Origin of the sequence: Candidatus Poriferisodalis sp. (assembly GCF_965221945.1) — a bacterium.
Lineage (GTDB): Bacteria > Actinomycetota > Acidimicrobiia > Acidimicrobiales > Poriferisodalaceae > Poriferisodalis.
This window is the reverse complement of record NZ_OZ244925.1, coordinates 1,539,246-1,654,588: the sequence shown is the minus strand read 5'-3', so window position 1 is coordinate 1,654,588 and position 115,343 is coordinate 1,539,246. Positions and strand designations below refer to the sequence as shown.

Sequence of the window (115,343 nt, the reverse complement as noted above, 5' to 3'; positions counted from 1 at the left end):
CATCAAGACTGACCGGCCGCGGTTCGAGACGCTGACAATCGAAGACGACGGCAACGGAATGACGCCTGATGCGCTCGCCTACCTGCTTCATCACATCGGTGGCAGCGCGAAGAGGTCACCAGACGGCAGCCGCTTGGGCATCACGGACCGGGAAGATTCCATGCGCAGCCCGAACGGTCGACGGCTGATCGGCAAGATCGGGATCGGGTTGTTCTCGGTGAGCCAGCTCACCAACCGGTTTGACATCGTCACCAAGATCCAGGGCGACGATTCACTCACCTTCGCGTCCGTGGTGTTGCGTCAGTACTCCGACGACGGCCCACCAGCGACCGACGACGAAGGAAAGTACGAAGCAGGCCACGTGGAGATTTGGCGCGAGCCGGCTTCGGACCCTGAAGTCCACGGCACGACGATCACACTGACCGGCATCCGACCCCATACCCGCGACACGCTTCGCAGCAATGAAGTGTGGGCGGTCATTGATGCAGACCCGTCACTGGACCCGGAAGAATCACGAGCGGTCGAGCCCCCCGTGTTCCACATCGGACGAGTGAAGCACGACGACCCATCGAGCTTTGAGGGCGATACAGACGCCTATGACAGCCTTCCTTGGTCATCCGACGATGATCCCGAAGCCGCTTTCGGGAAGCTGGTGGACGCTGTCTGGGAACAAGTCGAGGGGAAGTCCAAGAATCCGCGACTCAGCGACATCTTCGACTACTACCTGCGCATGGTCTGGCAGCTCAGCCTGTCGATACCGGCGCCTTACGTGCGCGGGAGCCCCTTCGAACTGGCCGTAGGCGATGGGATGTACCTCTACGAGATCCCGAAGACCATCAAATCCACGGCCCAGCGTTTCGAGCTCGCCGAGGGAGAGACGATTCTTGGGACGCGATCTATCGGAAGCGGCGCCAGTGTCGGCGACGATTTCGTCGTCTACTTCGACGATCTGCGCCTCGCGCGTCCCCTCAAGTTCACAGACCTGCCAAACACCACCCACGCTGTCCGCAAGCCGATCTTGTTCGTGGGCCGTTGCCGCGAGGAATTCAGAGGCATCCGTCATGAGCTATCTGGAGGACCGCTCGAGTTTGAGGCATACCTGATCTGGACACCCAAAGTCGCGCCCACCGAGCACCAAGGCGTCCTGGCCCGAGTGCACGGCTCCAGCGGAACGTTGTTCGACCCGACTTTCTTGCGTTATCAGGTGTCTGAGCAGACCCGACTCAGGCAGATCACCTGCGAGGTCTTCGTCTCTCAAGGCCTTGAAGCAGCACTGAACATCGACCGGGAGTCGTTCAACTTCGCACACCCGCACGTCGTGTACATCACTCAGTGGCTGCACGCCACGCTTCGCCGCGTCGCGACCGAGCAGAAGCGAATTGCCGGCGAGATTCGAGCCGGGCGCCGTGCAACTGCCGCAGTGGAGACAGAGGCCGCCATGTCGAAGGTGGCTCGGAAGGCCTGGCGAGAAGAGTCGGACGATCCCGGCGCGGTGCCTCCCCATGTCGTGTTCGACGAAGGTCCCGACGAATCGCTGTTCGAGGAACCCGGCACCTACCGATTCCGGCGGGCGCCGATACTTGGCGAGAAGCCTGCTCGGCCCACGGTTGCAGACACGACAACCGAGAAGCAGATGGAGGCGCTCGTACAGCTGCTCGCGGCGTTCGGTGTACTTGAGAACCTCTCAGAAAAGCAGCAGGAACGACTTCTGGCTGGCATTCGCGAGATTCTTGAGGCATCCGCATAGTGAGCGATACCTCGGGAGACAACGATGAACTCGTCGCGGGCATCTTCGGCGATCTCGATTATGAGATGGCCGAACTTGAGCGGAGAGACTTCCAGCCATGGCATCGACCAAGGAAGCAATTCGTCCGACGCGAGCAGTGGGCAGCGCAGGTCAGACGCCTCTATGCCGATCGGCCGACTGACGATCCGCTCCGCTACTTGGGTCTGCCGGGCACGGATCTGATCGACCTGAGATACCTGCACGACCAGATATGCCGACCGGATGACCGGCCGCTGATCTTTCTCGGGTTCAATTCAGAGGCACAGCCGGACAGCCGAGCCCGACGCGATCTCGCCATCTCGCTCTACGAAGTGGGCCGGCTGCCGAACGTCCAGCAGCAGCATTCGGATGTGATCCACGACAACTTCCGGCGTCTCAGCGACGAGTCCTCGATTGCATGGAAGCGCGCAAGAGCGCTCGGGCCGTTCGATGTTGTCAACATCGACCTGTGCGACGGATTGGCGTCCGACTCACCCGAGATCCCCCAGACGATCTATGACGCCCTAGGCCAAGTGACGGCATTGCAGAGCCACAGCTTGACGCCCTGGTTGCTGCTCATCACCACTCGAATCGGCCGAGACATGTTCGACCCCGACGCCGAAGCGGCGATTCTCCAGCGATTCCACGACAACGTTTGCGCCTGCGACGGTTTCACCGACGAGTGCCAGCATTACCTAGGACTCGATGCAACGACGATCGATTCCTCCACTTGCAGTGACGAGGACTACTTCAAGCTCATGATCGTCGCTTTGGGCAAGTGGCTCGCGAAACTCGTTCAGGCTTCAAGAGCCAGTCAGGTCGTACTGGCCAGCACGCTCGGTTATCGGATCGTGAAGAGCGCTCCGTGCGAGGACCTCGTCTCGATCGCGCTGCGATGCGAACCGATCTTCCCACGTCCCAAAGACGCACTGTCTCCGACTCCACCACTGCCATTCGACGAATGCAAAACCGCGAAGAGAATCGTCAGGCGCGCGGCGAATCGCAAGGACATCGACTCGATACTCGAAGTCGATCCGGCCATGCATGAGGCGCTTGTCGTCGAAATGGAAGAACTCTTGACCGCAGCTCACTACGACGTTTCGCGCTATCGGCCGTGGCTGGGCTCATCCGCTTCGTCAAGGCGTTAGATGGGTGGGAACAACTGCTTCGCTACGCCTCTGCGGTGTGGCACGTCTTCTGCATAGTCATCGAACCCGTGGTCTTGCGGCAACGCACCGAACGGTGAGTGGGTCTGCTCGGGCGCCCAGACGGCGTCAGTCTCCGACGCCGCCACCTCCGGGACGGAACTGAATCACTTGGCTCTCCTGCCCGTGGGTGTCACAGAGATCGGGCGAGTGGCGAGAGGGGCACGGCGTGTTGGTGGGCAGATCGTCGCCGATCGGGTAATGGCGGTCCGCCAGCAGCGATTCGAGACCCTCAGCTGTGACGGCCCATTCGTCGTTGACCAAGCAGATCAGCGGCCCGCGGAGTCCGATCGACGCATCGTTTCCAGAGCGTGCGGCGAAGGCGACCTGGAGACTGAGCGCGAGCATGTCGAGCGCTCTGGCAAAATCAAACTCGTCCCGCCCCTTGATGTCGTCGGCGAGCATGTTGCGTTCAAGAACCCCGACGATCTCGGTTGCGGACTGCTCACGCAGCCAGATGATGCCGACCGGGTTCTCCTCATCAGGCCCGTAGTAGAGGTCCCACTGTGTTGGGTCTAGCGAGCCGAACAGCACCGGGTCGAAATTCAACCACAGCTCCGATACGTTGCCGTACTCCATCAGGAGCGCAAACAAGTCCGGCCCGTCCCCGCTCTTCGACGTGCGCAGTCGGAACATGTGCGGGTCGAACAGCCTTAGCTCTTCGCCGAGCCTCAACGCATCAGCGACAGCGTCGCGAGAGGCAGCAGAACGAAGCGCCGCCACTGCATCCGCTATCTCGTCATCCACCGCCCGGCGTTGCTCAGCTTGGCTAGCTGCCAGAGTCTCCAAGTCCATCACGCGCTTCGCCAGTGGTGCCGTCCCTGCCTGGACAGCGTCGCTTACAGCAGCCTCAACTCGACGGAAGAGGCGTGGTTCCACGATGACACCAACAAGCAGAACCATCAACCCGGACGCGATGGCCAGCAACGCGTTCGACCAAGACTCAAGAGTCCATCCGCCGCCGGCGACTGCCATGAGCAGGAGTCCCGAGGCGGAGGCAGCGAATACGCCCACCAGCGGCCAACGGATGCGAGTCTTCACCTCGCTCCGATCATGGCCGAACTCGATGGGGCCCCTTGGCTGTCGGCCTGCAGGCCGAAGCGGAGTTGGAGAAAGCAATATTCGAGGATCTCGCGGAGGGAGAATGGTGACCCCGGATCGGCGGCGCGCAGCGGTGACGGGGCTTGCCAAAATCGGGTCCCCGTCACGCCCGCTGAGACGGGGAGTAGCGCAGTGTTTGCTCTTGGGATCAGGGGCGGAGCGTGCCGATCATCTGCTCGTAGAGGCCGAAGAGGTGTTGGAGGCGTTCTGATTCTGATTTGAAGGTGGGCCGAGTGCGGTAGAGGCGGTCGACGACTCGGTCGAGGTCGCGATGCGCCTTGCGCAGATTGGTTGGCATGAGATCAGGGTCGTAGAGCTCTGCGAGCGTGGCGTCGGGATGTGCTGCACGTGCATCGAGTACTGCCTGAGCCGGGACATCAAGTTTCGCTGACGTGCTGTCGTCGCTGAAGCCCTGGGGCAAGGGAAAGGTGTTGTAGACGACGCCGACGGAATAGCGGTACCGACTCTCGTGACGCCCGGCCACGGTGCGCATCCAGGCCATGTGCATCGCCGAACTCACGATTGCGAAGTCCGCCAGCGTGGCATTCTCCAGAACGAATAGCAGGTCACTGGGTACGAACGGCGGCTCGATCCATCCACATGGCACGTAGTTCCGTCGTTCCGAGCTGACCTTCGGTACTACGAGGAATGGTGTCTGCGGGATGACGTTCACGTGCCACAGCCTTGGTGTCTCAGCTAGCTGCTGCGTCGGTTTGCTGTTGCTGGCAAGACGCTCATTGCGCACAACAGCGATGCGCTCCCGTATGAGTGGAAGCCGCCGTAGATCGCTCGGATCAGCATCCTGTAAGGCCAGAATCCAGCGCTCGCCGCCTTGCAGATACTCGCGTGCGCCAATAAATGGCCTCAAATACACCTCGGCACCCGGTTCCTGATCGAGGAACGAGGCCATTTCTTCGCGGTCAAAGATGTAATGGCCACCGTCGATTGGCTTTGAACCGATCTTGAGACGAGGCATCCCGTTGATTGGCCGGCTCTCCGACCTGACAAGGCGGTGCGGGTTCTTGAGTCTCGTGCCGTCGAGCAGGTAAGGCGTAATGGCCTTGCAGGTGGCAACGAGGGGTTCGTCGTTGATGTCTGGGTAGGTGTACAGCGGCCTGTCCGACGGACTGTGCTCGGCGGGGTCGAGGCCGAGGATGACAACATGGACGTGTGCCTTACCGCGTGCATCGGAGCCCCACGCGAATGGTCGGTGCGCGTATGAGATCTCTAGGTCGTGCCGCTCAAAGATGATTGGCCAGAGTTGCGCGACTTGCTCGCCCTGAGTGATCGAGTTGGTCGCGACGAACCCGATCCGCGGCGGCCGTTCGTGGTCGGTTTCAGTGGCGGCTCGGCGGGCGTACTCAGCGGCGCGGATGAACCATGCGGCGACGTAGTCCAGCGTCCCTCCGCTGCCGCCGAGTTGGGCGATGCGCCGTACCTGTCCTCGCTGTTCGGGGCTTTGGTACTTGGCGCCGATGAATGGCGGGTTGCCGAACACATTGGAGCACTCGGCGGGCGGCAGGAGTGACGCCCAGTCGAGTTCCAGTGCGTCGCCGACTTCAATGTGGGGCGATTTCTCCAGCGGGATGCGCACGTAGGGCTCGCCGAAGGTGTCGGCGAGTTCTCGGTTCATGAGGTGGTCCATCATCCACAGCGATGTAGCTGCAATACGAGCGGGAAATTCGCTGATCTCGATGCCGTAGAACTGATCCACGTCGATCACGGACTTCACTTCAAATGGCATCACCTGCTGAGCCGACGCCCGGGTGCGCGCTGCAATCTCGTCGAGAATGTCGATTTCAAGCAGCCGCAGTTCGCGGTAGGCGATAATCAGGAAGTTGCCGCAGCCGCACGCAGGGTCGAAGAAGCGCAGTTCGCCGAGCCGGTCCCGGAACCGGTAGAGCTCGGCGATGACGTCGCCGCTGTGCTTGGCTGCGAGCGCGTCGAACTCGGCGCGCAGGTCGTCGAGGAAGATCGGCTCGATCACCCGCAGGATGTTCTGCTCGGTGGTGTAGTGAGCGCCTTGGGAACGGCGCTCGATCGGCTCCATCACCGACTGGAACAGCGCGCCGAAGATCGCGGGTGACGTCTTGGACCAGTTGAACCGGCACGCGTCCAGCAGCGCAGCGCGCATCTCGGCGTCGAAATCAGGGATCGAGAGCCGCTCGGCGAACAGCTCGCCGTTCACATAGGGGAACTTGGCCAAGTCCTCGTCCAGCTTGCGCTGCCGCTGCTCAGTCGGGGTGTTCAGCACCTCGAACAGCCGCGTGAGCCACAGGCCCAGATCAGCGCCGTCGACAGAGGTGCGGTCCTCCACGAGGTGCAGGAACATGTCCTGGCGGGGGAAGATGCCCGAGTCGTCGGCGAACATGCAGAACACCATGCGCACCAGAAAACGCTCGAGATCGTCGCCCCGGTAGCCGGATTCGTCGAGCGCGTCGTGCAGGCGGCCCATCAGCTCGGAGGCTTCGATGTTGACCGGGTCCTCTTCTCGAAGCGCCCGACGTCGCTGCCCGACGATGAACGCGAAATTCTCGACCTGATCCGGCAAGTCGGCCAGCGAGAACCGGATCTCCTCACGTGTGTCGCGGTCCAGCAACTCGAACGTCTTGAAGTCGCACAACAGCTGATAGCGCGGCCGCTCGCGCTCCGGAATCGCGTCGAAGTAGGTACCCGCCTGCTCTGCGGCAGCTATCAGGCTGCGCCCAGCGCTCTTCTGCTCAACCAGCAGCACACTCGGCCAGAACAGGTCGATGAAGCCATGTGTGTTGTCCAGTTTCTTGACATGCTCCTCGTAGCGCGCCACGTCGCGTCGCCGCTTGCCGAACACATCGAAGAATGCGTCGTAGAAGCTCTGCGTCTCGCCCTTCTCGTAGGAAGCGTCCGCCCACTCCGCAGCGAACTGGGCAGCACGCACCCTGATCTCGTTCCACGAGAGCATCACGGCAACCTAACGGACTGCGTCAATCTCGAGAGGATGGGGCAAGATTGCCCGGATGGCTGAGCAGCGCAGGACGACGATGGTGGGCGTGGTGACGGATCCCGTGCATCTACTCGGCCGCGACGAGTGGTGGTCCTTGGTCTGGAATTCGTTCGACGAGATGACTCCCGCAGAGGTCGCTGAATACCGGGCCGAGAGCCGACTGTGGGATGCTGCGTCGGCGGATGGCCTCGATGAGCGTTGAGAAGCGGCTCGATGGAGACCGGCAATGAATGAACCTCGGTACCAGTATCGAGCGTCGTGGTCGGATGAAGACGATGCCTGGATCGGCGTGTGCAACGGGTTCCTGCTTGTGAGCCACGTCGCACCGACAGAGGCAGACTGCCTCCGCGGTATTCGTGTGCTGGTGGATGACATCGTGGCCGACCTGCAAAGCAACGGCGAGCCGCTGCCACGGCCGCTCCCTTGGGATGCCTTCGACGCCCGGTTTCTCGACGCAGCAGTCGGCTCGACCAGTTGAACTAGGCCGGCGGGCAGCCCTGGGGCTGAAGCGAGGCGTGCGGGCTACAAGCCGATGGCCAGGTCGGGGCGGCCTCGAAGGTGGGTGCGCTCGTTGACCGAGAGCACGCTGCGATGACCGCGGCTCGAGGCGAAGACCCGTGTCACCGACGTGTAGTCGACGTCGAAGCGCAGGAACGTCTCAGTGGGCAAGCCGAGGCAGCGGGCAAGGTAAGCGTTGACGACGCCGCCGTGGCAGGCCACGGCCACACGTTGGCTGCGATGATCAGCGACGATCTCGTCGACGGCGCCGTTGACCGTCGCAACGAAGAGGGCCGACCGTTCCGCATCGCCGAACGAGCCGCTCACCAGCTTGTTCCACTGCGCACGGTCGGTCTCCTTCATCACTTCCATCGGGACATACGCGGGGGAGTCGCGGTCGAACTCGCTCAGGCCGTCGCGTACCGCCGACGTCAGACCGGTGGCGGCACCGATGGCCTCGGCGGTCTCCAGCGCTCGGCGCATCGGGCTGCTGTACAGCGCATCGATGCCCATCTCCGCCAGCCACTCAGCGACGGCGCCAGCCTGCTGCCGGCCGATCTCCGACAGCGGCGGATCTGCGGGCCGCCCGTCGTGGCGCACGACTCGTTCCGGCTGGCCGTGGCGGACGAAGACGAGTTCCACGGCGGGTGACCCTATTGGGCGGCGGGGAATCCCGTTGCAGGACGGCTTGACCGGAGCGGTACTGTGGTGCCACATGGCAAGACGGACCAAGATCATCGCCAGCGTCGGACCAGCCTGCAGCGACGAGGCGACCATGCAGGCCCTGATCGAGGCGGGCGTCGATGTATGGCGTCTCAGCTTGGCCCACGGCACGCTCGACGAGCAAGTCGCGACGTTCCGGCGGCTGCGTAAGGTCTCGCAGGAATCCGGACGGTACATCGGGATCCTGGTGGATCTTCCGGGCCCCAAGGTCCGCTGCATGCCGTTCCCTGAGGGCGGCTGCGAGGTCGCCCAGGACGCCGTGCTCTCGCTGGGCATCGAAGGCGACGCCAGCACCGCTGACCGGCTGGTCGTCGACTACGAGGGCCTGCTGACCGACGTCGGCCCAGGCGATCAACTGTCCTTCGGAGACGGCAACGTCGTCCTGGTGATCGAGGATCGTGCCTCCAACGCTCTCAAGACCCGCGTTCTGCACGGCGGCCATCTCGAAGGCCGGCCGGGCTTGCACGTTGACTCGTCCAAATTGCGCATGACCACGCCGACCCCGCACGATCTGAAGCTGTCCGACACATTCGTCGACTTGGGCACCGACATGGTCGCACTGTCGTTCGTCCGCTCCGCTTACGACATGCGGCGCCTGGGCGTCGAACCGCACCCGCGCGGCCCGCTGCTGGTGGCCAAGATCGAGACCAACGCAGCCGTGGAGAACCTCGATGGAATCATCGAGGCGTCCTCGGCGGTCATGGTGGCCCGCGGCGATCTGGGCGCGGAGTGCAACATCGAGGAATTGCCGCATCTGCAGAAGCGGATCATCGAGGCCTGCGTCGCGCACGGCCGACCGGCCATCACGGCAACGCAGATGCTGGAGTCGCTGCTGCACTCGCCTGTGCCGACCCGTGCCGAGGCCTCCGACATCGCCAACGCGGTGTTCGACGGAACGTCTGCGGTGATGCTGAGCGGCGAGACAGCGATCGGCCACGATCCGGTGAACGCCGTGCGGACCATGGCGCGCATTACCGAGCGAGCCGACGAGCGCTTTGACTATGAGGCTTGGTGGAACCGGCTGCTGTCGGTGCGCCGGCGTGACGATCGCGCCGCCGACTACATGCGCGTGACTGACGGCATCACCCAGGCGGCGTCGAGACTCGCGACCGAGCTGGGCGCCCAGGCGATCATCTGCCTGAGCCGGTCAGGTTTCACCGCACGCAGCATGGCCAGATTCCGCCCGTCGATGCCGCTGCTGGGTCTCACACCTGAGCCCCGCACGGCGATGCAGCTCTCGCTGTCGTGGGGGACCCGGCCGCTGGTCTTCGGCGAACGCCTGACGCCGGCCGAATCGGCTCTCGAAGCTGTGCACGCAGCGGTACGAACCGGGATGGTGCGCAGCGGCGACATGGTGGTGGTGGTCTCGGGTACGAGCCCTGAGTCTCACGCCACTGACAACCTGCGCGCCATGCGCGTGCCCTGAGACAGGCTTAGTTCGCAAGCCCTCCGAAGCCGAGGTCGATGTCGACGTCGATATTGCTGGGGTTGATGCGATCCGGCCCGCACAGCGGATTCTCCGGAACCTGCACCGTTCGCCCGAAGACGTCGCACGAGCAGGTTTCTTGACAGTCCCGCAATCCCGACCACTGCACGGCCAGCACTGCAGCGGCGCCGACGAGCACCACCGAGATGAGCACGGCCAGCACAAGCCGCCGAATCAACCGCAGAGCCACGATTGCTGCGACCACCAGCGAGGCGATGCCGCCGACGAGCGCGATGTTCAGACGGTCGGCATCGAGCCATTCGGGCAGCACCCAAACAGAGAGTACGCAGCCTTCCCACGGCGCACGGGGACCGCTCCCGACCCAATCTTGACTCAGTCCCGACTCAATCCCGACGCAGTCCCGGACCAGTCTCAGGGCGCTCAGTAGAGTCCAACTGAGTTCGTTGACGCTCGCGAGGATCGCGCCATGGCTGCCACCCCCATTGACCTGCGCCCCGGCGGCCTGCCCGAGACGGTCCTGGACCCAGCTCCGCCGGCGGCTGCGGCGGCGTGGGAAGCAGCCATGGGACAGCCATTGGCCGAACGGGGTGCCGCCCTCGCAACGGTTGCGGCCCGCTGGCCGCGGCTGTTGGAGGCCTGGGCGGAGTTGGGCCGCAGCGCTGCGAGCGAGGGCCGCCATGTCGAGGCATACGCCTATTGCCGCGTGGGGTATCACCGCGGCTTGGACGCGCTGCGGGCAGCTGGGTGGCGGGGCAGTGGCTATGTGCGCTGGGCGGAGCCCGCCAATCATGGCTTCCTGTGGTCGCTTCTGGGCCTGGGTCGCTCCGCCGCTGCCATCGGCGAACGCGATGAGGCCGACAGATGTGCCGGGTTCCTGGTCCAGCTTGACCCCGGTGGTGAGCCGCCCATGGGTGAGTGGCCGCAGGCGTGAGCCCTGCCGGCGTCGTGCTGTGCGGCGGAGCCTCCACGCGCATGGGCAGCGACAAGTCCACTCTTGAGGTGGCGGGCCGACCGCTCGCCCTGTGGGTTGCAGAGGCACTGCGAGCGGCCGGCGCGCACCCAGTCGTTGCACAGGGCGGCAGACCGCCGCCGCCGCTCGTGGCCGAAACCGACAGCACGCCGGGAGCGGGCCCGCTTGGGGGTCTCGTCGATGCGCTCGAACGCCACGGCGATGTTCTTGTGTGCCCAACCGACGTGCCGACAGTGCCGCCCGACCTGCTGGTCGCTCTCGTCGAGCTCGCTCGCCAGACGGGTGCGCCGGTTGTTCTGGCGCGCAGCGACCGGCTCGAGCCGCTGATCGGCCACTACGCCCGCGAGTCGCTTCCGGCACTGCGGGCGGGCCTGAGGGCCGGTGCCCGCGGACCTAAGGCCGTGCTCGACAACACGAGCGTGCCGACCGTGCCGGTCGCAGCGGCCGACGTGCTGAACGTAAACACATCCGCAGATCTCGCCACCGCCGAGGCGATCCTGTCCGCTCGATCGGTGACCGGGCCCCAAGCACCATGAGCAGTCACCTATGGGTGGACTCCCAGGCTGCGCTCGAGGCGCTGATCGCCGACCTTCTGGCGATTGAACGCATCGGAGTGGACACCGAGTTTCATCGCGAGCGCAGCTACCGGCCGCAGCTTGCTCTGGTACAGGTCGCATTCGATGACCAGGTCGCCATTATCGATCCCACCGCGACCGATATTGCGGCCTTGGGTGCCGTGCTCGCTTCCGATGCAGTGATCGTGATGCACTCCTGCGCACAGGACATCGAGGTGCTGTCCCAAGAGTGCGGTGAAATCCCGGCGAAGCTCTTCGATACCCAGGTTGCCGCAGGATTCCTGGGCATGAGCACCCCGTCGCTGGCTGCGCTGACTGAACGCCTCCTCGGAGTGCGATTGACCAAAGGCGACCGCCTGGCCGACTGGTTCCAACGACCGCTGCGAACGGCGCAGCGACGCTACGCGGCCGACGACGTGGCTTACCTGGCACGGCTCCATGACGAGCTTCGCTCCCGCCTGACGGAGCGAGGTCGGTGGCAGTGGGCGCTTGACGAGTGCGAGATGTGGCGGCGCCCGCCCGCTCGGCCCCCGGACCCCGAACAGGCGTGGACCCGTATCAAGGGCGCACGCCAGCTCCGCGGCTCTCAGCGTGCGGTGGCGTACCGGCTGGCTGCGTGGCGGGAGCGAACCGCCAGCGATCGCGACCTTCCGGTGCGCTTCGTTCTGTCGGACATGGCGCTGCTGTCCATTGCGCAGCGGTCACCTGCGAGCGTTCGTGAGCTGCAAGGACTGCGCGGCGTGGACGGCAACCAGCTCCGTGGGGCGGCCGGCGATCGGATCATCGCCGAGGTGAAGCGCGGTCTGCACATGGCACCGGGCGACATCCCCGCCAGTGCACTGGGCGGGGGACCAAACGTGGATACTGCACTGCAGCCAGCGGTGCCCTTGGTCGCCGCCTGGGTGGATGAGGTTGCTCGCTCTCGTGGCATCGACCGCAGTTTGCTGGCCACTCGCTCCGATATCGCTGCGTTGCTGGCGGGGGACCCAGCGTCCCGCCTCGGGACCGGCTGGCGGGCCGAAGCGGTGGGTGATGGGATCCGGTCATTGCTGGCTGGAGAGGCCGCGTTGGCCTTCGATCCGTCGGCGGGTCTGCAGCTCGAACCCCGGCGGGGCGGAGGCGCCTGAGCACTGCGTATGCCACGCAGTGAGGTGCCTCGGACGGTAGAGTAACAGGGCACTTCGTAGAACACAAGTGCCTCATCCGACGCGGATGTAGACACATGTCGAAGCAGTCCAAGCAGGCAAGCGAGGCCTCGCAGTCGAGCACGAGGAGCCAGCTGGTGAAGAAGGGTCGACATCGCCGCTATGAGGAGGCTCGCAAGTTTCAGCGAGCCACAGCGGAGCGTTTCACCGTCGAGGACTACGACTTCGACAACGCGGACCGTTTCGGCGTGGAGTTCGATGATGAGGATTCGGATCCCGATGACCAGTACGGCCATCTCGCCGACAAGTACGACGACTATTCGGACCTCGAAGCCAAGTACGCCGACTTCGATTCCAGCGACGACGAAGAAGCTCCGCAGCGCGAGAATGCCTGAAATACAGCGCCGCTGCCGTATCTCGTCGCCAGCGGTGCATTCGGGGCGGCACGCATAGCGGACTGGTTCAGCTGCGTTGACGAACGGCCGGATGGGGAAGCAGCTGGGCGGAATTGACGCGTTCGTCTAGATCGGAGCACAGCTCGGAGTAGATGACGGCCCCGCAGATGGCCGTCAGCTCGTCGCGCAGGACTTGGTACACAGGCCGGCTGCCGACATGGGCCTGTGCTTGCGATGTGCACCACCACGACACGTCGGTGTCGGGCCCGCCCCAGTCCCGTAGCTCCCATTCCCGCACCATCGTGTAGACGTGGCCGGTGACGGTCTCGTGGTCCTCGCGGCGGAGCGGGGCCTGCCAACAGATCTCGGGCTTGGTGTCCATCGGCCGCCGACCGGTCCGCTGCGCCAGCAGGTGGAATGCGCAGCCGGTGCCGGCGGGATGGCCGGCCCGGTTGGCGAACACGCACGCCCCGTCCACGACGCGGGTACGCCACCAGCCCTCGCTGTCCTGCCAGAGAGCTTCGGCGGGATCGCAGTGAAGTTGCCAGATCTCGGTGTCCAGCTCGGCGATCATCGAGCGGATGTGCGCGAGGTCGTCACCGCTGGTCACATACGCGCCATGGGTGCAGCAGCCCAGGGCAAGCTCTGGGGCCGGTTCGGGGTCGATGCCCGGGCAGTCAGCGCCGTAGATGCACGTCCAGGTGCTGGTGAGGAAGGTTACGTCGAACAGCCACGTGCGGTGCTCGTGCGGATCCTCCAGCGAGAGCCACTCTCGCGCATCGTCGCTGGGGTTCCCGCTGTTCGGGCCCGGTCCGATATCGGCGTCGGCGATTTCGGAAGCCATCGGCGGCGAGCCTACGAGGCCGAACGAGCGAGGCCGGGGCCCGAGAGGCCCGTGAGCGCAGCGAACAAGAGCGGGAAGCAAGGGCGGGCCGATATGCCCACTCGGCCCGCTCTGCCTTTCGGGTACGGTCACGCCGTGGCTCCAGCGGACGATGAGGCAGCGGACGCGGCCCTGCTGGCCGACCTGCGCAGCGTGCTCGGCGACCGGGCACGCGACAACGACTTCGAGCGCGGCCTGTACCGGCGCGACGGCTCGATCGAAGGCAGCCCCCCAGCCATCGTCTGCCTGCCGGACACCGCCGCAGAGGTCGCAGAGATCGTGCGCATCTGCCGGCGTCACGAGCGGGCCTTTCTGGCTCGCGGCTCGGGAACCGGTCTGGCCGGGGGAGCGGTGCCGGTGGGCAGCCCGGTGGTGATCGCCACCGCCAAGATGGATCGCATCGTCGAGATCGACACCGGCAACCGTGTCGCCTGGGTCGAGCCGGGGGTGTTGAACCTCGATCTGTCCCGCGCCCTGGCGCCGCTGGGATTCCATTTCGCTCCTGATCCGTCCAGTCAGCAGGTCTGCTCGATCGGCGGGAACATCGCCAACAACTCGGGCGGGCCGCACTGCCTGGCGTACGGGGTGACGACGGCCCACATCGCCGCCCTCGAGGTGGTGCTGCCCTCCGGCGAGACCACCACCTTCGGCGGGGTGGACGCGGAGCCGGCCGGACTCGACCTGCGCGGGCTCTTCGTGGGCTCGGAGGGCACCATGGGCATCGCAACCAAGGCCGCGGTGCGACTCACGCCGAACGCGCCGTCGGTGCGCACACTGCTCCTCGACTTCGAGGACGTCAGCGAGGGCTCGGCAGCTGTCAGTGCGATCATTGCCGCGGGACTCGTGCCCTCCGCGCTGGAGATGATGGACCAGCGAGCCATCGAGATCGTCGAGGCATTCGTTCACGCCGGGTACCCGACCGAGGCCGCGGCTGTCCTGCTGGTCGAACTGGACGGTTTGCCGGGCGGTGTCGAGGCGGGCGTGGAGGTCATTCGCGAGGTGGCCCAGCGGCACCACGCCGGCCATGTGCGTGTTGCGGCCGACGACACGGAGCGGGCGTTGCTGTGGAAGGGCCGCAAGAACGCCTTCGGCGCCGTTGCGCGGATCAAGCCCGACTACTACCTGCACGACACCGTGGTGCCCCGCTCGCGGCTCACCGAGGTGCTCGAGCAGGTGTACCGGATCGCCGACGCGTACGACCTGATCGCAGTCAACGTATTCCATGCCGGCGACGGGAACCTGCATCCGATCCTGGCCTTCGATCGGCGCCAGCCCGGCGTCGACGAGCGCGTGAAGGCCGCAGGGCGCGACATCGTCGCGGCATCCATAGCCGCGGGCGGGGTGCTCAGCGGCGAGCATGGTATCGGCCTGGAGAAGCGGGACTACATGGGGATGCTGTTCAGCGCCCACGACATGTACACCCAGGACCTGGTGCGTGAGACGTTCGACCCCGACGGCTTCGCCAATCCGCTGAAGGTGATACCGACAGGCTCGCGCTGCAGCGATTCGTTCCGGCAGCACGTGCCAGAAGGTGCCTGGGTGTGAACTTGCGGGGCAGCAATGCCGGTGCGCCGCCGGCAACAGGATCGAGCACCGGCCCGACTGAGGTTGGTGCCAGCCTCGCGGCGAACATCGCGCCCGAAGTCACGGGATTCGCCCGCGAGGTCGGCGACAGCGATCCGGTCACGGTGGTGGGTGCCCGCACGCATGCCCAAGTCGGCGGTGAATCGACGGCCGGCACACGTGAGGTGCAAGCGCCAGCGGGCGTCTGGGAGCACGAGCCGTCCGAAATGACGGTGCGCTGCGGCGCCGGCACACCCGTCGCTGAGCTGGTTGTGCACCTCGCACACAGCGGCCAGATGGTCCCGCTCGATCCCGTCGACGATGCCGCAACCGTCGGCGGCGTGCTGGCCTGCGGGTTCAGCGGCCACCGGCGGCTGCGCTACGGGCACGTCCGCGATCTGGTGCTGCAGACACGCCACGTCGATGCCACCGGCAAGGTCGTCACCGCCGGCGGGCCCACGGTGAAGAACGTCTCCGGCTACGACCTGCCCCGCCTGTTGGTGGGATCGCTGGGAACGCTTGGCTGCCTGGCCGAGGTGATCCTGCGCACCTTGCCGGTGCCGCCCGCGGCGCAATGGCTGGTGGGCGTCGGCGATCCGTTCGCGGCGTTTGACCTGCTGTACCGGCCCAGCAGTGTCCTGTGGGACGGCACGCGCACCTGGATCTTGCTGGAGGGCGACCCGACCGATGTCGCCGCCGAGACCGCCAAGGTGGAGCCGCTGGGCTTCGGCCCCGCACATGGGGGGCCGACGATTCCCGGAGCGGGGCGCGAGTCGATGAAACCGTCGGAACTGCGTGCGCTCGCCGGCACTCCGGGAGGGTGGATCGCCGAGGTCGGCGTGGGGTTGGTGCACCGATCCGAGCCAGTTGCTGCAGGAACGATCGCGCCGACCAACGCAGCGCTGATGGCTGAGCTGAAGCGGAAGCTGGACCCTGAGGGTCGGCTCAATCCCGGCCGGAGCGCCTGGTGAGCCCAGTGAACAGATTTGCGCTGCAGCTCGATATCGACAGCGACACGCTTGCCTCGTGCGTTGCCTGCGGCATGTGCCTGCCGCACTGCCCGACCTACCGGGTGACGGGGGAGGAATCGGCATCGCCCCGTGGGCGCATTGCCCTGATGCGTGATGTCGTCGAGCGGGGCGAAGCCGACGCTGCCTTCGTGGAGTTCATGGACGCCTGCATCCAGTGCCGCGGCTGCGAGACGGCCTGCCCCGCAGGCGTGCACTACGGCCACATGATGGAGGTGACCCGCGAAGCGCTCGCGTCCCAGACTCGCTACCAGCCACGGCTGCGACGGGCTGCCTACCGGGTACTGGGCATGCCACGCCTGCTCACGGCGGGTTCCCGGCTGCTAGCACTCGCTCAGCGTCTCGGCCTGCTGCGCCTAGCGAAGAGGCTCGGCCGTATCGGGGCGCTTCGATCGCTCGCGACAGCAGTTGACGCGCTGCCGACGGTGCCGTTGCACCAGCGACCACTCCGAGCGAGCGGCGATGACGTCTGGCTGTTCACCGGCTGCGTCATGGACGCATGGATGCGGGACACGCACCGGGCTGCCCAGGCAGTCATCGAGGCAACCGGTGCCGGTGTTGCGCTGCCGCCGGCGGGAGCTGCGTGCTGTGGAGCGCTGCACATCCATGCGGGACTGCGCACCGACGCTCGCCGCCTCGCGCAGCGGGTGATGACGGCGATGCCCGCAGAGGCCCCGATCCTGGTCGACTCGGCGGGCTGCGGAGCTGCCATGAAGGAGTACGGGCACCTGCTGGGCACCCCCGAAGCCCGACAGTTCGCTGCACGTGTCTTCGACGTTCACGAGTGGCTGGCCTCCCGCATCGACAAGTTGCCAGCCGGTCCGAAGAGGCCGCAGGATGCGAACGGCACAACGCGTGTCGCAGTGCAGGACCCCTGTCACCTGCGGCATGTGCAGCAGGCGCACCTGCCGGTGCGCACCGTGCTCGGCCGCTACGTGGAGATTGCCGAGGTCGACGACGACGGCCTGTGCTGCGGCGCTGGCGGGGCATACTCACAGCAGCACCCTGACATTGCCGCTGCCGTCCGTCAGCGCAAGGTGGCTGCCATCGGGCGCACTGGGGCAGCCGAGGTTGCCAGCGCCAATCCGGGCTGCACCCTGCACCTGCGTGCTGCGGGGCTCGTTGTTCGCCACCCGCTCGAGATCGTGGCCGAGCACCTCGCTGTGAACACGGGTACGAGGGCATGAACGACGAGATCACGGAGCTCGCAGATCACCTCGACGACACCGCTGAACGGCTCGCCGAGCTGTCCATCGAGCTACTGCAGGGTGCCCTTGCAGATGCCGACACCTCCGAGGCGCGTTCCCGGCTCGAGCGCAGCGTCACCCGCGCCCGCCGGGCCACGATCAAGGCAGCATCGATTCTGCGTGAGTCCACGGGCGCATCGGATTCCTTCGACGAATAGCAGCCGCTCGCGGAGCCCTGCGTTCAGATTCCGCTCGAGATGCGATACAGCTCGCCGATGAGGTCGTCATAGCGGCCGATGGCCAGGGTCACGGCGTAGGCAGCGCCGACAATGGCGCCCGCAATGGCGACCGGTCGCCGATCCAGCGCTCTGCCGATCGCGGGCACGCCGTGCGGTGCGATCGCGATGAGCAGCACCGGCAGCAGCGCCCCGACCATGTACACCAGCATCAATCCGGCGGTGCGCATGCCATTGGTGGCGGCATCGTTGAGGATGTCTCCGAGACGTGCCCCGACGCAGGGACGCCACAGCCAGCCAGCCAGTGCCCCACCAACAATGCCTGCACCGGTCGCGTACGGCGAGGAGTGACTCTGTGCCCGCCACGCCGCTACGTAGGTGCCTGCGGCGAGCAGCCCCGCGATCACGACAGCAGCGCCACGCGATGCGACCGACCAGTAGCCAGCCGCCGGGGCCCATGCCAGCAGCGCGGCGCCCACCACGTAGTACAGCGCCACGGTGAGCCGGGCCTGCCGGGCGACCAGCACCAGAGCCACACCGGGCGCGAGAACGGTCAGCGTGCACGCCCAAGTGATCACCTCGATGCCCTCGGTGAGGGTGTCGATAAGCGTGCCCACGGCGGTCGGCCCGCCGATCAGGTCTCGGCGAGGAGCCGCTCGACCGTCTCGTACAGCTCGCGGTAGGTGTGTGCGCCGTCGCCCCGGCGGTCGAAACGGATCTGGTTGTCGCTGTCGATCACGTAGACGCGCGGCCAGTAAGCAGTGGGCCCTTCCTGCCAGACGTGAAAGTTGTACTTGCGAGTGTCGAGCGCGATCGGCCAGACCACACCGAGCTCGGCCGCAGCCTCGATGATGTTGTCGACGTTGGCCTCATAGGCGAACTCGGGGGAGTGAACCCCCACGACTTCGACGCCACGATCCCGGAAGTCGGCATGGAGCTGGCCCAGCGCGTCCAGCGTCTTCTTGCAGTTCCGGCAGCCGAACGTCCAGAACTGCACCACCGTGATGGAGTTCTGCTCGCGGATCTCCTCCAGCGAGGTGGCGTCGGTGTTGAGCCAGCCATCAAGTTTCGAGAGCGTGAACGCCGTACCAAGCACCGGAATCGGCTCCAAGGCCTCCGTCGTAGTAGTCGTAGGCGCCACAGGAGCAGTCTCTGTGGTCGGTGCCGCATCTGTTGCGGTCGTCGCTGGCGCCTCGCTCGATTCGCTCTGGGGCGCAGCAGTCGGCGTGCTCGCAGTCTCAGTGAAGCCCGGATCGTCGTCAGGATCGCTGACGGCGGTCCAGACAATGAGCGCGACGCCAACAAGCAGAACGCCAACAGCGAGATAGCGCGCATACGAGGGCTTCATCTAGAGCGCAGCGTACGCCCCACCCCATAAACCGCGGCAGCGGGCCCACCCCGCCTGCGCGGCCGCTTAAACGCGACTCTGTGCTGGTTGCGCAGTCGCTAAACGCGACTGCCGAGCGATTCGAGCGGGATGAGTTTGCGGTCGGTGGCGTTGTCGGTGGGCCGGAGCACGCGGCTGTGCACCTCGGGTGCGCCGTCGGCGTTCTCGTAGCCGGTGAGGCGCTGGCGGGTGTGGCGTCCGAGAGGCTCTGCAATGTTGCGGAAGTCCTGCTCGGTGAGGCCTTGGCCGTGTTGGGCTCCCGCGGCTCGCGAGATGTTCTCGTCCATCAGCGTCCCGCCCATGTCATTGGCACCCGCCCGCAGGATCTGCTGGGCTCCGGGTGGGCCGATCTTCACCCACGACACTTGGATGTTGTCGATCAGCCCCCGGTAGGCGATGCGCGCCACGGCGTGCATCAGCAAGGTTTCCCGGAACGTCGGGCCGCGGCGGGCGCCCTTGCGCAGGTAGATGGGGCTGGCCATGTGCACGAAGGGCAGCGGGACCCACTCGGTGAAGCCGCCGGTGCGCTTTTGCAGCTCGCGGGTAGCCACGATGTGGTTCGCCCAGTGCTCGGGCTGCTCGATTGACCCGAACATGATGGTGATGTTCGAGTGCAGGCCCACCGCGTGCGCCGCCTCGTGGCACTCGAGCCACTCGGCAGTGTTGATCTTGTCGGGGCACAGCACTGCTCGCACCGAATCGTCGAGGATCTCGGCCGCGGTGCCCGGCAATGACTTCAGCCCCGCCTCCTTCAGCCGCAGGAGGTAATCCACGAGCGACTCGCCGAGCCGCTTGGCCCCCTCGATGACTTCGAGGGCGGTGAACCCGTGCAGGTGCATGTCGGGCACCACGTCGTGGATTGCGCGACAGACGTCGATGTAGTAGTCGCCGTCGAAGCTCGGGTGAATGCCGCCCTGCAGGGTCACCTCGGTGGCGCCCAGCTCGGCCGCCTCGATCACGCGCTCCTGGATGTCGGCCAGCGTCAGCATGTAGGGCGTGCCCCGCAGATTCAGCGACAGGGGGCCCTTGGAGAAGCCGCAGAATTTGCACTTGAACGTGCAGACGTTCGTGTAGTTGATGTTGCGGTTGTGCACCCAGGTGACGATGTCGCCCACGGCCTCGCGGCGCAGCTCGTCAGCGACCTCGCCGACGGCGACAACCTCGGGGCCGCGTGCCCCGAACAGCGTGACAATCTCTTCGTGACCGACCTGCTGGCCGGCCATCACACCGTCGAGCACCTCGCGCACGGCACCGCGGGCATACGACGGGCCGTCCATGATGGTCGTGGGCAGGTGGCTGGCACCGCCGGAGTACCACTGGGTGGAGTTCTCGTCGGCCGCCAGCACATCGGCACCGGAGCCGGCGTTAAGGTTCTCCATCGTCCGCTCGGGCATCTGGCTGCCTGGATCGTCGCGGCCAAGGCCCTCTGCGTCGGAACGGTCCATGACTCCGAAGCGGTTGCCGTCGGACAGCCAGCGCCCGGGTTGCAGTGCGAACTCCGGATAGATCGTGAGCCGGGGAGCGAGCGTGAAACGCCGAGCCTCGGTGACCTCCCCCAGGCGGTCCAGCGCTGGCCAGGGCCGTTCGGGGTTCACGTGGTCGGCGGTGATCGGCGAGACGCCGCCCCAGTCGTCGATGCCGACCTCCAGCAGGCCCCCGAAGTCGTCGGACAGGTTCGGCGGGGCCTGCAGGTGAATGTCAGCAGGCAGGATCAGCCGTGCCAAAGCGATGGCCTGCGCGTACTCGTCGGGCGGGCACGCGGGCATGTTGTGCATGGAGGTTCCCGCCTTGGGCAGGAAGTTCTGGACGATCACTTCCTGGATGTGGCCCCAGCGGGCGTGGCTCGCGGTGATGGCCTCGAGTGCCGCCAGCCGGTCGGCCAGCGATTCGCCGATGCCGACGAGAATCCCGGTGGTGTAGGGGATGGACAGCTCGCCGGCTGCTTCGAGTGTGGCCAAACGCCGGGCAGGCTCCTTGTCGGGCGAGCCCCGGTGGCAGTCGAGGTTCGGGTTCAGCGACTCCAGCATCATCCCCTGGCTGGGCGCGACTTCGCGCAGCGCCGCCAACTCGTTCGCCGTCATGGCCCCGGGATTGGCATGGGGGAGCAGACCGGTCTCGTCGCGCACGAGCCGGCACATCTCGATCAAGTAGTGGACGGTGGAGTCCCAGCCGTGGGAGGCCAACCAGTCCGCTGCTGCGGGGTAGCGCAGCTCGGGACGTTCGCCGAGGGTGAACAGCGCCTCGTGGCAGCCTGCCCGGGCGCCGCTGGCGGCTATTTCCAGCACCTGTTCCGGTGTGAGATACGGCGAGCCGAGCCGCGCTGGGGGTTGGGCGAACGTGCAGTAGCCGCACTTGTCGCGGCACAGCATCGTCAGCGGGATGAACACCTTCGGGCTGTAGGTGACCCGTGTGCCGAACGTACGGTCACGCACCTCGCCAGCGCGCTCCGCCAGCTCAGCGAGCGGCAGTTCTGCCAGTGCCAGCGATGCCGCCGTCGGCTGCGGCGGCACAACGACCCCATTGGTCGCTGCGTCGTCGACGCCGTGCGATGGATCGATGATGGTCACAGGGACTCTCCGTTCGTGGGCTGGAGTTCGATGGCTCGGGCGCGCGGTGCATCGGAGTGCTGCTCGCCGTGAGATTCGTCACCGAGATGGGCACGGCTGCGAATGCGTGTCGGGTTGACCGGCTCGTCGCACGCAGGGCACCGGGTGGCGATTTCGAGTGCCGTGCCGCAGTCGGCATGCACGAGCACCGTGGGGGCGTCCCCGTCTTGACACCACCGGTCGCCCCATGCCATGAGTGCAAGCAGGCTGTTCGACAAGTCGAGCCCTTTGGGCGTCAGGACGTAGTCGTAGCGAACCGGGCGGTGCTGGTAGGGCACCTTGGCGACAACGCCGGCATCGGTGAGGCGGCTGAGCCGGTCGGCCAGCATGTTGCGGGCGATGCCCAGGTCATGCTGCATGGCGCTGAAGCGGCGCACGCCGCGGAACAGGTCACGAAGGATGAGCAGCGTCCATCGATCGCCCACGATGTCGAGGGTTGCCTGGATGGAGCAGGCGGGTTGGCCCGACGGGAGCGCGGTCACGGCCGCGCACACTACGGCAGTCAGTTTCGGTTTGCAACTGACTGGCTTGTGTCAGGCGAGCGAGTCTGCCCGGCGAGCCGTCAGGCGAGCGAGTCTGCCCGGCGAGCCGTCAGGCGAGCGAGTCTGCCTTGGCCTCGAGCGACACCAGCAGTTCGTCGAAGCTCTTGGTGAACGCCGCGACGCCTTGTGCCTCAAGCGTGTCGGCGACGCCGTCGAGGTCGACACCATGCGATGTCACGGCCTCGAGCACGTAGCGGGCTGCGGATTGGTCGGCGTCGATAGTGCGACGGAGCTTCCCGTGATCACAGAAGGCATCCAACGTGGCATCGGGCATGGTGTTGACCGTGTTCGGCCCGATGAGCTCGTCGACATACAGCGTGTCGGGATACGCCGGATTCTTCGTGCTCGTCGATGCCCACAGCGGACGCTGGACTTGTGCTCCGAGCGCCGCGAGCCGTTCCCAACGCGGTCCACTGAAGATTTCGCCGAAGCGACCGTACGCGGCCTGCGCCTGTGCGACCGCGGTGCGGCCGCGCAGCCCGAGCGCGCTGGGGGTCCCGACCGCGTCGAGGAGACGATCGACCTCGGTGTCGGTCCGGCTCACGAAGAACGAGGCCACGCTGGCCACTCCCGACAGGTCGGTGATCCCGGCAGCGACACGGTCTTCGAGGCCAGCCACGTACGCGTCGGCCACCTGCTCGTAGCGGGCCACGGAGAAGATCAGCGTCACGTTGATGCTGTAGCCCTCGGCGATCATCTGGCGGATAGCGGGGAGGCCCTCCACGGTTCCGGGGATCTTCACCATCAGGTTCGGCCAAGCGATGCCTTGGTGCAGTTCCCGGGCGGCCTTGGTGGTTGCCTCCGTGTTGTGCGCGAGCGACGGATCCACCTCGACCGACACGAAGCCATCCGTGCCGCCCGAGGCCGCATGCACCGGTTCAAGTGCCCGCAGCGCGCCACGAATGTCGCTGGTCACCAGCTGCCAGTAGGCATCGTCCACCGAGGTGCCTCCGCACACGAGGTCACCGAACTGCTCGTCGTAATCGTCCGATGACTCGATGGCCTTCTGGAAGATCGACGGATTCGATGTCAGGCCGCGGATGCCCCGTTCCACCCAGGCTTCGAGCTCGCCGCCGGTGATCCATCCGCGGCGGAGATTGTCGAGCCAGGGGCTTTGCCCGCATTCGGAGTACAGCCCCTCCAGCCGCCCGTCGGTGGTACTGCCGTTGCCGCCTTCGGTCATGGGGATCCTTCTGTGAACATTCCTTCTGTTGTGTCTACAGCAGCTTGCGGGCCGCGTCGGCGATGGACGGTGCCGTGAAGCCGAAGTGGGCCATCAAGTCGCTGCCCGGCGCGCTGGCACCGAAGCGATTCATGGACACGGTGGCATCGGCGTAGCGGTCCCAGCCCATGGGAGACCCGGCCTCAACACCCAACACCGGGACGCCGTGAGAGAACACTGAGGCCCGGTACTGGGTGTCTTGAGCCTCGAAGAGATCCCAACTGGGCATCGACACCACCGAGCTGGCGATGCCGTCCGCGGCGAGCAGCGCTGCTGCCTCGGTGCAGCACTGCACCTCGCTGCCGGTGCCCGCCAGGATGACCGCAGGGGCCGGGGTGTTGATGAGGACATAGGCGCCTCGGGCGACCTGCGAAGCGCGCTCGGTGCCGTCGAGCACCCCGACGTTCTGGCGGGTCAGCACCAGCGCAGTCGGGCCGTCTCGCTCAACTGCGATCTGCCATGCCTGGGAGGTCTCGTTGGCGTCGGCGGGCCTGATCACGCACAGACCCGGAATGGCGCGCAGGGACACGAGGTGCTCGATCGGCTGGTGGGTGGGTCCGTCCTCGCCCAGACCGATCGAATCGTGTGTCCAGACGAAGACCGTCTTGGCGCCGCTCAGTGCCGCCAGCCGCACAGCCGGCCGCATGTAGTCGCTGAAGACCAGGAAGGTGCCGACGACCGGCAACACGCCACCGTGCAGGGCCATGCCGTTGGCGACTGCGCCCATGGCGTGCTCGCGGACGCCGAAATAGAGCTTGCGTCCGCCTGGATTCGCGGCCGACAGCACCTCGGCGGTCACGTCGGTTCCGGTGTTGCCGGTCAGGTCGGCCCCGCCGCTGATGAGGGCGGGCACGGTGTCCATGGACGCGTCGAAGACACGGTTGGCAGCGACCCGGGTCGCCATCTGGGTACCGGCCTCGAAGGTCGGAAGCTCGGACAGGCGGCCGCCCAGGGCCCCGGCCGACCACAGCGCGTCGAGCCAGTCGCGGTCGTGCCCGCTCGCGGCGAGCCGGGCTTCCCATTCGAGACGCTCAGCGGCGCCCCGCGCACCGGCGGCCAGGTAGGCCTGCGTCACGTCGTCGTCCACTACGAAAGCGGCTTCGGGATCCATATCCATGGCCCGCTTGGCGGCGGCAATCTCGTCGGCGTCGGTAATAGCGCCATGCGCAGCCGACGTGTCCGATGCGGTGGGCATCGGGTAGCCGATGTGGCTTCGGACGATGACCATTGATGGCCGGTCGCTGACCAGCATTGCCTCGCGCAGTGCCCGCTCGAGCCCGTCCACATCCTCGGCCGCCTCTTTGAGGTCGTTCACGTGCCAGCCGTACGCCTCGAAGCGGCGGGCGGCGGTGTCGCTGAGAGCCAGATCGGTGCTGCCGTCGATCGTGATGTGATTGTCGTCGTACACCGCTACGAGGCGTCCGAGCTGTTGGTGACCCGCCAGCGATGCCGCCTCATGGCTGATGCCCTCCATCAGGTCGCCGTCGCTGACGATGACGAAGGTGCGGTGGTCCACCAGGTCTGCACCCAGCCGGGAGCGGAGGCCGCGCTCGGCTAGCGCCATCCCGACGGCATTGGCGAAGCCCTGACCCAATGGCCCAGTGGTGACCTCCACGCCGGGAGTGAGTCCACGCTCGGGGTGCCCGGGCGTGATCGAGCCCAGTTGTCGGAAGTCGCGGATGTCCTCCAGGGTGACGCCGTAGCCCACCAGGTGAGCCATGGCGTAGACGAGCATTGAGGCGTGGCCCGCCGACAGGATGAACCGGTCGCGGTCGGGCCAGTCGGGTTCGGAGGCGTCGTAGCGCAGGATGCGGCTGAACAGCACATGGGCCAGCGGCGCCAGCGCCATGGCCGTGCCCGTGTGACCGCTGCGGGCACGCATCACAGCGTCCATCGCCAGCGCTCGGATGGTGTTGATCTGCCGGGCTTCCAATGCTGCATTCATGACGATGCGCTCACGATCCGATGCTCACCCTGTTCATGTGGTTGCCCGATGGCTTGACGTATCGTCGCTGTCGGCAAACAGCGCCATCGAGGCCGTGAATCCATGCACGTACGAGCGTGCGCCGACGGGACCGATCTCGCCTGCGCAGAACATGCCGGCCACTTCGGCGGACGTGTGCTCGGCGAGGACAGAAGCGTCATGATGCGGAGCCTCGAACAGATGGGTGCCGCGCCCGTTGCAGGTGAACAGCAGCGCGCTCTGGGTCTGTGGCGAATGCTCGAGCGCTGCGCGCAGGTCTTCGTCGGCAGTGAGGGCGTCGCGAACGTGGAACTGCACTGTCGCTCCGACCGGCGCCTCGTCGCCGATGGCGATGGCGCCGGTTTCGCGGTCTGCTCCGAGCACGCCGCGGATCAAGAAGTCTCCGGAGCCGAACTCGACCTTGCGCTCGTCGGTGACTCGACCGACATGCAGGCCCCGCTGCACCAGCCGCTGGTCGGCCGGGTCAAGCTTCGAGAACATCTGCTGGAGTCGCTCGAAGGGGGGCAGGCCGCCGAGCGAGCGGACGACGTTTCCTTCGGCCTCGGTGATGATGTACGGCTGACCGATGGGCCGGCAGCCCTGAGAGACCAGGTGTGTGACTGTGGCGCTGCCGCCCACGATCAGCGCTGCGGCGCCAGAGCGGTGAACACCGCCATCGGCAACGATGCGGTTGCCGCCCGGCATGGGTGCCCCCGAGGACAATCCGCCGAGCACGCTCACGTGCGGCCAGCGCTGCGCCCAGTGCGCGAGCGCCGCATCGACGGGGTACGAGTACGGGTCGGCCAGCACGATCATTGAGGGATCACCGGTGGCGTGCACCGAGTCCAGTGCGGCTGCGAGCGCCTCATCGTCGGCGGTCGGAGAGGGCACCCCGCTCAGCCAGACCGCACGAGCTCGTGGTCCCTCGCCGGGACCCAGGCTGCCAACCCACAGCACTGCGGCGGTCTCTTCCTCGATCTCGCGTTCGCCTGCGGCCACCGAGCATGCGGTAGTGCCGATGAACGCACCAGGGCTGAGCAGCTCTCCGACCGCCGCAGCAATTTCGTCGGTGTTCGCCATGTGCTCACCCGAGGTGAACAGCAGCGCCACGTCGGGCTGCACACCGAGCGACTCGAGGACGCGGCCGACGATCTCACCGGTCGCCACGCCGGGATCGGAGTGCTGGGACAACCCGACAGTGAACGGCATTGCTGTGCGGGCCGCCTAGCCGCTTTGCTCTGCAGGCGTGCCGGTCCAGCCGCCAGCGGCGGGCGGTGCTTCGCTGGACGCCGAGGCATCGTCTGCCGGCGGGTTCATCGTCAAGGGCACCACGACCACTTCGCCTTGGTCAATGCGGCAATGGGCCTCGATGGTGGACGGTTCGTCGAAGGTGAGATCGGCCTGGACGAGGTTGTAGCCGAACTTGCCGGGCTCGACGGTGAGCGGTTGCACGTTGCGCGCTATCTGCTCGTCGCCGCGCAGGAACCGCACTTCGAGCGCCGCCAGCCCGGCGTGGGCAGCGGGGCAGCGCACGAGCACGAGCATGTGCGGGGTGATGGTGACCGGGAACGGGCTCGGGGCGGCCATCGAGAAGTGAACGCCGGCGAGATCGATGCGCGCGGCACCGCCCGCCGCTTGGCGCATGTCGAAGTGCTCGATGAACAGCGCGGACATGATCTGCACGTTCAGGATCGTAGGCGTGCCGCAGTGCCGAGACGCGAACACACAACGCGGACGCTGGCAGAGTCTCGTGAAGGCCTGACGCGGGCTGCGCTCGATGCGCCGCCGTAGATTGCGCCCCATGGCACACAGCGCGAGATTCGACGGCACCTATGCACCGAGCACGTGGGACTGGGTGGCGGACCAGGCAGCGACGTACGAGTCATCTTCGGGCACCGAGGCGAACACACTGCGCGATACAGGCCTGCCGATCATCGTGATGACGACCGTCGGGCACAAGACCGGCTTGGTACGCAAGGTTCCGCTGATGCGAGTCGAGCACGAAGGCGAGTACGCGATCGTCGGTTCCAAGGGCGGCGCACCGGCGCATCCGGGCTGGTACCACAACCTGATGGCTGACTCGACGGTGCTCATCCAGGATGGTCCTGAGCCGTTCGAGACGACGGTCCGGCGCATCTCTGGCGCCGAGCGAGATGCCTGGTGGGAGCGGTGTGTGGCCGCCTTCGCGCCCTACGCCGAGTACCAGGCCAAGACAGATCGAGAGATTCCCGTCTTCATCACCGCAGCGCGCGATTGACCCGCCTGTCCGCCGGGGCCGGCCAGACCTGCAGGTGCTGACGCTCTAGCGCTTCAGCAGCTGGCGGTAGACGGCGGCAGCGCGTTCGAGCTCGGCGATCTCGACCCACTCGATGGCCTGGTGAGCCTGGTCGATGGAGCCTGGACCGAACACCACGATCTGATCGGCCACCTCGCCGTATCGCAGTGCATTCGTGCCGAAGTCCGCGACAGCCGGTCCATGTCCCGACATCTCGGCGAGCGCCGTCACCAGGTCGCTCCCAGGGGCCTGGAAGAACGCGTTGCTGCCGAACCCGTTCGCCAAGTGCACCTTGACACGGGCCGGCAGCGCTGCGGCACGTATCAGCTCCGTGAGACGGGTGGATTCCTCCTCATAGTCCTCCCTGTCGGCGATCCGCCGCCCGACGTACAGCTCGCAGTGGTCGGGCACGATGTTGCGTGCCCGCCCCCCGCTCATCTCGTTGACCGACGCGGTGCCGGCACCCAGTGCGCCGACCTCGCGCTGGTTCGCCAGCCGTTCCTGTTCAACATCGATCGCGGCCACGATGCGTGCGCCAGCCGAGAGTGCGTTGATGCCGAGGTGGGGCTTGGACGAGTGCGCCGCACGGCCCTCCACCTCGACTTCGAGGCCGAGGCCCCCCTTGTGGCCGTACACCGGTGCGCACATTGTCGGCTCGGCGACGACGATCTGCTCGCGGCGTTCACCGCGTTCGAGCAGTCGGTCCCGGTAGGCGGATGCGCCGGCCAGGCCGCCCCCTTCTTCGGAGATGGTGCCGACCAGCTCGACAGTGCACATCGGCTGCACTCCGGCGGCAGCCATCTCGCCCAGCACGGCGAGCACGACGGCCATGGTTGCCTTGGTGTCGACGGCGCCTCGGCCCCAGACGCGTCCCTCGGTGACGCGGCCGTCGAACGGGTCGCCTTCGGAGTGCTCGACGCCGACGGTGTCGAGGTGCACGTCGACGGCGAGCATGCGCTCGGTGCGGCCGGCGAAGCGGGCGTACACGTTGGGCCGTCCCGGCTCGATCTCGTCCAGCTCGACCTCTGCGCCGAGGGCCTCGGCTCGTGCTGCCACCCAGTTGGCCATGTCGGCTTCTGCGACGGTGCCCGAGCGCGGACCGTGATGCATCGGGTTAACGCTAGGGATGCGCACCATCTCGCTCAGCAGCTCAGCCATCGACTGGCCCGTTGCTGTGCCGCCAGTGGTGCCGGTCGCCGTGCCGTCGTTCATGAGTCACCCCTTCGTGGCGGAGCGTACGCGCAGCGCAATCGCGGCGCAGCGAACCCGGCCTTCCCATGGAGGTTTATTGCAGGGCGAATCGGGGGACCAAAGCCGTACCGTTAGGGCCCATGTCGAACAGACCTGCCTCGACTGGCTCAGGCGACGACGCCTCGCCGCCTGCGGGCGCGCCAGCCGCCAGCGGTGCGCGTGTGCTGGCAGAGCTGCCGACCGGCGAACGGGTGGGCATCGCCTTCTCTGGGGGGCTCGACACCTCTGCGGCGGTGGCGTGGATGGCCGAGCGCGGAGCGCTCGTGTGCGCCTACACGGCCGACCTTGGCCAATACGACGAACCAGACCTGTCGGGCGTGCCGCAGCGGGCGCTCGACTACGGCGCTCATGCGGCGCGCTTGGTGGACTGCAGGGCCGAGCTCGTGCGAGAGGGTCTGATGGCGCTGCAATGCGGCGCGTTTCATATCTCGACGGCGGGCCGCACGTATTTCAACACGACGCCGCTGGGGCGTGCGGTGACCGGCACGATGCTGGTGGCTGCCATGGCCGAAGACGGCGTGGATATCTGGGGCGACGGCTCGACGTACAAGGGCAATGACATCGAGCGTTTCTACCGCTACGGCCTGCTCGTGAATGCCGGTCTGCGCATCTACAAGCCGTGGCTGGACTCGGCGTTCGTGGATCAGCTCGGTGGCCGTGCCGGCATGAGCGAGTTCCTGGTGTCGTGTGGCCTGCCGTACCGGGACCCCACCGAGAAGGCGTACTCCACCGATGCGAACATCTGGGGTGCCACCCACGAGGCGAAGCGCCTGGAGGACCTGGCCACCTCGATGGAGATCGTCTCGCCGATCATGGGCGTGGCCCACTGGGACCCCGCGACCGACATCGAGCCTGAAGACGTGACCGTCCGGTTCGAGGCCGGCTGGCCGGTGGCGATCGGCGGGCGGACCTTCGCTGCGGGGGGTGCCGAAGGCAGCGACCACGTTGCCCTGATACTCGAAGCCAACGCCGTAGGCGGGCGTCACGGCCTCGGCATGAGCGATCAGATCGAGAACCGTGTGATCGAAGCCAAGTCGCGGGGCATCTACGAAGCCCCGGGCATGGCGCTGCTGCACATTGCCTATGAGCGCCTGCTGTCCGCGATTCACAACGAAGCCACGCTGGAGAACTACCGAACGATGGGGCGTCGACTGGGACGGCTGCTCTATGAGGGGCGCTGGTTCGACCCCCAGGCGCTCATGCTGCGCGATTCGCTGCTGCGCTGGGTGGGCTCGGGTGTGACCGGCGAGGTCACGCTGCGGCTGCGCCGCGGCGACGACTACTCGGTGCTCGACACCACCGGGCCCGCGCTGACCTATGAACCAGACCGGCTGTCGATGGAGCGCGTCGAAGACGCTGCGTTCGGACCTGCGGACCGCATCGGGCAGCTCACGATGGCGAACCTGGACATTGCCGACAGCCGTGCGAAGCTCGCCGCCCACCGGGAGTCGGGCCGGCTCGGACCTGGCGGTCTGGCCGAACTCGATACCTGAGCGCTACGGCGCCCGTGCGCGTCAGCCTGATGAGCCGGAGCGGAAGCTGTCGAGAATCTCGTTGAAGGTCGCGCTGGGCCGCATGGCGGCCTCGGCCGACGCGGGATCTGGCAGGTAATAGCCGCCGACGTCGACCGGGGTGCCCTGGCAGTCGACGAGCTCGGCGATGATCGAGCCCTCGTTGGCAGCGAGAGCCGCAGCGAGGGGGGCGAACTGCTCGGCCAGCGCAGCGTCGGTGCCTTGGCGGGCCATCTCGTCTGCCCAGTGCTTGGCCAGGTGGAAGTGGCTGGCGCGGTTGTCGGGCTCGTTCACCCGGCGGCTGGGCGCCCGGCCCTCAGCGAGCCAGGTGCCGATTGCCGCATCGAGCGTGTCGGCAAGCAGCTGCGCGGCGGGGTTCTCGGCGACACGGGCGAGGTGCTCGAGCGACACCGCCAATGCCAGGAATTCGCCCAGGCTGTCCCAGCGCAAGTGGTTCTCGGCAACCATCTGCTGCACGTGCTTGGGTGCCGAGCCCCCGGCGCCGGTTTCAAACAGGCCGCCGCCGGCCATGAGCGGAACGACCGACAGCATCTTGGCCGAGGTGCCTAATTCCAGGATCGGGAACAGGTCGGTGTTGTAGTCGCGCAGGACGTTGCCGGTGACCGAGATGGTGTCGGTGCCGCGACGGATGCGCTCCAGCGAGAAGCGGCAGGCATCGGCCGGTGCCAGCATGCGGATGTCGAGCTCGCCGATTGACGCATCGGCTGCCTGCCGCTGCGCCATGCGGGCATTGATCTTGGCGAGGAGCTGCGCGTCGTGCGGTCGTTCGGCGTCCAGCCAGAACAGCACGGCAGCCCCGCTGAGCTGCCCCCGCTCGATGGCCAGGTCCACCCAGTTGGCAATCGCCGCGTCCTTGGTGGTGCACATGCGCCAGATGTCACCTTGCGACACAGCGTGGCTCATCAGCACCTCGCCGGATTCGGACACGACGCGCATGGTGCCGGGGGCGTCCACCTCGTAGGTCTTGTCGTGGCTGCCGTATTCCTCAGCCTTCTGGGCCATGAGGCCGACATTTGGCACCGAGCCCATCGTCGTGGGGTCGTACGCGCCGTGGGTGCGGCAGTCGTCGATGACTGCTTGGTACACGCCTGCATAGCTCGAGTCGGGAATGACTGCCTTGGTGTCCTGCTGGTTGCCCTGCGCGTTCCACATCTGCCCGGAGGCCCGGATCATCGCCGGCATGGAGGCGTCGACAATCACGTCGCTGGGCACGTGCAGGTTGGTGATGCCGCGGTCTGAGTCGACCATCGCCAGGCCGGGGCGCTCGTCGAACACAGCGGCGATGTCGGCCCCGATTGCCTCGCGCTGTGCCGCAGGCAGCGATTCCACAGCGGCCAGCACGTTGGCCCAGCCGTCGTTGGGATCTGCACCCGCCGCGGCCAGCGTGTCGCCGTGCCGCTCGAACACCGGCGCGAAGAACGCGCGCACGGCGTGGCCGAAGACAATGGGGTCCGAGACCTTCATCATCGTGGCCTTGAGGTGCAGCGAGAACAGCACCCCCGCGGAGCCGGCTTCGGCGATCTGGGCATCCAGGAATTCGCGCAGAGCGGTGACGGACATGAACGTGGAGTCGGCAACCTCGTCCGCGTCCACGGAAACCTTGCGCATCAGCCGCACGTTGCCATCGCCGTCGACGTGCTCGATGCTCAGCGAGCCGGCACCGGAGACCGTCACCGACTGCTCGTTGGAGCGGAAGTCGCCGCTCGACATCGTTGAGACGTGAGTCCGACTGCTGGGTGACCAGTCGCCCATCGAGTGCGGGTACTGCCGGGCGTATTCCTTGACGGCCCGGGGTGCGCGGCGGTCCGAGTTGCCCTCTCGCAGCACCGGGTTCACCGCCGAGCCCTTGATGCGGTCATAGCGCTTTCGGATCTCGCGCTCCGAGGCGTCCGCGGGGTCATCGGGAAAGTCGGGCACCGCGTAGCCCGCCGATTGCAGCTCGGCGATTGCGGTCTTGAGCTGGGGGACCGAGGCGGAGATGTTCGGCAGCTTGATGATGTTGGCGTCGAGATGCTGGGTCCACCCACCGAGTTCGGCAAGCGCATCACTGATTCGTTGGTGAGGCTCAAGGACGTCCCCGAAGACGGCAATGATCCGGCCGGCGAGCGAGATGTCGCGCGTCTCGACGTCGACACCGGCGGCATCGGTGAAAACCTTGATGATCGGCAGCAGCGAATACGTGGCCAGCGCCGGCGCCTCGTCTGTGTGGGTGTAGACGATCTTCGATGTTGAGTTCTGCGGTGAGGTGGACATCGACATAGCGATGCGACGCTACCGCCCGCCTCTGACCCCTCGCCCGGAGGGCGAGATCAGCTCAGCGCCCGTTCGGTGCGAGCAGCTCAGCCGGCCGCGTGCGAAGCGGCGGAGCTTCCTGCCAAGCGACCGAACACAGCACCGGCCGACAGCCCCGAGCCGCCGGGATAGTTGCCGTAGAAGAGGCCGCCGACCAGCTCGCCAGCGGCATAGAGGCCGCTAATGGGGTGCAGGTCGGTGTCCAGCACGCAGCCGGTGCCGTCGATACGCAGGCCGCCGAAGGTGAACGTCAGCCCGCAGGTCACTCGGAAAGCCACGAACGGCGCTGTCTCCAGCGGCATCGCCCAGTTGGTCTTGTCGGGGCCGAGGCCCGTGGTGCGACGGCCGTCGAGCACGTTGGGGTCGAACGGGACGCTGCGGTCGACGGCTGCGTTGAACTCAGCGATGGTGGCTATGGCCGCCTCGGTGTCGACGTCTTCCATGCGCTCGCAGAGCTCTGCGATGCTGCCGGCGGTGACCCTGGTGACCTGCCGGATGCGGTACTCGTCGCGCAGCAGGTGATCGGTGCTGGCGTCGAAGACCTGCCACGCCGAATGCCCGGGCTGGGCCAGGATTTCCCGGCCGTAGCGGGCGTAGGTGTAGTTGCGGAAGTCGGCGCCCTCGTCCACGAAGCGCTTGCCGTGCTGGTTCAGAACGATCCCGAACGGGTAGCTGTGCTTCTGGAATCCGTCACCGACGGCCAGGTCTCCGAATTCGGGGGCGTTGTAATCCCACGCCACTGCGTGGGCGCCGCTCCAGTTGCCGTACGGCATGGCTCTCGCGTCGAGAGCCATCGCGATGCCGTCGCCGGTGTTGAAGCGGGTGCCGCGCACCTTGGCGAGATCCCAGCCGGGTCCGAGATAGCGGGTGCGCCACTCGGCGTTGGCCTGGAACCCGCCTGCGGCGAGCACAGCGGCATTGCAAGCGACCTTGAGCATGCGGCCCTGTCGCCGGATTCGCACGCCGCGCACGGCGCCGCCCTCGTCGAGCACCAGTGATCGTCCCGCAGCCTCGTGCCACAGGTCGATGCCGTTGCGATCCAGCGCCGCACGGAGCGACTCGACGAGTCCCTCGCCGCCGCCCACCGACTCGACCGTGAGGCCACCCCAGAACTTGAAGCGCCCGTCCACCTTGAAGGCCTGACGTCCCCAGATCGGCGCGAACCTCACGCCATGGCTTGCCATCCACGCCACGGTTTCCTTGCTGCGGGTGACCAGCGTGTCGGCCAGATCGGGATCGCACCGGTAGTCGGTGATGCGACCCAGGTCTGCATAGAACTCTTCTTCGGTGTAGGTGCCGAAATCGGTCATCTCGACTTCGGCATCGGTGAGATCGGGCATCAGTGCGCGCAGGTCGTCGACGCCGTCGTAGGCGAAGCGGATTGCGCCGGCCGTGAAGCGGCTGTTGCCGCCAGCTTCGGCCTCGGGCGCCCGTTCGAGCACCAGCACCCTGGCGCCTCCCTCGTGTGCCGCAAGCGCCGCGCACATTGCCGCGTTGCCCGCCCCCACGACCACCACGTCGTAGTGCTGCGAGTGCTCGGGCGTCGGCGCGGCATCTGACTGACTCACGCCGGGCGAGCCTATGTGCGCTAGCGGAGCCGTGGTGGTCCCCGCCGGTCCCACCGATCTCGACTCTGTGCACAGATGCCGCTTCGGACGGCACACGCCGATGGCAAACTCTGTCATCGCGATGCTACGCTGCGTTCGTGGCGACGATGAACGTGTCCCTGCCTGCCGAGCTGAAGCAGTACGTCGATGAGCGGACGAGTTGTGGCAGTTACGGCTCGAATAGCGAGTACCTGCGAGAGCTCATCCGCCACGATCAGGCCCGCGAGAACCTTCGGGAGATGCTGCTCGAGGGTGCCCGATCGCCGATTGCAGCCCGGGCCGACAAGCCGTTCTTCGCCGATATGCGACAGCGACTCGGCATCGGTGAAGTGGCTGATGGGGGAGATGAACAAGCGCAATCGGCAACCGAATCGCGTGGGCACGTGGAGTAGTGCCCAAACCGGTTGACGTTGGGCGACGCTGCCTCAGCGACATCGAGAGCGCCGCCGACTACTACCTGACCCATGGCGGGGACGCTGTCGCCGATGAATTCCTGACGGCCGTCGAGGATGCGCTCGACTACATCGGCGACAATCCACAGGCGGGGTCGCTCAGGTGGTCGTACGAACTCGGATTGCCTGAGGTACGGCATTGGCCGCTTGACCGATTCGCCTACTTGATTTTCTACGTCGATCAACAGGACCACGTGCGTGCGTGGCGGCTGCTCCATGCGCGGCGCGACATCGCGATGGAGCTGCAGGTACAGGATTGAGGTCGTGACCACCAGTCGGCGCCTCTGAGTTGCTGGCGACCTACGCTGCCGCGATGAGCGAGACCCGCACAACCAATGACGCTGCGACCGCCGATGTTGCCGCCGATCAGCCCGTCGTGATCGACCATGAACGCTTGGCTGGCTTCATCGCTGAGATCTTCCGGCATACCGCGTGCTCGGACGCCGAAGCCGAGCGCATCGGCCGCAGCCTCGTGGGTGCCAACCTTGCCGGCCACGACAGCCACGGGGTCATCCGCTCAGCGCTCTACGTCGAGCTCCTGGCCAACGGCGTTCAGCTAGCCGACCAGGAGATCAAGGTGCTGATCGACTCGGGTTCGCTGATGCTCGTGGACGGCCAGTACGGCATGGGCCAGACCGTCGGCCCGGCAGCTGTGGCGCTCGGCATCGAGCGTTGCAAGGAGTTGGGCACGGCCATCGTGGGGCTGCGCAACGCCGGGCATCTCGGACGCATCGGCGAATACGCCGAGATGGCCGCAGCCGAGGGCCTCGTGTCGGTGCACTTCGTGAACGTGGCCAACAGCCGCCTGGTTGCGCCTTTCGGCGCCAAGGAGCGGCGGATGGGCACCAACCCATGCGCCTACGGCGCCCCGGTGGCTGGCAGGCGACCAGTCATCCACGACTTCGCCACCTCGGTCGTGGCTGAGGGCAAGGCCATGGTCGCGCTGCACGGCGGTCCTGCGGTGCCGGAGAACGCGTTGGTGTCTGCCGAAGGCGAGATCACCGGTGACCCACGGGTGCTCTACAGCTTTGCGGACGGCCAGCGGCCCAACTCGATGGACGGTCCCGGCGCGCTGCGGGCGATGGGGGAGCACAAGGGCTCGGGCATCTCGGTCATGTGCGAGCTGCTGGCGGGAGCGCTCACCGGCACGGGCACCGCCGGACCCCGCCGGGTCCGGTTTGCCAACGGGATGCTCTCGGTGTACGTCGACCCGGCTCAGATCGATGCTGCAGTCGGCGAGACCGACGACGGCTACAACGGCATCGCGGCGGACTATCTCGACTGGTTTTACGGGGCCGCGGCGATCAACCCTGACCAGCCGGTGAAGCTGCCAGGCGATGTCGAGCACGAACGACGTCAGCACCGCAAGGCCAACGGCATCACGCTGCCCGCTGAGACATGGGAGAGCATCTGCGGGGGTGCTCGCGCAGCTGGCGTCCCCGAGGCGAACATCGCCGCCGCCAGCGGCAGCTGAGCGCAGCCGGTTTCGAGCCGCGGCCCGCTACTCGTCAAGGGTCGGTCCCTGGCCCTGCACTCGGGTCTGACGCATGTAGCGGCGCCAACGGTCGGCGTCGTAGCCGGCACCTCGGTGCAGCATGCAGCGGTTGTCGTAGATGACCGTGTCGCCCGAGCTCCAGCGATGCGAGTACACGCCTTCGGGTCGGGTTGCACCCGCGTTCAGTTCGTCGATCAGTCGGCGGCTGTCGATTCCCGACCATCCGACGATGGATCGGGCGTGAGACCCGACGTAGTAGTTCTTGGCGCCGTTGCTCGGGTTGGTCCGCACGAGCCGCTGGGGGATCGGCGGCAGCGATGCGGCGTGATTGGGGTCGACCGGTGCAACCTGAGTGCGGCTGAAGACGTAGTCGTGCAGCACCTGGAGTTCGTCGATCTCGGCTTGGAGTGACGGGTCCAGACGGGCGTACGCCGCCCGCTGGCTGGCGTACTCGGTCTCGCCGCCCTCGCCGGGCACTTCATAGGCATGCAGGATCGACACATACGACGGCACGAGCCGGAACGACGAGTCCGAGTGCCAGAGGTTGTTGCCCTTCTGGTTCCGGGTCAGCGGATCTGACTCGTCCCGCTTCGTGTCGGAGTCGATGACGTTGCCGATCGTGCCGAAATAGATGACTTCGCCGGTCTTGCCGAAGTGGACATGGTTCGGCTCGGGCTCGCCGAGGCACCGGGTGAGCGCGAATTGCGCCTCGTCGGTCATCTCTTGTTCTGGGAAATGCAAGAGCGAGTGCGTGTCGATGGCTTCGCGCAGCGCGGCGGTCGCCTCGTCGTCGAGGTCCGCGCTCAGGTCGATGCCGGTGACCTTGGCGCCGAAGTCGGGATGGATCGGCTCAATTGTCAGCATCGACGTATCTTGGCACTGCGCAGCGAACTCTTCAGCCGGTGTCGTGGCCCAGCGAGTCGCCTTCGGCCAGAGTCGCTATATCGCAGAGACCTCAAACACTATGTTTTGCACCCCATAAATACTACGTTTGTATTGCCATACATAGTACATTCCTGTAGTGTGACCGACATGAAGGCCCGCGCGTCGCCCGCTGGTGCTGATCACCCGCTGCAGCCGGCCGGGTATCGGCCCCGTATCGCAGAGGGGCTGCTCGATGACGCGCTGGAAGCGGTGCCGATGGTGCTCGTCGAAGGGGCCAAGGGATGCGGGAAGACTTGGCTGGCGCTCAGTCGGGCCCGAACGAAGATGATGCTGGCGGAGGACCCCGACGCCCTGTGGGCCGCACAGACGTTGCCCCACGAGTCGTTGTCGTCGGGTCCTCGGCCGTTGTTGGTGGACGAGTGGCAGCGGGCGCCACATGTGTGGGACACCGCGCGCGGCCTCTCAGACGTGGACCACGGCACGGGCAAGTTCTTGTTCACGGGGTCCTATGCGCGTGCTGATGCCGTCACCAGGCACTCAGGCGCCGGCCGGCTCATGCGAGTCCAGTTGCGCCCTATGTCGCTGCTGGAGACCGGCGACTCGACCGGGGAAGTGTCGCTCTCGGCGTTGATGGACGGGCAGTCATGCAGCGCTCTCGGTGAGCGCCCGAGCGCTGTTCGACTGGCCGAGTTGATCTGCCGGGGCGGCTGGCCGCGGCATCCGCATCTGAGCACCGCTGCATGCCAGCGGCTACTGGTGGCGTATCTCGACGAGACCGCCAGAGTCGACCTGAACGTCGAGACCGGATCAGCTCACAACCCCGAGAAGGTGGGCCGTCTGCTGAGAGCGCTGGCACGCAATGTCGCCAATGTGGCATCCCAAGCTCTGCTGGGCCGAGAGACCGGTGCCGACGGCGCTAAGCTCAACCATCAGACTGTCAGCCGCTACCTCGACGCACTGACGCGCCTCTTCGTTCTCGAAGATCTCGCAGCGTGGTCGCCGCACATGCGCTCGGCTTCACCTGCCCGGCAATCGCCCAAGCGCCACATGGTCGACCCGTCCCTCGCCGTCGCTGCGCTGGGCGTGGGACCGGAACGTCTGGCTGGTGACCCGCGAGCGCTGGGATCGATGTTCGAGTCGCTGGCTGTGCGCGATCTGCGTGTGTATGGCGATGCGATCGATATGAGCGTGTTCCATCACCGAGACGGCGACGGCGGCGAGATCGATGCCGTCATCGAGGCCCGCGACGGGCGCTGGATGGCAGTGGAGGTGAAGCTGGGCGCCAACCCAGCCATGATCGATGATTCGGCGCACCGGCTGCGCACCGTCGTTCAGCGAATCGACACATCCCAGCGGGGCGATCCCGTGCGATTGGTCATTCTCACGGCGTTCGGCACAGTGGCCCATGACCGGTCCGACGGAGTGAGCGTGGTGCCCATCAGCCTGTTGGGACCGTGACAGCGCGCCGTCATGTCTCGGGCTGACTTGGCTCAGCTCTCGTAGCGGGCCAGCGAGCCGCCCTCGGCCGCCAGCCGCTCCAACAGCGGGCTCGGCGTCCAGTGGTCGCCGCCGAGCGTCTGGTCGTAGTGGCGGATGCGATCCAGCACCTCGCCGAGGCCGATCTCGTCGGCCCAATACATGGGGCCGCCGGTGTACATCGGCCAGCCGTAGCCGTTGATCCAGGTGACGTCGACGTCGCTGCCCCGCAAGGCAATGCCCTCGTCGAGAATCTTGGCGCCCTCGTTGACCATCGGATACAGACACCGCTCCCCGATCTCGGCGTCGGTCACCTCACGCAGCGTCACTCCCCGTTCGGAGGCGAAGTCGCGGATCATCTGGGTGACCTCTGGGTCGGGGGTCGATGCCCGGGTGTCGGGGTCGTAGATGTAATAGCCCCGGCCGTTCTTCTGGCCCCGCCGGCCCGATTCGCACAGGACCTCGCGCACAGTCGAGCTCGACGAGGTGTCGGGGTTCCAGCCCACGTCGAGACCGGCCAGGTCGCGCATGGCGAACGGACCCATCGGGAAACCGAAGTCGTAGACGACCTTGTCGACCTGGGCGGGCGTTGCGCCTTCGAGCAGCATCTGGTCGGCCTCGACGCCGCGCATGAACAGCATCCGGTTGCCGATGAAGCCGTGGCACACACCGCACAGCACCGGCGTCTTGCCAATGCGCTTGCCGATCGACATGGCAGTGGCGATCGCCGTGCGCGACGTGGCATCGCCTCGCACGACTTCGAGCATTCGCATGACGTTGGCGGGAGAGAAGAAGTGCATGCCGACGACGTCTTCGGGCCGCGACGTGGCCGAGGCGATCTCGTTGACGTTGAGCGCCGAGGTGTTGGTGGCGAGCACTGCACCCGGCTTGCAGATCTCGTCGAGCTGCGCGAACACGTCCTTCTTGAGCGCCATGTTCTCGAAGACGGCCTCGATCATCAGGTCGCAGTCGGCGAAGTCGCCCATGTCGGTGGAGCCCTGCAGCAGTTCCATCCGGGTCTGCACGTCGTCGGAGGAGATGCCGCCGCGGGCCGCCGTCCTCTCGTAGTTGCGTCGGACCACGGCGAGGCCGCGTTCCAGGCTCGCCTCGTCGCGTTCGACGAGGGTGACCGGGATGCCGATGTTGGCGAAGTTCATGGCGATGCCGCCGCCCATCGTCCCCGCTCCGAGAATGCCGACATGGGCGATGTCGACCAGGGGTGTGTCACGCGGCACGTCGGGCACCTTTTGCGCCGCCCGCTCGGCGAAGAAGTAGTACTGCTGGGCGCTGGCCTGCAAGCTGCCCATCAACTCGCCGAAAATGCGTGCCTCCGCCGCCAGACAGGCGTCGAAGTCGCTACTGGCAGCCGTGGAGACCGCTGCTTCGACGCAGCGGATGATCCGCTCGGGCGCTTCGAAGCCGCGTGTCCTGCGGGCGATCGAGGCCCGGAACGCGGCGAACTGCTCGGTGCCGAAGCCTTCAAGGCGTTCGTTGCGGTCACGGATGCGTGGCCGGGGTGTGTTCTCTGCGGCGGCACGCCGAGCGAACGCCACGGCACCGGCTTCGAGATCGGCCAGCGAGTCGCCCACGATCTCGTTGATCAGGCCGCACTCAAGCGCCTCGGAAGCGCCGATGGGGTCGCCACTGACCATCATCTCGAGCGCCCGTTGCGGGCCGGTGATGCGAGGCAGGCGTTGCGTGCCGCCGCCCCCAGGCAGCAAGCCCAGCTTCACCTCGGGCAGGCCGAACTGGGCCGAGCTGATCGCCACCCGAAAGTGAGCGCACAGCGCCACTTCGAGCCCGCCGCCGAGCGCGGTGCCATGAATCGCAGCCACGACGGGCTTGCTGCAATTCTCCATGGCCTCCTGGCCGGGTACGAGAGCGGGCGGCTTGGGCGGCTGGGAGAACTCGGTGATGTCCGCGCCGGCGATGAAGGTCCGCCCGTCGCAGATGAGCACGATGGCCGAGGCGTCGCTGGCCTCGGCAGCGGCCATGCCGTCGATGAGGCCTTGGCGCACGTGGTAGCTCAGCGCATTGACCGGTGGGTTGTTGACGATGAGCAACGCCACGTCGTCGCGGCGCTCGAGTCGGACCGACTCGGTGATCTGGCCCTCGGCAGTTTGACTCTGGTCCTGCTGTGTCATGGGCCGCAGCGTACGCAACGACGGTCCGGCAGTTTCGAGCCACAGGCGTCCGCCTCGCAGAATTCGCCCCTGTGCGATCTCGGCCTGGCGATACGCTTCGAATGTCCTGAGCGCCTGTCCCGCCCGAGCCATATCGAATGGAGTTCTGGTGACCACCAAGCCCGACCCGTTCACGGTCCCGTTCGGGACCATCTTCTGTGACTGGATGACGACGGCGCGAGCCGACGACGGGCCGTACGTATATGGCGGTGCCGCAGAACCGTTCGGCGACTTCACGATCAGCCCCGCGGCGCACGTGCTCCACTACGGGAGCGCCATCTTCGAAGGTCTGAAGGCACATCGGCAAGTGGACGGGTCGCTGGCGGTCTTCCAGCTGGACCGCCATGTGAACCGCATGGTGTCCAGCGCAGCTCGGCTGCGCCTGCCCGAGACCGACGGCGCGACCCTGCGCCAGATGATCATCGACGCCGTCGAGGCCAATGCCGGCGAGGTGCCGGACCCGCCCGGCTCGCTCTACATCCGACCGACGCTCATCGGTACCGAACCTGACATCGGCGCTGCTGCCCGCCCGACGCGCAGCGCGCTGCTCTATGTCGTCAACTGCCCGGTGGGCGACTACTTCACTGGCGGTATGCGACCGCTGACGCTGTTGGTGGAAACGTCGACGCCGCGCACCGTGCCGCAGTTCGGCATGGTGAAGTGCGGCGGCAACTACGCCATGGCGCTCGCTCCCACACTTGACGCCATGGCAGGCAACGAGGCCATCGACCAGATGCTGTTCGCCACCGGAGGCGACATCACCGAAACCGGAGCCTCCAACTTCTTCCTGGCCGATGACGAGCGAGTCGTGACGCGGCACCTCGACGAGTCGTTTCTGCACGGCGTGACGCGGGCGTCGGTGATTGAGCTCGCAGATTCGCTGGGCTACGAGATCGAGGAGCGATTCATCGACCCCGACGAATTGGTCGAATGGGCCGAACGCGGTGAAGCATTCCTGTCTGGTACCGCGGCGATCCTGGCCCCGGTGGGGACCATTCTGTATGAGGGCAAGACGCTCACTGTGGGTGACCGGAAGCCGGGACGCAACACGATGCGGCTGCGTCAGGTATTGGTCGACATACAGATCGGCGCATCGCCGGATCCCTTTGGCTGGCGAACGCCTGTGAAGGGCTGAAGCAGCCGCCTTTCGATTCAGGCACGGTGGCCGATGGCCGGGCGCGGGTGCGCGAACATGACGGCCACGGGGCCGAATCGCTTGGCAGCGGGGGCGCAATGTCTGATCACAGCGTCGCTGACGAGAGTGGCCGCATCGTGTCCTGGACCGCCATGGAAGATGGCACGGCCGAGGACTACGAGCAGTTGATGCCGTGGCACTATGCACACACCCGCTCAGGGCTGGTCGACAACCTGCTGAACATCCTGCAGTGCCTGCGCGGCCCCACACTGGGGTATCAGATCGACCGCTACGACCACAGTCTCCAATCGGCGACGAGGGTGTTGCGCAATGGCGAGTCGACTGACTTGGCGGTGGCGGCCCTGTTGCACGACATCGGTGATTCATTCGCGCCGGAAAACCACAGTGCGGCGGCGGCGGCAGTCCTACAGCCCTACGTCGACGAGCGAACCCACTGGGTGGTGGCCCACCACGGCCTGTTTCAGGGCTACCACTACTTCCACCATTTCGGCGGCAACCGTGATGCTCGCGAGCAGTACCGGGGCTCGCCGCACTACGAGGCCTGTCTGGACTTCTGCGAGAACTACGACCAGAACTGCTTCGACCCGAACTACCCCAACCTGCCGATCGAGGAGTTCCGGCCCTTGCTTGACGAGGTCTTCAGCCGCCCCTCACAAGTTCCTGCGACCGCCCCCCTGACCTGAACCCGGCGCTACGACGCGTCACCGGAATGCGGCCCTCCGCATCACCACAGAGTGGTAACGGGAAACTCCTCAAATGCTCGGTCCCTCGTGACGAGCGTCAAGGACTCGATCTCGGCTTGCGCTGCCAGCATCCGGTCGAACGGATCCTTGTGCGCCGCTGCGTAACTTCCGGCGCGCTGAGCATGTGCGAACGTGATCGGCAGACGGTTGTAGTCAGCTGCCAGGACCAGCTGATCGAGTCGCGACGCGAAGATTTCAAGCTCATCCAGTCGGCCCAGGCGATGTTTGGTTGCTATCTCCCAAGCACTCGCAGCGCTCACGAGAATCCTCGCCTCGGGGTCCAAGACTGCGGCCCGAGCAGTGGCAGAGAGCGCCGGGTCGTCTCCCAGACACCACAACAGGGCATGGGTGTCCAGCAGAAGCTCGTTCATCCTCCCTCCCATGCAGCGAGTTCGTCGTCGGGGAGAGGATCGAAGAACTCTGGCGGCACCTCGATGCCGCGGAACAGTCCTATGCGGCGACTCGGTCGCCTCTCCTCGTACGGCACAAGACGGGCACACGGCTTGCCCGCCCGCGCAATCACGATCTCCTCACCCGCCTCAACTCGGCTGAGCAACTTCGACAGGTGTGTCTTCGCCTCGTGCACATTCACGATTGATGAAGATTTCATTTTATTTCAGCCTTTGCAAGCCATTTTTGTTGACAAGTTCACAGTGAACTTAGTCTAATGACTAGACTAATAGAGTAACGTGGCTGCAGGCTGTGCATCGCGAACGCGACACGCAACCCACCACTCGCGCCAACGTGCATTCCCGAAATGCTCGACTAACGGCCCCGAGAACGCGCCGTCGCAGGTTCTGGCCAGTCCGTGCCGAGGATCAGTATTCGCTGCTCGCTGCGGAAGGCATCCGCACCACTCTGGCATTCCCGACATGCGCGTAGCGGCCCGGGGTGCAGGTGAGGATGACCACTTGGCAGTCACGGCCGGCGTCGGCGATGGCGGCGCCCATGCGCTCCAAGCGAGACGGATCGCTCCAGCCGAGAGCGTCGTCGAGAATCACCGGCGCGCCGCTGCCGTCGGGGCTGACGATTGACGCACAGGCCAGCCGCGCGATGATTCCCAGCTGCTCTTGTGCGCCGGTGCTGAGCTGGTTCACGTCGAGTGTGATGCCGCCAAGCGTGCGTCGCGAGACTGCCAGCGCGTCGTTGACGTCGACCGCGAATGAGGTGTCGTAGACAATGCGCCCATACTGCTCGATGCGTTGTTTGAACGGCGCGATGTATTGCTGGCGTGCTTCGGTGCGCCGACGCTCAAAAACCTGGTGAAGCAGCTTCGCGGCCTCTGCCCTGTCGCGGAGGCTGCGGTCCTGTGCGATGCAACGATCCCGCTTGCTGCACGCGGCGTCGAGTTGAGCCCCGAGGCCCTTCTCGCCTCGGAGATCGAGACTGATCTGCAGGGTCCGCATGTCTTCGTGGTTCTGCGACAGCGCGGTCCGCGCTCGTTTCAACGCTTGTTCCGCGTTTGACAGGCGGCTGCGCAGCGAGTCGATGTCGAGTTCTTCGAGTTTCGTCCGAGCTGCGTCTCGGTCAGATCGAGCCGCCCGCTCCGTTTCTCGTGCCGCAGCGACACGCTGGCCGAACACTGCGTCGGGAAGCTGTGCCCTGGCTGTCTCCAGCTTCTGCGATGCGCTTGCGTCGGCGTTGTCGGCAGCGACGATGGTCGCTGCCAAAGCGGCGTGATCGACCTCTTCCCCATGCAATGCCGTCTGCGCGCTGTCGAGAAGTATCACGGCGGATTCGAAGGTTGCTTTCCTGCGTTTCAGTTCGTCACGCAGGTCGAGCGCAGCTCGAAGAGCAGTGTCGTGGTCGGGCGGTAGAGGAACATCAGCAGTGCGCTCGTTCGGATAGGCGGCGACTCGCGCCGAGAGCCGTTCGGCCTTGCTGGCCAGATCATCGACGGTCAGGTCGTCGAGGTCGCGTTCGATGTCGTCACGTGCTTGGCCGTGCTCGCGCGAGGCGGTATGACGGCGAGCCAGCGCGTCGCGGGCTTCGGCGAGATCGGCCACACCGGTCTCGTCACAGCGCACGCGCAACGCTGCTTCGGCCTCGACAAGCTTGCTGCCGAGCTGGCGCGACTCGTTCCCAGCGGTCACCGTGATCTTCAGCGAATCTGGGACGACAATCTCGGCAGAGTCGACGACATCGGTGACCTGCTCGTCGCCTTCTCTCATATGCAGGGCAACACCGTCGACGATGACTTCGACCTCACTCATGCCGGTCGTCGCGACCGTTGCCGAACCAGCGTCCGCAGCAGCCTGTGCCTGAATGACGACCTGTTGGGCGGCTTCAATCTGTGCGACGTCTTCGCTGTCGAGATGTATAGATTCGATGATGGCATTAGCAGCGTCGAGTTGTTCTTGCGCTACTACGACACGCTCGTGACGCGCTCTGAGGTGTCTGGCTTCGATGATCTGTCGCAGGTGTTCGCTGTCACGGTCTGCCAGCGCACTTGCCTGCTGTGTCTGCTCGAAGCGTTTCCATGCTGTTCGGTGAGCAGCCTCAGCCTCATCGTGATGTCGTCGGGCTGCGGCCAATGCCGGTGCGGCTTGTTCGGCCTGCGCCCTTAGCTCGGCTGCTTCTTGCCGATATCGCTCCTCCTCGTCGACGAGGTCTGTCCGTGCTTGATGGTCGGCCTGTGCGCGCGCGGCCTCGGTCTCCAGTCGCTCCAACTCAGATTCACACCGGCTGAGCTCGTCCTCGACATCCTCGGCTGCGTTTACTTGCTGCTGGCATTCGTCTCGGGCCTCTTCGGCTTGGACCACTAGCTCCTGCAGGCGTTCCGCGTCCGAGGCCAGTCGCGCTGCCCGCTCGGCGTCTGCTTCAACCTCAGCGAGCTGCTGGGTCAACGACGCCACATCGGCCTCAGCGTCGGCCACGCTTCTTTGCGAGTCGGTAAGGATGGTCTTGCGCTTGCCCGTCGACGTCCAGTACATGTCACGTTCAGCAGTGATCGCCTGCCAGATCCCGTCGTGACTGTCGTTCTCGCCGACGGCTCCTGCCGCGGTGTCGAGCGCAGCGCCGAGATCGGTGTCGGCGAAAGAGGGCAACGCCAATTCGGCTCCTTGACGGACTTGGAGCGCCCGCAGCAAGTCGGTGTCGAGTGTCTCTGAGAGGATCGACTGCACGCGTTCGTGAGCCTCATCGCCGGTGAGCTGTTCGCGTTGTGGCGCTGAGACGTCGAGTGTGGTCATACGACTGCGCCCCCACCGCTTAGCGAAGACGAACCGATACGGCCCGGTCGAGACTTCGGCCTCGACTTCAGGATCGGCGTCACGATGCACAGGCATGACCGCCTTGACGCGTCGATGGCCGGAGCGGTCCAAGAAGCGCTCGTCGAGGAGCAATTCGAGCGCTTCGACGAGGCTGGTCTTGCCAGCCTCGTTATCGCCTTCGATCACGGTGACCCCGTACTCGTCGAAGGCCACTTCGGCATGATCGACGCCTCTGTAGTTCGTGAGCGTGATGCGGTGGATCCTCATGATGCGGAATTCACCAGGCGATGTAGCAGCGCTGTCGCGTTCTGAGCGCGCACTGCCTCGGCAGGGTCGGGCGACTGGGCCAGTTCACGCAAGTCGCCCAGTGCGTCGCTCGCGAAGCCCGAAAGCCCAAGTGTGGAAATCTCGGCGTCGTCGGGGACGACCACGAGATCCGATCTCCGTTCCCACGTCTCGAGAGCCGCAAGCAAGTCGGCGAAATGATCGAGCAACCGGTCGAGGCGCTGCTTTTGACAGAGTGAGAGCGATCCGACGAGTGACAGCTTGATGACAGCCCGTTGCTTGTCATCGAGGGCGTCGAGCCACTGTTCCAACGAGTCGATGTCTGCATCCGACGTGAGGTGAGACGGGTGCTGCCGAAAACACCACCTACCAACGCTGCGCGGCGCTACCTCGATCTGTCCTGGCTCGAGGTCAACGACGAGGACATTTCCCGTATCTTCCTCGCGGTAGTCGGTCGGCTCGGGGGCACCTGAATACCAGACACGACCGGTCGTGCCCTCGTCGGTCGTGGAGTGTCGGTCGCCGAGCGCGACGTAGTGGATGTCGCCTGACTGAATACGCACTTCCAATCGCTGCAGCGAAATGAGGGCAGGATCCATCGCATCGGGTGAGCGACTGTCGAGGGCGCCGTGGCCGACCATGATGCGAAGCGCTGCAGACGGCGCCGCAGCTGCGCATGCCTGATCTACCAAGTCTTGAAGTGGACGTCTTGACATCCATGGCGCAGCAACCAATTCGACGCCTTCAGCTACTTGAATTGGCACAGAATCCTCTAACACGACGACATTTGGCGGTCTCCGTTCGCGAAACGTGTTCGAGCGGAAGATCGAGGCGGCATTCAGCGGGTCGTGATTGCCAGGCAGGAGGTAGAAGGTCACCTCTGGTGTGGCGGCCATCGCATCAAGGGCGCGGGTGAGCACCTGGCGGTCGATCTGGTTCGACTCGAAGACGTCGCCGGATGCGATGACGAACTCGCACCCTTCGTCGACCGCAAGCTGGCCGATGGTCCCCACAGCGTCGAGCCGTGCTTGGCTGAACCTCGGCTGGGCCTCGCCGTCGAGGAAGTGACGCGTCATCCCGAGTTGCCAGTCGGCTGTGTGTATGAATCTCATGGACTAGGACCGTAGTGACGGGGTGTAACCAACATCCCCTCGTTATCCGGCCGGTGGACGATGAAGGCACTTCGGAGCCAGGACGGAACCGATGGGAGGGAGAGCGCCATGCAAGGGCGCAGTCGGGTCAGAGGCGGGTGATGGAGTCGCCGACGCGGACCGTGCCGGGCCGGATCACCCGGCAGTTGACGCCACGCAGGCGAAGTTCTTTGCCTTCGCCGATGTTGACGAACCGCAGGGCGTAGCGGCCGAATCGGGCTGCGAACTTGGCGCAGCCCCTGTGTGGTTTGGCCGTGACCTCCACGATGGCATCGCCGAGTCTCAGTTGGGTGCCGGCGGGCAGCGTCTCGTGACTGATGTCCAAGTCCGCATAGATCTGATCGCCGGCGAGCGGCCAGCGTTCGACCGGTCCGATGATGACGGCGGCCGCACGCGCGCTCATGATGGTGAGCTGAGCATCCGGGTGCGGCCCGCCATCGGCTGATGTTGGTGAGCCTCGCTGGTTCCACGTGTCGCCCTCGATGCCCTCGTCCGTGCTGATGCGGGCCTCGCTCAGGACCTCCCGGGCATCTACGGCCGGACGGCGGACGATGAGCTCGATCACGCCGCCCTCAGCCGGTGCATTGCGAATGTGCGGCAGTGAGGCCGCCAGCTCGCCGGTGCTGCGGTGGAGCGTCTCGTCGGCGTCGTTGCGCACTGCGGCAGTGCCGGTCCCAGCTGAAGCGTCCATGTACGTGTGTCCTCGTGTCGGCTCACCGGCAGCGGCGCTCTTGGCCGTTGCCGATGAGGATTATCGCGCTGTGTCCGGACGTGACGAAATGAATTCGAGTTGCAGATCACGCGCCATGGCCTCCGGGCTGCGATCCGCTGGGTCGCCGAACCCACCGCCTCCGGGGAACTCCACGATCAGGCGGCGGTCGCCGGGAATCACCGAGCGGCCCTTGGCACGCACCGCAGTGCCGTCGTCGAGCGACAGGCGGCCCAGCGCACCCGGACCCCCGCCATGGCGGCCACGGGCGGGATAGGTCACCCGCTCGTACGTGGCGCTGATAGCGAAGTCCCGCCCCTGGCGGTTCTCGAGTTCGATCACCTGGCCCAGCCCGCCCCGGTACTTGCCCGACCCGCCGGAATCGGTGCGGAACTCCTTGCGCCAGAACACCAGCGGCGAGCCGATCTCGTTCACCTCCACGGGCATGTTGCGCACTCCGCTGGGGAATGCCGTGGCCGACAAGCCGTCCGCTTTCGGGCGAGCCCCGGCGCCGCCGGAATGGAAGCTCATGAGGATGTACCGCTCCAGCTTGCGCCGATCGGACTCGTCGCCGGAGCGTCCCACCGCCGTCTGGGAGCGTTTCGTCGCTCCGACTCCGGTGTCGGGCTGCCACATGCCGGTGCCGAGCAGGTTCCACAGCGATGACGTGCCCTCGGCGGGCACCCGTTCGGGCACAACCTGGCTCAGGCAGCCGAACACGGCGTCGGGAAGCAGCTGGCCCATGACGTGACGCACGTTCACCGCGGCAGGATGGGGCGCATTGAGGATGCAGCCCTCAGGCGCTCGGACCTGAACCGCATCCAGTGACCCTGTGTTGTTCGGGATGTCGGACCCGATGATGCAGCGCACGCCGAACGACGTGTAGGCGTCGGTGTAGGCCATCGGCACGTTGATGCCCCAGCCCGACTGGGGTCCTGTGCCGGCGAAGTCCACCTCGATGCCGTCGCCGGCAACCGTCAGGGAGCAGACGATGTCAATGGGTTCCTCCATGCCGTCGACCCGCATGGTCGAGTTCCAAGTGCCGCCGGGCAGCTCGCCGATGGCGTCGAGCATTGCCCGGTGCGACGACGAGATGATGTGTTCGGCCAGTTCGTCAAGGTCGGCCATGCCGTACTCGTTCATCATCGAGATCAAACGGGCCGCACCGGTCTCGTTGCAGGCGCCCAGCGAGTGGATGTCGCCGATGACCTGTACGGGATCGCGCACATTGGCCTCGATGATCGCCACCACGGTGGGATCGAAGACGCCGTCGGTGGCGAACTTCAGGATCGGCAGGTACAGGCCCTCGTGGTACACCTCTTTCGAATCGGTGGTGAAGCCGGCCCCGCCGATGTCCACGACGTGGCTGGTGCAGGCGAACAGCGCCACCAGCTCGCCGTTGCGGAACGCCGGCGTGACCACCACGATGTCGAAGAGGTGGCCGGTGCCCTTCCAGGGATCGTTCGTGAGGAAGATGTCGCCCGGGCGCATCTCCGAAGCGGGAAAGCGGTCCAGGAAGTGCAGGACCGAGTACGCCATGGAGTTGACGTGGCCCGGTGTGCCGGTGACCGACTGCGCGAGCATCCGGCCCTGCGGGTCGAAGATCCCTGCAGACAGGTCGCCTGCTTCGCGAGTTGACGTGCTGAAGGCAGCACGGACCAGCGCTCGCGCCTGTTCCTCGGTAACCGAGATGAGGCGGTTCCACTGCACTGCCAGCCGCACGGCGTCGAGAGCGGCTGCTCCGGCGGCTCGGCTCGTGCCCTCAGACGCTGTCGCAGCTTCGCCCAGCCGGCGAGTGCCATTCGATGCTGAACCGATTGTGATCCGCAGATGTCCACCCGAAGTGACCGTCGACACGAATCCCTCCGGCACCACCGTGGTGGTCTGGTCCTCGGTGATCAGTGCAGGACCGAACAGCCAGTCGCCTTCTCGCAGCACATCCCGCTCGTAGACGCCATGGGCGACGGCTCGACCAGTGTTGGTGTCGGTGACGAGCGTGGTTGTTGGCGAAGCGACCGGTTCAGCAGCGACCTCGGGGTGCAGCGATGCGGCCTCGGCTTGTGGCGTGCGAACTTCCAGCAGCCAGCTGAGCACCTCGATTTCGAGGTTGCCGATGTGGCGGGTGTAGAGCTGCTGGTAGGCCTTGGTGAAGGCCGTCCGCAGCTGGCTGCGCAGTTCGGCGTCACTGGGGTTGGCCACATCCTCGAACAGCAGCGCGGCGGCGTCGACCTCGACCGTGATCTCGTGGCCTTGGCCCCGGTAACGCATGAGGGCGCGCACGTGCGTGGTGGTCTCGGCGTCGGGCGCAGCAGCCCGCACGATCGCGTTGGCTTCGTCGGCCATGTCGCCCAGCAGTTCTGCCAGGCTCGTCGCAGTCAGCTCGCTGACGCGGGCATGGCGCGTGCGGACCGATTCGTGGGCCACCGGTGCCCGCAGGAAGCCGATGGCCGAGCCCACGCCGGCCCCGGCCGGCACCACGATGTCGTCGATGCCGAGCTTGGCGGCCACCCGGGCAGCGTGCAGTGGGGCCGCACCGCCGAAGGCGATCAGCGTGCCGCTGCTGATGTCGCAGCCCTGATCGGCAGCGTGAACGCGGCCGGCATTCGACATGTTCTCGTCGACGACTTCGGTGATGCCGATCGCAGCGAACGTCGTCTGCAGTCCAGCCGGTTCAGCCAACACAGCAGTGAGCGCCTTGGCAGAAGCGTCAGGGTCGAACCTGAGCGTGCCGCCGGCGAAGCGTTCGCCCAGCAGCCTGCCCAGCACGGCGTCAGCGTCGGTCACGGTGGGTTCGGTCCCGCCGCGTCCGTAGGCCGCCGGCCCCGGTTCTGATCCGGCACTGGCTGGGCCGACGGTGATGCGGCCGAGTGCGTCCAGGCTTGCGATCGAGCCGCCCCCGGCGCCGATCTCGACCATCTCGATCACCGGCAGGCGCAACGGCAATCCGCTGCCCGCCAGGAACCGGTACTCGCGGCCGATCTCGAATTCGCGGTTCGTGCGGGGATGGCCGGACTCGACGATGCACAGCTTTGCCGTGGTGCCGCCCATATCGAAGCTGAGCGCCCGCTCGCAGTCGAGGCCCCGGGCTATTTCCGACGCGAGGATCGCGCCGCCTGCCGGTCCGCTCTCGATGAGCCGGACCGGGAGGCGCAGCGCCTCGGCGAGCGTTCCCAGCCCGCCGCCGGAGGTCATCAGGCAGAGCTCGCAGCCCAGGCCCAGCGCTGCCAGCCGCTCATCCAGGTCGGTCAGGTAGCGCCGCATGAGCGGTGCGATGTAGGCGTTGGCGCACGCTGTGGAGAAGCGTTCGTACTCGCGGATCTCGGGACAGACCTCGCTGGACAGGGTGACGCTCACCTCTGGCCAGCACTCCGCCAGGATCTCCGCGGTGCGTTCCTCGTGGCGGGAGTCGAGATACGAATGCAGGTAGCCGACCGCCACGCTGGTGACGCCATCGGCTGCCAGCGATTCGGCAGCGGCCCGGACAGCATTCTCGTCCAACGCCAGCAGCACGCTCCCGTCGGCAGCCAGTCGTTCGGGGATGCCGATACGCCGGTGCCGCGGCACGAGCGGTTCGGGCCGGCGCATGTATAGGTCGTATTGCTCGAACCGGTTCTCGTGAGCCATCTCGACCGAGTCGCGAATGCCTTGGGTCGTCAGCAGCGCCGTGCGTGCGCCGCGGCGCTCGATGAGTGCGTTGGTGGCGAGCGTGGTGCCGTGGATGAACACGCCCACCTCCGCGGGTGTGACACCCGCCTCGCTCAGGACGGCCTCGACACCGGTGAGCACGGCATCGGCGGGCGACTCTGGCGTGGTCAGTACCTTCACCGTGTGCAGCGCTGGATGCGCGCCTGCGCCACCGTCGACCTCCAGCGCGATGTCGGTGAAGGTCCCGCCGATGTCGGCTGCGAGCCGCACGCGTGCGCCTGCCATCGACCCAGCGTAGGCGAGCCGCATTCGGTCGCCGCTAGTAGCTGCGGGGTACCGTGCAGGTGTGGCGAGTGGCGACCAGCGGGCCGGCAGGCCGCCCCCAGGGGCCGGTGCCGGACTCCGTGTCGGCATCGTGCGAGCAACCTGGAATCCCGACATCGTCGATCGGCTGTCGGACGGCGTCGGGCGGGGCCTCGATGAGCTGGGGATAACCGAGGTAACCCAAGTGACCGTGCCTGGGTGTTTCGAAATCCCGCTGGCGGCGAAGCTGCTCGCTGAGGCCGGCCAAGTCGACGCGATCGTCACTATCGGTGCGGTCATCCGCGGTGAGACCACGCACTACGAACTCGTCAGCGAAGGTGCCGCGCAGGGCGTCATGGCAGTTCAGCTCGATACGGGCATCCCGGTCGGCTTCGGCCTCGTCACGGTCGAGAACATCGAACAAGCCCTCGAGCGCAGCGAAGGCCCCGGAGGCCACAACGTGGGCGAGGACGCGGCCTACGTGGCCGTCACCATGGCCCTCCTCGCCCGCAACGTCGCAGCCGACGGGGACTGATTGGCGCGGCCTCTAGGCAGGGTCGGGGCGCATGCGAACGAGCACCTTGCCGACGGCTTCGCGTTCGTCCAGCAGCCGGTAGGCCTCGGCCGCCTCCTCAAACGGCAGCACCTGCCCGATCGGCGGCCGCACGGCGCCCGTGGCGATCATGTCCCCCAGCCGTTCATGGATACGGGCCGGGATCGTCGGATCAGCGGCCACGGCTTCACCCCAGGCGGCGCCGACCACGCTCACATTGCGCAACAGCAGCCGGTTCACCTTGACCGTCGGGATCTCGCCGGCAGCGAAGCCCACCACGACCAGCCGGCCAAAGCGTGCCAAGGCGCGGATCCCGTCCAGGAAACGGTCGCCGCCCACGGGGTCGTAGGTCATGTCAACCCCACGTCCGCCAGTCAGCTCACGCACTTCGTCCTTCCAGGTGTCGCTGATGAGCACGACATGGTCGGCACCAGCAGCCGTGGCGATCTCGCCCTTCGCTTCAGTCGAGACCAGACCGATGACCGGTCCTGCACCGACCGCCTTGGCAACCTGGATGCCCGATGTACCCACGCCGCCAGAGGCACCCAGCACCAGCACCGATTCGCCCTCGCGCAGGCCGGCCCGGTCGATCATGCAGAACACTGCCGTCTGGTAGTTCATTACCAGCGCGGCGCCTTGCTCGAATGACAGCTCCGGTGGCAGTGCGAACAGGTCACGGGGCCGGGAGGCCGCGACTTCGGCCAGGCAGCCATTCGACCACACGCAGACGCGATCGGCGGCGGCGAAGCCCGACTCGGCGGGTGCCGAACGCACGACGCCTGACGCCTCGATTCCTGGCCGGAAGGGTGGATCGGGCCGGTACTGGTAGAGCCCTTGGCTCTGCAGCAGGTCAGGGAACGACACGCCGCCGCAGACGATGTCGACGATCACCGATGCGCCGTCGAGATCGGCCTCCGGTTCCGGAGTGTCGACGACGGCGACGCCGGCTGGGCCGGTCAGGGACTGCACTTCCAATGCACGCATGGCGACACGATTGCACACCGAGCGCCCTGCCGCCTCCGCAGCGGGCACACCTATTCGCGCAGCCTCTATGTCGCTTCTCAGGAGCAGATCGCGGGCCGCTGGTACTGTTGGCCGCGAGATGGCGCGAGTTGCGCCAGCGCCGATGGGGGAGAGCGATGCGGTACTACTCGTGTGACTCGCATGTGGTCGAGGCGGCCGAGATATACGCAGGGCTGACCGACCGGTTCGGCGACCGGGCACCGTTCATCAGCAAGGGCTATAACGACAAGCCCGGCACCTGGTTGGTTCTGCCGGGCGGCATCCGCCCAGTGCCGGTAGGCCGGCTGGGAATCGCGGGCGCCAGCCTGTCGGACCCGGCTACTCACGCTCGCATCGAGCAGGGCTACGACGGCTTCAACCCCGGCGTGATGGATCCGACCGCGCGCCTCGACGAACAGGCTCAGGACGGGATCGTGGGCGAGGTCATGTACCCCAGCCTGTCGATGTTCACCTTCGCCATCGGTGACGACGAAGTGCGTGACGCTGCATTCCGGAACCACAACGACTGGGTGCTCAACTATTGCTCGGTGGACCGCAACCGCCTCATTGGCGTCGGCTGCCTGCCGTTGCCAGACGTGGAGCGGGCAATCGCAGAGATCGATCGCTCGGCCGAGCTCGGCGTGCGCGGGTTTGCCATCCCCGCTCACATCGACCCCGCCAAGCCGTACTGCCACCCCGATTTCGACCCGTTCTGGGCCCGCGCTCAGGAATTCGGCGTGCCGCTCACCATGCACATCTTCACGGGGTCAAGCCTCGAGGGCGGGATGCCCGAGCACTGGGGCACACCAGGGGGCCACCTCAAGGGTTACACGCTGGCTCACACGACCATCGCCAACACGATGATCGACCTCATCTGCGGAGGCGTCGTCGAGCGATTCCCCGAACTGCGCTTCGTATGCGCCGAGTACGAGACCGGCTGGGTGGGCCACTTCAAGCAGCGTCTCGACCACGCTGCGTACCGCACCCCGTGGGAGGTGTCCGACGAGCTCACCATGAAGCCGTCTGAGTACTTCGACCGGAACTTCTGGGTCACCTTCGAAGACGACATCGAAGGCATCGCCACCCGGCACTCGATCGGCGTCGCCAACCTGCTGTGGGGGAACGACTACCCGCACCACGACTCGATCTGGCCGAATTCGCGGCCGATCCTCGACGAGATTCTCTCGGGCGTTTCTGACGATGAAACCGAACAGATGGTCTGGAGCAACGTCATCAAGCTCTACGGGCTCGATCCAGACGCGCTCCCCGCAGCTGCATAAGCCTGAGCTGCTCGCGGCTACGCCGCCTGTGCTTGTTGCTCGCGGCTACGCCGCCTGTGTTGCTGCTCGCGGCTACGCCGCGACGAGCGGTTCGAGGTGAGCGCGGATGGCCTTTGCCACCCGTTCGCCGTTTTCCATGGGGCCGAAGTGGCTGAGCTCAGCGAATGCCTCGAGGCGCCCATTGCCGAGCGCTTCGGCGATGGGCTGTGCCACTTGGGGTGGGATCTGGTTCCACTGGGCGTAGGAATCTCCTCGAGCCACCACTGTCGGGCATGTCACTGCGGCGAAGACGCCGTAGTCCATGGGCACGCCCGCCTCGTAGATACGTGCCTCGGTATCGCCCGAGCACGACAGCCGCACTGCGTCGTCGCCTGAGGGGTACGTGCCGATCTCGACGTATGCTCGCACCGCCTCGGGCTCGCAGCGCGAGTACGGGGGTTTGGAGACGAAGCGCTCGTACGCCTCGTCGACGGTCGCGAAGCGAATACGGCGCCGCCGTGACGCCACCACAAGCTCGTGATCGGAGTCAGGCATCGGAAAGCGCTCGGGCACGAGCACCGGTTCGTAGAGATACAGCCCCCGGTAAGTGCCCGGCTGGCGCAGTTCGGCGAGCAGGAGACTGGCTGCCCCCAAAGAATGGCCGACTGCCAGGATCGGCTCGCCGCCCAAGGCGTTGACTGCGGCCAGTACCTCGTCGACGAAGCGCGGTCGCTCGACCGACATGCTGTCATGCTGCGGCCGCGAAGCGCCGTGGCCTCGGAAGTCAAGTCCCCAGCAGTGAAACGCGTCCCGCAGATGTGGCACCACTGTCGCCCACATGCCGGCGTTGAGGCCGTTGCCATGAGTCATGAGCAGCGATGCCCCGTGCCCGCCGAGGTCGTGCAGCACAGCGTGTTCGCCGTCAGAGGTGGTCAGCCGCATCATCGCCGGGGCACATTACTGGCCTGTTCGCGGATTGTCTCAGGGATTGGGCTGCCGTTGCCGCTGCCGCGCCGTTGTGCTCCGGGCAGACTTACGCCATGGCGAACTTCACACAGGACTCCGTGGACATCCACTACGACGATTACGGCTCCGGCTTCCCGTTGTTGCTCATTGCCCCAGGCGGAATGCGTTCGGCAGCTTCGTTCTGGGAATCGACTCCGTGGAATCCGATCACCCAGCTGGCCGACGAGTACCGGGTCATCGCAATGGACCAACGAAATGCCGGCCGTTCAACCGCCCCGATCTCGGCGGAAGACGGCTGGGCGACCTACACTGCAGACCAGCTAGCGCTCATGGACCATCTCGGCTGCGAGCAGTTCCACCTGGCAGGAATGTGCATCGGCGGCCCCTACATCATGGGGCTGATCGGGGCAGCGCCCGAACGGGTGGCCAGCGCCACGCTGTTCCAGACCATCGGGCTCGACGAGAACCGCCACGCCTTCTACGACATGTTCGACGACTGGGCGGCTGCCATCCGCAATGACCATCCCGACGTCGACGAAGCGGCGTGGAAGCAGTTTCGCTCGAACATGTACGATGGTGACAACTTCTTGTTCAACGTGGACCGGGACTTCGTAGCAACCGTGCCGACACCGTTGCTCGTGCTGCTCGGAGGCGACCTGTATCACCCAGAGTCGTCGTCGCGGATCGTTCACGATGCTGCGCCGAACTCGACACTGATCGAGCACTGGATGGACGGCAGCGGTCGGACTGCTGCGATGAAGCAATTCGCCGCATTCCTGGCCGAGCACACCCCCCCTGAGCACAGCCGGTAAGGCACAGACGCCAGAGCTGCGGAGGAGGCAGGGGACTCTGCGAGGTTGGAACCTGCTGGATTCCCGGAGCAGAGGGCACTGCCTCCTCCGCAGCGGTCGCACCGCGTTAGCTTGCTCGCATGACTACCGCAGCCAACACAGAGAGCTCCATCAACGCCGATCACCGGCTTGACGGCAAGGTGGCGGTGGTCACCGGGGCGAGCCGTGGCATTGGCGAAGCCAGCGCGCGAGCACTGGACGCAGCCGGTGCCCGGGTTGTTCTGACCGGCCGGACCACAACGGATCTCGACCGTGTAGCGGCCGAATTGCACCATGACCCAGTCACCCTGACCGCCGATCTCGCACCTGCTGGCGCGGGCACCGACTTGGCTCGTCGCATCCTCAACGAGGTCGACGGCGTGGATGTGCTTGTCAACAATGCGGGCATTCCCATGCGGCGCACGCCCGCACAGCTCACCGAAGCCGATTTCGACCTGGTGTTCTCGATCAACGTGCGGTCCTTGGTGATGCTGAGCACCGGCCTGGCACCGTCGATGATCGCTCGTGGCGACGGTTCGGTCATCAACATCAGCTCGGTGGCCGGCGTGCACGGTCCGCTTGGTCGTGTTGCCTATGCCGGCACCAAGGGCGCCGTTGACGCCATGACTCGGGCCCTCGCCGCCGATTGGGGCCCTGACGGCATCCGGGTGAACTCGATTGCACCTGGTCTGATCGCGACGGCCATCTGGGAAGAGGCACGCAACAACGTGCCCGGCCTGACCGAGGACCTCGCCGGCCAGGTGGCGCTCAAGCGCTGGGGCTTCGGCGACGACATCGCCGACGTCGTGCTGTTCTTCGCGTCCGATGCGTCCCGTTACGTCACTGGCGAGACGCTCGTGGTGGACGGTGGTCTGGCCCGGGTGACCGCAACGAACGCTCCGCCGGCGCTGCCCGAACTCGAAGACTGACAGGCACCCGAACGCGCAGAGGGTGCCGAACCGGAGTCCGGCACCCTCTGTTATGCGCCTGCGCCGTCAGCCCTGGCGGGCGACGGCTGCGTTCAGTTGTCTACGCAGCGGCGCGTGCTGCGTCGAGCCAGGCATCGACCGTGGCCCGATTGTTGGCGATCCAGTCAGTAGCCAGATCGGCCGGAGCGGCACCTTCGCCCTGCTCCACGTTGGCCAGCGACACCTCGATCACCGACAGCTGCACTGCTTCGAGCAGCGCCGCCGCCGCCGGGTTGGCGGCGAGGAAGTCGTTGTTGGCTGTCACGAGGATGTCAGCGGCGATCCAGCCGATCTTGCACTGGCCGGTCTCCTGATCCGCAGCCGACGGGCACTGGTCGGGACCGATGGCCGCATAACCGCCTTCGCCGGTGCCACGCTGGTCGTACTCTTCGCCGCCTTCAGTACCGGTCGGGTTGGAGTCGTCCAGGATCTCGTTGACGCCCATCCAGTAGACGTTGTCGCCCGGCCGCAGCTGGGTGATGTACGCCGACGGAGTCCAGGTGTAGGCCACCATCGGGACGCCCTCATTGGCTGCATCGACAGCCTGGGCGAACATGGCGTCATAACCGGCGATCGTCTGGTTGAGGTTGTCCCAGCCTGAGAAGGCGATCTGCGCTGTGATGATGTTGTCGCAGGTCCACGACTCGGGGCAGCCGAAGATGTCGGCAATGCCGTTGCCCGGAACCGGGTCCGTGGCGTCGAACGCTGCGAGCGCATCGGCGTTCTCGTTGAGCTGATCCATGGTGTAGACGCCGAACTCGTCCGCGAACGACTTAGTGACGAGGAAGCCCTGCAGGCCGCCTGCGATCATCTCTTCGCCGACGATGCTCAGGTGATCACCGACGAGCGAGCCGTCAGGCAATTCACCGGCCAGCCACGCGAGGTGGCCCGGGTACCAGCTGTTGGCCCAGAAGTCCATCTGGTCCTCGGCCATGGCGATGTAGCCGTTGTTCGGCCCGAGCTCGAGGTCGGCCGGGTCGCTCACCGTGTAGCCGAGTTCTTGCAGCAGTTGCCGGTACAGCTCAGCCTGGAAGTAGCCGGTGCTCCAGTTGGCCCGACCCATGGTGACGCTGACGCCCTCACCAGGTGTCATCGACATCTCTTCGACGATCGGTTCTTCTTCGACCATGGCTTCAGTGGTGGCGGCGGGTGCCTCTGTCTCTGCAGTGGCTGTGGCGTCGCCATCGTCATCGCTGCCGCATGCGGCAGCGAATAACGCGAACGCTGCTAGTAGCAACAGCAGCTTGGTCAATCGTTTCGTTTTCATTTCGGAGATCCTCCCTGATCTGCGACAGATTGCGTCACGCGGCGCATCGTGTTGCGACCACGCATGTGCGGCGCCGATCGCCTGTCTCGACGAGGGCTCCTTGAATGGCAGCGTAGTCGTGTGCCCGCGCGTCCTAAACCCTAGACCGCGCATACATGTTCGGATTACTTTGCACCCTTCGGCTCAGCAATTAGCCGGCGTTGGCGGGGATATCGCCGTAGATCTTGTTCCGCTCGAACTCTGAGAGGGTTCCCCGAGTCGTGGCGAAAATGCTTACGCCCGCTGTCAGGACGAACACTGAGCCGACGCCGGAAACGAAGTTGGTGTCGGCAACGCGCACAATCGTCACGATCCATGCCAGCGTCACCACTGCGATGCCGAGACCGGTGCCGGCTACGAGCGTGCTCCATCGATAGCGGAATGACTCGTCGATGCCTAGGAGGCCGATGGCTGGGATTGATAGCACGACCGCAGCCATGCCAGCGATCAACATCCAGATGCCGAAGCCCGCGCCTTCGGACTCGAAGCCATCGTGAATGACGTCGCCCGTGCGCTTCGCCGTGGCGATCGTGCTGGCAATATCGGCCGACGCCGCAGTCTCGTCCTTGCGGGCGTCGCTCTCCTTCTTGCGCCACTCGCGTTCGAGTTCGACGTCGTTCGCAGCCGCCGCTTCATCGGCAGCCACCCGAGCCGCGGCCGCCCGCTGGGCGGCATCCCCGCCAAAGGCAGCGATTGCGTCAATCTCCGCCTGCAACTCCTCGTCGATGACGGATTCGGTGCGGGTGTCGAAGCTCCACCCTGAGTAGCCGCCCATCACCAGCAGCAGCACGGCGAACAGGCCGCCTAGCAAGCGACCCCAACTCACGTTGGCAGGCAAGGGTCGACGAGCGCTCATCGGCGCGCGCCACACCCAAGCGCATGCGCTGGCGGTCGCGACGAGCGCGCCGATGACACAGAGGTAGACGCCGACGCCTGCGCTGTAGATGCCCAGTTCCTGCACTTTGTCTGGCGGGCGCGCCAGCAAGTACGAGACCGACACGACGAGCGACGCCAGTGAGAACACCACGGCACCGTGAGCGGACAACCAGCGAGATCCCCGGCCCGGCCGCAAGAGCGTGTTGAGGGCGGCGAACAGAGCGGCAGCCATCATCAAGGCAACAAAGATTCCGAACCATGAGCCGCCGGATGCCGAGACACCGTTGAAGCTGTTGGAGGCAAACGAGGTGCTGCCGTCGCAGATCAGCTCGGTTCCGCCTGGCGCCAGCGGGTCAAGGGATCGCAACTCGATCCAGTTGCCGGAGCACTGCTCTGTTCGCAGGTCGACATCAGCAGTGCGGGCATAGGCAGACACCAAGCCGGCATCGATGTTCCATGGCAGCAGAAGTGCGACGAGTGCAGCGAAAGAGCCCAGAGCGGTGACGATCACGGCGGTCCGCTCGCCGCCGCTCGCCTCCACGAAGGCCTCGTCCGGCGTCTCGGGTTCAGGAGCGGGTCTGGCACTTGTCGAACTGGCCGCTTCTGCTTCAATCAGCAGCTTCTCAGGGGTCCTGCGGTTCCTCCATGCGTGTGTGATGCGGCCGAGCAAATTCCCGGATTCGCCCGCCTCAGGCTGGCTCAGCCGGTCGAGCACAACCGCAACGAGGAAGAATGCAAGACCGCACGAGCCGGCCTGCGCCAGATCGAGGTTGGAGATGGCCTGGAAGAGGCAGCGGCCGAGACCGCCCGCACCCATGATCGCGGCGATGCCGAGCATCGAGATGGCTAGCAGCAGCGTCTGGTTGAGACCCGTCATGATCGCCGGACGCGCCAACGGCAGCTGCACATCGGTCAGGACTCGCCACTCCGGCGCGCCGTAGGCGCGGGACGCTTCCACCACGTCCTCGGGCACCTGCCTGATGCCGAGGTTCGTCAGCCGGATCAACGGCGGCAACGCGAACGTCATCGTGACCATCGTCGCTGAGACGAAGCCGACCCCGAAGAAGAAGATGAACGGCAGCATGTAGACGAACGAGTGAACGACTTGCATCGCATCGAGAACAGGTCGCACCACCTTCCACGCACCGTCGACCCGACCGCAGAGAACCCCGATCGGTATCCCGATGCTCACGCAGAGCAAGACGGCGACGCCGATGAAGCCAATCGTCAGGGCCGTTTCTCGCCACAGCTGCTCGCCGAGCAGGCCGCAGACCATCAAGCCAAGGAATGACAGGAGTCCGACTTGGAAGTTCCGCACGAGCCATCCGAGCAGGAACACTGCGATGCACACCGTCAGCCACGACATCTGCAGCAGCCATTCGTCGACGATGATGTGCAAGAGTTTGGCGAAGGGCCATTCGATTACTTCGAGGGTGGCCTTCATGTTGTTGTCCACCCAGAACACCACTTGCTCGACCCAGTCGCCGACCGGGATACCCCAGTTGTCGAGCACGGTGTTCTGCCGGATCTGCGCGACGACTCCCGACGTTTGATTGACGAGATCCCCTTCGCTGTCGACAATGGCGTCGCGTAACTCGATTCTCTGGCCGTCGACGGTGTATGGGTGAGTGCCTGAGCTAACAATTGCCGCGGAGCGCAGGCGGTACCACCCCACGGCGACAAGGCCGACGAGACCTCCCGCTGCGAGTCCGTAACGACGCCCGATAGCGCCCCCGAACAGCAGCAGTGCGGGGATGATGAAGATCGCCAGCAGGATCGCCCACTCGATGCCCGTGGTGAACCAATCGGCAAGGCGATCGCCCCCTTCGGGACTGGTGACGGTGTCGATGAAGCTGTCGACGAAATGGCCGCTCTCGTCGGCGGCCTGCGCGAGCAGTGCTGCCGCGCTCACATGAACACCTCCCGCTCGAAACCTTCTATGAGCTGCTCGACTCTGCCCATCTCCTCCATGATCAGGCGGGGATCCAGATTTCCGACGAGCTTGCCATCGTCGTCGACGACGGCAATGGAGAGACCGCGGCCCGCTGATGCATAGAGCTCGTTGAGCGTGGCGTCAGGGTTGCACTTGTCGAAATCGGACCGCAGTGCCTTGGCGAGATCGTTGCTGCCCATGCCGCGGGCGCGCAGACCGTCGGCTGCTGTCAACAGCGCGACCGGTCTGCCGGATGCATCGCAGCAGAACCGCCCAGCGATGTCGTCCAACAGCGTGAGTGCATCGCTGAGCGACATGTCGGAGGGAATCGGGCGTGGTTCGGACATCACCTCGACCACTTTGATCACGCGCCCTTGGTCGACGTCCTGCACGAACTCGGCCACGTAGCCCGTCGCTGGTTCGGTGAGGATTTCCTCGGGCGTGCCGATCTGCACGACCGCGCCGTCTTTCATGATGCAGACCCGGTCACCGATGCGCAGGGCTTCATTGAGGTCGTGAGTGATGAACAGGATCGTCTTGTGCACTTCGTCCTGGATCTCCATCAGCTCGTCCTGCATCTGGCGTCGAATGAGCGGGTCGAGAGCGCTGAACGCCTCATCCATGAGGAGGATGTCCGGGTCTGACGCCAGCGCCCGTGCGAGGCCCACACGTTGCTGCATGCCGCCTGAGAGCTGGGCGGGCCGGTGTTCGGCAAACGCAGCGAGGCCCACCAGCGACAGTGCCCGCATGGCCGCCTCGTTCCGGTCGGAGCGGTCGACCTTTTGCACCTTGAGTCCATAGCCGACGTTGTCAAGCACATTGCGGTGCGGGAAGAGGGCGAAGTGCTGGAAAACCATGCCCATCTTCTCCCGCCGAAACGCTTGCAAGTCGGTGCCGTCGAGTTTTTGAACATCGACGCCGTCCACAAGTACCTCGCCGTAGGTGACGTCATGCAGTTTGTTCACCGTCCGGATGGCGGTCGACTTGCCCGAGCCTGACAGGCCCATCACGACGAAGATCTCACCTCGGTTGATCGAGAAGCTCACATTGGTGAGCCCGACGACATGGCCCGAGAGCCGTTGTACCTCGTTCTTGGGCACGCCAGAACGGGCCAACTCGAACGGACGGCCTCGCGGCTGTGGCCCGAAGATCTTGTAGACCTCGTTGAGACGGACGATTTCGTCGCTCGCAGCAGAGCCGTTGGCTGCGTCGTCGCTCATAAGTTCCCCCTGGACTATCCCGCGACACGTTAGGCGCGCCGCGTGTGCGCGTCGGTAATCCGTGTATTCCTGACTGGGATGCACGTGTGGCGGGTCCAGCTGTCCCCTCAGGTGCGTCGATAAGGACGTGACCTGTGCGAACCTATGGCTGTGACGCGCCTTGGGTTCCTGTTGGACAGCGGCGCGTGCATTGGCTGCCATGCGTGCACGGTGGCGTGCAAGAGCGAGCACGACGTGCCGCTCGGTGTCAACCGGACGTGGGTCAACTACGTCGAGACCGGCGAGTTCCCCGACACTCAGCGGCACTTCGCCGTGATGCGCTGCAATCACTGCGACGACGCCCCTTGCATCTCGATCTGCCCGACCGGCGCTCTGTTCCGGGCATCGAACGGCGTCGTGGACTTCGACGACTCCCGCTGCATCGGCTGCAAGGGCTGCATGAACGCGTGCCCCTATGACGCGCTGTACATCTCGCCGAATACCGGAACGGCACACAAGTGCAATTTCTGCCAGCACCGGCTGGAGGTCGGACTGGAGCCTTCATGCGTGTCGGTCTGTCCGACGCGCGCCATCACGGTCGTGGACCATGACAATCCCGCGGACCCCACCGCAGAGCGAATTCGCCGAGAACAATTGCCGGTCCGCGCTCCCGAGCGCCGAACGTTGCCGAAGGTGCACTACGCGGGCACGGTGCCCGAAGCCCTCGACCCATTGGCACGCCCCGTAGCCGAAGACGGCCTGATCTGGTCGGATTGGACCGGCAGCGCAACCTGGCCATCGAAGTCAGCATCGAGCCCGGCGCCGAACCCTGCAACACGGACGGCGTACACGGTGCCTCACGCTGAGCCGTGGGGGGCCAAGGTCGCCGGCTACATGGTGACCAAGGGCGTGGCGGCAGGCGTGATGCTCTGGGCCGCCGCGGCTGCGCTGCTGGGCTGGGACGACCGAGCGGCCGTCGCCACGGGGCCAGCCGCGATAGCGCTCGTCGCGCTGGCGGTGACCGGCGTGCTGCTGATCGCCGACCTGAAGCGGCCAGAGCGCTTCTGGTTCCTGTTCGCGAAGGGACGGCTTCGCAGCTGGATCACGGCGGGTGCGTGGGTGATCATGGCCGACGCAGCGTTGGTGACGCTGTGGGGCGTCGCGGGCTTGTGGGGCGGCTCGACCTGGTTCGTCGTGCTGATCGGCCCGACAGCGGTGTTCTCGCTGCTGACCGCTGCGTACACCGCGTTGTTGCTGCATCAGTGCCGCGGCCGTCCGATGTGGGCGGACCGGCCAGTGCTGGTGCTCATCGCTCGACTGGTCGGCGAAGCCGTGCTGGGCGGGGGTGCGGTCTGGGGTTCCTACCTCGCTCTGCGAGCCAACGCCGTCGCTTTCGCCTGGACCCCGGTCATCGCCGCCGTGCTGCTGGCGTGGCTGTGGCGACACGACCGTGAGTACCTGCGTGCCGCACAGGCAGCGCCGCTGTCATGACGGATCGCCCCGCCGCCGACATCGCCGGATCCCCCCACAGCGGTCCCGATGGCATCGGGCTCAGAGCGGCGCCGCCGCACGAGCAATGGCATCACTGGACCGAGCTCGACGCAGCCTCGTGGCCCGAGCGCATCGAGCGCAACTACACGCTGGTGCCCACCACCTGCTTCAACTGCGAAGCGGCGTGCGGGCTGGTCGCCTATATCGACCGGGACACCGACGAGGTCGTTCGATTCGAAGGGAACCCCGAACACCCCGCGTCGCGGGGACGCAATTGCGCCAAGGGGCCGGCCACGATCAACCAGGTCCACGACACCGAGCGGATCCTGTACCCGCTGCGTAGAACCGGCGAGCGCGGCGGGGGAGGCTGGGAGCGCGTCAGCTGGGACGAGGCCTTGACTGAGATCGCGGCGCGGATCCGGACAGCCATCGTCGAGGACCGCCGGGACGAGATCATGTATCACGTCGGCCGAGCCGGCGAGGACGGCTACACCGAACGGGTGCTGACTGCATGGGGCATCGACGGCCACAACAGCCACACCAACGTGTGCTCCTCCAACGCCCGCGTTGGCTATACGACCTGGATGGGGCATGACCGCCCCTCATCGGACTTTGCCAATGCCGAGGTCATCTTCCTCATCTCGAGCCATCTCGAGGCCGGGCACTACTTCAATCCGCACGCCCAGCGCATCATCGAGGCCCAGCAGCGGGGCGCCACGGTCATCTGCGTCGATCCGAGGCTGTCGAACACCGGAGCCAAGGCCGATCACTGGCTGCCGGCGTGGCCTGGGACTGAACCGGTTCTGCTGCTGAGCCTGGCCCACCTCCTGCTGGAGGCTGGCACGTGGGACCGTGCGTTTGTCCACCGCTGGACGAACTGGCAGACCTATCTGGCCAAGACTCGACCCGATCTTCCGCCGACATTCGAGTCGGTGGAGGTGGCCCTGCGTGACGCGTACGCCCGCTACACCCCTGAGCGCGCGGCACAGCTGTGCGGGGTGGACGCCGACGAACTTCGCAAGATCGCCGCGGCCATCGGAGGGGCGTTCGGTCGCTTCGCATCTCACAACTGGCGAGCCGCCGGGGCGGGCAACCTGGGCGGATGGCAGACGGCGCGCTGCCTGTTCCTGCTCAACGTGCTCACCGGGTCAGTCGGCACCGTGGGGGGCACGACTGGGGCGGGCTGGCACAAGATCAAGCCGGCACCGCCTCTGCGACCGCCGCCGGTCGGGCACTGGAACGAGCTGTCCTGGCCGCGTGAGTACCCGCTCAGCCATCACGAGATGTCGATCTTGCTGCCGCACTTCTTGCGCGAGGGCAGGGGCCGGCTCGACACCTACTTCACCCGTGTCTACAACCCGGTGTGGACGAACCCTGACGGGTTCAGCTGGCTGGAAGCCTTGAGTGATCCTGAGCGCGTGGGCTGCCACGTTTCGCTCACGCCGACCTGGTCAGAGACAGCGTGGTTCGCCGACTACGTGCTGCCGATGGGTGTCGGCTCGGAGCGCCACGATCTGGCGTCGTTCGAGACTCACGCAGGCCAGTGGCTGGGCTTTCGCCAGCCGGTCATGCGCCGGTATGCCGAACTGCGGGGCCAAGAGCTCGGCCCCGACAGCCGAACGCACGAGTTCAACCCAGGCGAGGTCTGGGAGGAGAACGAGTTCTGGATTGACCTGTCGTGGCGGATCGATCCGGACGGCTCGCTCGGCATCCGCCGGTGGTTCGAGAGCCCGTCCCGGCCGGGTGAGCCCATCAGCATCGACGAGTACTACGAGGCAATCTTCACCGACGAGGTGCCGGGCTTGGCCGACGACGCTGCTGCCGCGGGACAGACCCCGCTCGAGTTCATGCGTGACCGGGGCGCCTACGCCGTTCGAGGCGATCCCTATGGTCACCATGAGCGCGTCGTCCAGCCCTCGCAGCTCGCTGGCACCGTGCTCGGTGATGATGCCGTCTACCGGCCCCAGCGCGACACGATCCGTGCTACGACCGCCTCGCTGCCCCCGCTCGGGGATGGCTCAGTGGCGGTGCAGGTTGCGGGAGCGGCCCGTCACGGATTCCCGACGCCCTCTCGAAAGCTCGAGCTGTACTCGACGACCCTGGCCGATTGGGGCTGGCCCGAGCATGCGACACCCGGCTGGATTCCCAGTCATGTCCACTGGCAGCAGCTGGATCTGGCAGGCACTGAGCGGATCCTGTTGCCGACCTTCCGCATCCCGACGCTCATACACACCCGGTCTGCGAACTCAAAGTGGCTGTCAGAAATCAGTCATCGACATCCGCTGTGGATCCACCCCTCGGATGCCGAAGCCCTGGGAATCGAAGTCGGCGGGCTCGTGCGGATCACCACCCGCATCGGCCATTTCGTCATCTCGGCGTGGCGGACCGAGGGGATCCGCCCCGGCGTGGTAGCGGCATCGCACCACATGGGTCGCTGGCGGCTCGATCCTGCTGCCGCCTCGGACGGCGCTCGTGGCTCAGGCTCCAACGGTGACGGCGGCGGACCGAGGTCGTGGGCCGGAGGCCCAGCAGAAATTGACCTGGAGGGCACCGTATGGCGGATGCGCCGCACGGGTTCGATGACGCCATTCGCCTCCGATGATCCCGACACCGAGCGGGTCTGGTGGAACGACACGGGAGTGCACCAGAACCTGACGTTCTCGGTGCAGCCCGACCCCATCTCGGGCATGCAGTGCTGGCACCAGCGGGTGCATGTGGGACCAGCGCAAGCAGATGATCGCTACGGCGATGTCACGGTCGACACGGCTCGCGCCCGGGAGGCGTACGAAGAGTGGCTGGCAATGACGCGACCGGCCCCCGGTCCGGGAGGGCTCCGCCGCCCGCTGTGGCTGTCACGCCCAATGAAACCCCAAGCAGAGGCCTACCGCTTCGACGTTTGAGCCAAGACGCCGGGCGGAGTCGGGGAGTGTGCTCAGCTCGGCTTGTGAGCCTTGCGAGAACCTGCTTCCCAATCCTCCATTTCGGGCGCGTCGGTGAGGGTGCCGAGAACGTTGAGCTTCGGGGCTTCGCGCAGTGACCGTTTCAGCTCGGCAAAACCCGGGAAGCGGGCCAGCTCGATGACGGCATTCCACAGCGGCACTGCCTCTTCGTCGGAGGGAACTCGCGAGATCACCGGGCCGAAGAACGACAAACCGTCGGGCGGTTCAAAGGTGATGATCGGCGTGCCGGCATCGCGACCGGTGCGGCTGAGCGCCAGCTCGGTCTCGGCGGAGATCTCGGCGTCCCAGGAGTCGTCGTCGACCGCAAACGCGTATTCCGTGGGCAGCCCGGCGGTTGCCAGTGCCTCCGCGGTGTGCTCCGCGGTGCCGATGCGGTCTCGCAGGCCCGAGCCCTTGGGCATCTCCCAATAATGCTGACCCATTGCGTCATACAGCGGGCCCATCTGGTCTCGGCCCAGCTCAGCTCGCACCTTGGCGGCCACTCGCAGCATCCGCAGACCTGCGGTATGTCCCTGTTCGTACCCAGCCGGGAACTCAGCGGCGTAGTCGCGGTGCTGGTTCAGGACGCGCAACGAGATGAAGCGCCAGTCCACCGAGTAGCCGGTCTGAGCGATCACCTTTTCCACCCAGCGCGAGGTGATCCAGGCGAACGGGCAGACCGGATCCCAGAAGAACTCAAGATCGGGGGACTGCTCTGCAGCCGTGGCGGCGTCTGTAGTACTCATGCGCGCATGGCTAGCACAAACGTTTTGCTGACATGAGTGGACCCGACGGCGGCACCCCGGCACCCGACATGGTCCGCGTGGCCGACGGTGTCGAGCTTGCACTGCACTGCCTCGGCGGAGACGGGCCGCCGCTGCTGTTCGTGCATGCCACTGGTTTCAACGGCTGTACCTATGGTCCGTTCACGGATCGGCTGGCCGAGCATTTCACGGTGTGGGCACCCGACCTTCGAGCGCACGGCTGGAGCCCGCCGCCCGCGGGCAGGGACTTCCTGTGGACCACGCTGGCGAGCGACCTGCTGGCAGTCATCGACCATCTCGGCATCGCAGCGGGCGAATTGGACTGCGTCGGACACTCCATCGGCGCGGCAACGCTGCTTCTGGCTGACGCCCAGCGACCCGGCACCATCCGGCGCATGTACGGCTACGAGCCCGTGGTGTGGCGTGCCCCCGAGGTGTTCGGGCCCGGCGAGAACCCCTTGATTGCTGTCACCACAAATCGTCGGGAAGTCTTTGCCTCACGTGGCGAGGCCTTTGAGCGGTTTGCCTCCCGGCCGCCATTCGGCGGGGTGCGGGCCGATGCACTGCACAGCTACCTCATGAACGGATTCGAAGACCTGCCGGATGGGACTGTGCGGCTGCGCTGCCGTGCGGCCGACGAGGCGGCGACCTACGACGGCGAGTGGACGTCGACGACAACGCGCCTGGCGGGCAGCGAAACGGACGTTGTGATCGGCAAGGGGCTGGAAATGACCTTCCAGGACATCGGCGTCCCTGCCCATGAGGTGCTGGCAAATTCACGCCTGATCACCTATTCGGGCCTGGGCCATTTCGGGCCATTCGAAGCGCCCGATGTCGTCGCGGCCGACGCGCTTGCGGCCGTGCTCGGTCAACCTCCGGTTGACAGGCAGTCCGAGACGAACTCGACCAAGTAACCGGCAATCTGTTCGGGCTGGTCGCGGTGGGCGACATGGCCGCAGTCATCGAGAATGTGCCCGGTTGCACTGTTCACCTTCCCGGTGATGGTCCATACCTGAGCGTCCGTGCCGTACTGATCGCCGTCTCCTTGGAGCACCAGCACCCCGCAGACGATGCGCTCGAGCAGCGGCCGAATGTCCCAGTGGCGGAACTCATCGGTCAGCCAGACATCTCGCCAGCGCTCGAATGCGAGCCGTGGATCGTCGTGATGGCGGGCGAGTCCGGTGATGACTTCGTCGCGCTGGGTGTCAATCGCCCGGATGCCCTCAATGCAGATGTCTTCAATGAACGTGTGCGGTGCGATGACGGCCACACCGAGTGGCGTCACCGAGCCCAGAGCGGCAGCGATCAGCGCGATCGAGGCTCCGTCGCTGTGGCCGATCAGGATGGGTCGGCTCACAGCGAGCCCCTCGAGCACCGCAGGCAACACGTCGGTTGCCTCGCGTTCCATGAAGCCGTCGCTGTAGTTCGCCGGCAGCGGGTCGGACCGTCCGTAGCCGCCTCGGTCGTAGGCGACGACCTCGAGTCCGCACTGGCGTGCCAGCACCTCGGGCAGGTCACGCCATTGGGTGATGCTGCCGAGCCCCTCGTGCAGCATCACGACCGTGGGACTGCCATCGCTGTTGGGGTGTCCAGCTTCGGAGCATTCGGGAGTGAGCCGGCGGTACGCGATGCCGACCGTGTCGACCTGGATGCGACCGTCTTCGACGTTCATTCTGGCTACAGGCGCACGTATTCGTAGGCGACGGGCCGAGTGTTGATGCCGCGACCCGGGGGAGCGATCCAAGCGGCCATGCGCCCCGGCTCATAGACGGGCGACATGAGCGAGTTGATGTAGTCGCGGTCGGCGTCAGTGGGCAGCCAGTCCTCACACGTTGCCTCCCATTCAGCCCTGCTGACGACGCGGCCCTCAGGCGTGATGTCGAAGGGGGCAAACACACCCACGGCGCGGTTGAAGCCAGGGTGTGGCAGCGTCAGCTCGAAGTCAATGCCGGCCTCGGCGATCAGCCGGTTCCAGCGCCGCAGCCCCTTCTGGCAGTCCTCGGAATACGAGTCGCGCAGCTGCAGGTTCACCACCTGCAGGGACGGCCGCTCCACGGCGGCCATGGCGCCGTCGACCACCTCAGTGCAGGTGAACGTGGACGACGTGAGCACATGGTCGTCATCGTAACTGGACTCATCAAAACGGCCCTTGAGTCCGGCGGTGTAGAAGTTCGCACCATTGGTGGAAGCCTCGGCGCCGAACAGGTCGAGCGAGACTGCGTAGTGGAAGTTGATGTACTTCTGCAGCGTCGGCAGGTCGATGGCGCCGAAGGGGCGAACGTCGTCGGTGTCGTGCTCGACGATCACTTCGCAGGTGCGCTGGGCAACTCGGCCGAGGCCGGTAGCGCCGACGAACATGTGGTGCGCTTCCTCGCGCAGCATGAACTCGCATGTCCTGGCGAGCGGATCGAACGCCGACTCGGCCAATGCACCGAGCTGGTACTTGCCGTCGCGGTCGGTGAAATACGTGAACGCCAGAAACGAGAGCCAGTCGGAGGTCTTCTCGTTGAAGGCGTTGAGGATGCGGGGATTGTCGGGATCGCCCGAGTGCCGCTCGAGCAGGGCCTCGGCCTCGTCGCGGCCGTCGCGGCCGAAGTGTGCGTGGAGCAGGTACACCATCGCCCACAGGTGGCGACCCTCCTCGACATTGATCTGGAAGAGGTTGCGAAGGTCGTACAGCGACGGAGCGGTCTGGCCGAGGTAGCGCTGCTGTTCCACCGAGGCTGGCTCGGTGTCGCCTTGGATCACGATCAGCCTGCGCAGCTCGCTGCGGAACTCGCCGGGCACCTCCTGCCATAACGGCGCACCCATCGACTCGCCGAAGCCGATTCGGCGATCGGGTTTGGGCGCCGAGAGGAAGATCCCCCAGCGGTAATCGGGCATCTTCACGTAGTCGAAGTGCGCCCAGCCCTCGGCGCTTGTGTCGGTTGCGGTGCGCAGGTACACGTCGTTTCCCGAGAAGCCGGCGGGGCCCAACTCGTCCCACCAACGGGCGAATTTGGGTTGCCAGCCCTCCAGCGCACGCTGCAGCCGCCGATCCTGCGAGAGTCCGACATTGTTGGGAATGCGCTCGCTGTAGTCGACCTTGGTCATCTGCGTTCCAGCGGGAGGTGCCTGCCCCTCGGGGCGTCACTGCCGCCCAGCGAGGTTAGACGCGGGACCTTAGACGCGGTCTTGGGCGTAGATCGGGCGAGTCCCGGTGCCGTAGCGGGTCAACGCGCCATGTGGTCCGGTTGCGTTCGGACGAATGAAGATCCAGTTCTGCCAGGCCGACAACCGCCCGAAGATCTTCGTCGCCATGGTCTCGGGGCCGCAGAACCGGTGGTTGGCCTCCATGGCGGTCAGCGCATCGGGGGAGAATGCGGCGCGCTCTTCGATCGCCAACCGCAGGTCGTCATCCCAGTCGAGGTCGTCGGGCGTCGCGGTCGCCAGTCCAACCTCAGCAGCGGCCTGCGCGTCGAGCGGGGTACCGATGGTGCGGGCGGCTGCGGCAATGGCTGTTTCGTCGCCCCACAGCCGCGACTGCAGCCGTGTGAGGCCGTTGGCCATGGGCATCGTTCCCAGGCTGAGCTCGGAGCACAGCAGGACGGCGGGCTCATGAGGTCCGATCACCTCGCCTCGCAGGGCACGCACGCGCGCTCCCACGGCATCGCCGGGACGGTCGTCGACAAACTCGCCGTCGAGGATGTACGTGCGGTCGCCAGCCAGTGCCAGCTCGGCAAGCACGCCGGCGAAGCACGAGCCAGGCTCGATTGCAGCGATGAGCGTGCGAGCAGTGAGGTCGAGGCGAGACAGTGTCCGGCGCCACAGCAGTGAGGTCTCGACTTCGGCATGGCTGGCGGGTTCGCGCAGCGCACGGTCGTGGACTGTCACGTCTGTGTGGTTGCCTCCGGTGAGCAGCACGATCGTGCCCAGATCGGTCTCGTTGAAGCGCAGGTGGCACAGCAGCGCATCCAGCTCCCGGGTGGCTCGCAACGGCCATGCGGGATCGGGACTCGCTGTGATCAGCACTTCGGCGCACGCCCGTTCACGATCCGGTGCCATCGCCACGAATTCGCCGATCACGCTGCCGTCATCATTGGGCCCCAAGCCGAGCGGCTCGAGCGCTACCGGTTCGCTGTCTGCGCAGGGGCCGCTGGCGCGGCTCTTCGCAGCCAATGCAGCCGCCCGCGCGCGCACCGCCTCGGCAAACGCCGTCCGCGGCGCCAACTCGTCGACCAGACCCCATTCGAGTGCCACCTGTCCCCGCAGTCCTTCGGCCTTGGTGGCGAACACATCGGCCCGGTCGCGGCGAACGTGCCGCTTGTCGGTCAGCCGGGTCAGCCCGCCGGTGCCGGGCAGGACTCCGAGCAGTGGCACTTCGGGCAAAGACACTGCCGTGTTGCGATCGTCCACGAGCAAGATGTGGTCGGTGGCAAGCGCCAGTTCGTAACCGCCGCCCGAGCACGCGCCACCCACCGCCGCGAGGAATCGCAACCCGCTGTGCTCTGAGGCCTCTTCGAGCTCCAGCCGGGTCTCATTGGTGAACTTGCAGAGGTTCACCTTGTGGGCATGCGTCGCGGCTGCCAGTGCGCGAATGTTGGCGCCGGCACAGAAGACCCCGTCGTAGCCGCTTTCGATCACGACGCATCCGACACTTGGGTGCTCGAAGCGGATGCAGCGGATGGCGTCGGCGAACTCCAGCTCGACGCCCATGTCGTAGCTGTTCAACTTCAGCTCGCAGCCGGTGAAAATGCCGCCGTCGGGCTGCACTCCCATGGTGAGTGTGGCGACCGGACCGTCTACCCGAACAGTCCAATGCCGCCACGGACGGTGATCGCCGAAGAAGTCGAGGTACACGCCGTGTTCGGTGCTCACACGATGAGTGTGCATCGTTAGTGTTCGCAACGACACCGGCAGCGTCAGGGAGGCCACGCGTGAGCGCGAACGCCGTCTACCGATTCGTCATCGAGCCGGCCGCGACCGCGCCCGACGACGTAGCGGTGGTTGACGCCCCGAGCGGCAGCCAGTTGACCCGGGCCGAACTGGCGCAGCGCGTGCGCGCCGCCGCTGCTGCGCTGGCTGAACGCGGCCTACAGCGCGAGCAGCGAGTGATGCTGTGTTGCGCCGACACCCCGGCATTCCTGTGGTGGTTCTGGGGAGCCATGTGGATTGGCGCGGTGCCGGTGCCGGTCTCGACGCTGTTTCGTACTGCCGATTACCGGTTCTTGCTTGGGGACAGCCGAGCTGTAGGCCTGGTGTACTCGCCGCCCTTCGCCGCTGAGGTCTTGCCGGCTGCCGATGACCAGCGGTTCCTGGGATGGACGCTCGACGACACCGAAGACTCCGGTCTTGGTGACCCTGGGGCCGTTGGCGATCCGTTCGAGGCCATCGACGATGACGTCGCGTTCTGGCTGTACACGTCCGGCACGACCGGCCATCCCAAGGGCGCCATGCATCGGCACGTGGACATGAGCGCTGTCACCGACCGGTACGCAGTCGACATCTTGGGCATGGGGCCCAGCGACACGGTCTATTCGGTCGCAAAGCTGTTCTTCGCCTACGGCTTGGGCAATGCCGGCTATTTCCCTCCCGCCACTGGAGCCAAGGTTGTGCTCAACCCGGCCCGCCCGACACCCGAAGACATCGCCGCACATGTGACCCGGTACCAGCCGACGCTGTACTTCGGCGTCCCGACCTCGTACGCGCAGCTGCTCGCTGCAGATCTGCCGGTCGACACGTTCGCGTCGGTCCGCCAGGCCGTTTCCGCTGGTGAACCTCTTCCTGCAGACATAGGTCGGAGATTCCACGAACGCTTTGGCGTGGAGATCCTCGATGGCTTGGGAACCACCGAGATCGTGCACATCGTCATCACCAACCGGCCGGGCGCTTCGGTGCCGGGCACGAGCGGTACGCCGATCGAAGGCTGCGAGGTGTCGCTCCGCGACGAAGACGGCAACGAAGTGCCCGACGGGGAGCCGGGCGCATTGCACATCGCCTTCGAGTCGGTCATGGCGGGCTACTGGAATCGCACCGAGCAGAACCGCAAGGCGCTGCACGGCCGGTTCCTCGCGACTGGCGATACCTACATGCGCAATCCCGATGGCACCTACGCCTGTCTAGGGCGTACCGACGACATGATGAAAGTCAGCGGCATCTGGGTGTCACCCGCCGAGGTCGAGGCCTGCATCTTGGAGATGGACAGTGTGCTGAGCGTCGCAGTGGTGGGCGCTCTCGACGAAGCGGGTCTCACGAAGCCGAGCGCCTTCGTGGTACCGGCTCCCGGCGCGGCCACTGACGGCCTTGCCGAAGCGGTCCAGATTCATGTGCGCGCGCGCTTGGCGCCGTATAAGTACCCGCGCTGGGTCAGCATCGTCGAGGAATTGCCCCAGACAGCCACCGGCAAGATCAAGCGCTACCTACTCCGCGATTAGGCAGTCAGCCCCAAGCGCGGGTGACCGCGCGGGGCAATTCCTCGATCCACTGGATGAGGTCGTGCCCGCAGACCCGCTCGGTCCATTCGTGGGGCGATTTTGCGAAGTGCAGCCACGCCGCCCACGCCTCGGTGGCTTGGTGGAAGCCACCCTCCAGCGTTCCCGCGCACAGATGAACGAACGGGGCCTTGGCGGAGTTCCAGTCCATGCGCTCGTTTGGCGGCATTCCAGTGGAATAAGCCATGACGTGGCCGAATTTGTCGCGGTGCATGTGCCCGACGGCGAGTGCGTGCCCGCCGCCATCGGATGCGCCGAACACGCCGCGCTGGCTTCGGTCACCGGAGACGCCAAGAGACTGTTCGGCCCACGCCGTCAGCTCCTCCACAAAGAAGCGCTGATGGCGGTCGAAGCGATCGTTGTCAAAGCCGGGCAGGTACTCCATGGCCCGCTCATTGCCATAGCCGCCCAATGGCGCAGCGTGGGCCCCGACCAGCACGAAGCGGGGCACGGTCCCGTTCGTGATCCCGGCGTCGAGGCGCCGGAGATAGGGGCCGATCATGTTGCCGTCTGTGGCATAGAGCACCGGCAGACGTTCCGAAGCCGTGTGCTGGGGCGGCAAGTACACGGTGGCCTTCCGCTTCGAGCGCAGTGAGGTGCTGTCGACCGTGTGCACTTGCGTCGTGCCCTGCAGTTCGTCGTCACGGTGCGAGGGCATTTCGGCGGGAGCCTCGGGTCCGCGGAAGCGGTGCGGCACCGGGCCGCGCTGACCGCCCAGCAGACTTCCGGCGTCGTCGAGGGGCCAGAAGCCGTAGCCGATCACTGCTTCTGGAAGACGTTCGATGCGCACGCTGAGCGCCCACAGGTCGCTGTCGTCGCCGTTGCCGACCCGCCACATGGGCAGTTCGATGACGGGGCCCGGAAGCACGCCGGCGGCGTCGCTGCGGCAGACGAAGGTGAGCTCGTCGCCGTCGTTCCAGCAGCCGGCCGGGTTGGCGTCGAGTTGGGCAGCCAGGAATTCGGGACTGGGGTCGTGCCAGACCCGGCATATCCGCTGACCCGGCGGAAGGCCACCGTCCTCGGCTCGCTCTCGGGCAAGTTCCCGGTTCCTGCGATCGATCTCGGTACGGCGTTGCGCCAGCGTGGGCAAGCCCATGCGATTCCGGGACTCGTCGTCGACGGAGCCGTCGGTCGGTGCGAGCACCAAGTCGCCGAGGTGCCTCGTGACCACCGTGCCGAATTGCTGAGGTCGGCCGCTGAGCAGGCTCATCTTGTCGGTGCATTCAGCGAAGACGACCCCAGCACCGGCTTGGCCGTCGCGGTGCGCTCGTGCGGCGAGCTCCCCGGCAATCGACAGCAGTTGCGGCCCGCCGTGGACGCTGAGCGCGCGGGCCGCTCGCAGGGCCACCGGGCCATCTGCCTGTTGCAAGCTGGGCGTGCGGGCCAGGAGTTGGACCAGCATCGGAGCCTCCGATGGCTCTGCCATCTCGATGCGTGCCAGCAAGTCGGCGACCTCGCTGTCGGGTTGAGGGACATCGTCCGACGATGGGCCGGTCGGCTGCTCGCCGTCCGAGGTCGTGCCGTCGCTTGCCATGCCGCCCTCGCCCGATCCCGATCGGCCCGATCCCACTCGCTCCGGGCCGCGCAGCGAGGCTACTGTCGGCGCCCGAGACGCTGCCGAACTGCGCTGGCCGAAGCCGATGCGCACCGGCATGTCTCCGCTACCGCCAACCAACAGGGAGATCCCGTGAGCGATGAACCGCTTGTGCTGACTGAGCAGCGCGGCTATGTGCAGATCCTGACCTTGAACCGCCCCGATGCAATGAACTCGTTCAACATGGCGCTGTCGGAGGCGCTCGGCGAGGCGCTCGATGGCCTTGATGCGAATCCTGACGTGCGGGTCGGCGTGCTGACCGGGGCGGGGCGCGGCTTCAGCGCAGGCATGGACCTCAAGGCCTTCGTGAGCGGCGGTGGCATCGACGCCATGCCGAACCCGCCCGGCCGCGGATTCGCCGGCATCGCCGAACGCAGTGCTGCAAAGCCTCTGATCGCCGCTGTGGAGCGCTTCGCCCTGGCGGGGGGTCTGGAGGTGGCGCTGTCGTGCGACCTCATCGTGGCATCTGAAGGCACGGTGCTGGGCATCCCCGAAGTGGGTGTGGGCCTGTTCGCAGGCGCCGGTGCGCTGTTGCGCCTGCCGCGCCAGCTTCCCTACAGCCTGGCCATGGAGATGGCCTTGACAGCAGAGCCGATCACCGCTGAAGTCGCACACCAGCACGGCATGGTCAACCGGGTCTGCCCGAAGGGCGAGGCGGTGAACGTCGCCGTAGAACTCGGCGAGCGAATCGCCCGAAATGCACCGATGGGCGTTCGTGCCTCCAAGCGGCTCATCCGCGATGTGCTGGGCGTATCCGAGGACGACTTCTGGGAGTACCAGCAGCCGGCGCTCGAGGAGGTTTTTGGGTCGGCAGATGCCATCGAGGGTGCTTCAGCGTTCGCGGAACGGCGCGATCCGAACTGGGAGGACCGCTGAGCCGCTGGGAAGATCGAGGCGACATTCCCCGCGGGGCCGAATACGACGACCGCTGGGCGCGCATGGCCGCGCGCGGCGAATCGATTCACGGCGAAGCGGATCTGGTTGGCTCGCTGGTCCCGCCGGGCGGGAGCGTGCTGGATGCCGGATGCGGGACTGGTCGGGTAGCTATCGAGCTAGCGCGACGCGGTCACGACGTCGTCGGTATCGATCTCGACCCGGCGATGCTCGACCTCGCAAGGTCCAAGACGTCCGACCTGCCGTGGATCCAGGGGGATCTGGCCAACACCGTCGTCGCGGAGGCTGCGGGCGGGCGGCGCCTGTTCGACGCAGTCATCGCCGCTGGCAACGTGATGATATTTCTCGAGCGGGGTACTGAGGCTGCTGTCGTGGCCAACATTGCGGCGCACCTGGGCCCCGGCGGCGCTCTTGTCGCGGGCTTCCAGCTCAGCGACGCGTATCTACAGCTGCACGTGTACGACGCGCTCGCCGAATGCAATGGTCTCGTTCTCGAGTCGCGCTATTCGACGTGGCAGGGCGCCCCGTTCAGCGGGGGCGACTACGCCGTTTCTGTGCATCGAAGGACCGCTGCGACAGCCCCCAGCGACGGATAGGGCTGCTGGGCTCGGGCTGCTGTTTGTCAGGAACTGGCGTCAGCTGGGCGGAGGCTGGTCCACTTCTGGCCCCACTCAGCCAGGGCCCCCAAGACCGGCCTGAAGTCCTCAGCCGCCTCAGTCGGGATGTACTCGAACCGCGGTGGGCGGTCGGTGTACTGGCGGCGCTTGAGCAGGCCGCTCTCGACCAGACGATTGAGCCGGCTGGTGAGCACCGTCGGCGCGATGCCGAGGTCGTTCTGAATGTCGTCAAAGCGCGTGAGCCCGAGCAGGACGGTGTCACGCAGGATCAGCGGCGTCCACCACTCACCAACGAGTTCGAGCGACTGCGCGATGGGGCACGCCATGTGCTCGAAACTCTTGCGCTTCATACGATCAACGTACCAAAAGGCGAGGTTCGAATGCCCCGACAGCGTCCGTGCGGGACTCAGAGGCTGTGCCGATAGGCGGCGATGCCGTGGCCATCATCGCCGCGCCGATCCCCTGAAGTCCTCGCATGGCGATGAGGACCACCAGCGAGGGTGCGATGGCGGCCAGCGCAGCGCCGATCCCCAAGCAGGCGACTACCTCGACGGCTCGTGGGCCGCGTCGAGGGCTCTCAGTCGGTGGGCAGGCGGGCGAGGAGCTCGATCTTGCGCTCCTCGTACTCGTCGAAAGAGATCTCGTCGTTGTCGAACTGGGTCTGTACCTCTTCGACGAGACGAATCAGATCGCCAGCAGACAGCTCCTCGTCGAGGTTGCCGTCGAGCACGGCACCGTCGCCGTCATCAAGTTCGGGGTCGGCCGCGACCAGTGGGCCGCTGAGGGGAATCTTGCCCATGCGCTTGGCCCGTTTTGCCTCGGCCTTCGCCTTCTTGGCCCGGTCCCTCTGCAGTTTCTCGAACGTCGTGCGACCAGCAGCCATGACTCACACCTTGCTGTCGGGATACGGGCGGTAGGGAAACGACACGCGGGGCGAACCCCGGCGCCAAGCGGCTTGTGACCTCGCTCGGCGCAGCAGTGCCGGTGGCCGCCAAAGCGGCCAGAGCACGGACTCGGCAACGCGGTCCGCGCATCCGATTCACATGCTACCGGCAGGGTCATCGCGCAGGTCGGCGCGGCCCCGAGCTAGCTCTGCGGCCAGACGTGCCCCGAGTAGGAGGTTCGCAGCGCCTTCTTGTCGATCTTGCCGGTGCCGGTCAGGGGGATTGTGTCGATGACGACGATGTCGTCGGGCAGCCACCATGAGGCAACTCGTGGCCCGATGGCATGGAGCACTGCTGCGTGATCGAGGGTGGCACCTTCGAAAAGTTCGATGATGAGCAGCGGGCGTTCGCCCCAGCGTTCGTGCGGCAGGCCGATGACGGCTGCTGCCGCAACCCCCGGGGCCCCAAGGGCAGCGTTCTCCAGCTCGATCGAGCTGATCCACTCGCCGCCGCTCTTGATGACATCCTTGGACCGGTCCGTGAGGGTGAGATAGCCCTCGGAGTCGAGGGCGCCGACGTCGCCCGTGCGCAGCCAGCCGCCTTCGGCTTCGGGCAGGTGCGAATCGGTAAATGCGTCGGGATCAGCGTGCGCGCCGCGGTAGTAGGCACCGCACATCCATGGGCCGCGAGCATGGATCTCGCCGACGCCGTGCCCGTCGCGTGGCAGGTCGGCTCCCTCCTCATCGACCACTCGCAGCTCAATGCCGTACAGCTCACGGCCGGCCTTGGCCTGGCGGGCTCGCATGTGGTCTCGTTCCATTCGCTCGACCCGGTGTGTGAGACGTCCCGAAGTTCCTTGGGTCATTTCGGTCATGCCCCAGACATGGCTGACCGTGACGCCATAGTCGTCCTCGAGCGTGTCGATGAGCACACGGGGCGCCGCAGATCCGCCGACTGCGACCTTACCCAGCGTGGGCACGGTGCGACCCGTGGCTTGCAGGTATTGCACGACCCCCAGCCAGATGGTGGGAACGCCTGCTGAGAAGGTGATGTCCTCGGCCTCGATGAGATTGACGAGCGCTTCGGGGCTCAGGTCCGGTCCGGGCAGCACGAGCTTTGCGCCGCTCATCGCCGTGGCGAATGGCAGCGCCCAGCCGTTGACGTGGAACATGGGGACCGCACCGAGCACTGCATGACCCGAGTGAACGTCGTGGCCATCGCCGGTGCAGCACGCCCATGTCTGCAGCACGATCGACCGGTGACTCTGCAGAACGCCCTTGGGATTGCCCGTAGTGCCAGAGGTGTAGCAGAGCGTTGCCGCCGCACGCTCGTCCAATTCGGGCCACGTTGCGCGGCCCGGAACGGCGTCCAGCCAGTCCTCATAGGCGATCTCGCCCCGCAGGCCCACGGGCGAATCAAGGTGCCCGAGCACCACCCAGCGGCGGACACTGGGTGTACGTGGGGCGAGACGGGCAGCGATCTCGACAAAGGAGGGGTCCACCAGCACGACGCTGTCGGCGGCGTCGTTGAGAATGTACGCCAGCTGGTCGTCATGAAGGCGTGGGTTGACGGTGTGCAAGACGGCGCCGATGCCACAGATGCCGTAGTAGGCCTCGAGGTGGCGGTGATCGTTCCAGGCAATGGTGGCCACCCGGTCTCCAGGCCGGATGCCGTCGGCAACCAGCGCAGCGGACACCCGTCGCGCTCGCTCACCGACCTCGCCCCAGGTGCTGCGCGTGGTGATGCCCGCTGAGTCGACGGCCACGACGTCGGTGTTGGCATGGCTGCGGGATGCATAGGAAATGAGGGTCGAGACCAGCAACGGCCGATCCATGGTGTTCCCCGCCAGGAATGGCCCGGAATCGCCCGTCGTCATCGGAAAAGCCTTCGAGACGCTTCGGGCGCGCCTTGGCTCATCGCAGCAAGCTGAAGAAGGCCCGCACGTCGTCGACGAAGAGATCGGGCTGTTCAAATGCAGCGAAGTGGCCGCCAGCGGGCATCTCGGTCCAGTGCCGGATGTCGGAATAGATCGGCTCGGACCAGGCACGCACCGGAGGGATGATCTCGGAGGGGAACTTGGCCACCCCGGTGGGCACGTCCACCTTCATGCGGGGCATCTGCCGGAAGCTCTCCCAGTAGAGACGTCCCGACGAGGCCGCAGTGGCGTTCAGCCAGTACAGCATGATGTTGTCGAGCATCTCGTCACGGCTGAGCGCGTTCTCAGGATGGCCGTCGCAGTCCGTCCACGCCCAGAACTTCTCCAGGATCCATGCGGCCTGTCCGGCGGGAGAATCCGTGAGCCCGTAGCCCAGGGTCTGGGGACGGGTGGACTGCTGCTTGGAGTATCCCGAATCCCAGTCGTTGTAGTGCTTCGCCGCTGCGAGGGCTGACAGTTCCTCTTCGTTGGGCTCACGATCCTTAGGGCGGCTGCCGCGCATCACCATGTTCAGGTGGATGCCGATGCAGGCATTCCCATGGCGACTGCCGAGCGCGCTCGTGACGGCTGAGCCCCAGTCACCACCCTGGGCGCCGAACCGGTCGTAGCCCAAGCCGGCCATGAGCTCGGCCCAGCAGTCGGCGATCTTCTCGACGCCCCAGCCCGGCTCGGACGGCTTGCCGCTGAAGCCGTACCCCGGAAGCGACGGGCAGATGACGTGGAATGCGTCGGCTGCGTTCCCGCCGTGGGCGACGGGGTCGGCCAGGGGCTCGATGACCTTCGCGAATTCGACTACCGAACCCGGCCAGCCATGAGTGATCACGATCGGCATCGCATCGGGCTCGGGAGAGCGGACGTGAATGAAGTGCACGACCATGCCCCCGACGTCGGCCATGTACTGGTCGAAGCGGTTGAGAGCGGCCTCGCGCGCTCGCCAGTCGTAGGTGTTGGCCCAGTAGTCGCACACTTCCTGGACGTAGGCGAGCGGGATGCCCTGCGACCAGTCGTCGACGGGTTCGGGCTCGGGCCAGCGGGTGCGGCTCAGGCGGTCGCGAAGGTCGTCGAGTTGCTCTTCCGGGACGGCGATCTGGAACGGTTCGATGCGCATTGGCGCACGGTAGCCCGCAGGTGTTGTCTCGCTCTTGTTGTCAGTCGTAGACGAAGCCGAGCTCTGCTGGCGGGGGGAGTTCGCCTCCTATGTCGCCGTTGGTTCGCAGGTCGGTGATCTTGTCGGCTGAGAGGCCGGCTACTTCGGCGAGGACTTCGTCGGTGTGCTGGTCGAAGAGGGGGGCGGGCCCTGCGGGGGTAGGGCGGATTCCGTCGAGGGTGAACGGGGACGCAATGTGGCGCCTGTGGCCGGTGACCGGGTGCTCGACGACGTCGAGGTGGTTGGCGAGCTGGGGATTGTCCGGCGCCGTCCACGGATCCCAACAGAACTCAGTGCGGGTACCGGCGAGACGCAGTGCTGCCTGAAGCTCGGCTCGGGTCTGCACGGGCCGTCCGCCATTCGCTCTCACCTCATCGAGCAATCCCCCGATGACGCTGACGGCATAGCGCTCGGCAGTCGGATCTTTCGATGGTGCATCGGCCCCGGCAGCGTCATGTCCGGCAGCAGGGCCGTCGGCGGGGGCATCGGTGATGACCGCGAGCCAGCCGTCTGTGCCTTCTATGAAGCCGCTCCATGCTGCGCCGGGTTCGCGGTTGCCCATGCGGCCGATGTCGCGCCCGGCTGTCGAGGCCAGCACGATGGCCTCGCCGCTGTGCTGCCAGGTGCCTTCCTGCTGGGAGACGTCGATTTCGATGCCGCGACCGGTGCGCTTGGCGTGGTGCAAGCCGCTCAGCAGGGCGAATCCCGCGGCGATGCCGGCGATGGGGTCCGGGAAGTAGATGTTGGAGATGCGGGCGCCTTCGTGCTCGTATCCCTGCCGGTGGCCGAGCCCGCCCATCGCCTCGATGATCGAGCCATAGCCGACCGCGTCCGCGTACGGACCGTTGATGCCGAATGCAGGCATGCGTACGAGCACGATGCGGGGGTTGGCCTCTGCCAGCGTCTCGAACTCGAGCCCGAGCTGCGGCAAGACGTGTGCTGAGAAGTTGGCGACGAGCGCATCGCAGTTGCGCACCAGCTCCATGAACGCGTCCCGGCCCTCGGGCGTGGCAAGCGTGACCACGCAGTCGCGCTTGCCCTTGTTGACGGCGTTGAAGTGGCCGCCCGCCTCGTAGAAGCGATTGTCTGCCACGAGGTGTTCGAGACCCGGTGCCATGCCGTTGTCGTAGGGGCGCTGTGTGCGAAAGCCGTCGAAGGGGTTCTGCGCTTCGATCTTGATGACGTCGATGTCGAGCGGCGTGAGCAGGTTGCCGACATAGGGGCCCGCCCAAGCGATGGTCATCTCGATGACCCGCAGCCTCCGGGCGGGTCGAAGCGCTGAGGTGGGGCGGTCCTCTGATGCGAGATCACCGCGGAGCACCCGAACGCTTCCGGCCTGGGCTGGAGCCGATTCTGGCAACGATGCCTGTGTGGGGAACGCGTCGGTGCCCTGATCGCTGACCCGCTGATTCGGCACCGGCACGCCGTGGGTGTTGAACGGTCGGATCGGTCCGACCGCTGGGCCGGCGGCTGTCTCGATGTTGCCGAGGAAGCCGCGTGCAGCGAGGTGTTCGTCTGCCAGCGCGTCGAGCGGGGTCATCACCATGCCGACGGCCCATGGCGTTTCGAGTGCGAACTGGAAGAGTTCCCGCTTGGTGCGCGCCCCGTACCACGGCTCGATCACCTCGCGGATCTTGTTGACATGACGGACCCGGCGATGCCGGTGGCTGAGCTCAGGATCGTCGATCCACTCGGGCACGCCGAGGTGCAGGCATTGCATTTCCCAGTCGTCACGGCGGATCGATCCTGGGCACACGTAACCGTCGGCGCAGCGGATCGCGCCCGAGGGGTAGGCAGTCGGTGGATGCGGCCCCACCAGCGGCCGCGGCCGCTCGCAGTGCAGCGCATCGCAGTAGCACAGCTCGACCCCTGTCAGCAGCGCTCCCAGCCACGACACGTCCATGTGGGTCTCGGGCCGCCGCAGGATCAAATGCGCAGCCCAAGCCGCCAGTCCGCCCGCGGTGTACTGGGCCTGCCAGCCGGGGAGGCGCAGCGGTTCGGCACCCTCGTCGCCGTTGAAGCCCAGGAAGCCGGTTGCGGTCTGCACCAACAGCTCGTCGGCAATGACGCCCGGGTCGTCTGCGTCTGCACCCCAGGCGGTGACCGTCACAAGCTTGGGTGCCGGGTCGCCCGCAGCGGCGCGGGCAACCAGTCGCTGCGGGTCCCACGGAGTGCCGGCGAGCCCCGCCAGGGTGTCACTCGCAATCACCACGTCGGGCCACGACGGGTCGAGATCGTCCGCTGCGCAGTTCAGCTTCCCTGCGTTCAGATGAACGAACAGGGGACTCAGCTCGCCGTTGTGCAGCGGGACGTCGTCGACCGGTTGGCGCCGGGCAGGATCGCCGTCCGGCGGCTCGATCTTGACAACCGTCGCGCCGGCACCCGCGAGCAGCCGACCGGCGAATGGCCCGGCGATGCCGGTGGCCACTTCCAGCACTCGCATCCCGGCGAGCGGCGGCTCGACAGCAGCGGCAGCATCGGGCGAATCGGGCATCGGATCACGCTACCTGCGGTCGCCTGCGGGGTTCCGAGACGGCGTTGGCGCAGCATCTGGATCTGCATCTGGCGACGTGTAGGGTGTACAACTTTCGATATATCTCATATAAATTGATTTGCCCACGAGCTGACCGCATCGTTAGGTTTAGAATGTGGATGTGACAGTCGCCGCCCAAGTCTTGACGATGGTGCTTGCAGCCGTCGCAATCGTCTGGCACCAGCAGCGCAGCATCGACAAGCTGCGTGCGGAGATGCGTGACGAGATCGGCGGTCTGCGTGACGAGATCGGCGGTCTGCGTGCGGAGATGCGTGACGAGATCGGCGGTCTGCGTGCGGAGATGCATGCGGAGTTTGCCAGCCTGCGGGCTGAGGTCGCCAGCAACGGGCAGCGTCTTGCGCGCATCGAGGGGTACCTGGGCATCGGCATGCCGCCTGAAGCGGCGGCGGTCGCTGCGGGCGCTGCACTCGCCGAATCCGCACCTGCGCAGTAGCCACCGGCACTGGGAGCGGTCGGCAATTCGTGGTGCCGAACCGGTGCCCGTCTCTGCTCCTGCCGTCAACGCACCTATGAACTGCCTCGGCGCATCGCTTGCTCGATTCCTGCGATCCCCGCCCCGACATCGCTGGACACGACACCAGATGGGCACGGTGTGACTATTGGACGACAGGATCGGCAGTGCGCGTATGCAGTTGCCCCCAACACACGACAGCACCGCTTGTTCGCAGCGCGCACGTCTGGTCCCCCCGAGCGGTGACGGATGTGTAGTTGCCGTCGGGCGCGATTGCCTGATTCAACAGCCAGTTCCCGCCGAATGGCCCCCCACCGGGAGACCTGTTGTTGCCCCAGCAGTGGATGGTGCTGTCGGTGCGCAGCCCGCACGTATGGCCGCTGCCCGCGGTGACGGCTGTGTAGCTGCCGTCGGGCGGGTCTGACTGGCCGTGGCTGTTGTAGCCCCAGCAGGTGATGGTGTTGTCGGTGCGCAGCGCGCACGTATGTTGAGAGCTGGCGGCGACAGCCTTGAAGCTGGCACCGGACTCGTCGGCTGGCGGGTCGTCATTTCTGTCACGGGGCGAACACGGGGAGCTATCGGTGCCCGCGGGCTGGGCGGTGAGTCGTGCTTGGTCGCCGACGAGGCAGGCGGTATGCCAGCGGTCGGTGCCGGCGAGGCGAGTCATGTCACGCCCGGCGACCTTGGCCTCAGGCACCGCAGACATGCCCCCCACGATGAAGCCGCCTCCAGCCGAGGCATCAAGACGCGCCATCTGGTCGGCGGATATCGATTCGCTACGCGCCCCGGCCCGCACGATGCAATCGGTGCCGATTGCCCCGGCCAAGGTCACAGCGCTGTAGAGGTCCGATTCAGCCGCTGCGTCTGATGCCACCAAAATCGGCACATTGTCAGTGCAGTCGGTCGTGTCGAGTTCAGCGTCGGCGGACGCGTCGGCGGCGTTCGTCTCGCGAGTGATTCCGGCGCTTCGTCGTGCTTGGGCACCGACTAGGCGAGCGGTGTGCCAGCGGTCGGTGCCGGCGAGGCGGATCATGTCACGTCCGGCGACCTTGGTTGCAGGCACCGCAGCTACGCCTCCCACCACGAACCCGCCCGAGGCAGCGACGTCTAGGCGGGCCTGCTGCGACGTCGGCATCTGCTCATCCCGAGCCCCGCGAGCACAATGCAATCAGTTGCGATCACTCCGGCGAGCGTCGCGGCGCTATAAAGGTCTGATTGCGCCGCCGCGTCGCTGGCTACGACAATGGGCACATCGTCCTCGCAGCTCTTGTCGGCTTGCGGGGGCAACCAAACTTGCGCCGGGTTCGCCCCAGCGGGCACTGGCGCTGTGGCGACGAGGGCAATAGCGAGCGCTGCAACGCCGAACCGCCGTTGAGTTATTGCCGCACGCGTCGGAGCAATTCGGGCAGGATGGCGCGTCACTCGGCAAACCGTAGCGGCGCCCTCGGCGTACTTGAATCTGGCACCAGCACCTGCGCGGCGGATGGACTGGGCCGAGGAGTGCGAGTCGGTCAGCGGTGTCGACGGTCACAATGACGGCGGCCCGACCGGTGGTGGAAATCGCGTCCGGCGGCTTCGGTAGGGTCCGCAGATGAGCGACGAAACGGTGAACGGCGCCACAGGCCTCACGGTCTGTCTGAGCTTCGACTTTGATGCGATCTCGATCTGGACGGGGCCACGAGGTTCAAGATCGCCGAACCTGACCGCCCGCGGAGAATTCTCCACGATCGGGGCGCACCGGCTGCTCGACCTGCTCGACGAACGCAGCCTTCCCTCCACGTGGTTCATCCCCGGCCACACCATCGACACCTTCGGCGACGTGTGCGCCCGGGTGGTTTCGGACGGGCACGAGGTGGGCTACCACGGCTACTGCCACGAGGCCCCCTCGTCCAAACGTGACGAAGCCGACGAGCGGGCCATCCTGACGCGCTCGATGGATTGCCTCGAACGGCTCTCGGGCAGTCCGCCAGTCGGGCACCGGGTGCCGGGCGGCAACTGCGGGGACCGCTGGATCAGCCTGCTTCTCGAGCACGGATTCTCCTATGACTCCTCCATGGCCCGCAACGACTACGCACCCACGTGGTGCCGGTTGGGCGACGTGCCCACCACCGACGGTCCGCACCAATTCGGCGGTGAGGTGGACCTCGTTCAGCTGCCGTTCGACTGGATCCTCGACGATTGGCCTTACTTCAGCTACGACGGACCCACGGTGCAAGGGCTGCGCACCCCCGACCACGTCTATGACGTGTGGTCCGCCGAGTTCGACTACCTCTGCGACCGGGTCGGCAGCGGGGTGTTCGTGCTCACGATGCATCCCCAGTGCATCGGACGGGGCAGTCGCATGCTGATGCTCGAACGGCTCATCGATCACATGGCATCGGGGCCCGGCGTGACGTTCACCACCATGGCGGCTGTTGCTGACGAGTTCCGGGCGGCCGCCACGCCAGGCGACCAGGCGAACCGCTGCTTGTAGACAGCCAGGGCCCGAGCGGTCTGTGAGCGAAGCGAACACGAGCGGGAGTCATATGGCATCAACACACACGCCGAAGCCTCTCCACGGTGTGTGCACCCGGTAACTTGCCGCCGGGCAGTGCCACGACTCGGTGGCCGCCCCGAGAATCAGGAGTGCCAGCGCATGATCGGACGACCAAGGTTGGCCGTAGAGGGGCTGCCGGAATACAAGCCAGGTCGCTCAGCCGCGCAGGCCGAGGCCGAGCACAACCTGGTCGAGGCGGTCAAGCTGGCCTCCAACGAGAATGCCAACGACCCGCTGCCCTCAGTGGCTAAGGCAGTCGCCGAGGCCGCGTCGAGCATGAATCGCTATCCCGATCATCGCTGCATGGAGGTGCGGGAAGCGCTGGCCGACAGGCACGGCGTCGGACTCGATCAGGTCACTGTCGGCTCGGGATCGGTGGGCGTGCTCCAGCAGCTGTTTGCCTCGTACGTCGATCCCGGCGATGAGGTCGTGTATCCGTGGCGCTCGTTCGAGGTCCATCCGGTGTTCTGTGCAGTGTCCGCGGCTCGGGCTGTGACGGTTCCGCTCGTCGACCATGCCTTCGACCTCGACGCCGTCGCCACAGCGGTGACGGACTCCACGAAGATCGTGGTCCTCTCGACCCCCAACAACCCGACCGGCACGGTCTGTTCGACTGCAAAACTGCAGCGCCTGCTCGCAGCCGTGCCTGACGACATCATCGTGGTGGTCGATGAGGCATACCGGGAGTTCGTCACCGATGCTGCGGTGGCCGATCCCATTGAAGCCATCGTGCCCGAACACCCGAATGCGCTCGTGCTGCGCACGTTCTCCAAGGCCTATGGCCTTGCCAACCTACGTGTCGGCTATGGCGTCGGGCACCCGGGCGTCGTCGGCGCGCTCGACAAGGTGGCGCTTCCGTTCATCGTCAGCGGCATCGCCCAGGTGGCCGCGCTGGCGTCGCTGGAGCCTCAGGCCGCAGCGGAGTTAAGCGAACGAGTGGCAGGCATCTTGGCGGAGCGCGAGCGAGTGAGTGCTGCGATGGATGAACAGGGCTGGCCTGTCGTGCCGAGCCAAGCCAACTTCGTCTACCTGCCGGTGAGAGCTGGGGCCATGGACCTGTTCGTCCGGCTGGAGAAGCAGGGTTTGGTGACCCGCCCGTTCGAGGGCGAAGGCGTGCGGATCAGCCTGGGCACGCCGGAACAGAACGACCGATTGCTGGCCGCCTTGGGCACGTTCGGACCTGCCGGCTAGACGGCGGCCTCGCTGATCGTCTTCCACAGCCGATCCAGGTGCTCGCGATCGGTGCGGGACTGACCGATCGCCACACGGATGATGCTGTGGCCATCCAGCTTGGAGGGGGTCAGGTAGGCGACGCCGCTGTCGTTCACCGCCGCAGCAACCGCATCGGTGGCGCGGTCCGCGGCTTCTTGTGAAGTCTGGAAGTCGTCGGCGGGACTGCAGCGGAAGCACACCAGCGAGAACGGGTGCGGCGCCACGATCTCGAAGCGAGGGTCGTCGTCGAGTCGTTGCGCCAATTCCTGGGCCATGGCGACGTGGTGGCGCACCATCTGTCGCAGCGCCGCGGCACCGTAGCTGCGCAGAACCCACCACAGCTTGAGCGCTCGGAAGCGGCGACCCAGCGGCACCTGCCAGTTGCGGTAGTCGATCACGTTGCCAGCGTCGCTCTGGGCGTTGCGCAGGTACGGCGGGTCAATCGACAGCGCCTCGGTGAGCGCCTCCCGCTCCGCGACGTAGAAGGCCGAGCAGTCGAAATTGACCATCATCCACTTGTGAGGGTTGAACACGTAGCTGTCCACCAGCTCGATGCCGTCCTGGTGGCGACGGAACTCGGGGCAGATCATGGCCGTGCCCGCATACGCAGCGTCGACGTGATGCCATAGCTCGTGCTCGCGGGCGATGGCGCAAATGGCCCGGACCGGGTCGACCGCGGTGGTGCCGGTAGTGCCGACGGTTGAGCCGACGAACGCCGGTACAAGACCTGCAGCCGCGTCGGCCTCAATTGCAGCGCGCAAAACGTCAGGTCGCATTGCCCTGTGCTCGTCGGTCTCGATGAGGCGCACCACGCCGAAGCCCGCAATGTTGGCGCCCTTCTCCACCGAGCTGTGCGCCTGGGCCGAGGTGTAGGCCACCATCTGGGTCGCGGGCAGGCCGCTGCGAGCGCTAGCGCGGTGGCGGGCCGCGACCAGGGCGACATGAGTCGCGTCCGACGCGCTGCCCTGCAGCACGCCGCCTCCGGTCGACGTGGTCTTCCAGTGGCCCGGCAGGCTCAGCAGATCCACCAGCCAGTCGAGCATGTGGCTCTCGATTTCGGTCATTGCGGGCGAGGCCGACCACAACAGGCCGATCAGCCCGAGCCCTGCGGACACCGTGTCGGCCAGCACCGATGGCGGGGAATTGTTCGCCGGGAAATAGGCGAACCAGCCCGGATGCTGCCAGTGCGTGACGCCCGGAAGCACAACGCGGTCCAGATCGGCGAGCAGGTTCTCGAACGGCTCGGCCTCTTCGGGGGCGGCGTCGGGCAGCATCGCCCGGATGTCACCCGGTGCAACGGTGGACGCCACCGGCAGCGACTCGATGCGTTCCCAGTAGTCGGCGATCCAGTCGATGACCGCTCGGCCATGCTGCCGGAACTCGTCGGGCGTCATGTGCGGGGGCGGCGACGTCAGCTCTGAAGGCAGACCTGGTGCGGTCGGGTCCATGGCGCCGACGCTACCGGTCGCCGCCGCCGCGATTCGTCGCGGATTCGCGGTGCCGGTGCAGCCCTCGGCGCGGGTGTGCACAGCCCGCAGCGGGCGCCGCCCGTTGCCATAGTGTGTGCGAACTGCGCCAGCCTGCACATTGGAGGGCGCTCGCCAGGTACAAGGGGGAGAAGATGGCCGACGAGGCGGCAGGCGAGTCAACAGCAGACGCTGTCGTCGGGTACGACGTGCCCGCGGTGGAGGCATGGATCGACGCCAACGTCGACGGGCTCGAGTCGCCGTTCACCTGGACTCAGCTCGAGGGTGGCCACAGCAACCTCACCTACAAGCTGACCGCCGCCGACGGCACCACGGCGGTCGTGCGCCGCCCGCCGATGGGGGAGCTGCTGCCCAAGGCGCACGACATGGGGCGCGAGTTCACGATCATCAGCGGTTTGGGGCCGACGGATGTGCCGGTCGCCATCGCCTACGGCTACTGCGAAAGCCCCGATGTGACCGGCGCTCACTTCTACGTGATGAGTCATGTCGAAGGCAGGCCCCTGTTCGAATCTGCCGATGCCCGCGAGCACCTGAGCGCCGAAGGCAGAGCACATGTCGGCATGTCGTTCATGGACGTGCTCTCAGCGCTGCACTCGGTGGATCCCGACGACGTCGGCCTGGGCAATCTTGGCAAGAAGGAGGACTACGTCGGGCGCCAGATTCGCACCTGGTACCGCTCCTGGACAGCCTCGGCGGAAGCGGCAACCTACGACACTCCCGTCGTCCACGAACTGCACGACTTCCTCTCCGAACACAAGCCAGAGCAAGGTCCGGCGCGCGTCGTGCACGGCGACTACGGCCTGCACAACTGCCTGTTCAACCCCAGCGGCGAATTGCAGGCGGTGTTGGACTGGGAGATCTCCACACTCGGCGACCCGCTGGCGGACTTCGCCTACGCGCTGAACGGCTGGACCGAGCCGAGCGACGACATCCTGGAGGGCTCAGATCCGCCGACGCTGGTGGACGGATTCGTCAGCCGCGCTGACCTCATCGAGCGCTACGAGGAACACACGGGAGCGGATCTCTCGCAGTTGGCGTACTACGTCAGCTTCAACCATTGGAAATCGGCGTGCATCATCCACGGCGTGTACGCCCGCTATATGCGTGGCCAAAAGCCCGCTGACGACGTGGACTTGGATCTGTACCGAGCACGCATCGGGCGCGGCATCGAGTTGTCGGCAGCGGCAGCAGCAGCGATCTCCTGACGCCGTGGATCTCAGCTAGCGGGCTATGCCACGCACCGACTGGAACCCAATCCTGCGGGGCGAGTTCGACAAGCCCTACTGGCCGATCCTGCAGCAGTACGTAGCCGACGAGCGTGCCCAGAGCGCCGTGTACCCACCCCACGATCAGGTCTTTGCTGCGCTTCACCTGACGCCATTCGCCGAGGTGAAGGTCCTGATTCTGGGCCAGGACCCCTACCACGGCCCCGGCCAGGCCCACGGACTGTGCTTCTCGGTTCCCCGGGGGATCCCGCAGCCGCCGTCACTGCAGAACATCTTCGCCGAGCTGCACAGCGACCTTGGCATTGAGCCGCCGTCGCACGGCAATTTAGAGGCGTGGGCGCGCCAGGGTGTGCTGCTGCTCAACGCGTTTCTCACGGTGCGAGCCCGCCAAGCGGCATCGCATCGGTCGGCTGGCTGGGAGACCTTCACCGACGAGGTCATCCGTGCCGTCAGCGCAAGACCCGAGCGGGTCGTGTTCATCCTGTGGGGCGCGTTTGCCCGCCGCAAGAAATCGCTTGTGGACCTGACCCGACACGTGGTCATCGAATCGGCTCACCCGTCGCCGCTCAGCGCGCACAACGGGTTCTTCGGCAGTCGCCCGTTCAGCCGTGCGAATGCCGCCCTGGTGGCCGCCGGACGTCAGCCCGTCGACTGGCGCGCGGACGACTAGTCAGCGCTGGACGCCATGCGCCCGGTGCAGGGCCAAGGGTTGTTGACCGGACGGGCGCTGATCCCCCCCCGGCTCAGCGGAGAGTGACGCGGCCGTTCGGCGTGTCGAGCGTCGCTTCGAGGCTGACGCTGTCGCCTGCGTTCACGTCAACGTCGATGCCGATTGCGGCGTGCAGCGCTCGGATGTGGTCCGGGTCGGGGTGCGTTCCGGCCAGCGACACCAACGTGCAGCCCGTCGGCGTCACGGTGGCGGGATGGGTGGTGTCGCCCCAGTCGATGACAAACGGGGCCAGGCCGGCCCCCTCGGCAAGACCGGCGGGGGACAGGGTGAGCGACCAGTGGAGCTCCTCGCCGTCGGGCTTGACGCGGCTCATCGAGATGATCTCGCCGGGGTCCTCGCCGCAGACGCGCATCGCCTCCACCACGTCGTCGATGGTCTCGCCGTCCGACGCATGCACGGCGAACGTCACGAACTTCGGCCCGCTCAGGCTGTCGATCCCGAACGGCCGCGGATTGGCCGGGGCGGGCTGTTCTGGGTCGGGCGCGATGATCTCCAGATAGACGTCGTCGCCGAGCGACAGGAGCGTGTTGCGGGTGCCGACGCCCGGGTGGGGCCCACCGGGCGCCGCACGCATACCGACGAGTGCTTCCACGGCCGCAGTGCCAGCTTCAAGGTCCGGTGCCGCGACGACGATGTGATCGATTGCTGCCATGCGCGCACGTTAGAGGCTGTGCGGAGAGACGGCAAAACCGCCAGACCAGGTCGACCGGCGCGGACTGTTTGCAGAAATGCTGCCTCAGGCGGCAAATTTGCGCACAGATTGCTGCCTGCACCAAATTTGTGCAGAAATGCTGCCTCAGCGAGCATTTCTGCACACAGAAGGCTCGCACTGTCGCTGGGCTAGTCGAATGCCTCGGCGGCGGCCAGCTCGGCAACGCGATCGGCGTCGTAACCGAGATGCTCGGTCAGGACTTCATAGAGGTGCTCTCCGAGAGCGGGAGCGGCGACCTCTGGCCACACTCGGCTGCGCGACATGGTGAACCGAGGAGCCTCGATGATCGTCGAGCCATGCGTCGAGTGGGGAACCTCAACCCAGTGACGCCGGTGGGTGAGCTGGGGGTCGACTGCCAGCTCGGGACTGTTCTGCACCCGGTGCGCAGCCACGCCGGCGTCCTGGCACTGCCGTTCCACCTCTGCTTCATCGAGTTTGCTCGTCCAGGCGGCGAGGGCGGCCTCGAGCTCTGCCCGTCGTTCGAGTCGGTCGCCGACCGACAGCGTCGCCAGGTCATCGCAGCCGACAAGGCGGGCGAGCGCAGCCCATGCGTCGTCATCTTGCGCAACGACGGCCACCCAGCGGTCGTCCCCGGCTGCGGGGAAGACACCGTGCGGGCAGGCGTGCTCGCTGGTGTTACCTCGCCCGCCCACGACAGTGCCATTACGCAAGTACTCCAGCATGGCGGGCGCGATGAAGTGAATCGACGCCTCCGCCTGAGAGAAGTCGATGTAGCGGCCCTCACCGGTCCGGCGTTGATGATCGACGGCAGCCAGCAGGCTGGCCAGTGCCGGATGCGGCGAGGTGTAATCGGTGATGGCGCCATAGGGCCCGACCGGAGCGCGATCGGGCCATCCGGTGATGTTGTAGAACCCGGCCATCGCACCCGACAGGTTGCCGTACCCCGCAAAGTTTGCAAGCGGCCCGCTCTGGCCGAACAGGCAGGTCGACAGCATCACGACCGATGGGTTGACCTCGCGCACGTTGTCGTAGTCGAGACCCCATGAACGCATGGCTCTGGGCGTGTAGGCCTCGCACACGACGTCGGCCCAGCGGATCAGGTCGTGCGCGACTTCGAGGCCGGCTGGCGTGCCCGGATTCAGCGTGATGCCGAGCTTGCCCGCATTCATGTTGTTGAACAGGGCGCTGTTCTCGGGCCCAGGGTCGTTGTTGATGAACGGCAGGAACGTACGGCACGCGTCGAGGCGGACTGATGACTCGACCCGGATCACGGTCGCCCCTGCATCGGCGAGGATCCGGGAGAACGTGGGACCGGCCACTGCCCACATGAAGTCGAGCACCTTCAAGCCTTCGAGCGGGCGCTCACATCTGGTCGGCGCCTCCGGGGCGAACACTGCAGGTGTCCGCTGCGAGGCCAGGACAGCGGCCGTGTGCTCGCCGATGGCCGGCACCCGATCGGCCGAGCCGTCGGTGGGTTCGGGCTTCATCCAATGCCCCGGATAGCGCTGCCCGTCAATGTCGTCCCAGTAGCTGCGAGCGGCCAATTGCTCCGATGCTGCGGCGTCGGCGGTTGTGGCGACCGGTGCGAGCAGCAGGCGATGATCGTTGGCGAGGGCGAACAGCTCCTGCTTCGTCCGGGAGGCCGTGAATGCGGCGACGCATTCCTTGGTTCGCTCGAAGTCCTCGATTGTCTCGCTTCCGTCGCTGAGCGCCATGCCGTAGCCGATCCAGTCCTTCGACGCGGTCTCGGAATCGCAGAATCCTGCCTCGTGCACCAAGTTCATCAGCCGAGCCGTCGCCGGCCCGATGGCAGCCCCGAACACGTGGGTCACCGAGACGTGCCCGTCGCTGGCCGGGTACATGAACCGCAGCCGGAGGTCGCCGCTGCGCACAGCTCCGCCGCCTCGCAGGGTCAAGGGGGCTCCGATCAGCGAGCACAGCACCGACGACATCGTCGAGTTCATTGCGACGGCTTGCGCCGATACGTCGATGTGCTGGCCCCCGCCGGATTGGTTGCGTTCCACCAGTACAAGCGTCACCAGTGATGCAGCGTGCGCAGCGGCGTGACGGAATGCCTGAGGGACGCCCACGCCGAGCGGTGCCCGGTCTTCGTCGCCGCACAGGTGCATCGGGCCGCCTGATGCCCACACAGTCAGATCGGCCGCCGCCCAGTCGGCCTTGGGACCGGTCTGGCCGAACGGCGAGATCGAAGCGATGACGAGTGCGGGGTTGATCTCGGCGAGTGCGTCGGGTCCCAGGCCCAGCGATGTCAGCTCGCCAGGTGGGGCCGACTCCAGCAGCACGTCGGCGCCGGCCGCGAGACCGCGGAGCGCTTCGGCGCCATCGGGGCTGGTGATGTCGAGTTCAACCGACTTCTTGCCGCGGGCATAAGGGGAGTGCGTCAACGAGGTGCCGTCGGCATCGAACGGGCCCAGCTGCCGCACTGGGGTGCCGCCCGGCGGCTCGATGGCAATGACCTCGGCGCCAAGCCTTGCCAGGATGAAGCCCGCGAGATGCCCGCGGTCGTCTGTGAGGTCGAGTACTCGATACGGCGACAGCAGGGTCATGTGCCGCCGAAAACTACTCGCGTACGGCGAAGTCGTCGCTGGGCTAGTGCTTCACATGAAATAGACACAGGTATCCATGAACAGTGCGTCATCTCTCTGTAGTCTGCGCCGGTGCTTTGCCCAGCATCGGGATCGCCACCGGACGCCATCGGATCGCCCCGACTCTCAAAGCTCACCCTTGGGTGGCGGGCGGCGCAGATGATGCGACACGCTTATCGGGCCCGATGAGCGGCCCATTTGAGCGCGCAGATCCTCCACGCACGCGGCGGAGCGGGCGGCCGCAGATCGCCGTTTGCACCGCGCTGGCCGTGCTGGCCTCGGTCCTTGTGACGGTGGGCACGGCGGCGCCCGCAGCAGCAGCTGAGGAGGACGACCAAACCAGTCCTGCGTTGTCGACCGCTGCCACCTCTGAGCTGTGGTCGGCATCGCTGAGTGTGGGCCAAAGCACCGGTGCGACCGGATTCGCCGCCAGCTCCCGCCTCGGCGCCGTGTCGGATGACCAAATCACCATCGGGGGTACCAGCCACGCGGTGACAGAGCTCACTGTCGCATGCAGCCGGCCCGACACCGACTGTGCGGTGCACTTCGCCGTCACCCCTGCCATCGACGGTAGGACCGACAGGCTGGTGCTGCGGCTGCGGCAGGTGTGGCTGAACCTGGCCGACGCACGGTCTGACGGGGAAGTCCTGACGTGGACCGGCGTGCGGGTCCGGCTGCGTGTTGGCGACATCGTCCCGGTTGCCCTGCGCGAATACCCCATGTCGTTTGGGGTGCGCTCGCTCGACGGCTGGGGCAACAATGTCGAGAATCCCGAGTTCGGCTCGGCTGGCGCTCAGCTGCTCCGGCTGGCAGCCGCGAACTACGCCGGGCTCTCAGATGTGCCCACGGACATGCCTGGGTCGAGGGCAGTCAGCAACATCGTGGCAGCTCAGGCCAGGTCAATCACCAACGCCGCCCAAGCCACCGACATGGTGTGGCAGTGGGGACAGTTCTTGGACCACGACATCAGCCTTACGCCCAAGCACAACCCCGCAGAGTCGTTGCCGATCCCGGTTCCGACCGGGGACGCTGTCTTCGATCCCACATCCGCTGGGACTCGCACGATTGCCTTCAACCGGTCGGCTCACGGCACTGCTGCAGGCGGCACCCGGCAGCAGCTCAACGTGGTCACGTCGTTCATCGACGCCTCGAATGTCTACGGATCGTCATTAGATCGAACGCAGGCGCTGCGAACCAACGACGGCACGGTGAAGCTCCGCACATCGGGCAACGGCCGATTCTTGCCATTCAATGAGTTCGGACTCGACAATGACAGCGGCGGCCGAGGCGCCGGAAGTTCTCGCACTGATCTGTTCGCGGCAGGTGATATTCGGGCGAATGAGCAGGTGAGACTTTCCGCATTACACACACTGTTCGTCCGTGAACACAATCGCCTCGCCGACCTGATCGCGACCGCCCATCCCAGCTTGTCCGGGCAGGAGATCTTCGAAATGGCTCGCAAGATCGTTGGCGCTGAGATGCAGGTCATCACCTACAACGAATTCCTGCCGATACTGCTGGGCCCCGATTCGGTCGGCTCCTACGACGGCTACGACCCAGCAGTCGATGCGTCCATAGCGAATGAGTTCTCCACGGCGGCCTACCGGGTGGGGCACACCATGCTCTCGCCCGATCTCCTCATGGTTGACGAGAACGGCATCGAGAGGACGCTCTCGCTGGCCGACGCGTTCTTCGCGCCGTCACGGGTGACCGACGAGGGCATCTCGGGCTTGCTGCGCGGCCTCGCAACACAACTGGCCCAGCAGGTCGATACTCAACTGGTCGACCCAGCCCGCAACATGCTGTTCGGCCCGCCCGACAGCCCCGGACGCGACCTGGCCGCGCTCAACATCCAGCGGAGCCGCGACCACGGACTGGCGTCCTACAACGCGGCCCGCCAGGCGTACGGGCTGCCAGCGGCAACGAGCTTCGGCGACATCTCATCTGACCCCCAAGTACAGGCGAAGCTGCGCCAGGCCTACGGCGAAGTCGGCCAGATCGACCTCTGGACGGGCGGGCTCGCCGAGGACCATGTGGAGGAGGCCATGGTCGGCGAGACGTTCCAGACGATCATCGCTGACCAGTTCCGCCGTCTGCGTGACGGTGACCGTTTCTGGTACCAGAACGACACGTGGTTCGCCGCCAACCCCGATGTGCTGGCGGAAGTGGACGCCACGACACTGGCAGACATCATTCGCCGCAACACGCCGATCGGCGATGAGATCGGAGACAACGTCTTCATCAACGCATCGCGGGGCTACGACATCGCAAGCGTGAGTGAGAGCGACAGCTACGAGGACACATCGTCGAGCGAAGGGCACACGGCCGCGGAAGAGATCGACGAGGACGACGGTCCTGACGAGCCGACCGAGACCCAGTCGGGTGCCCTGAACGCTCAGCCATCGTCCAGCGCCCAGGACCGCTGGCCAGTCCCGCGCTTCGCCCACCCAAACGAACCGATGTAGAAGAGCAACTCCGAGAACCCACCGGCGAGGCCGCAGGATCCTCAAGTGGAGCTAGGGGGAACTGGAGACTCAACCCTGCCTCTGACCTGCGGAAACACAGTCCCCCCTCCGACACTCGAACTGGTGTTCGACAGAGCCAAGGTGCAAGCCTCGCGATTTCGCAGCACCTGTTGGTGGGTCATGCCGATAACGAGCTCGCTGGGCTGACCGCGCCCGTCCCTCACGCAGCGTCGGGGTGGTCGAGACAGCGGATGTGGCCGTCTCGTAGCCCCCAGAACACCAGGGTGAGGACCTTGCGAGCGGCAGCAACGCGTGCTTTGTTGACGCCGCGCCGCTCGGCGACTTGCCGGTAGAAGGCTTGGAGGTGTGGTCCGCCGTGGTTCTTGGAGATGGCCTCGACGGCTGCCCAGCGCACCAGGACGGGACCTTGTTTGGTGATCCGACCGCGCACCACTTTGGTGTCCGATTCCCGGTGGCGGGGAACCAGCCCCGCCCAGCTGCACAGCCGGCGCGGTTCGCGAACCGGTCTATGTCACCGATCTCGGCTACGAACACTGCGCCGGTGACGGGGCCGACGCCGTGGATGGCCTGAATGGCCCGATACCCGTCGTCGTTCGCTACGCGGCGGGCGATGGTCGCATCGAGGGCGTCGATCTGGGTGTCATAGACCTCGATGAGGTCTCGCAGTGACTCGAGGCGCTGCTCGAAGGCGGGCGCCATCTGGGTGCCGTCGAGCCATCTGGCGCCGCCCTGTCCCCACAACCCGACGGGCTGGATCAGACCTTGTTTGCCCAGCACCGCGTGCACCTGGGCCTTGAGGCCCGCTTGGAGTTGGCGGAGCTTGTGGCGATACCGGACCAGCTCCCGAAGCTCCGCGAAGGCAACCGTGCCCTCACGCGCGTCCTCGGAGCGAAACGCGAGCGCCGAATACTCGTGGTAGAGCCTCAGGCCGTCGCTCAGCGACATGTCGCGACCTCGGTACGCCAGCTCCTTTGTCAGGCGGATCGCCATCGGGCCGTTGGCGGCGATGCGTTCGGCGAGCTCGTAGGCGGTCGACAGGAGCTCCCTTGGCGCGGCCACTCGCTGACCAGCCCGATGCGCAGTGCTTCCGCAGCGTCGATGAACTCGCCGCTGAGCAGGAGCCGCATCGCATCGGACATGCCGATCATCGCCGGAAGCCGCAACGCCCCATAGCCGTGCAGGATCGCCCACTTGACCTCGGGGCAGCCGAACTGGGCGGTCTCCGATGCGAGGCGAATGTCGCAGAACAACGCCAGCTCCAGTGCCCCGGCCAGGCAGTAGCCGTTCACCGCAGCGATCGTCGCCTTGCTGCACTCCAGGCCGACGTCGAACCGATCCGGCCGCCACGGCCTCCACTCGCCTCCTCCGGCGAACTCGAGGAGGTCGTGGCCGGCCGAGAACGCTCGATCGCCGGCCCCGGTGACGATGACGCACCGTACGTTCGAGTCAGTGTCGGCAGCCCGGATAGCGTCGCTCATGGCGCCGTACATCTCGTCGGTCATTGCGTTCATCTTCTCGGGCCGATCGATGGTGATACGGGCGACGTGATCGGCGACCTCATAGCGCACGTTCTCGCTCATCTGCCAAGGCTCGGTAGCAACACCGGGCCATGTCGCCTGACGAAGCCAGCGCTTGTCCCAGCGCGGTGGGCTACTATCGGGGTCCATGACCGATCGGCGTACCCGTCTCGCTCAGCTGACACACGAGTTCCTCGACGCGTTCAATCGCTTCGACCTCGAGGCCGCCATGGAGTTCTTCTCCGAAGACGGTGTCTATGAGGAGTTCAACGGACACCGCAACGCCGGTCACACGGAGGTGCGGGCCGCCTTCGAGCCACAGTTCGCAGGGGCCTTCGGTGACATGAAGTTCCTCGACGAAGATCTCTTCATCGATGCCGACACGGGCAAGGTCATGGCGAGCTGGCTGTGCACGCTCGACGTCCATGGTCATCCCACGTCGTGGCATGGACTCGACCTGATCTACTGGGACGACGACGACCACGTCACCCACAAGCTGACCTACGCCAAGGCGAAGGTCCCTCTGTTCGATCCCGCGGTGCCCAAGGGAGCAACGAGCTAGTCCACTGGCCGGTCGCCCCCGAGGCTGCGGGCGTGGACTTCTCGGACGAGGACCCCAGGCGGGCCAGGGTTCGAGCCTGGATCGAGGCGAACCCCGAGCCGACCCCCCGGCAGCTGGCCGAGGCCGGGTGGGTGGCTCCCCACTGGCCCCGGCCGTGGGGTCTCGACGCCGACCCGATGGACCAGCTCCTCATCGACGACGAGTTCGCGGCGGCCGGCATCGAGATGCCCCACAACGGCATCGCCATCGGTTGGGCCGGACCGACGATCATTCACGCGGGCAGCGCGGCCCAGAAGGAGCGCTACCTTCCTCCGATGCTCACCGGCGAGGAGATCTGGTGCCAACTCTTCAGCGAGCCGGATGCCGGCTCCGACCTCGCCCGGCTTGCCACGCGGGCCGTCCGCGATGGCGACCACTACATCGTCAACGGCACCAAGATCTGGTCGTCCGGTGCCCATCAGTCGAAGTTCGGCATCCTGATCGCCAGGACCGACCCCGACGTTGCGAAGCATCAGGGCATCTCCTATTTCATCTGTCCGATGGACGCGCCCGGCATCGAGCTCCGGCCGATCATCGACATGACGACAGCGCACTCGTTCAACCAGATCTTCTTCACCGACGTCGAGATTCCGGTCGCCAACCGCATCGGCGGAGAGGGCGATGGCTGGCGTCTGGCCAGGGTGACCCTCGGCAACGAACGCGTCTCACTGTCAGGCGAGGGCTGCCTGTGGGGCAATGGGCCGACCGCTACTGACCTCGTCGATCTCGTCAGGGAGAGCGGCGGTGTGGACGATCCCGTGCTTCGGGCGCGGCTCGCCAGGGTCTTCATCGAGGGCGAGGTGCTGAGGCTGATTCGGCTCCGGACGGTGGCGGCTCGCTTGAAGGGCGCCGAACCGGGTCCCGAAGCGTCAGTCCGCAAGGCCCTCGCCGACGACCACGGCCAGAACGTCATGCGCCTGGCCAAGGACCTGAGCGGCGCGAGCGGCATGTTGACCGATGCCGGCCCGGTGGGCACCTCGGCGACCGACGTGTGGGTCCACGCCGGCGCCAAGGCGACCGGCAACACCTCGGCCGACGGCGCCAGTCCATCGATCGTCGACGTCAGGATGGACGAGTGGCACTACGGCTTCCTGTTCTCGTCCGCGCTCACGATCGGCGGTGGGACGGCGGAGGTGCAGCGCAATATCGTCGCCGAACGGGTCCTCGGGCTCCCTCGCGACTTCCACGTCGAGTCGGGCCTGACCTGGGCCGAGGCGCGGGCTGCGGACCGGGTCTGAGCTCGGGGAAGGCTGCCCGGTCAGTCGGCTGCGCCCGACGCTTGGTCCCCGGCCTCGGAGCCCCGATCAGAGCCACCGTCACGCTCGTCGGGTCGAGGGTCGGCGGCGGGGCGGTAGGCCCGGTTGGGCTTCGGCGACGACGGGGTCGTGGTCTCGGGCTCCATGCCCGGAATGTCGATGGCCTGTTTGATCTCATCGGTGACCCCGGTAGACATCTTCCGGAGCTCCCTCATCAGGCTGCCGATGGATCGGGCCGCCTGGGGAAGCCGCGTCGGACCGAGCACCAACAAGGCGACCACGAGTATGACCAACAGCTCGAGTCCCGAGATGTTGAACACGCACGCGATGTTATTGGCTCGCGGTTCGGAGCACCCTGGGCAGGTCTCCTGTTCAACAGGTAGCCTCCCGGCGTGAACATCGGTGCCCCCGAGCTGCTCATCATCCTCGTGATCTTGCTGCTCGTCTTTGGCGGGGCGAAGCTCCCGAAGCTGGCCCGCTCGTTGGGCCGGGCCCAGCAGGAGTTCAAGACCGGACTCTCCGAAGCCAGCCCGGGATCGTCCGCTGGCAAGGACGACTCCGCCGACAGCGCTTCATAGGACCTCCACAGCCTCTCACCGTGGGTGTCTAGGCTGCGCGACGCCGCGACCGAGGCAAGGCACCGTGCGGGGGATTCGGGTACTCGATCTGAGCACAGATCAACCGGGCGCTTATTGCACGCGCCTGCTCGCTTGTGTGGGGGCGGACGTCGTGGTGGCCGAGTCCCCTGACGGGCACCCACTGAGGGGTGAGCCCCCACTGCTGAGCGATGGGTCGTCTGCGGTCTGGGAGTATCTGCAGGCCTACAAGGCGCTGATCCGCGTCGAGCCGGGGACGCCCGACGCCGAGCTCGTGGACGGGTTCGATGTCGTCGTGCTGTCCGATGAGATCCCCCATCCCGACCTTGCCCATCGCGTGGCCGCTCTGAGGGACGCCCATCCCCGCGTCGTCGTCGTGGCGATCACCGGCTTCGGTCTGACCGGGCCCGCTTCGGGCTGGCGGGCCGGACCGCTGGAGCATTGGGCCATGGGGGGCCATATGGCCCTCAACGGAGAGCGTGACCGCGAGCCGATCCCGGGCGGCGGGCCGTGGGTCAGCCGGCTCGTGGGCGCGACGGCTGCTATCGGCGCCCAGGCCGCTGTGGTGAACAGCCGGGTGGACGGCGTCGGTGATGTGGTGGACGTCGGCGCCATGCAGGCGCTCGCCTCGTGCCACCAGTGGACGATCGTTCTCTACACGCACAACGGGGTTCTGAAGGAGCGGTGGGGCAACCGGCAGGGCGAGCAGCACCATCCCCTCTCGTTGCATCCGTGCGCGGACGGGTGGGTCTGTCTCGGTTGTGTCGCCCGGCATCAGTGGGAGGGCCTCTGTGTCGCGATGGACCACGTCGAGTTGCTCGCCGACGACGATCTCTATACGCCCGCCGTGCGGTTCGATCGGGCCGACGAGCTTGACGTCCTGATCAACGGGTGGACGAGCCAGCACACGGTGGCGGAGGTGGTCGCCGCGGTGCAGGCGAATCAGGGCCCGGCCGGTCCGGTCACGAACCTGATGGACACGCTCGCCGATCCTCAGCTGAATCACCAGGAATACTGGGTTCCCGGGCGGCCCGGTCTCAGGATGCCGGGCGTCCCCTTCGAGATACCGGGCACGACACCAGCGTTTCGGGCCGCTCCCCGGGAGCCCGAGCCCGGCGAGCCAGCCCGGGCCCTCGATCTGGAGAAGGTCCGGCCTCTCTCGGGGGTGAAGGTCGTCGAGTTCTCGATCGCGTGGGCCGGGCCTCTCGTCGGTCGGTTCCTGGCCGATCTCGGGGCCGACGTCGTGAAGGTCGAGCATCCGACGGCCCGTGGGCTCGCCATGCCCGATCCGAGCCTGATGGCCGCCGAGTCCGCGTCGTGGACCTGGGGCGAGCTGCCGAGTGCGTCGTTGCGCAACGGGGTCTTCCCGGACAACGAGGCAGGCACCAGGTGGTGGAACCGCCTCGGGTTCTGGAACAAGATGAACAGGGGAAAGAGGAGCCTCTGCCTCGACGTCAAGGCGCACGGTGGTCGCGAGGTGCTCGAACGCCTCGTCGCCACCGCCGATGTGGTGTTCAACAACTACAGCCCCCGTGGTGTCCGGTCGCTAGAGATCGATCACGAGACGCTCCGGCTGATCAAGCCCGATCTCGTCACCGTCGACCTCTCCGGATACGGCAGCACCGGACCTGATGCCGACAAGGTGTCCTGGGGGCCCATCCTCGACGCGAGCAGCGGCCTCGCCTCGACCACCGGATACGCCGACTCGGGTCCCTACAAGCAGGGCCTCGCTTTCCCAGACGTGTCCGGAGGACTGCACGGCACGACCGCCGTTCTCGCCGCGCTCTGGCAACGATGGATCACCGGTGAGCCCGTGCACGTCGACCTCTCCCAGCTCGAGACCCTCCTGGTCCTCGCAGGCGACCAGCTCCTGGAGATCTCCGACACTGGCGAGCAGCCCCGGCGCAACGGGGCACGCTCACGCTTTCGTGCCCCGTCGGGCGTCTATCGGTGCGCCGGCGAGGACGACTGGGCCGTCCTCTCGGTGCGCTCGGAGAGCGACTGGCGACGCCTGGTCGGCGTCATCGACGAGCTCGACGACGAGAGATGGTCCGATGTCGAGGCCCGGCTCGCCGATCACGACCGGATCGACGAGATCATCTCGCGATGGACGCGCCGCCGGTCCAAGCACGACGTCATGGCAACGCTTCAGGGTCACGGTCTGGCCGCGTCGGTCGTCATGACGAACGTCGACCTCGTCACCGATTCCCAGCTTGAGGCCCGACACTTCTTCGTCGACCTCGACCAGCAGGACTGCGGTCCCCAGACGTTCCCCGGCTTCCCGATCGTGTTCGACAACACGTCTGTGGGCCTGCGGCCGGCTCCCGGCCTGGGCGCTGACAACGACGAGGTGCTGGCCGAGCTCGGCTACAGCTCGGGCGAGATCGTCGAGCTCGCCGCGTCGGGAGCGATCGCTGACGAGCCGCCCGACTGACGACCGCGCCTCAGCCCGCCGGGTGCTCGACCACGACGGGCGCCACGCCGCTCCGGACGACGGCTTCGGTGATACTGCCCGTGAAGAGCTCGGCGATGGGGCGCCGGGAGTGGGTGGCCATCGCGATGAGGCCCGCGCCGACGTCACGCGCGTACTCCACGATCGCCTGGGCGGCGTCCTTGTGGTCGAGGACCACTGCCCGGCTGTTGTCGGGAAAGCCCTCGAGCTGGGCGGTGAGAGCGATCTCGGTGGTCTGCCTCACCCGCCGGATCGCCTGGCCGCGCGGCTCGACGACGGCGCCGATACGACCTTCCTGGCTCGGCATCGTCGAGTAGGCGACGTGGGCGTCGGTGTAGCCGGTCAGGCCGGTACCGCCGCGGCCCCGCCGGAGGCTCTCGTGAACAGCGTTGAGATCGACGACCCGGAGCAAGTGGACCTCGGCATCGCTGAGCCGGGCGAGCCTCCGGGCAGTCGGCAAGATCGTGGCCGAGACGTCCGTATCGTCGAGGCACACGACCATCAGCAGGGTCTCGTCGTTCAGTGGCATCCGGGCCTCCCCTTTCGCCGGACGCTACCCGGGCCCTCAGCACTAGCCCTGATTATTCACGAGCCGGGCGGAGTGGTTTGTCCGGGTCCGCGGAAAAGCCCCTCTGACCTGCAACGATGCATATCTGCAATGAAAGCATCCGCAGTTTCAGGGGGGCATCTCCGAGGTGAAACCTAGCAGTGTCACAAACGCGTGTCTGGCAGGCGGCGGGGACCGGGTGGTGTGGGGTGCGGGGCTGTTCGCTTTGGGCGGTTTCGCGGACCGTGTCGGGCTGACCGAGGCGCTGTCGGCCGCGGTGCCCCCACGGGGCGAGCGGGCCCCGGTTCATGACCGTGGCGAGGTGCTGGTCCATGGATTGTTGATGCTGGCCGCCGGCGGTGAGGCGTGCACCGATATCGAGTATCTGCGCGCTCAGCGGGAGCTGTTCGGCGACGTGGCGTCGGACTCGACGCTGTACCGCACGATCACGGGCCTGGGCGCGAGCGGCCCGGCGGCGCTGTTGGGCGCGGCCGCAGTGGTGCGCGAGCGGTTGTGGGCCGACCGTGACCGCAGCGGCCCGCTGGTGGTCGATGTCGACTCGACATTGTTGGAGGTCCACTCGGAGAACAAGGCGGGCGCTGCGCCCCATTACAAGGGCGGGTTCGGGTTCCATCCGATGGTGTGCTCCACCGCGGACGGGGAGCCGCTGTGGATAAAGCAGCGGCCCGGCAACGCCGCAGCGAACGACATCGCCGATCACCTCGAAGTGATCGACGCCGCGGTGGCGACGCTGCCCGAGCCCGACGCCGCAGGCCACCGCGAAGGCGACGACGACAGTCTCGTGGGGCGTGCGCTGGTGGTGCGCGTCGACGCTGCGGGATGCTCGCCCGCACTCGCCGCGAAGCTGCGTGACCGCAACATCGGCTACGCGGTGTCGGCGCGGTCGAATCGCGGCATAGAAGCAGCCATCCGCGCCGGGCTGGGCGACCCGGACCGCTGGCACAACGCCCCGAAGCGGCCCGGCCAGCGCAAGCGACGCGCCGCTCAGGTCGCGGACCTCACCGACCTCGCGGACCTGTCGGGGTGGCCGCAGCGCACACGGCTGGTGGTGCGCCGCGAGCCGCGCCACCCCGGAGCGCAGCGCACCCTGTTCCCCAGCGACAACTTCCGCTACTGGGGATTCCTCACCGACCAGCCCCGCAGCGCCGTGCAACTGGACCAGCTGATGCGCTCACACGCCGACGTCGAGAACGCCGTACGCCGGCTCAAAGACAGCGGCCTGACGCGCATGCCGTTCACAGACTGGCACGCGAACAGCGCCTGGGCCGCCATGTCCATGATCGGTCTCGCGCTCGTGGGCTGGTTCCAGAACGCATGCCTCACCGGCGCGCTGCGCCGAGCAGCCCCCAAACGGCTCCGCTGGCAGCTATGGCACCTGCCCGCCCTGGTGTGCCACAGCGCACGGCGCGCCCTCTTGCGGCTGCCCCAACAGCACCCCGGCGCCAAAGCACTCCTCGCCATCGCCCACCCCCGCTGACTCCCCAGCCGACCTGCTCTGCTCGACGCCTGCCCCGGCGGGACAGCCCCGCCACGCCCCCACACCCACCCGACACCCGCCCGAGCACCAACACCAAGGCCATCGACCCCTCTGAGACGCTCCCGCCGACACCCCGACAGCCCCACACCACCAAACCGGGCGCAACCCACACCGAAAATACGATCAACAGCATTCTCGTGAATAATCAGGGCTAGTGTCACGGTCATGGCGCGCCCCTTTCGGTTCGGGTCCTTCACTCTCGGCGGTACCTCGATCGGCGAACTGACCGAGCTCGCCCGCAAGGCGGAGGATCTGGGCTTCAGCACGCTGACGTTGCCGGACCACTTCGACGGTCAGCTCGCCGCCGCTCCCGCTCTCGCCGCGGTGGCGGGCGTCACGACGACGTTGCGTATCGGCACCCTCGTGTACGCCAACGACTACCGCCACCCGGTCGTTCTCGCCAAAGAGGCGGCGACGCTCGATGTGCTCAGCGAGGGACGCTTCGAGCTCGGGCTCGGAGCGGGCTGGATGACCGCCGACTACGAGCAGTCCGGGATAGCCCAGGACGGTCCCGGTACCCGGATCGAGCGGCTGGACGAGGCGATCGACGTTCTCGACGGCCTCTTCGCCGATGGTCCCTTCACCTACGAGGGCGAGCACTATCGCATCGGTGGGCTCGATGGGTTGCCCAAGCCCGTCCAGCGACCCCGCCCACCCCTGATGCTCGCGGGAGGCGGACGACGGATGCTGGGCCTGGCGGCTCGGCGGGCTGACATCGTCGGGATCAACGTGAACCTGTCGAGCGGTCGACCCGAAGGTGACGCCTGGGGTGCTGACACGACCCGGGACCGATTCCTGTTGAAGGCCGAGTGGGTCAGGGAGGCCGCCGGGCGCCGGTTCGACGACATCGAGCTGCACTGCCAGAACTACATCGCGATGATCACCGATGACCGCGAGGGCGTGCTCGAGGAGACGGCTCCGATCTTCGACATCACACCCGACGAAGCGGCCGCGTCCCCGCAACTGCTCATCGGGAGCGTCGACGAGGTCGTCGATCAGCTCGAGGAACGGCGGGAGCTCCTCGGCATCAGCTACGTGCACATCCCGCTCGACTCAGCGGACGACTTCGCGCCGGTCCTCGCCCGCCTCGCCGGGACCTGACGCGACAGACCGGTGCTCGATCTCGACCTCTCGGGTCGGCGGGCCATCGTGACCGGGGCGAGCGTTGGCATCGGGGCCGTGACCGTGCGTCTCCTGGCAGACCATGGTGCGAGGGTCGCGTTCTGCTCCAGAGACGAGCGCCGGGTCGCAGACCTCGACGGCTATCAGCCCGCGACGGGTGAGGGCTCGGTCCGCGGCTACGTCGCCGACATGGCCGATCCTGGCTCGGTCGATACGTTTCTCGACGCAGCCGAGCACGACGCTGGCCCGGCGGAGATCCTCGTGAACAACGTGGGCGCGTCACCCACGAGGAACTTCCTCTATATGAGCGACGACGACTGGGAGAGCCCCTTCCAGCTGATCCTGATGTCGCGGTCCGGTGCACCCGCCGATGCCTGCCGGCGATGAGGGCACAGCGTTGGGGCCGCATCGTGATGGTTGCGAGCTCGACTGCGACCTATCCGATCCCGTTCCTCGTCGACTATGGAGCCTTCAAGGCGGGAAATGGTCGCGACGCCAAAGGCGCTCGCCACCAAGTACGGCCGTGACGGGGTCCTGGTGAACTCGGTTCTGCCCGGCTACGTGAGGACCGAGATGCAGGAGCGGGGCGCCGACGAGGTGGGCGAAGTCACAGGGGAGACGAGAGAAGAGGTCATCGCTCGCGAGGCCGAGGCCGTGCCGGTCGGTCGCTATGGGTCACCGGAGGAGGCCGCCGCGCTGATCGTGTTCCTCTGCTCGAACGCGGCGTCCTATGTGAACGGGTCTGCGATCGACATCGACGGCGGCATCGGGGGCCACATCTGACGGGCACTCAGGCGAGCACGGCCACCGCCTCCACCTCGATGAGCCACTGTCGGCCGAGGAGCCCGGACACGACCACACCGGTTGCAGCCGGGAACGGCCGGTCCAGCAGCTCCCTGCGGAGGCCGGCGACGGACCGGTACCCGTCGAAGCCGGCGGGCGCCACGTACTCGATCGTCTTCACGACATCACCGATCGAGCCGCCCGCCGCCTGACAGATCGCTTCGATCTGCTCATAGACGAACCTCGCCTGGGCGGCGATCTCGCCCGGCGCGACGGTCGTATTCGTGTCGGGGTCCCACGCGGTGGTACCCGAGATGTAGAGGATGTCGCCCGCTCGCACCGCAGGGCTGAAGGTCAGATCGTCGAAAGCCGACCAGCCCGGGTTGATCACGCGCTTGGGATGCTCCGATGCCCAGACGTCGAGCGCCACAAGGGCGCCGTCGACGGGCAGAGCGGGCACGAGAACGCCGGTCGATGCTGGGAACAGGGGACCGAGGAGTCGCCGCCGGGCGTCCTCGGTCGATCGGTACTCCCGGCGCGTCTCCGGTGTCGTCTGCTGGACGATTCGCACGATGTGGGAGTGGTCGAGGCCGTGATCGGCGAGGAGCTGTCCGGCCCGATCGAGCACATAGGCCGCCTGGGCGACCAGGTCCCCCCGGGCGACGACCCCACCCTCCTCGTCGACGGGCAGGATCTGGGGGAGGCGGACCTGACCGCTCGGTCCGCCGGCCACCACCTCGACCTCGACCTGGGGCTCGGGCCGAACCAGTGATTCGATGACCATGATCGACCCTGGTCCCGCAGCCCCGGGGCGAGCGCGGGCGATGTCCGCGAGCTCGCCCAGGCCAGCGGTCGTCACGTACTCGACGATCTCGGTGCACGCCGACGTGTCGCTGTCGGCGACACCCAGGACGGCCTGGATCTTGTCCCACGCAACCCTCGCCTGGTCACCGATGCCGGCGGGCAGCGTGGCGCCGTCGGGGCCATAGGAGGCGCCCGTCTCGCCCGCCAGCCACAGCGCGCCTCCACCTTGGACACCCAGCGAGAACGTGTAGCGAGAGGGATCCATCCAAGGGAACTCGGTCGGCCTGAGCTCGGTGATCATCGCCGGTCATCCTCCCAGACAAAGTGATAGGGTCGTCAGCCATGGCCAAACCGGGGGTGTTGGTCTCGGCCGAGCCCGGCGATCGCAAGGCCGCGGTCGAGGTTGCCCAGGAGCTCGAGCGTCTCGGCTTCCCGCGGGTCCTGTGTCCCTACGACTACGCCGTGCCCGAGGGCGACTGGATCTCCGGCATCTCGGAGATCTACGACAGTATGAGCCTGTGCACGGCCATCCTCCAGGCCACGACCGACCTGGAGGTGGGCACGGCCATCACCCTGACCTATACCCGACACCCGGCGGACCTCGCCGCCGCGGCGTCGTTCAATCACGAGATCAGCGGCGGACGCTTCATCCTCGGTCTCGGGACGAGCCACGACGACATCTTGAGGCGCTTCGGGATCGAGCCCGAGAAGCCGTTGAGCCACATGCGGCGATACATCGAGCAGCTCCGCGCTGCCGCGCCGAACCAGCCTCTCCCTCCGATCCACATCGCCGCGCTGCGGCGACGGATGACCCGGCTCGCAGCCGAGATCGCCGACGGTGCGATCAACGCGAACCTGCCGCTCTCCTATGTCCCCGAGCTCCTCGAGGTGATACCGGAGTCCAAAGGCGACACCTTCGTCTTCGCCAACGCTGCTCCGATCTGGATCGACGAAGACCGGCACGAGGGCCTCGCGTTCTTGCGGCGCTTCATTGGCGCCCACATGAACCTCCCGAACTACACGGCGTTGTTCACCGACGCCGGCTACGGCGACGAGGTGAAGCGGGCCGTCGCCGCCGTCAAGGACGGCAACCAGGTGGGCGTCGAGGCGGCGATCTCCGACCGTATGGCCGCCGACATAGGGATCGTCGGCACGAGGTCGCAGATGCGGGAGAAGATCGAGGCGTGGCAGGACGCCGGTGTCACCCTGACCGTCTCGACCCTCTATACGTCCAAGCACCAGCCCGAGGCCACCCGGCAGGTGGCGGAGCTGCTTCGTTAGCACGCCGGGCAGAGAGCCCCAGCCAGCGTGGGGGTGTGGGGGGCGCTGCCCCCCAAGAAGGCGCCCGCAGGGGGCTCTGCCGCCCAGGAGCGTGAGCGCCGGCGGAGCCGGCTCGACCAGGAATCGGGTGGAGAGGGTTTCCCTCTCCACCCGGAGCTTCACTCGAAGATCCCGGTCGCGATGAGGTCGGCGGCCTTGTCCTCGTCGTAGGCGAGGATCTCGGTGAGCACCTCCCAGAGGTGCTGTCCGAATGTCGGTCCCGCCCACGCGATGCGTCCCGGCGTCCGGTGCAGGCGGAAGGCAGGGGCCTCGACATAGGTCGTCCCATGGATCGGGTGGGCGGCCTCGTTGAAGTAGCCCCAGTGCGCGAGCTGCTCGTCGACGATGACCTCCTCGGCCTTCTGGACACGATGAGCCGGCACCCCGGCCGCCTGTAGCTCCGTTTCGAGCTCGGCACCGTCCCTTCCCTCGGTCCACGCCGAGATGAGCTCGTCGAGCTCGGCGCGTCGATCGAATCGCTGTGCCGTATCGAGTCCGGCGAGCTCGGCGGCGCCGAGCAGTCTGGCGAGCGCGTGCCAGTCTTCGTCTGCCTCACACGCGATCGCGATCCAACGGTCGAGTCCCCTGACCGGATAGACCCCGTGGGGGGCCATGTGCGGATCCTCGTTGCCCCGCCGGACGGGAGTGCGCCCGTTGACCTCGTCGTCGAGGAGGCCGGGAGCGAGCAGGTGGACGGCACCCTCGATGTGGCTGAAGTCGATGTACTGGCCCTCGCCCGTCCGCCGGTGCCATTCGAGAGCCGCCATCAATACAGCAACGGTGTAGCGAATCGACGGGTAGTCCGAGTAGGCACCCCACGGACCGCATGGGGTCCGGTCGGGCCACCCGGTCAGCTCGTAGAAGCCGGCTATTGCCCCGCCCATCGTCCCCATGCCGGCGTAGTGCCGCTGAGGTCCGGTCTGGCCCATCATCGAGCTCGACAGGGCGATGATCCCGGGGTTCACCTCGCGGAGGTCGTCGTAGCCGTACCCGAGCGCGGCGAGCTTGCCCGGCGCGAAGGAGTCGGTCACGACATCGGCCCAGCGGACGAGGTCGAGCATGACCGGTCGGGAGCCCGGGGCGGTGAGATCGATCGTGAAGCCGAGTTTGCTCGCGTTGGCGGAGTGCCAGTGCAGCGCATCCTCGGGCCCACCGTCGGTGTGGAGAAAGGGCGCCATACCCCTCATGACATCGACCTTGGTCTGGGACTCGACGCGAACCACGGTCGCTCCGTGATCGGCCAGGATCCGCGTCGCGCCGGGCCCGGCCAGGGCCCAGCAGAAGTCGAGCACATGGACCCCGCTCAGAGGGAGGTCACCCGACCCGGCGCGCCCCGCGCTGGCAGGGACCGACGGCGTGCGGGCCTCGTCGAGAACCTCGGCGGTGTGCTCACCGAGCTTCGGGGCTCGACCGAGCCGCTTCAGCGGAACGGTCGCCTTGGCGAAGGGCCCCGGGTAGCGAAAGCCGTCGACGTCGTCCCAGTACTCCCGGGCGATGAAGTGCTCGAGCTGGAGGACGTCACGAGTCGTCGTGCAGGGTGCGAACAACAGGCCGCGCGTCACGGATTCCTCGAAGAGCTCGGCTTTGGTCTTGGTATCGCAGAACTCGACAACCATCCTGGTTGCCTCGTCGAGCTGCTTGATGACCTCGGGGTCGTCGGTGAGGGCGAGACCGAAGCCGACCCAATCCTTGTCGACCCATTCGCGACCACAGCGGCCCTCCTCGTGGAGCCACTCGAAGAATCGGGCAGTGTAGGGACCGAACATCGGGCCGAAGAGCAACAGAAAGGAAACGGCGCCGTCGCGGCACGGATACACGACTTGAAGGGTGAGGGGCCCGAACTTCAGGCCGCCCGCGATGCGCTCGCTGCTGGACTGGCCACAGAACGGGTACATCATCTGGAACATGTTCGTGCTGATGTACGAGGCCTGAGCCGATACGTCGGTGTGCTGCCCGAGGCCGGAGCGATTGCGCTCCCACAGCGCGATGAGCGCAGCACAGCAGGCGTCGAGCGCAGCGAAGTGCCAGGTCTCCGGGAAGGTGATCCTCACCGGTGGACGGTCGGCGTCGCCGGTGAGGCTCATGGTTCCCGACGAGGCGTTGATCGTGAGGTCGGTCGCCGCCCAATGGGCCTTCGGCCCGTCGCACCCGAAAGGCGTGATCGAGACCGTCACGAGCGCCGGGTTGTCGTCCCTCAACGCCTGGAGATCGACCGCAATCGCCCCCGACTCGATCAGGATGTCTGCACCCCGTGCCAGCTGCTCGAGTTGGCCAGGGTCGTCGATGACGACCGACCGCTTCCCGCGGCTATAGGCACTGTGGGTCAGTGAGCTCTCCGGTCCGATGCGATCGTCCACGAAGGGAGCTTGGCGGCGGGAGCGGTGGCCACCGGGCGGCTCGACAGCGATGACATCAGCACCCAACTGGGCGAGGACCAATCCGGCGTGATGGCCCCTGTCGTCGGTGAGGTCGAGCACACGATAGGGCGACAACACGTCACCCTGTTTACCCGTCGATTACAAGTGTGTCATGCCTGTGGATAGGACCCGCGAGAGCTGGAAGCCCGGGATGGGCTGGGAGAAGGCGATCGAAGACATCGAGTATGTCCGAGCCCTAGCCGCAGAGCTGGGCGGACCCGAGCGCATCGAGCGCCAGCACCGCGGTGGCCGCTACACGATCCGGGAGCGGATCGACAAGATGGTCGACCCCGGGACGTTCATCGAGGCGGGCCCGATGGTCGGCGCGGCCGAGTACGACGAGGACGGCAACCTCCGCGACTTCGTCCCCGGTGGCTACGTCATGGGGCTGGCCGAGATCGACGGGCGGCCGGTGGCCATCGGGGGTGACGACTTCACGATCTCGGGGGGGAGCCCGCACAACGTGCACAAGTATCCCCACGACTTCACCCAACCCCTGGCCATCCAGTACGGCATCCCCTACGTCCAGCTCGTCGAAGGCGTCGGTCACAGCTCCAAGGCCGACGAGGAGGCCGGACACATGGCTCTGCCCCAGGGTGATCTGTGCTAGTGTTCGGCCGGGACTTACCTAGGGGGGATTCGGGGGGATTCGTCATGCGCACTACACACAGCCGCGAATCTGAAGACCAGTCGACGCTGAGCCGGCGCGATTTTCTCAAGTACGGAGGCGTGGCCGTGGGTGGGGCAGCCGCCACGGCCGCTCTCGCCGCCTGCGGCGACAGCGACAGCGACGGCGATGGTGCTCCGGCAACGACCGCGGCGCCGGGAACGACGGCGCCCGGGGAGCCGGCGGCCATCGACCGTGATCTGATCGTCGCCCAGCCCGATCTGTGGACGAGCCTCGATCACCTCTTCGACAGAACGAGCCAGGAATCGACGGCCAACCTCGGCGGTCGGCTGTTCATCTATGACTACGACGGTATGAACCCGATCATCACCGATCTCGAGAACACGCTCGTCGGCGAGCTGGCCGAGGGCCTCGAGATCAACGCAGACAAGACGCAGTACACGATCACCCTGAAGCAGGGTGTCCTCAGCCATCACGGCAACGAGATGACCTCCGAGGACGTCGTGTACAGCTATGCGCGAGGGGTCGCGCCGGACAGGAGCTTCGGCCTGGACGGATTCCTGCACTCGATTGCGTCCCAGATCACCGACGCCGAGCAGGTCAAAGCGCTCGATGACTACACGGTGCAGATCACGCTCGAGCGGCCGTTCCCGACGTTCTTGCACCACTTCGTGCTGCCGTTCACCGGCAACATCCACGACTCGGAGACGATGCGGGAGAACTCCACCAACGACGACCCGTGGTCAGAGGAGTGGAAGAAGAACAACACCGAGGGCTTCGGTCCGTACATGCTCGAGGACTTCACACAGGGCACCGAGGCGATCTGGGTCGCCAATCCGAATTACGTCCTGTACGACGTGCCGATCAAGCGGGTGATCTGGCGGGTCGTGCCCGAGTCGGCCACCCGACTGTCGCTGATCGAGAGCGGCGACGTGCACGTCGCCAACGCGATGCTCGTGCGCGAGCAGGTCCAGGCCCAGCAGGCCGGTCTCAGCCTGCCGAACGCGGTCTCGTCGTTCAGCCAGTGGACGTGGTACCCGCTCGACGTGCCTCCGTGGAGCCATCCGCTGGTCCGGCGTGCGTACACACATGTGATCCCTTACGACGACATCATCGACATCGTCTATCAGGGCAAGGCACGGCGGGAGTTCGGTCCCGTCTGGGAGCCGGGCGGCGTGCCCTACGCTCATACCGAGCTCTTCGAGCGCTACTACCGGACCGACCCCGACGAGTCGCGGCGTCTGCTGGAGGAGGCCGGCTTCCCCGACGGGGTTTCCTCGGAGCTCTGGTACAACCAGACGATTCCCGACCAGGAGGAGATGTGCGTGCTCATCCGCGACACCGCGGCTGAGGGCGGTTGGGACATCAGCATCGTGGGCAAGACGACGGCGGCGATACAGGAGGCGAGGATCGACCCATTGACTGTGGGTGGCGCTGGCGCGCCTGCGAACCTGTTCAAGGATCAGATCATCGTCCCGGACATCTTCTACCAGGTAGCTCTCCTTCCGCCCTTCGGAGCGAGGTTCTGCACCCCCGACTCAGTGATCGGTGGTGCCTCGTGTGAGTTGGTATTCGACGATTTCACCGAGGAGCAGATCCTGCTCTACGAGGAGGGCCTCAGAAACGCGCTGGAGAGCGGTGACTGGGATTCACCGGCGGCCACGGCCGGCTGGGAGCAGTCGCTGCGGGCGGTCGCCGACGGCTCTCCGCTGAGCTTCTACCTGTGGTTCGACCCGGCATCCATCCATGACCCCAGGCTGACTGGCTGGGAGTATCGGATCGAGAACACCACCGACTACTCGCGGCTGAGCTGGACGTCGTGACGCTGGGACGAGGACACCGTTCAGTGACGAGCGGAGCACCATAGCGACAACCTGACTGGGGTCAGCGGTCAGGAGGCTGCCGCCCAGATGAAGATCGTCAACGCGCTGCTGCGGCCCGTTCGGTGGTTCCGCAGGGGTGGCTTCATCCAGCGTCGCTTGCTTTTCCTGATACCGCAGATCGTGGCGGTGATGCTCATTTCGTTCATCATGATCCGGCTGGTGCCCGGCAATCCGGCTATCCAGATGCTCGGGCC

General features: G+C 66.4%; 98 protein-coding genes and 1 pseudogene (2 of these 99 cut by a window edge). 50 read left to right on the top strand and 49 right to left on the bottom strand.

All coding sequences use genetic code 11. The features are described 5' to 3' along the window. Both ACOQPH_RS07725 and ACOQPH_RS07720 read left to right on the top strand, forming a co-directional pair. On the top strand, positions 1-1,747 hold the 3' portion of the coding sequence (locus ACOQPH_RS07725) for an ATP-binding protein (RefSeq protein WP_420624052.1). 209 nt of this gene lie to the left of the window's left edge; the window shows 1,747 of its 1,956 coding nt (coding positions 210-1,956); the start codon falls outside the window, past its left edge; its stop codon occupies positions 1,745-1,747. Next, the gene (locus ACOQPH_RS07720) at positions 1,747-2,913 is read left to right on the top strand and encodes a PP_RS20740 family protein (protein WP_420624051.1); all 1,167 of its coding nucleotides are present in this window, start codon (positions 1,747-1,749) and stop codon (positions 2,911-2,913) included. The genes ACOQPH_RS07725 and ACOQPH_RS07720 overlap by 1 nt, the downstream gene beginning before the upstream one ends. A gap of 126 nt (positions 2,914-3,039) precedes the next feature. Here the strand turns inward: ACOQPH_RS07720 and ACOQPH_RS07715 are convergent, their stop codons facing one another. Together ACOQPH_RS07715 and ACOQPH_RS07710 are read right to left on the bottom strand one after the other, a co-directional pair. Then, positions 3,040-4,011 carry a hypothetical protein gene (locus ACOQPH_RS07715; RefSeq protein ID WP_420624050.1) on the bottom strand — a complete coding sequence of 324 codons (972 nt, stop codon included), beginning with the start codon at positions 4,009-4,011 and terminating at the stop codon, positions 3,040-3,042. A gap of 208 nt (positions 4,012-4,219) precedes the next feature. Beyond that, entirely contained in the window at positions 4,220-7,012 is a 2,793-nt protein-coding gene (locus tag ACOQPH_RS07710) for a class I SAM-dependent DNA methyltransferase (RefSeq protein ID WP_420624049.1), read from the bottom strand. Positions 7,013-7,067: 55 nt separating this feature from the next. Here ACOQPH_RS07710 and ACOQPH_RS07705 point away from each other — a divergent pair, with 55 nt between their 5' ends. Both ACOQPH_RS07705 and ACOQPH_RS07700 read left to right on the top strand, forming a co-directional pair. Further along, positions 7,068-7,256 carry a hypothetical protein gene (locus tag ACOQPH_RS07705; RefSeq protein ID WP_420624048.1) on the top strand — a complete coding sequence of 63 codons (189 nt, stop codon included), beginning with the start codon at positions 7,068-7,070 and terminating at the stop codon, positions 7,254-7,256. A gap of 24 nt (positions 7,257-7,280) precedes the next feature. Then, entirely contained in the window at positions 7,281-7,532 is a 252-nt protein-coding gene (locus ACOQPH_RS07700; RefSeq protein ID WP_419920322.1) for an antitoxin HicB, read from the top strand. A 44-nt stretch (positions 7,533-7,576) separates the two neighbouring features. Here ACOQPH_RS07700 and ACOQPH_RS07695 read toward each other — a convergent pair whose 3' ends face one another. Beyond that, positions 7,577-8,194 (bottom strand): histidine phosphatase family protein, encoded by a 618-nt coding sequence (locus tag ACOQPH_RS07695; RefSeq protein ID WP_420624047.1) that lies wholly within the window; start codon positions 8,192-8,194, stop codon positions 7,577-7,579. A gap of 73 nt (positions 8,195-8,267) precedes the next feature. On the opposite strand from ACOQPH_RS07695, the gene pyk reads away from it, so the two are divergent. Next, the gene (gene pyk / locus ACOQPH_RS07690; RefSeq protein WP_420624046.1) at positions 8,268-9,701 is read left to right on the top strand and encodes a pyruvate kinase; all 1,434 of its coding nucleotides are present in this window, start codon (positions 8,268-8,270) and stop codon (positions 9,699-9,701) included. A gap of 7 nt (positions 9,702-9,708) precedes the next feature. Here the strand turns inward: pyk and ACOQPH_RS07685 are convergent, their stop codons facing one another. Continuing rightward, the gene (locus tag ACOQPH_RS07685) at positions 9,709-10,032 is read right to left on the bottom strand and encodes a hypothetical protein (protein WP_420624045.1); all 324 of its coding nucleotides are present in this window, start codon (positions 10,030-10,032) and stop codon (positions 9,709-9,711) included. Positions 10,033-10,188: 156 nt separating this feature from the next. On the opposite strand from ACOQPH_RS07685, the gene ACOQPH_RS07680 reads away from it, so the two are divergent. The 4 genes from ACOQPH_RS07680 to ACOQPH_RS07665 all read left to right on the top strand — a co-directional run bounded on the left by ACOQPH_RS07680 (position 10,189) and on the right by ACOQPH_RS07665 (position 12,807). Next, positions 10,189-10,653 carry a DUF3151 family protein gene (locus ACOQPH_RS07680; RefSeq protein WP_420624044.1) on the top strand — a complete coding sequence of 155 codons (465 nt, stop codon included), beginning with the start codon at positions 10,189-10,191 and terminating at the stop codon, positions 10,651-10,653. Then, entirely contained in the window at positions 10,650-11,228 is a 579-nt protein-coding gene (gene mobA / locus ACOQPH_RS07675; protein WP_420624043.1) for a molybdenum cofactor guanylyltransferase, read from the top strand. Before ACOQPH_RS07680 ends, mobA begins: the two co-directional genes overlap by 4 nt. Further along, positions 11,225-12,394 (top strand): ribonuclease D, encoded by a 1,170-nt coding sequence (locus tag ACOQPH_RS07670; RefSeq protein ID WP_420624042.1) that lies wholly within the window; start codon positions 11,225-11,227, stop codon positions 12,392-12,394. Before mobA ends, ACOQPH_RS07670 begins: the two co-directional genes overlap by 4 nt. Before the next feature lie 155 nt (positions 12,395-12,549). Further along, positions 12,550-12,807 carry a hypothetical protein gene (locus ACOQPH_RS07665; protein WP_420624041.1) on the top strand — a complete coding sequence of 86 codons (258 nt, stop codon included), beginning with the start codon at positions 12,550-12,552 and terminating at the stop codon, positions 12,805-12,807. A gap of 67 nt (positions 12,808-12,874) precedes the next feature. On the opposite strand, the gene ACOQPH_RS07660 is transcribed toward ACOQPH_RS07665, so the two are convergent. Then, entirely contained in the window at positions 12,875-13,651 is a 777-nt protein-coding gene (locus ACOQPH_RS07660) for a hypothetical protein (RefSeq protein ID WP_420624040.1), read from the bottom strand. A 135-nt stretch (positions 13,652-13,786) separates the two neighbouring features. On the opposite strand from ACOQPH_RS07660, the gene ACOQPH_RS07655 reads away from it, so the two are divergent. Genes ACOQPH_RS07655 through ACOQPH_RS07640 form a run of 4 tightly spaced genes read left to right on the top strand, consistent with a single transcriptional unit; the run spans position 13,787 to position 17,686 of the window. Beyond that, on the top strand, positions 13,787-15,235 hold the full coding sequence (locus ACOQPH_RS07655; protein ID WP_420624039.1) for an FAD-binding oxidoreductase: 1,449 nt from the start codon (positions 13,787-13,789) through the stop codon (positions 15,233-15,235). Further along, positions 15,232-16,224, top strand: a complete 993-nt coding sequence (locus ACOQPH_RS07650; protein WP_420624038.1) for an FAD-binding protein — start codon at positions 15,232-15,234, stop codon at positions 16,222-16,224. The genes ACOQPH_RS07655 and ACOQPH_RS07650 overlap by 4 nt, the downstream gene beginning before the upstream one ends. Then, positions 16,221-17,468 carry a (Fe-S)-binding protein gene (locus tag ACOQPH_RS07645; RefSeq protein ID WP_420624037.1) on the top strand — a complete coding sequence of 416 codons (1,248 nt, stop codon included), beginning with the start codon at positions 16,221-16,223 and terminating at the stop codon, positions 17,466-17,468. Before ACOQPH_RS07650 ends, ACOQPH_RS07645 begins: the two co-directional genes overlap by 4 nt. Continuing rightward, a complete protein-coding gene (locus ACOQPH_RS07640; RefSeq protein WP_420624036.1) occupies positions 17,465-17,686 on the top strand; it encodes a hypothetical protein in 222 nt (73 codons plus the stop codon). Before ACOQPH_RS07645 ends, ACOQPH_RS07640 begins: the two co-directional genes overlap by 4 nt. 23 nt (positions 17,687-17,709) lie before the next feature. On the opposite strand, the gene ACOQPH_RS07635 is transcribed toward ACOQPH_RS07640, so the two are convergent. The 8 genes from ACOQPH_RS07635 to ACOQPH_RS07600 form a co-directional block, all read right to left on the bottom strand. Then, positions 17,710-18,321 (bottom strand): hypothetical protein, encoded by a 612-nt coding sequence (locus tag ACOQPH_RS07635; RefSeq protein WP_420624035.1) that lies wholly within the window; start codon positions 18,319-18,321, stop codon positions 17,710-17,712. 17 nt (positions 18,322-18,338) lie between these two features. Continuing rightward, the gene (locus ACOQPH_RS07630) at positions 18,339-19,052 is read right to left on the bottom strand and encodes a redoxin domain-containing protein (protein ID WP_420624034.1); all 714 of its coding nucleotides are present in this window, start codon (positions 19,050-19,052) and stop codon (positions 18,339-18,341) included. Between the two features lie 98 nt (positions 19,053-19,150). Further along, a complete protein-coding gene (gene cofH / locus ACOQPH_RS07625; RefSeq protein WP_420624324.1) occupies positions 19,151-21,601 on the bottom strand; it encodes a 5-amino-6-(D-ribitylamino)uracil--L-tyrosine 4-hydroxyphenyl transferase CofH in 2,451 nt (816 codons plus the stop codon). A 53-nt stretch (positions 21,602-21,654) separates the two neighbouring features. Then, on the bottom strand, positions 21,655-22,179 hold the full coding sequence (locus tag ACOQPH_RS07620) for a winged helix-turn-helix transcriptional regulator (RefSeq protein WP_420624033.1): 525 nt from the start codon (positions 22,177-22,179) through the stop codon (positions 21,655-21,657). Positions 22,180-22,288: 109 nt separating this feature from the next. Then, complete coding sequence (gene tal, locus ACOQPH_RS07615) at positions 22,289-23,422, bottom strand: transaldolase (protein WP_420624032.1); 1,134 nt, start codon at positions 23,420-23,422, stop codon at positions 22,289-22,291. Between the two features lie 34 nt (positions 23,423-23,456). Beyond that, positions 23,457-25,406 (bottom strand): transketolase, encoded by a 1,950-nt coding sequence (gene tkt, locus ACOQPH_RS07610; protein WP_420624031.1) that lies wholly within the window; start codon positions 25,404-25,406, stop codon positions 23,457-23,459. Positions 25,407-25,439: 33 nt separating this feature from the next. After that, on the bottom strand, positions 25,440-26,633 hold the full coding sequence (locus tag ACOQPH_RS07605; RefSeq protein WP_420624030.1) for an FIST signal transduction protein: 1,194 nt from the start codon (positions 26,631-26,633) through the stop codon (positions 25,440-25,442). A gap of 15 nt (positions 26,634-26,648) precedes the next feature. Further along, positions 26,649-27,107: a hypothetical protein gene (locus tag ACOQPH_RS07600; protein WP_420624029.1), complete on the bottom strand. Its 459-nt coding sequence runs from the start codon at positions 27,105-27,107 to the stop codon at positions 26,649-26,651. A gap of 118 nt (positions 27,108-27,225) precedes the next feature. Between ACOQPH_RS07600 and ACOQPH_RS07595 the strand changes: the two genes are divergently transcribed. After that, entirely contained in the window at positions 27,226-27,681 is a 456-nt protein-coding gene (locus tag ACOQPH_RS07595; RefSeq protein WP_420624028.1) for a nitroreductase family deazaflavin-dependent oxidoreductase, read from the top strand. A gap of 45 nt (positions 27,682-27,726) precedes the next feature. Here the strand turns inward: ACOQPH_RS07595 and ACOQPH_RS07590 are convergent, their stop codons facing one another. After that, positions 27,727-28,911 (bottom strand): M20 family metallopeptidase, encoded by a 1,185-nt coding sequence (locus tag ACOQPH_RS07590; RefSeq protein WP_420624027.1) that lies wholly within the window; start codon positions 28,909-28,911, stop codon positions 27,727-27,729. 119 nt (positions 28,912-29,030) lie between these two features. Here ACOQPH_RS07590 and argG point away from each other — a divergent pair, with 119 nt between their 5' ends. Beyond that, the gene (argG, locus tag ACOQPH_RS07585) at positions 29,031-30,443 is read left to right on the top strand and encodes an argininosuccinate synthase (protein ID WP_420624026.1); all 1,413 of its coding nucleotides are present in this window, start codon (positions 29,031-29,033) and stop codon (positions 30,441-30,443) included. 21 nt (positions 30,444-30,464) lie between these two features. Here argG and ACOQPH_RS07580 read toward each other — a convergent pair whose 3' ends face one another. Then, a complete protein-coding gene (locus ACOQPH_RS07580; protein WP_420624025.1) occupies positions 30,465-32,741 on the bottom strand; it encodes an NADP-dependent isocitrate dehydrogenase in 2,277 nt (758 codons plus the stop codon). Positions 32,742-32,821: 80 nt separating this feature from the next. Then, positions 32,822-34,261 (bottom strand): FAD-dependent tricarballylate dehydrogenase TcuA, encoded by a 1,440-nt coding sequence (gene tcuA, locus ACOQPH_RS07575; RefSeq protein WP_420624323.1) that lies wholly within the window; start codon positions 34,259-34,261, stop codon positions 32,822-32,824. Between the two features lie 227 nt (positions 34,262-34,488). On the opposite strand from tcuA, the gene ACOQPH_RS07570 reads away from it, so the two are divergent. Genes ACOQPH_RS07570 through ACOQPH_RS07560 form a run of 3 tightly spaced genes read left to right on the top strand, consistent with a single transcriptional unit; the run spans position 34,489 to position 36,307 of the window. After that, positions 34,489-34,773, top strand: coding sequence for a type II toxin-antitoxin system ParD family antitoxin (locus ACOQPH_RS07570; RefSeq protein ID WP_420624322.1), 285 nt, complete (start codon positions 34,489-34,491; stop codon positions 34,771-34,773). Beyond that, a complete protein-coding gene (locus tag ACOQPH_RS07565) occupies positions 34,773-35,093 on the top strand; it encodes a type II toxin-antitoxin system RelE/ParE family toxin (RefSeq protein WP_420624024.1) in 321 nt (106 codons plus the stop codon). The genes ACOQPH_RS07570 and ACOQPH_RS07565 overlap by 1 nt, the downstream gene beginning before the upstream one ends. A 53-nt stretch (positions 35,094-35,146) precedes the next feature. Further along, positions 35,147-36,307, top strand: a complete 1,161-nt coding sequence (locus ACOQPH_RS07560) for an Ldh family oxidoreductase (RefSeq protein WP_420624023.1) — start codon at positions 35,147-35,149, stop codon at positions 36,305-36,307. A gap of 27 nt (positions 36,308-36,334) precedes the next feature. On the opposite strand, the gene ACOQPH_RS07555 is transcribed toward ACOQPH_RS07560, so the two are convergent. Beyond that, positions 36,335-37,192 (bottom strand): TauD/TfdA dioxygenase family protein, encoded by an 858-nt coding sequence (locus tag ACOQPH_RS07555; protein ID WP_420624022.1) that lies wholly within the window; start codon positions 37,190-37,192, stop codon positions 36,335-36,337. Positions 37,193-37,360: 168 nt separating this feature from the next. On the opposite strand from ACOQPH_RS07555, the gene ACOQPH_RS07550 reads away from it, so the two are divergent. Further along, positions 37,361-38,671, top strand: coding sequence for an ATP-binding protein (locus ACOQPH_RS07550; protein ID WP_420624021.1), 1,311 nt, complete (start codon positions 37,361-37,363; stop codon positions 38,669-38,671). Between the two features lie 32 nt (positions 38,672-38,703). Here ACOQPH_RS07550 and ACOQPH_RS07545 read toward each other — a convergent pair whose 3' ends face one another. Continuing rightward, positions 38,704-40,833 (bottom strand): 3-hydroxyacyl-CoA dehydrogenase NAD-binding domain-containing protein, encoded by a 2,130-nt coding sequence (locus ACOQPH_RS07545; protein ID WP_420624020.1) that lies wholly within the window; start codon positions 40,831-40,833, stop codon positions 38,704-38,706. Positions 40,834-40,981: 148 nt separating this feature from the next. Between ACOQPH_RS07545 and ilvE the strand changes: the two genes are divergently transcribed. Together ilvE and ACOQPH_RS07535 are read left to right on the top strand one after the other, a co-directional pair. Beyond that, complete coding sequence (gene ilvE / locus ACOQPH_RS07540) at positions 40,982-42,007, top strand: branched-chain-amino-acid transaminase (RefSeq protein ID WP_420624019.1); 1,026 nt, start codon at positions 40,982-40,984, stop codon at positions 42,005-42,007. A 98-nt stretch (positions 42,008-42,105) separates the two neighbouring features. Continuing rightward, entirely contained in the window at positions 42,106-42,711 is a 606-nt protein-coding gene (locus ACOQPH_RS07535) for an HD domain-containing protein (RefSeq protein ID WP_420624018.1), read from the top strand. 41 nt (positions 42,712-42,752) lie between these two features. Here the strand turns inward: ACOQPH_RS07535 and ACOQPH_RS07530 are convergent, their stop codons facing one another. The 6 genes from ACOQPH_RS07530 to ACOQPH_RS07505 form a co-directional block, all read right to left on the bottom strand. Then, a complete protein-coding gene (locus ACOQPH_RS07530) occupies positions 42,753-43,142 on the bottom strand; it encodes a type II toxin-antitoxin system VapC family toxin (RefSeq protein ID WP_420624017.1) in 390 nt (129 codons plus the stop codon). Next, the gene (locus ACOQPH_RS07525; RefSeq protein ID WP_420624016.1) at positions 43,139-43,381 is read right to left on the bottom strand and encodes a type II toxin-antitoxin system Phd/YefM family antitoxin; all 243 of its coding nucleotides are present in this window, start codon (positions 43,379-43,381) and stop codon (positions 43,139-43,141) included. The genes ACOQPH_RS07530 and ACOQPH_RS07525 overlap by 4 nt, the downstream gene beginning before the upstream one ends. A gap of 208 nt (positions 43,382-43,589) precedes the next feature. Next, complete coding sequence (locus ACOQPH_RS07520) at positions 43,590-46,250, bottom strand: AAA family ATPase (RefSeq protein ID WP_420624015.1); 2,661 nt, start codon at positions 46,248-46,250, stop codon at positions 43,590-43,592. After that, positions 46,247-47,380 carry a metallophosphoesterase family protein gene (locus ACOQPH_RS07515; RefSeq protein ID WP_420624014.1) on the bottom strand — a complete coding sequence of 378 codons (1,134 nt, stop codon included), beginning with the start codon at positions 47,378-47,380 and terminating at the stop codon, positions 46,247-46,249. Before ACOQPH_RS07515 ends, ACOQPH_RS07520 begins: the two co-directional genes overlap by 4 nt. Positions 47,381-47,507: 127 nt before the next feature. Then, a complete protein-coding gene (locus ACOQPH_RS07510; protein ID WP_420624013.1) occupies positions 47,508-48,110 on the bottom strand; it encodes an MOSC domain-containing protein in 603 nt (200 codons plus the stop codon). A 60-nt stretch (positions 48,111-48,170) separates the two neighbouring features. Next, positions 48,171-52,058: a hydantoinase B/oxoprolinase family protein gene (locus tag ACOQPH_RS07505; RefSeq protein ID WP_420624012.1), complete on the bottom strand. Its 3,888-nt coding sequence runs from the start codon at positions 52,056-52,058 to the stop codon at positions 48,171-48,173. Between the two features lie 61 nt (positions 52,059-52,119). Here ACOQPH_RS07505 and ribH point away from each other — a divergent pair, with 61 nt between their 5' ends. Then, entirely contained in the window at positions 52,120-52,611 is a 492-nt protein-coding gene (gene ribH, locus ACOQPH_RS07500; protein WP_420624011.1) for a 6,7-dimethyl-8-ribityllumazine synthase, read from the top strand. A 12-nt stretch (positions 52,612-52,623) separates the two neighbouring features. On the opposite strand, the gene ACOQPH_RS07495 is transcribed toward ribH, so the two are convergent. Next, positions 52,624-53,613, bottom strand: a complete 990-nt coding sequence (locus tag ACOQPH_RS07495; RefSeq protein WP_420624010.1) for an NADPH:quinone oxidoreductase family protein — start codon at positions 53,611-53,613, stop codon at positions 52,624-52,626. A 155-nt stretch (positions 53,614-53,768) separates the two neighbouring features. On the opposite strand from ACOQPH_RS07495, the gene ACOQPH_RS07490 reads away from it, so the two are divergent. After that, complete coding sequence (locus ACOQPH_RS07490; RefSeq protein WP_420624009.1) at positions 53,769-54,911, top strand: amidohydrolase family protein; 1,143 nt, start codon at positions 53,769-53,771, stop codon at positions 54,909-54,911. 72 nt (positions 54,912-54,983) lie between these two features. Here the strand turns inward: ACOQPH_RS07490 and ACOQPH_RS07485 are convergent, their stop codons facing one another. Next, complete coding sequence (locus ACOQPH_RS07485; protein ID WP_420624008.1) at positions 54,984-55,835, bottom strand: alpha/beta fold hydrolase; 852 nt, start codon at positions 55,833-55,835, stop codon at positions 54,984-54,986. Between the two features lie 95 nt (positions 55,836-55,930). Here ACOQPH_RS07485 and ACOQPH_RS07480 point away from each other — a divergent pair, with 95 nt between their 5' ends. Then, positions 55,931-56,668, top strand: coding sequence for an alpha/beta fold hydrolase (locus ACOQPH_RS07480; protein ID WP_420624007.1), 738 nt, complete (start codon positions 55,931-55,933; stop codon positions 56,666-56,668). A 119-nt stretch (positions 56,669-56,787) separates the two neighbouring features. After that, complete coding sequence (locus ACOQPH_RS07475; protein WP_420624006.1) at positions 56,788-57,615, top strand: SDR family NAD(P)-dependent oxidoreductase; 828 nt, start codon at positions 56,788-56,790, stop codon at positions 57,613-57,615. A gap of 100 nt (positions 57,616-57,715) precedes the next feature. On the opposite strand, the gene ACOQPH_RS07470 is transcribed toward ACOQPH_RS07475, so the two are convergent. From ACOQPH_RS07470 to ACOQPH_RS07460, 3 genes are all read right to left on the bottom strand, one after another. Further along, positions 57,716-58,921 (bottom strand): glycine betaine ABC transporter substrate-binding protein, encoded by a 1,206-nt coding sequence (locus ACOQPH_RS07470; RefSeq protein WP_420624005.1) that lies wholly within the window; start codon positions 58,919-58,921, stop codon positions 57,716-57,718. A gap of 190 nt (positions 58,922-59,111) precedes the next feature. Beyond that, complete coding sequence (locus tag ACOQPH_RS07465) at positions 59,112-61,748, bottom strand: ABC transporter permease (RefSeq protein ID WP_420624004.1); 2,637 nt, start codon at positions 61,746-61,748, stop codon at positions 59,112-59,114. Continuing rightward, positions 61,745-62,989 carry a quaternary amine ABC transporter ATP-binding protein gene (locus tag ACOQPH_RS07460; protein WP_420624003.1) on the bottom strand — a complete coding sequence of 415 codons (1,245 nt, stop codon included), beginning with the start codon at positions 62,987-62,989 and terminating at the stop codon, positions 61,745-61,747. The genes ACOQPH_RS07465 and ACOQPH_RS07460 overlap by 4 nt, the downstream gene beginning before the upstream one ends. A 150-nt stretch (positions 62,990-63,139) precedes the next feature. Here ACOQPH_RS07460 and ACOQPH_RS07455 point away from each other — a divergent pair, with 150 nt between their 5' ends. Continuing rightward, entirely contained in the window at positions 63,140-64,459 is a 1,320-nt protein-coding gene (locus ACOQPH_RS07455; protein ID WP_420624002.1) for a 4Fe-4S dicluster domain-containing protein, read from the top strand. Continuing rightward, positions 64,456-67,359 (top strand): molybdopterin-dependent oxidoreductase, encoded by a 2,904-nt coding sequence (locus ACOQPH_RS07450; RefSeq protein ID WP_420624001.1) that lies wholly within the window; start codon positions 64,456-64,458, stop codon positions 67,357-67,359. Before ACOQPH_RS07455 ends, ACOQPH_RS07450 begins: the two co-directional genes overlap by 4 nt. Positions 67,360-67,391: 32 nt before the next feature. Here the strand turns inward: ACOQPH_RS07450 and ACOQPH_RS07445 are convergent, their stop codons facing one another. Next, on the bottom strand, positions 67,392-68,144 hold the full coding sequence (locus tag ACOQPH_RS07445; protein ID WP_420624000.1) for a hypothetical protein: 753 nt from the start codon (positions 68,142-68,144) through the stop codon (positions 67,392-67,394). Between the two features lie 32 nt (positions 68,145-68,176). Between ACOQPH_RS07445 and ACOQPH_RS07440 the strand changes: the two genes are divergently transcribed. Beyond that, the gene (locus ACOQPH_RS07440; RefSeq protein WP_420623999.1) at positions 68,177-69,076 is read left to right on the top strand and encodes an alpha/beta fold hydrolase; all 900 of its coding nucleotides are present in this window, start codon (positions 68,177-68,179) and stop codon (positions 69,074-69,076) included. On the opposite strand, the gene ACOQPH_RS07435 is transcribed toward ACOQPH_RS07440, so the two are convergent. From ACOQPH_RS07435 to ACOQPH_RS07425, 3 genes are all read right to left on the bottom strand, one after another. Then, positions 69,031-69,834, bottom strand: a complete 804-nt coding sequence (locus ACOQPH_RS07435; protein ID WP_420623998.1) for an alpha/beta fold hydrolase — start codon at positions 69,832-69,834, stop codon at positions 69,031-69,033. The genes ACOQPH_RS07440 and ACOQPH_RS07435 overlap by 46 nt on opposite strands. Positions 69,835-69,839: 5 nt before the next feature. Further along, positions 69,840-71,255 carry a benzoyl-CoA 2,3-epoxidase subunit BoxB gene (boxB, locus tag ACOQPH_RS07430; RefSeq protein WP_420623997.1) on the bottom strand — a complete coding sequence of 472 codons (1,416 nt, stop codon included), beginning with the start codon at positions 71,253-71,255 and terminating at the stop codon, positions 69,840-69,842. Between the two features lie 69 nt (positions 71,256-71,324). Then, on the bottom strand, positions 71,325-73,034 hold the full coding sequence (locus tag ACOQPH_RS07425) for an enoyl-CoA hydratase-related protein (protein ID WP_420623996.1): 1,710 nt from the start codon (positions 73,032-73,034) through the stop codon (positions 71,325-71,327). A gap of 44 nt (positions 73,035-73,078) precedes the next feature. Between ACOQPH_RS07425 and ACOQPH_RS07420 the strand changes: the two genes are divergently transcribed. Next, entirely contained in the window at positions 73,079-74,575 is a 1,497-nt protein-coding gene (locus ACOQPH_RS07420; protein ID WP_420623995.1) for a benzoate-CoA ligase family protein, read from the top strand. A 4-nt stretch (positions 74,576-74,579) separates the two neighbouring features. Here ACOQPH_RS07420 and ACOQPH_RS07415 read toward each other — a convergent pair whose 3' ends face one another. After that, positions 74,580-76,166, bottom strand: coding sequence for an alpha/beta hydrolase (locus ACOQPH_RS07415; protein ID WP_420623994.1), 1,587 nt, complete (start codon positions 76,164-76,166; stop codon positions 74,580-74,582). Positions 76,167-76,319: 153 nt separating this feature from the next. Between ACOQPH_RS07415 and ACOQPH_RS07410 the strand changes: the two genes are divergently transcribed. Next, the gene (locus ACOQPH_RS07410; protein ID WP_420623993.1) at positions 76,320-77,102 is read left to right on the top strand and encodes a crotonase/enoyl-CoA hydratase family protein; all 783 of its coding nucleotides are present in this window, start codon (positions 76,320-76,322) and stop codon (positions 77,100-77,102) included. A 62-nt stretch (positions 77,103-77,164) separates the two neighbouring features. Beyond that, complete coding sequence (locus ACOQPH_RS07405) at positions 77,165-77,716, top strand: class I SAM-dependent methyltransferase (protein ID WP_420623992.1); 552 nt, start codon at positions 77,165-77,167, stop codon at positions 77,714-77,716. 26 nt (positions 77,717-77,742) lie between these two features. Here ACOQPH_RS07405 and ACOQPH_RS07400 read toward each other — a convergent pair whose 3' ends face one another. From ACOQPH_RS07400 to ACOQPH_RS07380, 5 genes are all read right to left on the bottom strand, one after another. Further along, positions 77,743-78,087 carry a winged helix-turn-helix transcriptional regulator gene (locus ACOQPH_RS07400; RefSeq protein ID WP_420623991.1) on the bottom strand — a complete coding sequence of 115 codons (345 nt, stop codon included), beginning with the start codon at positions 78,085-78,087 and terminating at the stop codon, positions 77,743-77,745. Between the two features lie 227 nt (positions 78,088-78,314). Next, a complete protein-coding gene (locus ACOQPH_RS07395) occupies positions 78,315-78,620 on the bottom strand; it encodes a hypothetical protein (RefSeq protein ID WP_420623990.1) in 306 nt (101 codons plus the stop codon). 203 nt (positions 78,621-78,823) lie between these two features. After that, a complete protein-coding gene (locus tag ACOQPH_RS07390) occupies positions 78,824-80,497 on the bottom strand; it encodes a long-chain fatty acid--CoA ligase (protein WP_420623989.1) in 1,674 nt (557 codons plus the stop codon). A gap of 37 nt (positions 80,498-80,534) precedes the next feature. Then, on the bottom strand, positions 80,535-81,665 hold the full coding sequence (locus ACOQPH_RS07385) for an epoxide hydrolase family protein (RefSeq protein ID WP_420623988.1): 1,131 nt from the start codon (positions 81,663-81,665) through the stop codon (positions 80,535-80,537). A 40-nt stretch (positions 81,666-81,705) separates the two neighbouring features. Further along, positions 81,706-84,198: a CoA transferase gene (locus ACOQPH_RS07380; RefSeq protein ID WP_420623987.1), complete on the bottom strand. Its 2,493-nt coding sequence runs from the start codon at positions 84,196-84,198 to the stop codon at positions 81,706-81,708. Between the two features lie 154 nt (positions 84,199-84,352). On the opposite strand from ACOQPH_RS07380, the gene ACOQPH_RS07375 reads away from it, so the two are divergent. Beyond that, positions 84,353-84,691, top strand: coding sequence for a hypothetical protein (locus tag ACOQPH_RS07375; RefSeq protein WP_420623986.1), 339 nt, complete (start codon positions 84,353-84,355; stop codon positions 84,689-84,691). A 163-nt stretch (positions 84,692-84,854) separates the two neighbouring features. Here the strand turns inward: ACOQPH_RS07375 and ACOQPH_RS07370 are convergent, their stop codons facing one another. Beyond that, positions 84,855-85,844: a hypothetical protein gene (locus ACOQPH_RS07370; RefSeq protein ID WP_420623985.1), complete on the bottom strand. Its 990-nt coding sequence runs from the start codon at positions 85,842-85,844 to the stop codon at positions 84,855-84,857. A 456-nt stretch (positions 85,845-86,300) separates the two neighbouring features. Here ACOQPH_RS07370 and ACOQPH_RS07365 point away from each other — a divergent pair, with 456 nt between their 5' ends. Next, the gene (locus ACOQPH_RS07365) at positions 86,301-87,182 is read left to right on the top strand and encodes a polysaccharide deacetylase family protein (protein WP_420623984.1); all 882 of its coding nucleotides are present in this window, start codon (positions 86,301-86,303) and stop codon (positions 87,180-87,182) included. Positions 87,183-87,344: 162 nt separating this feature from the next. Next, entirely contained in the window at positions 87,345-88,436 is a 1,092-nt protein-coding gene (hisC, locus tag ACOQPH_RS07360; RefSeq protein WP_420623983.1) for a histidinol-phosphate transaminase, read from the top strand. Here the strand turns inward: hisC and ACOQPH_RS07355 are convergent. Next, positions 88,433-89,905 (bottom strand): pyridoxal-dependent decarboxylase, encoded by a 1,473-nt coding sequence (locus ACOQPH_RS07355; protein WP_420623982.1) that lies wholly within the window; start codon positions 89,903-89,905, stop codon positions 88,433-88,435. The two genes, hisC and ACOQPH_RS07355, sit on opposite strands and share 4 nt — an antisense overlap. A 173-nt stretch (positions 89,906-90,078) precedes the next feature. Between ACOQPH_RS07355 and ACOQPH_RS07350 the strand changes: the two genes are divergently transcribed. Beyond that, on the top strand, positions 90,079-91,149 hold the full coding sequence (locus ACOQPH_RS07350; RefSeq protein WP_420623981.1) for a phosphotransferase family protein: 1,071 nt from the start codon (positions 90,079-90,081) through the stop codon (positions 91,147-91,149). 25 nt (positions 91,150-91,174) lie between these two features. Continuing rightward, the gene (gene ung / locus ACOQPH_RS07345) at positions 91,175-91,840 is read left to right on the top strand and encodes a uracil-DNA glycosylase (RefSeq protein WP_420623980.1); all 666 of its coding nucleotides are present in this window, start codon (positions 91,175-91,177) and stop codon (positions 91,838-91,840) included. A gap of 73 nt (positions 91,841-91,913) precedes the next feature. Here ung and ACOQPH_RS07340 read toward each other — a convergent pair whose 3' ends face one another. Both ACOQPH_RS07340 and ACOQPH_RS07335 read right to left on the bottom strand, forming a co-directional pair. Next, a complete protein-coding gene (locus ACOQPH_RS07340) occupies positions 91,914-92,552 on the bottom strand; it encodes a VOC family protein (protein ID WP_420623979.1) in 639 nt (212 codons plus the stop codon). Positions 92,553-92,740: 188 nt separating this feature from the next. Then, positions 92,741-95,140 (bottom strand): CaiB/BaiF CoA transferase family protein, encoded by a 2,400-nt coding sequence (locus tag ACOQPH_RS07335; RefSeq protein WP_420623978.1) that lies wholly within the window; start codon positions 95,138-95,140, stop codon positions 92,741-92,743. Positions 95,141-95,364: 224 nt separating this feature from the next. Here ACOQPH_RS07335 and ACOQPH_RS07330 point away from each other — a divergent pair, with 224 nt between their 5' ends. After that, entirely contained in the window at positions 95,365-97,644 is a 2,280-nt protein-coding gene (locus ACOQPH_RS07330; RefSeq protein ID WP_420623977.1) for a peroxidase family protein, read from the top strand. A 220-nt stretch (positions 97,645-97,864) separates the two neighbouring features. Here the strand turns inward: ACOQPH_RS07330 and ACOQPH_RS07325 are convergent. Together ACOQPH_RS07325 and ACOQPH_RS07320 are read right to left on the bottom strand one after the other, a co-directional pair. Further along, positions 97,865-98,364, bottom strand: a pseudogene (locus ACOQPH_RS07325) (transposase). A gap of 275 nt (positions 98,365-98,639) precedes the next feature. After that, positions 98,640-99,245: an enoyl-CoA hydratase/isomerase family protein gene (locus ACOQPH_RS07320; RefSeq protein WP_419553451.1), complete on the bottom strand. Its 606-nt coding sequence runs from the start codon at positions 99,243-99,245 to the stop codon at positions 98,640-98,642. Between the two features lie 85 nt (positions 99,246-99,330). Here ACOQPH_RS07320 and ACOQPH_RS07315 point away from each other — a divergent pair, with 85 nt between their 5' ends. Further along, the gene (locus ACOQPH_RS07315; RefSeq protein ID WP_419553450.1) at positions 99,331-99,744 is read left to right on the top strand and encodes a nuclear transport factor 2 family protein; all 414 of its coding nucleotides are present in this window, start codon (positions 99,331-99,333) and stop codon (positions 99,742-99,744) included. 32 nt (positions 99,745-99,776) lie between these two features. Then, entirely contained in the window at positions 99,777-101,021 is a 1,245-nt protein-coding gene (locus ACOQPH_RS07310; RefSeq protein WP_419553449.1) for an acyl-CoA dehydrogenase family protein, read from the top strand. A 20-nt stretch (positions 101,022-101,041) separates the two neighbouring features. Here ACOQPH_RS07310 and tatB read toward each other — a convergent pair whose 3' ends face one another. Next, positions 101,042-101,359: a Sec-independent protein translocase protein TatB gene (tatB, locus tag ACOQPH_RS07305; RefSeq protein ID WP_419553448.1), complete on the bottom strand. Its 318-nt coding sequence runs from the start codon at positions 101,357-101,359 to the stop codon at positions 101,042-101,044. 72 nt (positions 101,360-101,431) lie between these two features. Between tatB and tatA the strand changes: the two genes are divergently transcribed. Together tatA and ACOQPH_RS07295 are read left to right on the top strand one after the other, a co-directional pair. After that, a complete protein-coding gene (tatA, locus tag ACOQPH_RS07300; RefSeq protein WP_419553447.1) occupies positions 101,432-101,617 on the top strand; it encodes a twin-arginine translocase TatA/TatE family subunit in 186 nt (61 codons plus the stop codon). A gap of 64 nt (positions 101,618-101,681) precedes the next feature. Further along, complete coding sequence (locus ACOQPH_RS07295) at positions 101,682-104,069, top strand: CoA transferase (RefSeq protein ID WP_419553446.1); 2,388 nt, start codon at positions 101,682-101,684, stop codon at positions 104,067-104,069. 10 nt (positions 104,070-104,079) lie between these two features. On the opposite strand, the gene ACOQPH_RS07290 is transcribed toward ACOQPH_RS07295, so the two are convergent. Next, entirely contained in the window at positions 104,080-104,616 is a 537-nt protein-coding gene (locus ACOQPH_RS07290) for a universal stress protein (RefSeq protein ID WP_419923364.1), read from the bottom strand. A 166-nt stretch (positions 104,617-104,782) separates the two neighbouring features. Here ACOQPH_RS07290 and ACOQPH_RS07285 point away from each other — a divergent pair, with 166 nt between their 5' ends. From ACOQPH_RS07285 to ACOQPH_RS07265, 5 genes are all read left to right on the top strand, one after another. Beyond that, entirely contained in the window at positions 104,783-106,132 is a 1,350-nt protein-coding gene (locus tag ACOQPH_RS07285) for an IS1380 family transposase (RefSeq protein WP_420621095.1), read from the top strand. Positions 106,133-106,357: 225 nt separating this feature from the next. Next, on the top strand, positions 106,358-107,293 hold the full coding sequence (locus ACOQPH_RS07280; protein ID WP_419553444.1) for a TIGR03621 family F420-dependent LLM class oxidoreductase: 936 nt from the start codon (positions 106,358-106,360) through the stop codon (positions 107,291-107,293). A gap of 12 nt (positions 107,294-107,305) precedes the next feature. After that, on the top strand, positions 107,306-107,701 hold the full coding sequence (locus tag ACOQPH_RS07275; protein WP_419553443.1) for an SDR family NAD(P)-dependent oxidoreductase: 396 nt from the start codon (positions 107,306-107,308) through the stop codon (positions 107,699-107,701). After that, positions 107,698-107,841 (top strand): hypothetical protein, encoded by a 144-nt coding sequence (locus ACOQPH_RS07270; RefSeq protein WP_419923363.1) that lies wholly within the window; start codon positions 107,698-107,700, stop codon positions 107,839-107,841. Before ACOQPH_RS07275 ends, ACOQPH_RS07270 begins: the two co-directional genes overlap by 4 nt. After that, the gene (locus ACOQPH_RS07265) at positions 107,798-108,097 is read left to right on the top strand and encodes an SDR family oxidoreductase (protein ID WP_419553441.1); all 300 of its coding nucleotides are present in this window, start codon (positions 107,798-107,800) and stop codon (positions 108,095-108,097) included. Before ACOQPH_RS07270 ends, ACOQPH_RS07265 begins: the two co-directional genes overlap by 44 nt. A gap of 7 nt (positions 108,098-108,104) precedes the next feature. On the opposite strand, the gene ACOQPH_RS07260 is transcribed toward ACOQPH_RS07265, so the two are convergent. After that, on the bottom strand, positions 108,105-109,202 hold the full coding sequence (locus tag ACOQPH_RS07260) for a RidA family protein (RefSeq protein WP_419553440.1): 1,098 nt from the start codon (positions 109,200-109,202) through the stop codon (positions 108,105-108,107). A gap of 41 nt (positions 109,203-109,243) precedes the next feature. Between ACOQPH_RS07260 and ACOQPH_RS07255 the strand changes: the two genes are divergently transcribed. Then, positions 109,244-110,182, top strand: coding sequence for an LLM class flavin-dependent oxidoreductase (locus tag ACOQPH_RS07255; RefSeq protein ID WP_419553439.1), 939 nt, complete (start codon positions 109,244-109,246; stop codon positions 110,180-110,182). A gap of 158 nt (positions 110,183-110,340) precedes the next feature. Here the strand turns inward: ACOQPH_RS07255 and ACOQPH_RS07250 are convergent, their stop codons facing one another. Further along, a complete protein-coding gene (locus tag ACOQPH_RS07250) occupies positions 110,341-112,716 on the bottom strand; it encodes a CoA transferase (RefSeq protein ID WP_419923362.1) in 2,376 nt (791 codons plus the stop codon). Positions 112,717-112,750: 34 nt separating this feature from the next. On the opposite strand from ACOQPH_RS07250, the gene ACOQPH_RS07245 reads away from it, so the two are divergent. From ACOQPH_RS07245 to ACOQPH_RS07235, 3 genes are all read left to right on the top strand, one after another. Beyond that, positions 112,751-113,248, top strand: a complete 498-nt coding sequence (locus ACOQPH_RS07245) for a carboxyl transferase domain-containing protein (RefSeq protein ID WP_419553437.1) — start codon at positions 112,751-112,753, stop codon at positions 113,246-113,248. Between the two features lie 44 nt (positions 113,249-113,292). After that, positions 113,293-115,089, top strand: a complete 1,797-nt coding sequence (locus tag ACOQPH_RS07240) for an ABC transporter substrate-binding protein (RefSeq protein WP_420623976.1) — start codon at positions 113,293-113,295, stop codon at positions 115,087-115,089. Between the two features lie 87 nt (positions 115,090-115,176). Then, on the top strand, positions 115,177-115,343 hold the start of the coding sequence (locus tag ACOQPH_RS07235; RefSeq protein WP_420623975.1) for an ABC transporter permease. 895 nt of this gene lie beyond the right edge of the window; only the first 167 of its 1,062 coding nucleotides appear in the window; the start codon lies at positions 115,177-115,179; its stop codon lies beyond the right edge, outside the window.

What these genes read in the sequence shown, in the direction of transcription:
- ACOQPH_RS07425 (WP_420623996.1), bottom strand. Translation starts at nt 73,034, where the DNA reads ATGCACACTCATCGTGTGAGCACCGAACACGGCGTGTACCTCGACTTC.
- ACOQPH_RS07395 (WP_420623990.1), bottom strand. Translation starts at nt 78,620, where the DNA reads ATGGCTGCTGGTCGCACGACGTTCGAGAAACTGCAGAGGGACCGGGCC.
- ACOQPH_RS07710 (WP_420624049.1), bottom strand. Translation starts at nt 7,012, where the DNA reads ATGCTCTCGTGGAACGAGATCAGGGTGCGTGCTGCCCAGTTCGCTGCG.
- ACOQPH_RS07400 (WP_420623991.1), bottom strand. Translation starts at nt 78,087, where the DNA reads ATGAAGCGCAAGAGTTTCGAGCACATGGCGTGCCCCATCGCGCAGTCG.
- ACOQPH_RS07335 (WP_420623978.1), bottom strand. Translation starts at nt 95,140, where the DNA reads ATGACCCTGCTGTCGCCGTATCGAGTACTCGACCTCACAGACGACCGC.
- ACOQPH_RS07340 (WP_420623979.1), bottom strand. Translation starts at nt 92,552, where the DNA reads ATGGCAGCAATCGATCACATCGTCGTCGCGGCACCGGACCTTGAAGCT.
- ACOQPH_RS07475 (WP_420624006.1), top strand. Translation starts at nt 56,788, where the DNA reads ATGACTACCGCAGCCAACACAGAGAGCTCCATCAACGCCGATCACCGG.
- ACOQPH_RS07405 (WP_420623992.1), top strand. Translation starts at nt 77,165, where the DNA reads ATGGCCGCGCGCGGCGAATCGATTCACGGCGAAGCGGATCTGGTTGGC.
- ACOQPH_RS07355 (WP_420623982.1), bottom strand. Translation starts at nt 89,905, where the DNA reads ATGGACCCGACCGCACCAGGTCTGCCTTCAGAGCTGACGTCGCCGCCC.
- ACOQPH_RS07570 (WP_420624322.1), top strand. Translation starts at nt 34,489, where the DNA reads ATGAACGTGTCCCTGCCTGCCGAGCTGAAGCAGTACGTCGATGAGCGG.
- ACOQPH_RS07705 (WP_420624048.1), top strand. Translation starts at nt 7,068, where the DNA reads ATGGCTGAGCAGCGCAGGACGACGATGGTGGGCGTGGTGACGGATCCC.
- ung (WP_420623980.1), top strand. Translation starts at nt 91,175, where the DNA reads ATGCCACGCACCGACTGGAACCCAATCCTGCGGGGCGAGTTCGACAAG.
- ACOQPH_RS07245 (WP_419553437.1), top strand. Translation starts at nt 112,751, where the DNA reads ATGCCTGTGGATAGGACCCGCGAGAGCTGGAAGCCCGGGATGGGCTGG.
- pyk (WP_420624046.1), top strand. Translation starts at nt 8,268, where the DNA reads ATGGCAAGACGGACCAAGATCATCGCCAGCGTCGGACCAGCCTGCAGC.
- ACOQPH_RS07515 (WP_420624014.1), bottom strand. Translation starts at nt 47,380, where the DNA reads ATGAGATTCATACACACAGCCGACTGGCAACTCGGGATGACGCGTCAC.
- ACOQPH_RS07490 (WP_420624009.1), top strand. Translation starts at nt 53,769, where the DNA reads ATGCGGTACTACTCGTGTGACTCGCATGTGGTCGAGGCGGCCGAGATA.
- ACOQPH_RS07595 (WP_420624028.1), top strand. Translation starts at nt 27,226, where the DNA reads ATGGCACACAGCGCGAGATTCGACGGCACCTATGCACCGAGCACGTGG.
- ACOQPH_RS07470 (WP_420624005.1), bottom strand. Translation starts at nt 58,921, where the DNA reads ATGAAAACGAAACGATTGACCAAGCTGCTGTTGCTACTAGCAGCGTTC.
- ACOQPH_RS07510 (WP_420624013.1), bottom strand. Translation starts at nt 48,110, where the DNA reads ATGGACGCTTCAGCTGGGACCGGCACTGCCGCAGTGCGCAACGACGCC.
- ACOQPH_RS07240 (WP_420623976.1), top strand. Translation starts at nt 113,293, where the DNA reads ATGCGCACTACACACAGCCGCGAATCTGAAGACCAGTCGACGCTGAGC.
- ACOQPH_RS07315 (WP_419553450.1), top strand. Translation starts at nt 99,331, where the DNA reads ATGACCGATCGGCGTACCCGTCTCGCTCAGCTGACACACGAGTTCCTC.
- hisC (WP_420623983.1), top strand. Translation starts at nt 87,345, where the DNA reads ATGATCGGACGACCAAGGTTGGCCGTAGAGGGGCTGCCGGAATACAAG.
- ACOQPH_RS07320 (WP_419553451.1), bottom strand. Translation starts at nt 99,245, where the DNA reads ATGAGCGAGAACGTGCGCTATGAGGTCGCCGATCACGTCGCCCGTATC.
- ACOQPH_RS07605 (WP_420624030.1), bottom strand. Translation starts at nt 26,633, where the DNA reads ATGCCGTTCACTGTCGGGTTGTCCCAGCACTCCGATCCCGGCGTGGCG.
- ACOQPH_RS07630 (WP_420624034.1), bottom strand. Translation starts at nt 19,052, where the DNA reads ATGAAGCCCTCGTATGCGCGCTATCTCGCTGTTGGCGTTCTGCTTGTT.
- ACOQPH_RS07445 (WP_420624000.1), bottom strand. Translation starts at nt 68,144, where the DNA reads ATGAGTACTACAGACGCCGCCACGGCTGCAGAGCAGTCCCCCGATCTT.
- ACOQPH_RS07280 (WP_419553444.1), top strand. Translation starts at nt 106,358, where the DNA reads ATGGCGCGCCCCTTTCGGTTCGGGTCCTTCACTCTCGGCGGTACCTCG.
- argG (WP_420624026.1), top strand. Translation starts at nt 29,031, where the DNA reads ATGTCGAACAGACCTGCCTCGACTGGCTCAGGCGACGACGCCTCGCCG.
- ACOQPH_RS07495 (WP_420624010.1), bottom strand. Translation starts at nt 53,613, where the DNA reads ATGCGTGCATTGGAAGTGCAGTCCCTGACCGGCCCAGCCGGCGTCGCC.
- ACOQPH_RS07480 (WP_420624007.1), top strand. Translation starts at nt 55,931, where the DNA reads ATGGCGAACTTCACACAGGACTCCGTGGACATCCACTACGACGATTAC.
- ACOQPH_RS07590 (WP_420624027.1), bottom strand. Translation starts at nt 28,911, where the DNA reads ATGAACGACGGCACGGCGACCGGCACCACTGGCGGCACAGCAACGGGC.
- tal (WP_420624032.1), bottom strand. Translation starts at nt 23,422, where the DNA reads ATGACCGAAGGCGGCAACGGCAGTACCACCGACGGGCGGCTGGAGGGG.
- ACOQPH_RS07365 (WP_420623984.1), top strand. Translation starts at nt 86,301, where the DNA reads ATGAGCGACGAAACGGTGAACGGCGCCACAGGCCTCACGGTCTGTCTG.
- ACOQPH_RS07415 (WP_420623994.1), bottom strand. Translation starts at nt 76,166, where the DNA reads ATGGCAAGCGACGGCACGACCTCGGACGGCGAGCAGCCGACCGGCCCA.
- ACOQPH_RS07385 (WP_420623988.1), bottom strand. Translation starts at nt 81,665, where the DNA reads ATGCGCATCGAACCGTTCCAGATCGCCGTCCCGGAAGAGCAACTCGAC.
- ACOQPH_RS07700 (WP_419920322.1), top strand. Translation starts at nt 7,281, where the DNA reads ATGAATGAACCTCGGTACCAGTATCGAGCGTCGTGGTCGGATGAAGAC.
- ACOQPH_RS07350 (WP_420623981.1), top strand. Translation starts at nt 90,079, where the DNA reads ATGGCCGACGAGGCGGCAGGCGAGTCAACAGCAGACGCTGTCGTCGGG.
- ACOQPH_RS07530 (WP_420624017.1), bottom strand. Translation starts at nt 43,142, where the DNA reads ATGAACGAGCTTCTGCTGGACACCCATGCCCTGTTGTGGTGTCTGGGA.
- ACOQPH_RS07265 (WP_419553441.1), top strand. Translation starts at nt 107,798, where the DNA reads ATGGTCGCGACGCCAAAGGCGCTCGCCACCAAGTACGGCCGTGACGGG.
- ACOQPH_RS07390 (WP_420623989.1), bottom strand. Translation starts at nt 80,497, where the DNA reads ATGACGACGGGCGATTCCGGGCCATTCCTGGCGGGGAACACCATGGAT.
- boxB (WP_420623997.1), bottom strand. Translation starts at nt 71,255, where the DNA reads ATGACCAAGGTCGACTACAGCGAGCGCATTCCCAACAATGTCGGACTC.
- ACOQPH_RS07550 (WP_420624021.1), top strand. Translation starts at nt 37,361, where the DNA reads ATGAAGGCCCGCGCGTCGCCCGCTGGTGCTGATCACCCGCTGCAGCCG.
- ACOQPH_RS07525 (WP_420624016.1), bottom strand. Translation starts at nt 43,381, where the DNA reads ATGAAATCTTCATCAATCGTGAATGTGCACGAGGCGAAGACACACCTG.
- ACOQPH_RS07460 (WP_420624003.1), bottom strand. Translation starts at nt 62,989, where the DNA reads ATGAGCGACGACGCAGCCAACGGCTCTGCTGCGAGCGACGAAATCGTC.
- ACOQPH_RS07580 (WP_420624025.1), bottom strand. Translation starts at nt 32,741, where the DNA reads ATGTCGATGTCCACCTCACCGCAGAACTCAACATCGAAGATCGTCTAC.
- ACOQPH_RS07255 (WP_419553439.1), top strand. Translation starts at nt 109,244, where the DNA reads ATGGCCAAACCGGGGGTGTTGGTCTCGGCCGAGCCCGGCGATCGCAAG.
- ACOQPH_RS07520 (WP_420624015.1), bottom strand. Translation starts at nt 46,250, where the DNA reads ATGAGGATCCACCGCATCACGCTCACGAACTACAGAGGCGTCGATCAT.
- ACOQPH_RS07505 (WP_420624012.1), bottom strand. Translation starts at nt 52,058, where the DNA reads ATGGCAGGCGCACGCGTGCGGCTCGCAGCCGACATCGGCGGGACCTTC.
- ACOQPH_RS07380 (WP_420623987.1), bottom strand. Translation starts at nt 84,198, where the DNA reads ATGCCCGATTCGCCCGATGCTGCCGCTGCTGTCGAGCCGCCGCTCGCC.
- ACOQPH_RS07680 (WP_420624044.1), top strand. Translation starts at nt 10,189, where the DNA reads ATGGCTGCCACCCCCATTGACCTGCGCCCCGGCGGCCTGCCCGAGACG.
- ACOQPH_RS07450 (WP_420624001.1), top strand. Translation starts at nt 64,456, where the DNA reads ATGACGGATCGCCCCGCCGCCGACATCGCCGGATCCCCCCACAGCGGT.
- ACOQPH_RS07535 (WP_420624018.1), top strand. Translation starts at nt 42,106, where the DNA reads ATGTCTGATCACAGCGTCGCTGACGAGAGTGGCCGCATCGTGTCCTGG.
- tcuA (WP_420624323.1), bottom strand. Translation starts at nt 34,261, where the DNA reads ATGTGCGCGGCGCTTGCGGCACACGAGGGAGGCGCCAGGGTGCTGGTG.
- ACOQPH_RS07290 (WP_419923364.1), bottom strand. Translation starts at nt 104,616, where the DNA reads ATGCCACTGAACGACGAGACCCTGCTGATGGTCGTGTGCCTCGACGAT.
- ACOQPH_RS07440 (WP_420623999.1), top strand. Translation starts at nt 68,177, where the DNA reads ATGAGTGGACCCGACGGCGGCACCCCGGCACCCGACATGGTCCGCGTG.
- ACOQPH_RS07640 (WP_420624036.1), top strand. Translation starts at nt 17,465, where the DNA reads ATGAACGACGAGATCACGGAGCTCGCAGATCACCTCGACGACACCGCT.
- ACOQPH_RS07435 (WP_420623998.1), bottom strand. Translation starts at nt 69,834, where the DNA reads ATGAACGTCGAAGACGGTCGCATCCAGGTCGACACGGTCGGCATCGCG.
- ACOQPH_RS07670 (WP_420624042.1), top strand. Translation starts at nt 11,225, where the DNA reads ATGAGCAGTCACCTATGGGTGGACTCCCAGGCTGCGCTCGAGGCGCTG.
- tkt (WP_420624031.1), bottom strand. Translation starts at nt 25,406, where the DNA reads ATGAATGCAGCATTGGAAGCCCGGCAGATCAACACCATCCGAGCGCTG.
- ACOQPH_RS07270 (WP_419923363.1), top strand. Translation starts at nt 107,698, where the DNA reads ATGAGGGCACAGCGTTGGGGCCGCATCGTGATGGTTGCGAGCTCGACT.
- ACOQPH_RS07370 (WP_420623985.1), bottom strand. Translation starts at nt 85,844, where the DNA reads ATGCCGACGTCGCAGCAGGCCCGCCTAGACGTCGCTGCCTCGGGCGGG.
- ACOQPH_RS07485 (WP_420624008.1), bottom strand. Translation starts at nt 55,835, where the DNA reads ATGATGCGGCTGACCACCTCTGACGGCGAACACGCTGTGCTGCACGAC.
- ACOQPH_RS07560 (WP_420624023.1), top strand. Translation starts at nt 35,147, where the DNA reads ATGAGCGAGACCCGCACAACCAATGACGCTGCGACCGCCGATGTTGCC.
- ACOQPH_RS07660 (WP_420624040.1), bottom strand. Translation starts at nt 13,651, where the DNA reads ATGGCTTCCGAAATCGCCGACGCCGATATCGGACCGGGCCCGAACAGC.
- ACOQPH_RS07545 (WP_420624020.1), bottom strand. Translation starts at nt 40,833, where the DNA reads ATGACACAGCAGGACCAGAGTCAAACTGCCGAGGGCCAGATCACCGAG.
- ACOQPH_RS07555 (WP_420624022.1), bottom strand. Translation starts at nt 37,192, where the DNA reads ATGCTGACAATTGAGCCGATCCATCCCGACTTCGGCGCCAAGGTCACC.
- ACOQPH_RS07330 (WP_420623977.1), top strand. Translation starts at nt 95,365, where the DNA reads ATGAGCGGCCCATTTGAGCGCGCAGATCCTCCACGCACGCGGCGGAGC.
- ACOQPH_RS07260 (WP_419553440.1), bottom strand. Translation starts at nt 109,202, where the DNA reads ATGATCACCGAGCTCAGGCCGACCGAGTTCCCTTGGATGGATCCCTCT.